This is a genomic window from Streptomyces nymphaeiformis, assembly GCF_014203895.1.
GTDB lineage: Bacteria > Actinomycetota > Actinomycetes > Streptomycetales > Streptomycetaceae > Streptomyces > Streptomyces nymphaeiformis.
In genome coordinates this window covers 1,250,529-1,350,682 of the sequence record NZ_JACHJY010000001.1, presented here as the reverse complement: position 1 = coordinate 1,350,682, position 100,154 = coordinate 1,250,529, and the positions used below count along the sequence as shown (strand labels likewise).

Sequence of the window (100,154 nt, the reverse complement as noted above, 5' to 3'; positions counted from 1 at the left end):
TTACCCGTGATCGGGTGACACTCGCGTTGAGCGGAACGAGCCGGTCGGAATAGGACCGGTCGTCCTCAGCGTCCTCGCTGTAGTGTTGCCACCCCCGAGAGGGTGGACTTTTCAAAGGAACCTCGACCATCCAGAGGATGGACGGGGTATCAACTAATCTGGCGTTGATTTTTGGCACGCTGTTGAGTTCTCAAGGTGCGGACGCTTCCTTCGTTCCCGTTTCCGGGCCCTCCGGGCGCTTCCTTCGTTTCCGACTCTATCAGATCTTTCCGATCCGATTTCCTCGGTGCTTTCCGGTCCCATTCGCTTTCGCTCCGGGCCCTTCCGGCGTGTTCACCACCTTAGCTGATTTCCCGGGCGGCTCATAATCGAGTCATTCGAAACGAATTTCGGAATGCCGAAATGAACCCCGATCGGGGTTGTCATTCTGGGTAGTGGGTGGCCGCTCCGGGGTGCTCGAACAAGCAGGCCCGGTTCCAGCGGCTCGGGCCACGTTAGTCGCTTGCCCTCGGCGAGTCAAGCCTTCGTTTGCGGGGCGAGTGGGGGCGGTACGGGCTGACCGTCGGGTCCTCCGTGATCCAGAAGCGCCAGGGGTGTGGGGCGCCCTCGCCTCCGACGCCCGTGCGGGGGCCGTTGCGGATGCGGTCCGGGGCCGGCGGCGTGCCGGTGAGGAGGGCGAGCGGGCTGTCCTGACCTGCGCAGGTGTCCGTGCCGTTCAGGGAGAGGGCGACGTCGAGGGCGGTGGCCAGGCGGGCCGGGCCCTTCGCGAGCTCGTGGTCGGAGCGGGCCGAGCGGCGGCGCGGGCGGGCCTGATCGGCGCCGCTCAGGAATTCACCCGCGCGCAGCAGGACCCCGCTCGCGTGTCCCTCGGGGCCGCACACCAGGTTCAGGCAGTGCCACATGCCGTAGGTGAAGTAGACGTACGCGTGGCCCGGGGGTCCGAACATGACGGCGTTGCGTGCGGTGCGGCCCCGGAAGGCGTGCGAGCCGGGGTCGATCGCGCCGGCGTACGCCTCCACCTCCGTGAGGCGCAGTTCCATCCGGCCCTCGTCCGTGTTGCGTACGAGGGTGCGTCCCAGGAGATCGGGGGCCACCTCCAGAACGGGGCGGTCGAAGAAGGCCCGCGGGAGCGGCGTACGGTCGGGGCTCTCGCTCATGGCGTCCGAGCGTAGTGGGGAACCGGCTACGGTCGTCGCGCGTATGTAGGGGTCAGGACCCGAGAAGGAGTGGAAGTCATGGGATTCAAGAAGCTGCTCGCGAGCCTGGGTGCCGGCGGGGCCACCGTGGAGACCGTGCTCACCGAGGAGAACGTCGTCCCGGGTGGGGTCGTCCAGGGCGAGGTGCGCATCCAGGGCGGTTCGGTCGCGCAGCAGATCGAGGGGCTCTCCGTGGGGCTCCAGGCACGGGTCGAGGTCGAGGGCGGCGACCAGGAGTACAAGCAGGACATCGAGTTCGTGAAGGTGCGCCTGGGCGGTGCCTTCGAGGTGCAGGCCGGGGCGGTGCACGTGGTGCCGTTCGGTCTGGAGATCCCGTGGGAGACGCCGGTGACGACGATCGCCGGGCAGCAGCTGCGCGGGATGAACATCGGGGTGACGACCGAGCTGGAGATCGCGCGGGCCGTGGACTCCGGTGACCTGGACCCGATCAACGTGCACCCGCTGCCGGCGCAGCAGGCGATCCTGGACGCCTTCATCCAGCTGGGCTTCCGCTTCAAGAACGCGGACATGGAGCGCGGGCACATCCGGGGGACGCGGCAGCGGCTGCCCTTCTACCAGGAGATCGAGTTCTTCGCGCCGCAGCAGTACCGCGGTCTGAACCAGGTCGAGGTCAGCTTCGTCGCGGACGACCGCGAGATGGACGTCGTCCTGGAGATGGACAAGAAGCCGGGTCTCTTCACCGAGGGCAGCGACTCGTTCCGTGCCTTCAAGGTGGGGCTGCACGACTTCCACACCACCGACTGGGCGGCTTACCTGAACCAGTGGCTCGCCGAGGTCGGCGGTCGTCGCAACTGGCTCTAGGCTCGGTTCCGTCAGCGTTGACGGACGATTCGGAGGTACTCGACGTGTCCGAGGGCAAGAGGGCGCCGCTCCCCCACGACTTCCATCCGCCGGTGGCGGCGTTCACTGTGGTGAGCGACGACGTCGCGCCGGGCGGGGTCCTGAAGGACGCTCAGGTGTACGCGGCGGGGAACACCTCGCCGCAGCTGAGCTGGGAGGGGTTCCCGGCGGAGACGAAGAGCTTCGCGGTGACCTGCTTCGACCCGGACGCCCCGACGGGCAGCGGGTTCTGGCACTGGGTGCTGTTCGACATCCCGGTGTCGGTGACGGAGCTGCCGGCGGGTGCCGGGTCCGGGTCGTTCGCGGGGCTGCCGGCCGGCGCCGTGCACGCGCGGAACGACTACGGCTCGAAGGACTTCGGTGGCGCCGCGCCGCCGAAGGGGGACGGGCCGCACCGGTACGTCTTCACGGTGTACGCGGTGGATCAGGAGAAGCTCGGTCCGGACGCCGGCGCCACGCCGGCCGCGGTCGGGTTCAACCTGCGCTTCCACACGCTGGGGCGTGCCCAGCTCGTGGGCGAGTACGAGAATCCCGCGTAACGCTGATCGTTCGTTAGTTGTTTGCCCGCTTCTGGTCTTGGAGAGATCAGAAGCGGGCATCTTTTGTTGCGCAGGAAATTGCGTTGTCCGACCCGGCCGGCCCGGCCATCGTTGATCCAAGCCCGGAGCCCCCGCGTGGGGGCTGGGGCCGGCACACGGGAGGTGGGCAACATGCGGGACACGCTGGTACTGAACGCGAGCTTCGAGCCGCTTTCGACGGTCACACTCAACCGTGCGGTGGTGCTTGTCCTTCAGGACAAGGCCGTCGTCGAGCAGGCCCATCCCGAGCTGAGGGTGCGAGGTGCCGCCGTCGACCTTCCGGTGCCGCGGGTGATCAGGCTCTGCCGGTACGTACGGGTGCCGTTCCGAAGACAGGCTCCGTGGTCGAGGAGGGGGGTGCTGGTCCGGGACCAGCACCGGTGCGCGTACTGCGGGCGGCGGGCGACGACGGTCGACCACGTCGTGCCGCGGGCGCAGGGCGGTGGGGACAGCTGGCTGAATACGGTCGCTTCCTGTGCCGAGGACAACCACCGCAAGGCGGACCGGACGCCGGAGCAGGCGGGGATGCCGCTGCTGCACCAGCCGTTCGAGCCGACGCCGGCGGACGCGATGCTGCTCGCGATGCGGGCGAGCGAGCGGTCGGCGCTCCCGGCGTGGCTGGCCGACTCGGCCGCGTGAGCGCGTGATCCGCTGACGTACGACGGAAGAAGGGCCCGTCTCCCCCGGTGGGGAGGCGGGCCCTTCCGCGTGCGGGGCTAGCCGAGGGTCAGTTGCAGGATGGCCACGATGCCGACCGCGATGATCACTCCGCGCAGGACGGTGGGGGGCAGCTTGCGGCCGACCTTGGCGCCGAGCTGGCCGCCGAGGGTGGAGCCGACGGCGATGAGCAGGACGGCCGTCCAGTCGAAGTCGGCGACGAAGAGGAAGAAGACGGCGGCGACTCCGTTGACCAGGGCGCCGAGGATGTTCTTGACGGCGTTGATGCGCTGGAGGTCGTCGTGGAGCAGCAGGCCCATGAGGGAGAGGTAGAGGACTCCCTGGGCGGCGCCGAAGTATCCGCCGTACATGCTGGCGAGGAGGAGGCCGACGAGGAGGGCGGGGCCGCCGTCGGGGTGGGCCTCGGTTCCGGTCTGCTCCCGGCGCCGCTTCACTGCTGCGGCGATACGGGGCTGGAAGAGGACCAGGACGAGGGCGAGGCCGATGAGGACGGGGACGATCGCGTCGAAGGCCGAGGACGGCAGGGCCAGGAGCAGGATCGCTCCGATGAGGCCGCCGACGAGGGCGACGGCGCCGAGCCGGAGGACGCGGGCCTTCTGGCCCTTGAGTTCGCGGCGGTAGCCGATGGCTCCGCTGATGGAACCGGGCACGAGGCCGAGGGCGTTGGAGACGTTCGCGGTGATCGGGGGGAGTCCGGTCGCGAGGAGGACCGGGAAGGTGATCAGCGTTCCCGATCCGACGATGGTGTTGATGGTGCCGGCGCCGATGCCGGCGGCGAAGACTGCCAGGGCTTCCCAGATGGACAACGCCATCTCCTTACATGGTCAGTGGCTCGCCTCCCCGCCCTGACGTCGTCAGGGTCGAGGGGCTCGCACTGATCATGCACGAATTACGTGTACGCGTCAGTCAACCGACGGTTCGTCTCGCCGTTCGGTCGCCGCGCCCTTGACGTTGAAGCCGGGGGTGCCGCCGCCCACGTTGCCGAAGGCTCCGGAGAGGCCCTTGAGGGCGTCGCCGATCTCGCTGGGCACGATCCAGAGCTTGTTGGCGTCGCCCTCGGCGATCTTCGGGAGCATCTGGAGGTACTGGTACGAGAGGAGCTTCTGGTCCGGGTCGCCCGCGTGGATGGCCTCGAAGACCGTCCGGACGGCCTGCGCCTCGCCCTCGGCCTTGAGCGCGGCGGCCTTGGCCTCACCCTCGGCCCGCAGGATCGCCGACTGCTTCTCGCCCTCCGCGGTGAGGATCGCGGACTGGCGGGTGCCCTCGGCGGTGAGGATCGCGGCGCGCTTGTCGCGCTCGGCGCGCATCTGCTTCTCCATCGAGTCCTGGATGGAGGTCGGCGGCTCGATGGCCTTGAGCTCGACGCGGTTGACGCGGATGCCCCACTTGCCCGTGGCCTCGTCGAGGACGCCGCGCAGGGCCGCGTTGATCTCCTCGCGGGAGGTGAGGGTCCGCTCCAGGTCCATGCCGCCGATGATGTTGCGCAGGGTGGTGACGGTGAGCTGCTCGATCGCCTGGATGTAGCTGGCGACCTCGTAGGTCGCGGCGCGGGCGTCGGTGACCTGGTAGTAGATGACCGTGTCGATGTTGACGACCAGGTTGTCCTGGGTGATCACCGGCTGCGGCGGGAACGGGACGACCTGTTCGCGGAGGTCGATCCGGTTGCGGATCGAGTCGATGAACGGGACGACGATGTTCAGTCCGGCGTTGAGTGTGCGGGTGTAGCGGCCGAAGCGCTCCACGATCGCCGCACTCGCCTGCGGGATGACCTGGATCGTCTTGATCAGGGCGATGAAGACGAGCACCACCAGAATGATCAGGACGATGATGACTGCTGACATCGTGTTCCCCGTGCCCTTCGCTGCCGGTTGTCTGCCGGGTATCTTCCGATGATCGAGTTTCCCAGATGGCGGAGCGTCATGGGCGAGGTTCGGTCACATGACCACCGCGGTCGCCCCGTCGATCTCCACCACGTCGACCTGTTCGCCCGGTTCGAAGGTCTGGCCGGTGTCGAGGGTACGGGCCGACCACACCTCTCCGGCGAGCTTGATGCGCCCTCCGTTGCCGTCGACCCGTTCCAGGACGACGGCCTGACGGCCCTTCAGGGCGTCGACGCCGGTGGCCAGTTCGGGTTTGCCGTCGCGGTGGCGGGCGGCGATCGGGCGTACCACCGCGATGAGCGCGACGGAGACGACGACGAAGACGAGCACCTGGGTGACGATGCCGAAGCCGAGGGCGGCGGTCACCGCCCCGGCGACCGCTCCGACGGAGAACATGCCGAACTCCGGCATCGCGGTCAGGACCAGCGGAATGCCGAGCCCCACCGCGCCGATCAGCCACCAGACCCACGCGTCGATGTCCACGTGGTCATGGTAGGGCGGTGGGGTCCTTCGGGGACAGGGCGCGGGCGGCTGTGCGGGACGCCGGTGCCCCGTCCGGTCACTTCAGGGGCAGGCCGTGCGCAGTCCAGCGGTCGCCGACGCGCTCGACGACGAGCGGCAGTCCGAAGCAGTGCGACAGGTTGCGGGAGGTGAGCTCGGTCTCCACGGGACCGGCGGCGAGGACCTTGCCCTGGCGGATCATCAGGACGTGGGTGAAGCCGGGGGCGATCTCCTCGACGTGGTGGGTGACCATGATCATGGAGGGGGCGTACGGGTCGCGGGCGAGGCGGCCGAGGCGGCGGACCAGGTCCTCGCGGCCGCCGAGGTCGAGGCCGGCGGCGGGCTCGTCGAGGAGGAGGATCTCCGGGTCGGTCATCATCGCGCGGGCGATCAGGGTGCGCTTGCGCTCGCCCTCGGAGAGGGTGCCGAACCTGCGGTCCAGGTAGTCGTTCATCCCGAGCCGGTCGAGGAAGGCCTTGGCGCGCTCCTCGTCGATCGGGTCGTAGTCCTCGTGCCAGGTGGCGGTCATGCCGTACGCGGCGGTGAGGACGGTCTGCAGGACGGTCTGGCGCTTGGGGAGCTTCTCCGCCATCGCGATGCCGGCCATGCCGATGCGGGGGCGGAGCTCGAAGACGTCGGTGCCGACGCCGCCGAGCTGCTCGCCCAGGATGCGGGCGGTGCCCTTGGTGGGGAAGAGGTAGCTGGAGGCGATGTTCAGAAGGGTGGTCTTGCCGGCGCCGTTGGGTCCGAGGATCACCCAGCGCTCGCCCTCCTTGACCGACCAGGAGACCTCGTCCACCAGAGCCCGTCCGTCGCGGACCACGGATACGTCCACCAGCTCCAGTACATCGCTCATGAGCGCGTTGTCTCCCCTTGCGGTCGAGTCTTGTCGTCGCCTTGCGCCGATGGGCGCGGCGTCCAGGGGAAAACCTACGTTATCGATGGAGCGGACCGGTCCGTAGGGCTTCCTTCGAGTCCTTAGTCTGGGGGGATGCTTTCGGAACCACGCTCAGGACGTCTGGCCGCCTGGGGCAATGCCCTGCTGGCCGGGGCGGTGTCGCCGGACGAGGCGGCGACGGCGATTGTCGGGGAGGACGCGGTGCACCGCGTCGAGGGACTGCCGGGTGAGGCGGGGCCGGTAGGGCTGACGCTCGCGCTGGGCCGGCTGCGGCGGCTCGGGGTGACCGGGTGGCGGGTCGCTCTGCCGGCGCCGGGGCATCCGCTGGGGCTCAGCGGGCCGCCGGACTTCAACGCGCGCGCGTTGGAGGCGGAGGAGGCGGTGGTGGGCTTCGGCGCGCCGTACGGTCTCGTGCCGGAGGTGTCCGAGGCGGGTCCCGCGGGTGACGTGCACGTCTCGGTGGTCTGGCGGTGCCTGGCCGTACGGGAGGCCCCGCCCGCCGACGTGCCCTCGCTCGGCGAGGCGGAGCGGGAGCTGGCGGAGGCGCTGCGGGACGCGACGGCGGTGCTGAGCCGGCTCGACGTGGCGGCCTCGGGGCCGGCGGCGGACGCGGCACGCGAGGCGTACCGGGCGCGGGCGGAGGCGGGCCGCGAGGTCCTCGCCCCCGGCTATCCGCCGCGTGCGGTGCGGGTCCTGGAGCTGGCGCAGCGGATCGGACTGCTCGTGGACATGGCGTACGACCACGGGCACGGGGGCGCGGTGAGCGCGTCGGAGATGGCGACGCGGGGGGCCGCGTTGCGTCCGGTGGAGCGGGTGGCCCGGCGGGCGCAGGTCGCCGCGTACAACGCGTACGTGGAGGAGCGGGAGCGGGACCGGGGGTTCTGAGGGCCGGGACAGGGCAAACCCCCGGCCCCTGGGGGATCGTCAGGGGCCGGGGGTTCGTGTGGGGGGTCGGTCAGCCGTTGTAGGCGCCGTTGCCGAAGGCCGGGTTGAGCAGGCCGATCACGTTGACCGTGTTGCCGGAGACGTTCACGGGGACGTGGACCGGGACCTGCACCAGGTTGCCGGACGCGACGCCCGGGGAGTTGAGGGCCTTGCCCGTGGCCTCGGCACCGCCGTGGGCGGAGGCGACGCCCGCGCCGGCGGCGACGATGCCGCCGGCGACCATGGTGAGGGCAGCGGCCTTCTTGAGGTTCTTCACTTGGTACTTCCTCCTGGTCATCGCTGCGGCCGGTCCGCCGCAGCACGCCATGGAGAACGCCGCATCCCCCGTCGGGTTGCGCCGAACGGGGGATATACACACGACGGTATGACCTATTGAACGGTCGTGCGCCCAGCGCGCCAGGGGGGCGCGTCAGCGGGTGAGGCCGTGTCGTACGGCCCAAAGCGCCGCCTGGGTGCGGTCCGCGAGGTCGAGCTTCATCAGGATGTTCGAGACGTGCGTCTTGACGGTCTTCTCGGAGAGGACGAGCGCGCGGGCGATCTCCCGGTTGGACCGGCCGTCGGCGATCAGGCCGAGGACCTCGCGCTCGCGCTCGGTGAGCGTGCCGCCCCGTCCCGTACCCCCGCCGTGGTCGTCCTCGGCGAGGAGCGCGCCCGCGACCTCGGGCTGGAGCAGGACGTGGCCCGCGTGGACGGAGCGGATCGCGCCGGCCAGGGCGTCGGGGTCGATGTCCTTGTAGACGTATCCGCGGGCTCCGGCGCGGAGCGCGGGGACGACGGTCCGCTGCTCGGTGAAGCTGGTGACGATCAGGACCCTGGCGGGGTTGCCGAGCTCCCGGAGCCGCTTGAGCGCGTCGATGCCGTCCGTGCCCGGCATCTTCACGTCCATGAGGACCACGTCCGGGTGGAGTTCCTCGGCCCTGGCGACGCCCTCGGCGCCGTCGGCGGCCTCCCCCACGACCTCTATGTCGTCCTGCACCTCCAGGAAGGTGCGCAGGCCTCGGCGGACGACCTGGTGGTCGTCGACCAGGAGCACGCGGATGGGCTTGTCAGCCACCGGGGACCTCCATCTCGATCGTGGTGCCCCGGTCCGGGGCCGAGGTCACCGTGAGTCTGCCGCCGACGCCGCTCGCCCGGTCCCGCATGGAGACCAGGCCGAGGTGGCGGCCGGCGCGGCGGACCGCCCGCGGGTCGAATCCCTTGCCGTCGTCGGTGACGGTGAGCCGCGCGCCCTGGCCGCTGCGGGTGAGGGAGACGGCGACGAGCTCGGCGTCCGCGTGCCGCAGGGCGTTGTGCAGGGCCTCCTGCGCGACGCGGAGGACGGCCTCCTCCTGGGCGGCGGGCAGGGCCCTGGTCCCCGGGCTCTCGAAGGTCACCCGGGCCGAGTGGGCGCGGTCGAGGACCTGGATCTGGGTGCGGAGCGTGTGGACGAGGCCGTCCTCGTCGAGGGCGGCGGGCCGGAGCTCGACCACGGCGGCGCGCAGCTCGTCGGCGGCCTCGGCGGCGAGCGCGGCGACCTGCTGGAGCTCGCCCTTGGCGCGAGCCGGGTCGCGGTCGACGAGGGCGGCGGCGGCCTGGGCGGTCAGCCGGAGCGAGAACAGCTTCTGGCTGACGGCGTCGTGCAGCTCGTGGGCGAGGCGGGAACGCTCCTCGGCGATGGTGAGCTCGCGGCTGCGCTCGTACAGCCGGGCGTTGGTGAGGGCGATGGCCGCGTGCTGGGCGAGGATCGAGAGGAGCGCCTCGTCCTCGGCGGTGAAGCCGCAGCCTCCCTCCTCCTTGGGGCAGCGCTTGTTGGCCAGGAAGAGGGCGCCGAGGATCTCGTCGCCGTCCCTGACGGGCAGGCCGAGGAAGTCGGACATCTCGGGGTGGGCGTCGGGCCAGCCCCCGAAGCGGGGGTCCGTGCGGACGTCGGCGAGCCGCTCGGGCTCGGCCTTGTGGAGCATCGAGGCGAGGATGCCGTGCTGGCGGGGCAGGGGGCCGATCGCCTTCCACTGCTCGTCGCTGACGCCGTCGACCACGAACTGGGCGAAGCCGCCGTGGTCGTCGGGGACGCCCAGGGCCGCGTACTCGGCGTCGAGCAGCTCGCGGGCGGAGGCCACGATCGTCTTGAGGACGTCGCGGACCTCCAGGTGGCGGCTCATCGCCAGGAGTGCGGTGCTCACGGCGGCCAGGCCGGAGCTCGGTCGATGGCTCATGTGTTCACCGTACCGGCGGGGTGTGACGGTCCGTATCCGCCCGGGGACGAGGTCGGGGCAGGTCCCGGGACCTAGGTCGAAGTGCCCTCGGGGTCCGGGCCCGGGGACGAGGCGGGTGGCGGGGGCGCGGGCGGAGGGTGGAGCCATCCGGAGGATCCGTAGGAGAAGGGGATGGGCGTCATGGCTGTCGCGATCGTCACGGGGGCGTCGAGGGGACTGGGGCGGGCGCTGGCCGAGGCCCTCGCCGGGCGGGGCTGGGACCTGGTGCTCGACGCCCGTACGGCGGACGTACTGGAGGAGAGCGCGGCGTCGGTACGCGCGCGTGGCGCCCGGGTGGTGACGGTGGCCGGGGACGTGACGGACGCGGCGCACCGGCGGGCGCTCGTGGCGGCGGCGCGTGAGCTCGGCGGGCTCGATCTGCTGGTGAACAACGCGGGGATCCTGGGCGCCGAGCCGCTGGTGCCGCTCGACCGTCATCCGCTGGACGGTTTCCGGGCCGCCCTGGAGGTCAACGTGGTGGCCCCGCTGGGGTTGCTGCAGGAGGCGCTGCCGCTGCTGCGCTCGGCGCCCGCCGGGGCGGTGGTCAACCTGAGTTCGGACGCGGCGGCGGAGCCGTACCGGACCTGGGGGGCGTACGGGGCGACGAAGGCGGCGCTCGACCAGCTGTCGGCGGTCCTGGCGGTGGAGGAGCCCGGGCTGCGGGTCTGGTGGGTGGATCCGGGCTCGATGCGGACGGTCATGCTGGCCGCCGCGGAGCCGGGTGAGGACCTGTCGGGGACGCCCGCTCCGGCGGAGGTCGCCCCCGTGTTCCTGCGGCTGCTCGACGAGCGGCCGGCGAGCGGCCGGTACGCCGCGCCGGCCTTCCTGGAGGCGTGATGGCACTGGCCGTGCGGGTGCCGGCGGAGCTGTCGGCGCGGGTGCCGCCGGAACAGCGGGGGCCCGGGCGGGGCCGGGACGACGTACGGCTGCTCGTGTCGCGGGGCGAGGCGGTGTCGCACCACTCCTTCCGGGAGCTGCCGTCGCTGCTGCGGGCCGGGGACGTGCTCGTCGTCAACACGTCGACGACGCTCGCGGCGGCCGTGTCCGGACGCCTCGGCCCGGAGCCGGGCGGGGAGCGGGTGGTGGTGCACTTCTCTACCCGCGGGGACGACGGGCGCTGGGCCGTGGAGCTGCGGACGCCCGAGCCGTCGGGCAGTACGAGCCCGCGTGGGGGCGGGCCGGCGGGTGCGGTCGTACGGCTGCCGGGAGGGGCCCGGCTGGTGCTGGCGGAGCCGCTGGGGCCCGGGAGCGGGCGGCTGTGGTGGGCGGGGGTGAGCGTGGACGTGCCGGGGCTGCTCGAGCGGTACGGGCGGCCCATCCGGTACGGGTACACGGAACGGGACCAGCCCCTGTCGGCGTACCGGACGGTCTTCGCGCGGCCCTCCCCCGACGGCTCGGGCTCGGCGGAGATGCCGAGCGCGGGGCGGCCCTTCACGGCCCGTCTGGTGGCGGAGCTGGTCGACCGGGGGGTACGGATCGCTCCCCTCTCCCTTCATACGGGGGTGTCGTCGGCGGAGGCGCACGAGCCGCCCTATCCGGAGCGCTTCGAGGTCCCGACGGCGACGGCGTCCCTGGTGAACGCGGCGCGTGCCGGCGGCGGCCGGGTGATCGCGGTGGGCACGACGGCGGTGCGGGCCCTGGAGTCGGCCGCGGAGCCCGGTGGGACGGTGCGGGCCGGGGCCGGGTGGACCGATCTGGTCGTGACACCGGCGCGTGGGGTGCGGGTCGTGGACGGGCTGCTCACCGGGCTGCACGAGCCCGAGGCCTCGCATCTGCTGATGCTGGAGGCGGTCGCGGGGCGGCCCGCGCTGCGGAGCGCGTACGCCGCGGCGGTGCAAGCGCGCTACCTCTGGCACGAGTTCGGCGACCTCCATCTCCTCCTTCCGGAGGAGACAGCTCACCGTGCGCATTGCTGACGCAACCGATGGTGAGTTTGTTACGTGCCCGATGTGAGGCCGCGCATAGGACCCACATCACTTACGAAGCCCCCTAGTGGGCTCCCGTATGTCCGATTTGGAGGGAAGAAACGGGCCATAGGAGGCATTGTGTGGCCCGTGCACGAGCCCCTGATCCACTACCCGGGATCGTACGTCACACCTTTGCCACAGGATTTTGCTGCCGCTAAGAATTGCCCCCGTCGCCGCCGAGCAGGCGCAGCGCCGCCCCGGCCGAGCGACCCCCAGCGATTCGAAGAGGTAGTCCTGCATGTCTGCGAACACCCCTGGCCACTATCGTGGTCTGAAGAAGACCCACAAGGCCACGATCGCCGGCGTCGTCGCTCTGAGCGCCGCAGCCCTGACCTTCTCCCTCGTCCCCGGTAACGGCGGTACCGAGACCGAGCCGCAGGCTCTGGCCGGTACGCAGCAGGTCGCCTGGTCGTACGACGCGAACAGCCCGCAGGCCAAGGCGCTGGCCGCCAGCCTGGAAAAGCAGCAGGACGCGATCAGCCTCAAGGCCAAGCAGGAGGCGGACGCGAAGGCGAAGGCCGCCGCCAAGGCGAAGGCCGCCGCCAAGGCCAAGGCCACCGCGGACGCGAAGGCCAAGGCCGCCGCCCGTGCGAAGGCCGCCGCGAAGGCCGAGGCCGAGGCGAAGGCCAAGGCCGCCGCGAAGAAGCGCGCCGCCGAGAAGACCGCCGCGAGCCGTTCCGTCGCCCGCACCCCGGTCTTCGCGAACAACCTCGACGGCTGGATCCGCGAGGCGCTCTACATCATGGACAAGCACAACATCCCGGGCAGCTACAACGGCCTGCACCGGAACATCATGCGCGAGTCCAGCGGCAACCCGTACGCCATCAACAACTGGGACATCAACGCCATCAACGGCATCCCGTCCAAGGGTCTGCTCCAGGTGATCTACCCGACCTTCAAGGCGTACCACATCCCCGGCACCAAGTTCGACCAGTACGACCCGGTCGCCAACATCGTCGCCGCCGCCAACTACGCGGCCGACCGCTACGGCTCGATCGACAACGTCAACAGCGCGTACTGACACGCGGAAGGGCGGCACCCCGGAGAGGGGTGCCGCCCTTCGGCGTGGCGTCGCGAGGGTTACTTGCGCATGACCTCGGGCTCGTGGCGGCGCAGCAGCCGCGCCACGAGGACGCAGCAGACGGTGGCCATGAACAGCTGGATGCCGAGGTCGAGGCTCCACTGGCCGACCGTGTGCTCCCACAGCGCGTCGGTGTTCGTGGGGTCCTTGTGGTCCCACGGCGGCATCAGGTGGGCCAGGTCGAGCGTGGTGCCGGCACCGGCGATGCCCCAGCGGGAGGGCATGAGCCAGGCGAACTGCTCCAGGCCGGGCGAGCCGTACACCTGGAAGAGGATGCCGGTGAACACGACCTGGATGATCGCGAACATGACGAGCAGCGGCATGGTCTTCTCGGCGGTCTTCACCAGGGCGGAGATGACCAGGCCGACCATCATCGAGGTCAGGCCGAGGGCGATGACCTGGACGCAGAGCTCGACGGCCGGCGGCATGAACAGGCCCTCTTCGGGCAGCGCGCGGGTGGAGAAGCCGATGCCGCAGATGATCACGCCCTGGAAGGCGGTGATCAGGCCGAGGACGATGACCTTGGACATGAGGTACGCGGAGCGGGACAGGCCGACGGCGCGCTCCCGCTCGTAGATGACCCGTTCCTTGATCAGCTCTCGGACGGAGTTCGCCGCGCCGGAGAAGCACATGCCGACCGCGAGGATCAGCATGATCGTGCCGGCGTCGCCGTTGAAGCGGGACGGCGGCGTGGGCTTGCCCAGGCCGAAGTCGGCGGGGATGACGACGGAGACCGCGCCGAGGACGGCGGGCAGGATCACCATCAGCGCCATGAAGCCCTTGTCGGAGGCGATCACCGACACGTAGCGGCGGATCAGGGTCCACAGCTGGGAGCCCCAGCCCTGCGGCTTCGGCGGCCTGGCCATGGCCTGCGGCGGCATCTGTACGGGCTGCGCGGCGATGGCGTCGATGTCCGCGGCGTACATCTGGTAGTGCTGCGAGCCCTTCCAGCGGCCCGCCCAGTCGTAGTCGCGGTAGTTCTCGAAGGCGGAGAAGACGTCGGCCCAGGTGGAGTAGCCGAAGAAGTTCAGCGCCTCGTCCGGCGGGCCGAAGTACGCGACGGAGCCGCCGGGCGCCATCACGAGCAGCTTGTCGCAGAGGCCCAGCTCGGCCACCGAGTGGGTGACGACGAGGACCGTGCGGCCGTCGTCCGCGAGGCCGCGGAGCAGCTGCATGACGTCGCGGTCCATGCCCGGGTCGAGGCCGGAGGTCGGCTCGTCCAGGAAGATCAGCGAGGGCTTGGTGAGGAGCTCCAGGGCGACGGAGACGCGCTTGCGCTGGCCACCGGAGAGGGAGGTGACCTTCTTCTCCTTGTGGATGTCGAGCTTGAGCTCGCGCAGCACCTCGTCGATGCGGGCCTCGCGCTCGGCCGCGGCGGTGTCGCCGGGGAAGCGGAGCTTGGCCGCGTAGCGCAGCGCCTTCTGGACGGTCAGCTCCTTGTGCAGGATGTCGTCCTGCGGGACCAGACCGATGCGCTGGCGCAGTTCGGCGAACTGCTTGTAGAGGCTGCGGTTGTCGTAGAGGACGTCGCCCTCGTTGGCCGGGCGGTAGCCGGTCAGCGCCTTGAGCAGGGTGGACTTGCCGGAGCCGGACGGGCCGATGACGCCGATCAGCGACTTCTCCGGGACGCCGAAGGTGACGTCCTTGAGGATCTGCTTGCCGCCGTCGACGGTGACCGTGAGGTGGCGGGCCGAGAAGGAGACCGAGCCGGTGTCGACGAACTCTTCCAGCTGACCGCCGACGATGCGGAAGGTCGAGTGGCCGACGCCGACGATGTCCTGCGGACCGAGGAGGGCGGTGCCGCCCTTGGGGATCGGCTGGCCGTTGACGTACGTGCCGTTGTGCGAGCCGAGGTCACGGATCTCGAAGCGGCCGTCGGGCGTCGCGTGGAACTCGGCGTGGTTCCGCGAGACCTGGAGGTCGGAGACGACCAGTTCGTTCTCGAGGGCGCGGCCGATGCGCATCACGCGGCCGAGGTCCAGCTGGTAGAAGGTCGTCGGGCTGCGGTGGTCGCCGTAGGGCGACGGCGCCCCCGCGGCGCCGCCGGGGTGCCCCTGCGCGGGCCCCTGCTGGTGCGGGACCGGCTGGTGCGGAGCCTGCTGGTGGGCGGGCGGCTGCTGGACCGGCTGCTGCCAGCCCTGCTGCGGCGGCGCCTGGTGCGTGGCCCAGTCGGCCTGGGCCGCGGCGGCCCCGGCGGCCTGGTGCGCGGGGGCCTGCTGGGCCGGGGTCTGCTGCTGGGGCACCTGCTGCTGCGGTGCCTGCTGCTGGGGCGCGGCGGCCGCGCCGGCGGCGGCGAGATTCAGCCGCGGGCCGTCGGTGGCGTTGCCCAGGTGGACGGCCGAGCCGGGGCCGATCTCCACCTGGTGGATCCTCTGGCCCTGGAGGAAGGTGCCGTTGGTGGAGCCGTGGTCCTCGATGACCCAGCTCCGGCCGCCCCAGCTGATGGTGGCGTGGCGCCACGAGACCCTGGCGTCGTCGATCACCAGGTCACCCTGAGGGTCCCTGCCCAGGGTGTACGACCGGGACGGATCGAGCGTCCAGGTCCTGCCGTTCAATTCCAGTACGAGTTCTGGCACTCCATGCCCCACTACTTGTCCCCCGATGTACCCCCGTCGTCGGGAGTCCAGGGATGGCGAATCATCCTGGGGAACTATTTCAGGCCCGGTCCCGTCTCGGAAAGTCGGGCCGCGTGAAGACCTTCGGGAGCAACTCCTCGACCACTCGGGTGTCCGCAGGGCGGGACGGGCAGTCGGGTGGCACACGGTGCCCGATACGGTGGAACCACCATGAGCGCATCGCAGACCTCAGACGTTCCCACCCTTCTCGTCAAGATCTTCGGGAAGGACCGTCCCGGGATCACCGCGGGACTCTTCGACACCCTCGCCGCCTACTCCGTCGACGTCGTGGACATCGAGCAGGTGGTCTCCCGCGGCCGCCTCGTCCTGTGCGCGCTCGTCACCGAGCCCACCGTCGCCTCGGCGGGCGAACTCAGGGCCACCGTGCACAGCTGGGCCGAGTCCCTGAAGCTCCAGGCCGAGATCATCTCCGGCACCGGTGACAACCGACCGCGTGGCGAGGGACGCTCGCACGTGACGGTGCTCGGCCACCCGCTGACCGCGGAGCAGACGGCGGCCATAGCGGCCAGGATCGCGGAGACCGGCGGCAACATCGACCGTATCTTCCGCCTCGCGAAGTACCCGGTGACGGCGGTCGAGTTCGCCGTCTCCGGCTGCGAGACCGAGCCCTTGCGGACCGCGCTCGCCACCGAGGCGCACGGCATCGGCGTCGACGTGGCCGTCGTCTCCGCCGGTCTGCACCGGCGGGCCCAGCGGCTCGTGGTCATGGACGTCGACTCGACGCTGATCCAGGACGAGGTGATCGAGCTCTTCGCCGCGCACGCGGGCTGCGAGGACAAGGTCGCCGAGGTGACGGCGGCGGCGATGCGCGGCGAGCTGGACTTCGAGCAGTCGCTGCACGCGCGCGTGGAGCTGCTCGCGGGTCTCGACGCCTCCGTGGTCGACAAGGTCCGCGCCGAGGTGCGGCTGACTCCCGGCGCCCGCACCCTGATCCGTACGCTCAAGCGGCTCGGCTACCAGGTGGGCGTCGTGTCCGGCGGGTTCACGCAGGTCACCGACGATCTGAAGGAGCGTCTGGGCCTCGACTTCGCCTCCGCCAACACGCTGGAGATCGTGGACGGGAAGCTCACCGGCCGGGTCACCGGCGAGATCGTCGACCGGGCGGGCAAGGCGCGGCTGCTGCGCCGGTTCGCCACGGAGGCGGGGGTGCCGCTGGCGCAGACCGTGGCGATCGGCGACGGGGCCAACGACCTGGACATGCTCAACGCGGCCGGGCTCGGGGTGGCGTTCAACGCGAAGCCGGTGGTGCGTCAGGCGGCCCACACGGCGGTGAACGTGCCGTTCCTGGACACCGTGCTGTACCTGCTCGGCATCACGCGCGAAGAGGTCGAGGCGGCGGACTTCGGCGAGGACGACCTGCCGCACTGAGCGGGGTGACGACGGAGAAGGGCCCGGGTGTCGGTCGACGCCCGGGCCCTTCCGCGTACGGAGTCACACGTACGGGATCGAGCCTGCGGGATCAGGCGTGCGGGGTCCAGAAGTCGACGAGCTTGCCGACGCCGTGCTCCACGGACTTCCAGGTGCCGTTGAAGGAGACGACGGCGAAGGCGGCGGTCGGGAAGCCGCTGCGGTTCATCCGGGGCAGCACGTCGCCCTCGGACTCGCCCGCCAGAGCGTCGGCGAGGGCGTGCATCCCCGGGTTGTGGCCGATGAGCAGCAGGTTCTCGACGGTGTCCGGGGTCTCGTTGACCAGGGCGATGAGCTCGCCGAGGGAGGCCTCGTACATCCGCTCCTCGTACACGGTCTTCGGGCGGTGCGCGAACTCATGGGCGGCCAGCTTCCACGTCTCGCGGGTGCGGGCGGCGGTCGAGCAGAGGGCCAGGTCGAAGGCGATGCCGCTGTCGGCGAGCCGGCGGCCGGCCACCGGGGCGTCCTTGCGGCCGCGGTCGGCGAGCGGTCGTTCGTGGTCGGAGGTCTCGGGCCAGTCTGCCTTCGCGTGCCGGAGCAGCACGATCCTGCGGGGTGTGTCGACGCTCATGGTCCACAGCTTCGCACGAAACAGGCCACCGCGACTCAGAGAGAGAGCGTTTGCCAGACGTGCTCCAGGACCTGGCCGACCGCCCCTTCACCCGAGGTCGCCTCGGCCCCGCCCGACCCGCTCATCAGGACCAGGAGGGCGAGGAAGGCGGCTGCGGGGAGGGCGAGGGCCCACCAGGGCAGCCGGGTGTCGACTCCGGTGGCCGTGGTCCGGATGCCGGGGTGCGTGGGGGCCGACATGGCCGCCTCCGTGGGTGAGTTCCGCGCTTTCGCCGTCGTCACCAACGTACGGAGCGCGCGTCCCCCGGCCCATCCGGTGATCCACCCACTTCACCCTGAGACCCGCCCCCTAGGGGATGCGGGGGCTACCCCCACCTCACCGGGAGGATCCCGGAAGACTCACGGCGAGGCGAAGGAGGCGATGACGGCGATGACGACCGTGATGCCGAGCATCGCGCCGAGCACGAAGAGCAGCTTCTTCTGGCCGTTCTGGGGATTGGGTTCGAGGACTGGCATGCGAACAGTCTCGCATCTCAGCATTCGTCCTCGACCGTCCGGTCCCTCCCCGCGAGGCTTCCGACGATCATCTGCGGCACCATGAGCCCGCCCATCAGCGCGATGGGCAGTGCCCAGCCGCCGCTGTGCTGGTAGAGCACGCCGACGAGGAGGGGGCCGGGGATCGAGATGAGGTAGCCGACGCTCTGCGCGAAGGCGGAGAGCCGGACGACTCCGGCGCCGGTCCGCGAGCGCATGCCGATCATCGTGAGGGCGAGCGGGAAGGAGCAGTTGGAGACGCCGAGGAGCACGGCCCAGACCCAGGCTCCGGAGGCGGGGGCGAGGAAGAGTCCGGTGTAGCCGGTGAGTCCGCACAGGCCGAGCGCGACGACGATCGGACCCTGGTTCTTCATCCGGGTCGCGAGGCGGGGGATGACGAAGGCGAGCGGAACGCCCATGACCATGGTGACGGCGAGGAGCACGCCCGCGGTGGTGGCGGGGACGCCGGCGTCCCGGAAGATCTGCGGCATCCAGCCCATGGTGATGTAGGCGCCGGTGGCCTGGAGGCCGAAGAAGACGCCGAGCGCCCAGGCGGTGCGGCTGCGGGTGATGCGGGGCGCGGCTGCCTGCGGTGCCGCCGCGGGGGCTGCGGGAAGTACCGCGTCCGCGGCTCGGTCGCGCAGGAGCGGGAGCCAGGGCAGGACGGCGAGGGCGGCGAGGGCCGCCCAGACGCCGAGGCCGAGGCGCCAGTCGCCGCCGAGGGCGTCGGTCATGGGCACGGTCGCGGCCGCGGCGATGGAGGTGCCGAGGGCGAGCGCCATGGAGTAGAGGCCGGTCATGCTGCCGACGCGGTCGGGGAAGTACCGCTTGACGATGACGGGCATCAGGACGTTGCTGACGGCGATGCCCATGAGGGCGAGCGCGCTGGCGGCGAGGAAGGCGGGGGTGCCGGTCGCGAAGGGCCTCAGGATCAGGCCGGTGAAGATCGCGGCCATGCCGGCGCAGACGACCGCGGCGGGGCCGAAGCGGCGGGCGAGGCGGGGGGCCGTGATGCCGAAGACCGCGAAGCAGAGCGGGGGCACGGAGGTGAGGACGCCGGCGACGCTGCCGCTCATGTGGAGGTCCGCGCTGACCTCCTCCAGGAGGGCGCCGAGGCTCGTGATGGCGGGTCGCAGGTTGAGCGCGGCCAGGACGAGGCCGACGGCGACGAGGCCGAGGAGCCGGCGGCGTGCCGGGCCCGGTGCGGGAGAATCGCCGGCGGTGGCGGGCGCTCCGGCCGCGCGCGCGGAGGCGGGTCGTGCGGTGGTGTCCGCCGGTGCTGCGGCGGGGTCGAGGGTCTTCGGCTCGTCAGGCATGAGGTCATCATAGAATCATGGGATGATTGGTTGTCCAATCTTGAACGAACGGGAAGGCGCTCCATGGCCCTCGGTCACCCCCGGCGCACCGGTCTCTCCGATCAGGTGATCGCCGAGCTGCGGAACCAGATCACCTCCGGCGAGTGGCCGGTGGGGTCACGCATCCCGACCGAACCCGAGCTGGTCGAGCAGCTGGGCGTGGCCCGCAACACGGTGCGCGAGGCGGTCCGCGCGCTCGCGCACAACGGCCTGCTCGACATCCGCCAGGGCTCGGGGACGTACGTCGCCGCCACCAGCGAGCTGGCGGGCGTCATGCACCGGCGCTTCGCCGGCTCCGACCCCCGGCACGTCGCCGAGCTGCGCTCCACCCTGGAGTCCGCGGCGGCGCGGTTCGCGGCCGGGCGGCGCACGGAGCGGGACCTGAAGCAGCTGGACGCCCTGCTCGCACGACGCGAGGAGGCGTGGGAGTCCGGGGACGCGGAGCGGTTCGTGTCGGTCGACGCGACCTTCCACCACGCGGTCGTCGCCGCCTCGGGCAACGAGGTGCTGACGGAGCTCTACGCGGACCTGGGCGATCTGCTGCGGGAGTGGCTGCGCGACGACGTGGGGCAGGTGCTGCGGCCGGAGAACCACATGGACCACGCGCGCCTGGTGGACGCGATCCGCGCGGGCGATGCCGAGCGGGCCGGCGCGGAGGCGGCCGGCTACCCCTTCATGTGCCTCAGGAGCTCCGTACCGGAAGAGGACCGGGAAGCGGACCGGGAAGCGGACCGGTGACAGGAGCCGGATCCGCGGGCTCGTGGGTGATCCAGGCGGACCGGACCTCCTTCCAGCAGCGCCCGGTGACCTGGGCGTAGTCGGCGGGGTCGACCTCCACGGGGGCGCTGTCGCTGTCGACGTCCCACCAGCGGTCGCACTCGACGTGGAGGCGGACGCGGTCGGTGCGGGGGTACGGGTTGCTGCAGTGCGCGGTGACGTGGGAGCCCTCGACGACGGTGCGGCAGGAGGCTCCGAAGTCCTCCGGCTCCCCGGTCGCCGGGGCGGTGGCGGGAAGCCCGTCGGACGGGGCGGGAGCGGCCCGCATCTCGGTGGCCACGGCCGTCCCGGTGATCAGGACGGCGACGGAGGCGATCGCCCCGAAGCCGTGACGTATCGCGCGCATGCCCGCACCTCCTCCCCGTCAGCAGCAGAACATCACGCTCTGCCCCAGTCTGGGGTCGTTCGGGCTACTTTTCGAGTCGTGCAGGACTTGCGGAACGGCGAGGGCCGTGTGTCCGCCACCCGGGCGGACACACGGCCCTCTACCTGCTGTGCTGCGGTTACGCGCCGATGGCGTGCAGACCGCCGTCCACGTGGATGATCTCGCCCGTGGTCATCGGGAACCAGTCCGAGAGCAGCGCGACGATGCCGCGGCCGGCCGGCTCCGGGTCCGCGAGGTCCCAGGTCAGCGGGGAACGGGTGTCCCACACCGAGGCCAGGCCGTCGAAGCCCGGGATGGACTTCGCGGCCATGGAGCCGAGCGGGCCCGCCGAGATCAGGTTGCAGCGGATCTTCTGCTTGCCGAGGTCACGCGCCATGTAGCGGCTGGTGGCCTCCAGGGCGGCCTTGGCCGGGCCCATCCAGTCGTACTGCGGCCAGGCGTACTGCGCGTCGAAGGTGAGGCCGACGACCGAGCCGCCCTCGGACATCAGCGGCAGCAGCGCCATGGTCAGCGACTTCAGCGAGAAGGCGGAGACGTGCATGGCGGTGGCCACGGACTCGAACGGCGTGTTCAGGAAGTTGCCGCCGAGCGCGTCCTGCGGCGCGAAGCCGATGGAGTGCACGATGCCGTCGAGGCGGTCGCCCAGCTGCTCGCGGACCTGGCCCTCCAGACGGGCGAGGTGCTCGTCGTTCGAGACGTCGAGCTCCAGGACCTTGACGTTCTCGGGCTTGGGGAGCTTCTTGGCGATGCGCTCGGTCAGCGTCGGCCGCGGCCAGGCGGTGAGGATGATCTCCGCACCCTGCTCCTGGGCCAGCTTGGCGGCGTGGAAGGCGATGGAGGACTCCATCAGCACACCGGTGATGAGGATGCGCTTGCCCTCGAGAATTCCGCTCATGGTGATCAGTGACCCATGCCCAATCCGCCGTCAACCGGGATGACGGCTCCAGTGATGTACGAGGCGTCGTCGGAGGCGAGGAACTTCACCGCGGCGGCGATCTCCTCCGGCTGCGCGTAACGGCCCAGCGGCACCTGGGACACGATGCCCGCGCGCTGGTCGTCGGTGAGCACCGCGGTCATGTCGGTGTCGACGAAGCCGGGAGCGACGACGTTGAAGGTGATGTTGCGCGAGCCGAGCTCACGCGCGAGGGAGCGGGCGAAGCCGACGAGGCCGGCCTTGGAGGCGGCGTAGTTGGCCTGGCCCGCGGAGCCCAGCAGACCGACGACCGAGGAGATCAGGACGACGCGGCCCTTCTTGGCGCGCAGCATCCCGCGGTTGGCGCGCTTGACGACCCGGAAGGTGCCGGTGAGGTTGGTGTCGAGGACGGACGTGAAGTCCTCCTCCGTCATGCGCATGAGGAGCTGGTCCTTCGTCACGCCGGCGTTGGCCACGAGGACCTCGACCGGGCCGTGCTTCTCCTCGATCTCCTTGTAGGCCGTCTCCACCTGCTCCGCGTCGGTGATGTCGCACTTGACGGGGAGGCAGCCGAGCTCGACCAGGGCGGCCGGGGGCTCGCCGGAGCGGTACGTGATCGCGACCTTGTCGCCGGCCTCGGCGAACGCGCGGGCGATGGCGAGGCCGATGCCCCGGTTTCCTCCGGTGACGAGAACCGAGCGGCTCAACGGATCACCCTTTCGATAGCGGTCTGGTAGCCGAAAACCTATCGGTATCGCCTTCCACATGAGGAATCGACCTCCCACAGTGGCGTACGGGCGTCACTGTCGGATCCCTACAGCTCGGGGGCGGTACGAGCCGGGGTCGCACGCCAATGCGCGGACTCGGCCACCCGTCCCGTGATTGACTTCCGGGACAGTTTCAGACCGTTGTCCTCCGATCGCCGAGAGCGAGGCCGCTCGTGGTCCATCAGATCGACCCTTCGTTCGTCGCGCTGCCGTTGCGGGCGCTCGCCGACGCGGCGCTCGCCCGAGCGCGCGCGCTCGGTGCCGAGCACGCCGACTTCCGCCTGGAGCGGGTGCGCAGTGCCTCGTGGCGGCTGCGCGACGCCAAACCGTCCGGTTCCTCGGACACCACGGACCTCGGCTACGCGGTGCGGGTGGTGCACGGCGGGGCCTGGGGCTTCGCGTCCGGCGTCGACCTGACGATGGACGGTGCCGCGCGGGTCGCCTCGCAGGCGGTCGCCATGGCCAAGCTGTCGGCGAAGGTGATCGCGGCGGCCGGCTCCGACGAGCGGGTGGAGCTGGCGGACGAGCCGGTGCACTCCGAGCGCACCTGGGTCTCCTCGTACGAGATCGACCCCTTCTCCGTCCCCGCCGAGGAGAAGGGCGCCCTGCTCGCCGACTGGAGCGCGCGGCTGCTCCGCGCGGAGGGCGTGGCGCACGTGGACGCCTCGCTGCTCACCGTGCACGAGAACAAGTTCTACGCGGACACGGCCGGCACCGTGACCACCCAGCAGCGCGTCCGGCTCCACCCGCAGCTCACGGCGGTCGCCGTGGACGAGACGACCGGCGAGTTCGACTCGATGCGGACGATCGCGCCGCCGGTCGGACGGGGCTGGGAGTACCTGACGGGGACCGGCTGGGACTGGGACAAGGAGCTCGACGAGATCCCGGGCCTGCTCGCCGAGAAGATGCGGGCGCCGAGCGTGGAGGCCGGCCGGTACGACCTGGTCGTGGACCCGTCGAACCTGTGGCTGACGATCCACGAGTCCATCGGGCACGCCACCGAGCTGGACCGGGCGCTCGGCTACGAGGCGGCGTACGCGGGCACCTCGTTCGCCACCTTCGACCAGCTGGGCAAGCTGGCGTACGGCTCCTCGATCATGAACGTGACGGGTGACCGGACCGCCGAGCACGGTCTCGCGACGGTCGGCTTCGACGACGAGGGCGTCGAGGCGCAGAGCTGGGACCTGGTGAAGGACGGCACGCTCGTCGGCTACCAGCTGGACCGGCGGATCGCGAAGCTCACGGGCCTCGGCCGGTCGAACGGCTGCGCCTTCGCCGACTCCCCCGCGCACGTCCCGGTGCAGCGGATGGCGAACGTGTCGCTCCAGCCGGACCCGGGCGGTCTGTCGACGGAGGACCTGATCGGGGGCGTGGAGCGCGGCGTCTACGTCGTCGGCGACCGGTCCTGGTCGATCGACATGCAGCGCTACAACTTCCAGTTCACGGGCCAGCGCTTCTTCCGCATCGAGAACGGGCGCCTCGCCGGGCAGCTGCGGGACGTGGCGTACCAGGCGACGACGACGGACTTCTGGGGCTCGATGGAGCAGGTCGGCGGCCCGCAGACGTACGTCCTGGGTGGCGCCTTCAACTGCGGCAAGGCCCAGCCGGGCCAGGTCGCCGCCGTCTCGCACGGCTGCCCGTCCGCCCTCTTCCGGGGCGTCAACATCCTGAACACGACGCAGGAGGCCGGTCGATGAACCCGCGCCACGACAATTGCTGGGGGTCCGGGGGTCGGCCCCCGGGTAGGCACAGTCTGAACACGACGCAGGAGGCCGGTCGATGAGCCGCGTCAGCAAGCCGTACGAGATCGTCGAGCGGGCCCTTGAGCTGTCCCGTGCCGACGGGTGTGTCGTCATCGCCGACGAGGAGTCCTCGGCCAATCTGCGCTGGGCCGGGAACGCGCTCACCACGAACGGCGTGACCCGGGGCCGGACGCTCACCGTGATCGCGACCGTCGACGGCGCCCAGGGCACCGCATCCGGTGTCGTCTCGCGGTCCGCCGTGACCGTCGACGACCTGGAGCCCCTGGTCCGGGCCGCCGAGGCCGCCGCTCGGGCCGCCGGGCCCGCCGAGGACGCCCAGCCGCTGGTGGAGGGCGTGCCCTCCTCGCCCGACTTCACGGACGCCCCGGCGGAGACCTCCTCCGCCGTCTTCACCGACTTCGCCCCGGCGCTCGGCGAGGCCTTCGCACGCGCGCGTGCCGGCGGCCGTGAGCTGTACGGCTTCGCCAACCACGAGCTGACCTCCACCTACCTGGGCACGTCGACGGGGCTGCGACTGCGCCACGACCAGCCGAACGGGACCCTGGAGCTCAACGCCAAGTCCCCCGACCGCTCGCGCTCCGCCTGGGCCGGGCGCTCGACCCGGGACTTCAAGGACGTCGACCCGGCCGCGCTCGACGCCGAGCTCGCGACCCGGCTCGGCTGGGCGGAGCGGCGGATCGAGCTGCCGGCCGGACGGTACGAGACGCTGCTGCCGCCGACCGCCGTGGCCGACCTGATGATCTACCAGCTGTGGTCCTCGGCGGCCCGGGACGCGGTGGAGGGCCGTACGGTCTTCTCCAAGCCCGGCGGCGGCACCCGGCTCGGCGAGACGCTCTCCCCGCTGCCGCTCACGCTGCGCAGCGACCCGAACGAGCCGGGTCTGGAGTCCTCGCCGTTCGTGATCGCGCACTCCTCCGGCGACGACTCCTCCGTCTTCGACAACGGTCTGCCCGTCGGGCCGGTCGACTGGGTGAAGGCCGGCAGCCTGGCGCACCTGATCACCACCCGGCACACGGCGGGGCTTACTCATTTGCCCGTGGCGCCGGGAGCGGGGAACCTGATCCTGGACGGCGGCGGCGAGCGCTCCCTGGAGGAGATGGTCGCCGCGACGGAGCGCGGTCTGCTGCTGACCTGCCTCTGGTACATCCGCGAGGTCGACCCGGCGACGCTGCTGCTGACCGGGCTGACCCGGGACGGCGTCTACCTCGTCGAGAACGGCGAGGTGGTCGGCGAGGTGAACAACTTCCGGTTCAACGAGTCGCCGGTGGACCTGCTGTCGCGGGCCACGGAGGCGGGCCGTACGGAGAAGACGCTGCCGCGCGAGTGGAGCGACTGGTTCACCCGGGCCGCGATGCCCGCCCTGCGGGTGCCGGACTTCAACATGAGCTCGGTCAGCAAGGGGGTCTGACCCCCATAGACTGATCGAGACAACTTGTACCCCTGATCATCACGAGGAGACGGACGACGTGACGGACATCGTCGACGAGCTGAAGTGGCGCGGGCTGTTCGCCCAGTCCACCGATGAGGACGCACTGCGCAAGGCTCTCGCGGACGGTCCCGTCACGTTCTATTGCGGCTTCGACCCGACCGCGGCCAGTCTCCACGTCGGTCACCTGGTCCAGGTCCTCACCGTCCGCCGGCTCCAGCAGGCCGGGCACCGGCCGCTGGCGCTGGTCGGCGGGGCCACCGGGCAGATCGGTGACCCGCGGCCGACGGCCGAGCGCACCCTGAACGACCCCGAGACGGTCGCGAACTGGGTGAACCGGCTGCGCTCGCAGATCGAGCCCTTCCTCTCCTTCGAGGGGGAGAACGCGGCGGTCATGGTGAACAACCTGGACTGGACCGCCGGGATGTCGGCGATCGAGTTCCTGCGGGACATCGGCAAGCACTTCCGGGTCAACAAGATGCTGACCAAGGACTCCGTCGCCCGGCGCCTGGAGTCCGAACAGGGCATCAGCTACACCGAGTTCAGCTACCAGCTCCTCCAGGGCATGGACTTCCTGGAGCTGTACCGCCGCTACGGCTGCACGCTCCAGCAGGGCGGCTCGGACCAGTGGGGCAACCTGGTGGCCGGCCTCGACCTGATCCACCGCCTGGAGCCGGGTGCGGAGGCGCACGCGCTCGCGACGCCGCTGATGGTCAAGGCGGACGGCACCAAGTTCGGCAAGACCGAGGGCGGGGCCGTCTGGCTGGACCCGGAGATGACGACGCCGTACGCGTTCTACCAGTTCTGGCTGAACGTGGACGACCGGGACATCTCGACGTACATGCGGATCCTGTCCTTCAAGTCCCGCGAGGAGCTGGAGGAGCTGGAGGCGCAGACCGCCGAGCGGCCGCAGGCGCGTGCCGCCCAGCGGGCGCTGGCGGAGGAGCTGACGACGCTGGTGCACGGCGCCGAGCAGTGCGCGGCCGTCATCAACGCCTCCAAGGCGCTGTTCGGGCAGGGCGACCTGGCCGAGCTGGACGGGCCGACGCTCGCCGCCGCGCTGTCGGAGCTGCCGCACGCGCGCGTGTCCGAGCTCGGCCAGGTCGTGGACCTGTTCGCCGAGGTCGGTCTCGTGGCGAGCAAGTCGGCGGCGCGGCGCACGGTGAAGGAGGGCGGCGCCTACGTGAACAACGTGAAGGTGACCGCCGAGGACGCCGAGGTGTCGGCGGACGACCTGCTGCACGGCCGCTGGCTGGTGCTGCGGCGCGGCAAGAAGAACCTGGCGGCGATCGAGTTCGCCGGCCAGTAGGGCCAAGGGAAGGGGCCCGGTACGCGCGCGGTGCGTCGTACCGGGCCCCTTCCCGCGTTCAGGCGCGCTGTCTGGTGCCCTTGATCGAGGTCCACAGCATGTCGCCGACCCCGACGACGGCGACGGCGCCGATCAGCTGGAGCAGGTGCCGGGTCCAGTCGATGCCCCGGGTGTCGTTGACCCCGATCCACGTGGCGACCGCGTTGCCGAGCACGCTGCCGAGAATGCCGAACACGGTCGTCAGCCACAGCGGGATCTGCTGCTTCCCCGGCAGGATCGCCTTCGCGATCAGACCGAGGACGAGTCCCACGATGATCGCCCACAACCAACTCATCGTCGCCTCCTAGTGCGCATCTGGGCCCAGTCTCAGCCCATCGGCCATACGGCGCATGTCGGACAGCGCCGTACGTGCCCCGGTCTCGTCGACCCGGGACGGCGGGCGTACGGTGGAGCGAGGTCCGGACCGGGGAGGGTCCGGCACGACCAGTGGGTGGTGAGCGGCGATGCCGAAGCGTGGCGGGACCGAGGTCTTCCGGATCACGGGGGCCCGACAGGGGCTCGCCGATGACGTCCGGGGACGACAGCGGCGCTATGTCATCTCGATGACGGTGCGGACGCTCTCCGTGATCGCCGCGGCGGTGCTGTGGAACGTCGAGCGGCACGTGGCCTTCGTGGCGCTGGGCCTGGGCATCCTGCTCCCCTACATCGCCGTGGTGATCGCCAACGCGGGACGCGAGACGGCTCCGTCCCTTCCCTCCACCTTCGTCCCGGCTCCGGTGCGCCCGGCGCTCGACGCACCGAACCTCAAGAGAAGCTCAGATCAATCATGACGATCCGGTGCACCGCACCCCATGTGCCGTGACATACTGCGTACGCGCTCCGCATCCCCCGTCGGAGCGACGGACCGATGCCGGGCAGCTCCCCCCGTGGCTGCCCGGCATCGCTGTTGCTGGACAATGACCGTGTGATCAATGGTCCAGTGAGCGAAGAGAAGCCGATCTGTTCCGCCAAGGGGTGCCGCGCCGACGCCGTCTGGGTCCTCGCGTGGAACAACCCCAAGCTGCACACGCCCGAGCGGCGCAAGACGTGGCTCGCGTGCGAGGAGCACCGCGAGCACCTCTCCCAGTTCCTGGGGGTACGGGGGTTCCTGAAGGACGTCGTGCCGCTGGGCGACTGGGACTCAGCCTCCGATAGCTGACATCGGGCGCTCGGGCTGGAGGAAGCTCGGGTCGTCGAGGCCCGAGCCCGCCTTCTTGCCCCACATGGCCTTCTTCCAGATCTCCGCGATCGTCTCGTCCGGGGCGTCCGAGCGGAGCGCGGCCCGCAGGTCGGTCTCCTCGGTGGCGAAGAGGCAGGTGCGCACCTGGCCGTCGGCGGTGAGCCGGGTCCGGTCGCAGGCCCGGCAGAACGGGCGGGTGACGGAGGCGATGACACCGACCGTGTGGGGTCCGGCGTCGACCTTCCAGCGCTCGGCGGGGGCGGAACCACGCTCCTCGGAGCCTTCGGGCGTCAGGGTGAAGCGGGTGCGGAGCGACTCCAGGATGTCCCCGGCGGTGATCATGCCGTCGCGCTTCCAGCCGTGCTGGGCGTCCAGGGGCATCTGCTCGATGAAGCGGAGCTCGTACCCCTCCTGGATCGCCCAGGCGAGCAGGTCGGGGGCCTCGTCGGCGTTGAGCCCGGGCATCAGGACGGCGTTGACCTTGACCGGGGTGAGGCCGGCGTCGCGTGCGGCGGCCATGCCGTCGAGGACGTCCTGGTGGCGGTCGCGGCGGGTGAGGGTCTTGAAGACGTCGGGGCGCAGGGTGTCGAGGGAGACGTTGACCCGGTCGAGGCCGGCCGCCTTGAGGGCGGCGGCGGTGCGCTTGAGTCCGATGCCGTTGGTGGTGAGGGACATCCGGGGGCGGGGCTCCAGGGCGGCGCAGCGCTCGACGATCCCGACGAGGCCGGGGCGGAGCAGCGGTTCGCCGCCGGTGAAGCGGACCTCGGTGACACCGAGGTCGGTGACGGCGATGCGGATCAGCCGGACGATCTCGTCGTCGGTGAGGAGGTCCGGCTTGGCGAGCCACTGGAGGCCCTCTTCCGGCATGCAGTACGTGCAACGCAGGTTGCACCGGTCCGTGAGCGAGACGCGCAGGTCAGTGGCCACACGGCCGTAGGTGTCGATGAGCACTGTGGGCCCCCTCCCCGATTTCCGGATGCGTGTGGTGTCGAGCCTACGTGAGTGTTCGGACATCGAGCAGGGCCGATTGTCACGAGGACCGGCGCGGCCGCGTCGTAGAACTCTACGACGCGGCCGTCCGACGGTCGCGGACCGTGTACGGATCAGTGCGCTCCGACTCCGGTGAGGGACTTGACCTCCAGTTCCGCGTACTTGCCCTTGTCCGGCTCCTCCTTGGAGAGGATCGAGCCGAGCCAGCCGAGCAGGAAGCCGAGCGGGATGGAGACGAGACCGGGGTTCTCCAGGGGGAACCAGTAGAAGTCGACCGTCTTGAACATCGACGTGGGCTTGCCGGAGACGACCGGCGAGAACAGCACGAGGACGACGGCGGAGACCAGGCCGCCGTAGATCGACCACAGGGCGCCCCGGGTGGTGAAGCGCTTCCAGAAGAGCGAGTAGAGGATCGTCGGCAGGTTGGCCGAGGCGGCGACCGCGAAGGCGAGGGCGACGAGGCCGGCGACGTTGAGGTCGCGGGCGAGGGCGCCGAGGGCGATGGAGACGATGCCGATGAAGACGGTCGCCCAGCGGGCGGCCTTCACCTCCTCCTTCTCGGTGGCCTTCCCGCGCCGGATGACGTTGGCGTAGATGTCGTGCGCGAAGGACGAGGAGGAGGCCAGGGTCAGGCCGGCGACGACGGCGAGGATGGTCGCGAAGGCGACGGCGGAGATGACGGCGAGGAGGATCGATCCGCCGGTGGAGTCCGCTCCGCCGCCGATCTCCAGGGCCGCGAGCGGGGCGGCGGTGTTGCCTGCCTTGTTGGAGGCGATGATGTCGCTGTTCTTGAGGAGGGCGGCGGCGCCGAAGCCGAGGACGATCGTCATCAGGTAGAAGGCGCCGATGATGCCGATGGCCCAGTTGACGGACTTACGGGCGGCCTTGGCGGTCGGCACCGTGTAGAAGCGGATCAGGATGTGCGGCAGGCCGGCCGTGCCGAGGACGAGCGCGATGCCGAGCGAGAGGAAGTCCAGCTTGGAGGTGGCGGTGGCGCCGTACTTGAGGCCGGGCTCCAGGAAGGCGTCGCCCTTGCCGCTGTTGGTGGCGGCGGCGCCGAGCAGATCCGAGATGTTGAAGTGGAACTTGAGGAGGATGAGGAAGGTGATCAGGAGGGTGCCCGCGATGAGCAGGACCGCCTTGACCATCTGCACCCAGGTGGTGCCCTTCATGCCGCCGATCGTCACGTACACGATCATCAGGAGGCCGACCAGGGCGACGATCGCGATCTTGCCGCCGTCGCTGGTGATGCCGAGCAGCAGCGAGACGAGGACGCCCGCGCCCGCCATCTGGGCGAGCAGGTAGAAGATCGAGACGACGATCGTCGAGGTGCCGGCGGCGGTGCGGACGGGACGCTGGCGCATCCGGTAGGCGAGGACGTCGCCCATGGTGAACCGGCCCGAGTTGCGCAGGGGTTCGGCGACCAGGAGCAGGGCGACGAGCCAGGCGACGAGGAAGCCGATCGAGTACAGGAAGCCGTCGTAGCCGAAGAGGGCGATCGCGCCGGCGATGCCGAGGAACGACGCGGCGGACATGTAGTCGCCGGAGATCGCGAGGCCGTTCTGGAAGCCGGTGAACTGGCGTCCGCCGGCGTAGAAGTCGGCGGCGCTGCGGGTCTGGCGGCCGGCCCAGACGGTGATGACGAGGGTGGCGACGACGAAGGCGCCGAACAGGGCGATGATCAGGGGCCGGTGCTCGGTGGTGGCGTTGCCCGCCGCGAGCAGGACGGGGGTGCTCATGCGTCGCCCTCCATACGGGTTCTGATGGCCTCGGCCTTGGGGTCGAGCCGGTTCGCCGCGTGCCGCGAGTAGAGCCAGGCGATGAGGAACGTGGTGAGGAACTGGCCGAGACCGAGGACGAGGGCCACGTTGATGTTGCCGAAGACCTTGGTCCCCATGAAGCCGCCCGCGTAGTTGGAGAGCAGCACGTACAGCAGGTACCAGGCGATGAAGGCCAGGGTGAGGGGGAAGGCGAAGGAGCGGTGGGTACGGCGCAGTTCGCCGAACTCCGCGCTCCCCTGCACCTCGACGAACTGCTCCGTGGTGGGCGACGCGGGACCATGGCCGGTCTCCGTGTCGTTTCTGGGCGGCGGCGGTGCTTCGGTAGCCACGGAATCTCCTCGTGACGCGGGGGCGGACGGCTGGGTCAAGGGGGCCTCACCAGGGGTGCGGGAAGCGGGGCTCCGAACGGAGCTCCTCCCCTGCCCAACGGCACGGAGCCGGAAGCGAAGCGGTTCACGTCGCGGATTTTCTTGAACAGATCTTCATGAAGTCTTCTCAACTCATTGAAGCTTCGGGAAGATCAGCGATAGCTTCACTCGTCATGCACCTGTCCGCACGTAAACCCGCGCGTGGACAGTACATACGGATGATGTGGAGAACCCATGGCTCATCTGGGATCGAGGCGCGGCCGAGCTCTCGCTCTGCCGGTTGGTCTCGCGCTCACGGCCTCGCTCGGCTTCCTTGCCCCCGGCGCCGCCTCCGCCGCGGAACTGAGCGACGCTCCGGCCACCGTGGCCGCTTTCAGCGGCCCGAAGCTCTCGTACGTCGTCAACATCGAGGGGGGCCGCTGGACCGCCGCCTCGGTGCGGAAGGCGATCGCCGCCGCCGGTGGCGAGGTGGTCATCTCGTACGACCAGATAGGCGTGATAGTCGTCCACTCGCAGAACCCCGAGTTCGCGAAGACGATCCGTCAGGCGGACGGCGTGGTCTCGGCCGGCTCGACCCGCACCGCCCCGCTCTCCGCCCAGTCCGACGACTCCGTCGACGAGGGCGCGCAGGCGCTGACCCCGGCCGAGGCGAAGGCCGCCGCGGCCGCCGCCGCCGACGGCCAGGACCCGCTGGAGCCCCTGCAGTGGGACATGCCGGCGATCAAGGCCGACAAGGCCCACGCGAAGACCCTCGGCAGCAGCAAGGTCACCGTCGGCATCATCGACACGGGTGTCGACGACACCCACCCGGACCTGGCGCCGAACTTCGACGCCGCCGCCTCCGCCAACTGCGTGTCCGGCAAGCCGGACACCACCCCCGGCTCGTGGCGTCCGATGAAGGGCGAGTCCGACCACGGCACGCACGTCGCGGGCACCATCGGCGCCGCCAAGAACGGCATCGGCATCACCGGTGTCGCGCCGGGCGTGAAGCTCGCCGGCATCAAGGTGTCGACCCCCGACGGCTTCTTCTACACCGAGGCCGTGGTCTGCGGCTTCGTGTGGGCGGCCGAGCACGGCGTCGACGTCACGAACAACAGCTACTACACCGACCCGTGGATGTTCGCCTGCAAGAACGACGAGGACCAGAAGGCCCTCATCGAGGCGGTCACCCGTGCCACCCGCTACGCGGAGAAGAAGGGCACGGTCAACGTCGCCGCGGCCGGCAACTCCAAGTTCGACCTGGCGGCCGACACGATCACGGACACGACCAGCCCGAACGACACCACGGCGGTCACCCGTGACGTCGACCCGACGGAGTGCTTCGACTACCCGTCGATGCTGCCGGGCGTCGTGACGGTCTCCGCGACCGGGGCGAAGAACCTCAAGTCGTCCTACTCCAACTACGGTCTCGGCGTGATCGACGTCGCCGCCCCCGGCGGTGACCGCACCGAGTACCAGACCCCGGACGCCCCGGCGGTCAACGGCCGCATCCTGTCGACCACGGTCGACGGCGGCTACAACTACAAGGCCGGTACGTCGATGGCGTCCCCGCACGCCGCCGGTGTGCTCGCGCTGCTGAAGTCGACGCACCCGAACGCCAGCCCGGCGGCGCTGAAGGCGCTGCTGTACGCGCAGGCCGACGACCTCGCCTGCACCAACCCGTACGACATCGAGGGCGACGGCAAGATCGACGCCGTCTGCGAGGGCGGCAAGAACAAGAACGGCTTCTACGGAGCCGGTCTGATCGACGCGCTGGCCGCCGTGAAGTAAGCGGTACCCGTGCGTGAGGGCCCTGGTGTGGTGCGCCACACCAGGGCCTTCTCCGTGCCCGCGGGGTGGCACTCAGTGCCACACTGCCGTCATGGACAACACAGTGCGTACGGGTACGGAGTTGCTGTGGTCGGCACTCGGCGGCGATCCCGCCCTCGTCGACCGCGTGGAGTACGGCGGGGTCTCCGGACTGCTGCCCGCGCGACTGCCCGTGATGGACCTGGCGCGCGCGACGGTCGCGGCCTGCTCGCTCGCCGCGGTGGAGCACGCGGGGCTGCCGGGGCCGGTGCGGGTGGACGACGGGGCCGTCGCCACCGCCTTCGTGAGCGAGCGTCACCTGCGGGTCGACGGGCGGGCGCCGGTGAACTTCGCGCCGCTGTCCCGGTTCTGGCGGGCGGCCGACGGATGGGTCCGTACGCACGCCAACTACCCGCATCACAAGGCGGCGTTGCTGGCGGCTCTGGGGGTGCCGGATTCCGGCTCGGGCTCCGTGGAGGCCGTCGCCGCGGCGATCGGCGAGCGGAAGGCCGTCGAGGTGGAGACGGCGGTGTACGCGGCCGGGGGTCTGGCCGTCGCCCTGCGCACGCCCGAGGAGTGGGCGGCCGGCGAGCAGGGCCGGGAGGTGGCGGCGCGGCCGCTGCTGACCCGGGAGCGGCTCGACGAGGCCGCGCCGAGGCGGCGTTCGGGCGGCCCGCTGCGGGTCCTCGACCTCACCCGGGTGATCGCCGGGCCCGTCGCGACGCGGACGCTCGCGCTGCTCGGCGCGGACGTCCTGCGGATCGACCCGCCCGCCAACCCCGAACTGCCCGACCAGCACGCGGACACCGGCGTCGGCAAGCGGACGGTCGCGCTCGATCTGGACCGGGCGTCGGACCGGCGCGCCTTCGACGAACTCCTGGATTCCGCCGATGTGTTGGTCACCGGTTACCGGCCGGGGGCGCTCGACCGGTTCGACCTGGAGCGGCCAGGTCTGGTGACCGCCCGCCTCTCCGCCTGGGGCGACTACGGGTCCTGGGGCGAGCGGCGGGGCTTCGACTCCCTGGTGCAGGTGGCGACGGGGATCGCGGCGGTGGAGGGGTCCGCGGAGGAGCCGGGCGCACTGCCGGCGCAGGCGCTGGACCACGGCACGGGGTATCTGCTGGCGGCGGCGGTGCTGCGGTCGCTGACGGAGCAGCGGGCGGAGGGCGGCAGCCGTCTCGTACGGCTCGCGCTGGCGCAGACGGGGCACTGGCTCGGCGGTTCGCTGCCGCGGTACGCGCCGGAGCGGTACCTCGCGGAGTCGGAGGGGCCGCTCGGGCGCCTCCGGCACGCGTTGTCGCCGGTCGCGTACGAGGGCGGCCCGACGGACTGGTCACGCCCGCCGGGCGTCGCGGGGGCGGACGCGGCGGAGTGGCTCGGGGCCTGACCGGGGTCGTACGGGTGGGCACCCGCCGACGGATGCCCACCCGGTGCCGTTACGGCTTGACCAGGACCTTCAGGGCCGTGCGGTCGTCCATCGCCTTGTAGCCGGACGGGACGCCGTCCAGGCCGACCGTCAGGTCGAAGACCGGGGACGGGTCGATCGCGCCCGACAGGACGTCCGGGAGGAGCTCCGGGATGTAGGCGCGGACCGGGGCGACGCCGCCGCGCAGGGCGATGTTGCGGTCGAACATGACGGAGAGGTCGAGGCCGGTGCCGCTGCCGTGCGGGACGCCGACGTAGCCGATGGAGCCTCCGTCGCGGGTGATGCCGACGGCCGTGCGCATCGACTGCTCGGTGCCGACCGCCTCGATCACGGCGTGCGCGCCCTGCCCGCCGGTCAGCTCGCGGACGGCCGCCTCGGCGGCCTCGCCGCGCTCGGCGACGACGTCGGTGGCGCCGAAGGCACGGGCGATGTCGGTGCGGGCGGTGTGCCGGCCGAGCGCGATGATCCGCTCGGCGCCGAGCCGCTTGGCGGCGAGGACGCCGCAGAGGCCGACGGCCCCGTCGCCGACGACGGCGACCGTGGAGCCCTTCGTGACGCCCGCGCCGAGGGCCGCGTGGTGGCCGGTGCCCAGGACGTCGGAGAGGGCGAGCAGCGCGGTCAGGAGCCGGTCGTCGGAGGCGGCGTCGGCGGGGAGCTTGACGAGGGTGCCGTCGGCGAAGGGGACGCGGACGGCCTCGCCCTGGCCGCCGTCGGAGCCGACCGAGCCCCAGAAGCCGCCGCGCGGGCAGGAGGTCTGGAGGCCCTCGGCGCAGTACTCGCAGGTGCCGTCGGACCAGACGAAGGGGGCGACGACGAGGTCGCCGGCGGCGAAGCCGGTGACGTCGGAGCCGGCCGCCTCGACGATGCCGAGGAACTCGTGGCCGATGCGCTGGCCGGGCTGTCGGGCGGCCTCGCCGCGGTAGGCCCACAGGTCGCTGCCGCAGATGCAGGCGCGCAGGACCCGCAGGACGACGTCCGTGGGTTCCTGGATCACCGGGTCGGGCACGTCCTCCACGCGCATGTCGAACGGGGCGTGGATGGTGGTGGCGCGCATGGGGGGCGGTCCTTGCTGTCAGACGGTTGTACGACGTTCACCGTACATCGCGTGGAGCGCTCCCGCCGTCAGCAGGTACTGCGCCGCGATATAGGTCAGCATGACCCAGAAGTCCGGCGCCGGCAGCTGGGGCCACTCGGCGATGCCGGTGGCGATGAGGGTGTCGGACAGCAGGAAGAGGGCTCCGCCCAGGCCGGCGGCGAGTCCCAGGGCGCTGGAGCGGTACGCCATCGCGGCGAGCAGCAGCGAGTAGCCGGCGACGGGGACCCGCAGGTCGGCGGGGAGGTCGGGCCACAGGAGCGTGACGGTGCCGGCGAGCGCGGCCGCGTACAGGGCGCCGAGCGCCGGGGACGTACGCCTGCGTCCGAAGAGGACCAGGTAACAGACGTGTCCGGCGGCGAAGGAGCCCATGCCGACGAGGAAGGCCCAGTCGGCGTCGGAGAGCAGGAGGACGTCGCCGCCCCAGCCGAGGAGGAGCGCGGCCGTGAGCAGCCGGGGTGCGCCGAGGCTGACGGCGTACGCGGCGAGCAGCGGCATCAGGAGCGGTTTGGCGACCTGGTGGCCGAGGTCGGCGCCGGCGAGCAGGGAGACCAGGTCGACGGCGGCGGCGAGTCCGAAGGCGGCGAGCAGGGCGCGGGAGGCGGTCGGGCGGGAGAGGGCGAGGGTGCTCATGCGGCGGCCTCCGTCGTGGCGGGCCGGTTCGTCCCGGCGGGCGGGGCGGGCTGCCAGCCGGGGCCGCGGAAGACGCGTCCCGCGCGCTCGCGCCAGCTGTGCGCGGCGCGCAGGTCGCGGGCGATGGCGGCGTACTCGTGGGTGGCGACGCGCAGCGGGTTGTAGGTCTCGATGTTCTTGGTGAGTCCGTAGACGGGCCGCTCGGTCTCGGCGACCCAGGAGCCGAGCATCCGGTCCCAGACGATGAGGATGCCGCCGAAGTTCCGGTCCAGGTAGCCGCCCTGGGAGGCGTGGTGGACGCGGTGGTGCGAGGGCGTGTTGAGGACGTACTCGAAGGGGCGGGGCAGCTTGTCGATGCGCTCGGTGTGGATCCAGAACTGGTAGACGAGGTTGACCGAGTAGCAGAAGGCGAGGGCCGCCGGGTGGACGCCGAGGGCGATCAGCGGCAGGTAGAACGGCCAGCCCGTCACACCGGTCCACGGCTGGCGCAGAGCGGTGGAGAGGTTGAACTTCCTGCTGCTGTGGTGGACGACGTGGCAGGCCCAGAGGACGCGGATGACGTGGTGTCCCCGGTGCTGCCAGTAGTAGAGGAAGTCCTGGGCGAGCAGCATGAGCGGGATCGTCCACCAGAGGACGGGGACGCGGAGCGGGGTCAGCTCGTAGACGGCGGTGTAGATCGCGACCACGGGGATCTTCCACAGCGCGTCGAAGAAGAGGCTTCCCAGGCCCATGCCGATGCTGGTGGCGGCGTCCCTGGCCTCGTACCCGGCGGCGTCCTCGTCGGGGTGGATCCGGTGGACGACCATCTCCAGGACGGTGAGCAGAACGAACGCCGGTATGGACCAGAGCACGACATCGGGCAGGTTGGGCGGCATGCCGACGACGGTAGAGGCGGGGACCGGGCTCGGCTAGACGTGATTACTTACAAGTAAGTAAGACCGTCTGTCAGCAGGCTTTGGCACCTTCCGACAAGACCCGGCTAGACCCCGGCCGCGCCGAGCAGGGAGCCCGCCGCGTAGGTGACCGCCATCGCGAGGGCGCCGCCCGCCACGTTGCGCAGGATCGCGGGGCCCGTGGGGGCGCTGCCGAGGCGGGCGCTCCACCAGCCGGTGAAGGCGAGGGCGGCGAGGACGGAGACGACCGTGACCCAGAGGCGGGCGGAGGCCGGCGGGAGGACGATCGCGAGCAGCGGGAGCAGGGCGCCGACGGTGAAGGCGAGGAAGCTGGCGGCCGCCGCGTGCCAGGGGTTGGTGAGGGCGTCGGGGTCGATGCCGAGCTCCACGCGCGCGTGGGCCCGCAGCGCGTCGCGGGCGGTGAGCTGTTCGGCGGCCTCGCGGGCCACGTTCGGGGAGAGGCCGCGGGCGGCGAGCAGGCCGGTCAGTTCCGCCAGTTCCGCTTCCGGCTCTTCGCGCAGTTCGCGTTTCTCCTGGGCGAGCGCCGCCTTCTCCGAGTCGCGCTGGGTGGAGACGGAGACGTACTCCCCCGCCGCCATCGACATCGAGCCGGCGAGCAGCCCCGCCAGGCCGGCCGTGAGCAGGGCCGCCTGGGACTCGGTGGCGCCGGCGACGCCGACGACGAGGCCGGCGGTGGAGACGACGCCGTCGTTGGCTCCGAGCACGGCGGCCCGGAGCCAGTTGAGACGGGAGCCGAGGCCGCCGCCGTGGGCCTCGTCGTGTGCGGGGGCTTCGGTCACCCCTGGAGGGTCGCACCCGCCGGGTCACCAGACCCGGACCGACCCGCCCTTCGCGAAGGCCGGGCTGGTGGCGCCCGCCGGGACCTCCTTCAGGGGCTCGGCGATCTCGTCGACGGCCGGGCCGTGGACGGCGGCGAGGCGGTCGAGGAGGGCGAGGTCGAAGCCGTAGACGCGGGCGGCGTTCCCGCCGACCATGGCGGCGACCTCCTCCCGGGGCAGTCCCGCGTAGGCGATGCGGAGGCCTTCCCGGGAGTACGGGGTGGTGCCCTCGTCGTGCGGGTAGTCGCTGCCCCACATGATCTTGTCGAGGCCGATCCGGTCGCGCAGCGGCACCTCGTGGGGGCGCATGAAGCTGGCGCCGACGAAGCAGTTGTCCCGCCAGACCTCGCCGGGGCCCTTGCCCATGGACTCGGCGAGGCCGGCGCCGAACTTGGACTCGGCGGTGGCGGCCCTCGTCGCGGCCGAGACCAGGCGCCCGTGGTAGTAGTCCAGCATGTCGAGCACGCCCGGGATCCAGCCCGATCCCTGCTCGGTCAGGACCAGCTTGAGCCCCGGATGGCGCCGGAACGCGCCGCCGAAGATCAGGTGCCACAGGGCCCGGTGGGAGAACCAGGTGGTCTCCACCATGAACACCGCCCGGGCGGCCGGTTCGTCGCCCAGCGGCGGCGAGGCGGAGCCGCCGTGGTGGTTGACCGGGACGTCGAGCTCGGCGCAGACCGCCCAGATCGGGTCGTACGCCTCGGAGTACAGCTCCGGGACGGGCGAGCCCGGCGGGACGCCCGGCAGCAGGATGCCCCCGGTCAGGCCGGCCTCGCGGGTGCGGCGGATCTCCGCGACCGCCGCGTCCACGTCGTTGAGGAGGATCTGCGCCACGCCCGCCCTGCGCCCCGGGGCGTCCGCGCAGAAGTCGGCCAGCCAGCGGTTGTGCGCCTGGAGCCCGGCCCAGCGCCGCTCGTACTCGGCGCGGGTGGGCGGCTGGGCCATCAGGGAGGCCTTGGGGAAGAACGGCGGGATGGTGTTCGGGAAGACGACCTCGGCGACGATCCCGTCCGCTTCGAGTTCGCGCAGCCTGCGCTGCGAGTTCCAGTTGCGGTCGGCGGTGTCGGCGAGGAGGTCCTCGTACGGGTTGACGTAGGTCGCCGCCCAGGCGTCGAAGTCGTCGTGGTGCTTCTTCTCCAGGTACGGCCTGTAGTCGAGGAGGTCGGCGCCTGCGTGGCAGTCGGCGGAGACGACGGTGTAGCGGTCGGTCACGGGTTCACCCCCAGGACCGGGAACTCGTGGTCGGTGAGCCAGTGCCGGCCGACCTCGCGCGAGCGGGCCCAGGAGGCTTCGACGGCTGCTTGGTCGGCGGGCTGGCCGAGGTCGGCGGGGGTGGGACCGATCCGACGGGATATCGGATCCAGTATTTGGATATCGAATCCAAAGACCTCGGCGGCGGCGAGCCCCAGCATCCGCCGGGTCTCCGCGACCGGGATGTCGTGGAAGGTCTTCCGCAGCCACGCGCGCGTGTCGGGCCAGGTGCCCTCCGGGTGCGGGAAGTCCGAGCCCCACAGGATGTTGTCGACGCCGATCTCGTACCGCTGCGCCAGCTCGCGCCGCTTGGTGTTGGTGGCGCAGACGAAGACCTGCCGGTCCAGGTACTCGCTCGGCGGCCGCTTCAGCTCCGCGAACGGGGACAGCTTCTTGCCGCCGTGCGCGCCCAGGTAGAGCCGGTCCATGAACCAGAGCAGGTTCGGCAGCCACCAGCAGCCGGACTCGGCGATCCCGAACCGCAGGCCGGGGTGGCGCTCGAAGACGCCCGACCAGAGCAGGAACCACAGGGGCCTGGCCGGCCACCAGGTGACCTCGGAGACGTAGATCCCGAGGTGGTCGCCGTACTCCTCGCGCGGCGCCGCCCCGGAGTGGGTGACGACCGGCATGCCGGTCTCGGCCGCCGCCGCCCACACCGGGTCGTAACGCCGGTCGTGGTACGGGGCCTTGTCCACCCACATGGAGGGGATCATGAGCGCGCCGAGCCCGGACTCCTTGGCGCGGTGGATCTCGGCGACGACCTCGCGGACGTCGGCGGTGACGGGCAGGAGGGCGACCCCGCAGTGCCGGGCCGGGTTCGCGGAGACGAACTCGGCGAGCCAGCGGTTGTGCGCCTTGGCGCCCGCCATGCCGAGCTCGGGGTCCTGGTCTCCGGAGAGTCCGAGGCCGACGCCGAAGGGCGCGGCGGTCTGGCTGTCGACGGCGTCCGCGTCGGGGAAGACGACCTCGGCGGCCACCCCGTCGCCGTCGAGCTCCTTGATGCGCTGGGCGGGGTCCCAGCCGCCGCGCAGGCCTTCCTCGTTGTCGCTGAACCACTTGTTCGCGAAGGCCTCGTTGCGCACCCCGAGCCGGGTCATGGCCTGGCGGCGGGCCTCGCGCCCCGCCAGGAAGTCGTCGAAGTCCCGGTGGAAGCGAGGGTCGAGATAGGGCCGGTACTCCTCGGTGGGCAGCCCGGCGTGACAGTCGGAGGAGATGATCAGATACGGGTCCTCATGGCGCTCGTTGCTCATGGCTAGGCCCCTCAGTCGAGGATGAAGCTCTCCAGGTACGACGGGTTGGCGCGGTCGAGCATGGACCGCGAGCGCGCCGTGATCTGCCGGTCGCTGTGCTCGCTCTCCGGCAGCATCCAGAAGCGGTCGGCGCGGATGCCGTCGACGACGTGCTCGGCGACGTCCTCCACCGGGGTGAAGGCGACCTCGTGCCCGGCCGCCTTCATCGCGGCCTCGTACTGGTCGAGGCTGCGGTACGGGGTCCTGCGCGGCCGCTGCTTGGCGTACCGCTCGGGCCGGTTGCGGTGCGACTCCCACAGTCCGGTGCGGAGCATGTGGGGGCCCGGGAAGAGCACGGAGGCGCCCACGCGCGCGTGCTCGGCCTTCAGATGGGCGTAGAGCGACTCGGTCATGGTGACGACGGCCGCCTTGGTGACCGCGTACACGGAGGCGGTGGGCAGCGGGGCGATGCCGCCGTCGCCGGAGGAGGTGTTCACGACGTGGCCGGGTTCGCCGCCCGCGAGCATGCGCGGGACGAAGGCCTGGATGCCGTGGAAGACGCCCCAGACGTTGACGGAGAAGGCCCACTTCCAGTCGTTCGGCTCGTGCTCCCACATGCGGCCCTCGGCGCCGGAGCCGACGCCCGCGTTGTTGCAGAGGACGTGGACGGCGCCGAAGGTGTCGTACGCGGCGTCCGCGAACGCCCGGACCTCGTCGGGGTCCGAGACGTCGACCGTCCGGGCGAGGACCTGCGCCCCGCTCGCCATCAGCTCGTCGGCGGCCTCCTCCAGGGCGCCGCGCTCGACGTCCCCGAGGACGACGGCGAGGCCCTCGGCGGCGAAGCGGCGGGCCATCGCGAGCCCGATGCCGCTCGCCGCGCCCGTGACGACGGCGACCTGCCCCTCGCGCAGCTCCATCAGGCACTTCCTTCCGGGGGTCCGTCGAGGATCTGGAGCGGGTCGTCGTACCGCTGGTGGACGAAGGGCAGCAGGTCCCGGGCGGAGACGCGCTCGGCGACCGTGCCCTTCTGGTCGGTGGTCTTCTCGCCGATCGTGATCTCGACGAGCCGGCGCACGGGCAGGTCGGCGACCGGGTCGTACATGGACTCGCGCAGCACGACGTCGCCGGTGATCCGCTCCAGCTTCCGCACCTTCTCGTTGCGGACGCAGTGCACGAGGACGGGGTCGGCGTCGAAGCCGGTCCCCTCCACGCCGGGCAGGAACTTGAAGTAGAAGTCGGTCTTCTCGACGGGCTCCGGCAGCGGCAGCGGTCCGGAGACCGCCCCGCGCACCTCCACGAAGGCGATGCCGTGCCGGGCGAGGGCGGCGCGCACGACGAGGCCGTCGCGCTCGACCGTGACCTCGCCCAGCTTCTTCGGCTCGCCGAAGACCTCGCGCCCGCCGATCAGGGCCCGCTCGTGGGTCATCGGCATGACCAGCGGGTACCAGCCCTCGCGGTCGCCGTGGGCGGCGGCCACGGCGACCGAGCCGGCGCCGAGCGGATAGCCGGGCAGGTCGACCTTGCTGATGTTGGCGCGCACGAGGGGGCGCGCGGTGGGTTTCAGCGGGGGCGGCAGGACCGCCGCCACGACGTCCGGATCGGTCTCCCAGACGGCGACCACGCCGGTGGACCAGATGTCGGGGAGTTTGGCGGACCGCTCGCGGGCCGCCGCCGCCTCCGCGTCGCTGCGCGCCCCGTACCGTACTCGTGCCATGACGTACCACCCTTCGGGAACGTATCGGCCTGTAACACTGTTACACCGAGCACCCCGCAGGGTAAAGAGGGCTGCACGCAGAGGAGTTGGGGGAACCGATGGCACGCTCCGCGCTGACCCGCGACGAGGTCCTGGACACGGCGGCCGCCCTGGTGAGGGAGCACGGCCCGGACGCGCTCACGATGCGCCGGCTCGCCGCCGAGCTCGGCACCGCGGTCACCTCGATCTACTGGCACGTCGGCAACCGCGAGTCGCTCCTCGACGCGCTCGCCGCCCGCACCGTCGCCGACCTCGGCACGATCCGGCCCCGGGGCGCGACCCCGGCCGAGCGGATGGTCTCGGTCGCCCGTGCGCTGCGCCGCGCGCTGCGCGAGCGCCCGCACCTGGTGGCGATGGTCCACGAGCGGGGACTGACCGAGCGCATGTTCCTGCCGGCCCAGCGGGCCCTGGTGCACGAGGCGCACGCGGCGGGGCTGCGCGGGGCGGAGGCCGCCCGGGCCGTCCGCGCGGTGCAGTTCCAGGTCGTCGGCTACGTCCTGGTGGAGCGCAACCGCGAGCGGGCCCCCGCCCAGTCCCCCGCCGAGGAGGAGCTGTGGCGGGGCGAGGACGCCGAGGCCGACGGGCCGCTCGCCCGCGCGCTCGCGGCGCCGATCGACACCGAGCGGCTCTTCGCCGACTCCGTACGGGCACTGGTGGACGGGCTGCTCGCGGGTGCCTCCGGAGGCACCGGGGACGGAAGTGTCGGTCGCGGGCCGTATCCTCATTGACCGTGCTTGACGACCGTACGACAGCAGCGATGTGGCCGGCCGCCTACCCGCAGGGGTACGCGGTGGTCGACGTGGAGACCACCGGACTCGCCCGTGACGACCGGATAGTCTCGGCTGCCGTCTACCGGCTGGACGCCCAGGGGAACGTCGAGGACCACTGGTACACCCTCGTCAACCCCGAGCGCGACCCCGGTCCGGTCTGGATCCACGGGCTGACCAGCGACGTCCTGGAGGGCGCGCCGCTCTTCCCCGAGATCGCGGCGGAGTTCGCGGCACGGCTCGACGGACGGGTGCTCGTCGCGCACAACGCGATGTTCGACTGGCAGATGATCGCCCGGGAGTACGCGCGCGCGGAGTCCGCTGCGCCGGTGCGCCAGCGGCTGTGCACGATCGCGCTCGCCAAGGAGCTGTCGCTGCCGCTGCCCAACCACAAGCTGGAGTCGCTCGCCGCGCACTTCGGCGTGGTGCAGCAGCGCGCGCACAACGCGCTCGACGACGCGCGGGTGCTCGCCGAGGCGTTCCGGCCGAGCCTGCACGCGGCGGCCGAGCGGAACGTCCGGCTGCCGCTCCTGGAGTGCCGGCCGCTCACCGAGTGGGCCTCGACGCCCGCGCAGCCGCGGGTCGCCCACCAGTCCTCCTACCGGGCGGGCAGCTGGCGCCCCTCGCGGAAGCGGCCGCCGTGCCCGTACCCCAACCCCGGGCGCTACACGTCGGACAAGCCGCTCAAGCAGGGCATGCGGGTGGCCTTCTCCGGCGACACCTCCATCGACCGCGAGCTCCTGGAGGACCGCACCGTCGAGGCCGGCCTGCACGTCGCCACCAGCGTCTCCCGGCTGACCAGCCTCCTGGTCACCAACGACCCGGACTCCGCCACCTCCAAGACCCTCAAGGCCCGGTCCTTCGGCACCCCGGTCGTCGACGAGGCCGCCTACACCCAGCTCCTGCGGGACGTGGCCCCGGCAGACGGGTGACAGCCCGGTCCCGGCGGGCGCGCCGCGCTGCGCGCGCCCGGCGGGCGCTCCACCCTGTGGCGCATGGCACGTTGTGAGGTCTGCGGAAACGATTACGGCATGTCCTTCGAGGTGCACGCGCAGGGCGCGGTGCACGTCTTCGACTGCTTCTCCTGCGCCATCCACCGCATGGCGCCCATCTGCGAGCACTGCCGGGTCCAGATCATCGGACAGGGCGTCGAGGTCGAGGGCAGCTGGTACTGCGGCGGCCACTGCGCCCGCGCCGAGGGGAAGGTGGGCATCGTCGACAGGGTGTGAGGAAACGTTCCCTGACGGGTGGCGCGAGCCACCCGAACCCCCCGTGCGTACACCCCTCGGTCCGAAAGGTACGGTCGTGGGGTGTACCGCTTCCTGTTGTCCCGGCAGTGGGTGATCCTCACCCTCATCGCCCTCGTCCTCATCCCCACGATGATCGAGCTGGGCTTCTGGCAGTTCCACCGGCACGAGAGCCGGGTCGCCCAGAACGCCCTGATCGCGGACAACCTCAAGGCGAAGCCGCTCCCGGTCGAGCAGCTCACCTCCCCCGGTCACACCGTCCCGCGCGCCGACTACTGGCGCCAGGTCACCGCCACCGGCACCTTCGACACCGCCCACGAGGTGGTCGTCCGCCGCCGCACCTCCTCCGACGACCAGGTGGGCGTGCACGTCCTGACCCCGCTGGTCCTCCGCGACGGCCGGATCGTCCTGGTCAACCGCGGCTGGATCCCGGCCGCCGCCGACCAGCACGCCTTCCCGCCCGTGCCGCCCGCCCCCAAGGGCGAGGTCACCGTCACCGGCCGGCTCAAGGCCGACGAGACGACGGGCGCCAGCGGCATCAAGGACCTGAAGGGCCTGCCGGACCGCCAGGTCATGCTCATCAGCAGCAGGCAGCAGGCCGAGCTCATCGGCCGCGAGGTGCTCGGTGGCTACCTGGAGCAGAGCGCGCCCGACCCGGCCGGCGGCACCCCCGAGCTGATCCCCGAGCCGGACCACGACTCGATCGGCCCCCACATGGCGTACGCCGTGCAGTGGTGGCTCTTCGCCGCCGGCGTGCCCGTCGGCTGGGTGATCCTGGTGCGCCGGGAGAAGCGCGACCGGGCGGCGCAGGCCGCCTCCGACGTCCCCGGACCCACCGAGCCGGACACGACGGAGCCCGAGGCCGCACCGGCCCGCTGATTGACCGTCGCCGCTTCCGGGAACAGCCCAAAGCGTGACGCAACGTATCGACGACTACGCCCTCATCGGCGATCTCCAGACCGCCGCGCTCATCGGCCGCGACGGGTCGGTCGACTGGCTGTGTCTGCCCCGCTTCGACTCCGCCGCCTGCTTCGCCGCCATCCTCGGCGACGAGGACAACGGCCACTGGACCATCGCGCCCAAAGGCGCCACCACCTGCTCCACCCGCCGCTACGCCGAGGACGCCCTCGTCCTGGAGACCTACTGGGAGACCCGTACGGGCACCGTCAAGGTCATCGACTTCATGCCGCAGCGGGACAGGGCCCCCGACCTGATGCGGATCGTGGAGGGGGTCAGCGGCAGCGTCGAGATGGCCTCCGTGCTGCGGCTCCGCTTCGACTACGGCTCGATCGTGCCCTGGGTGCGCAGGGCCGACGGCCACCGGGTCGCGATCGCCGGCCCCGACTCGGTCTGGCTGCGCAGCGAGCCGCACGTGAAGACCTGGGGCCAGCAGTTCTCCACCCAGTCCGCCTTCACCGTCGCCGCCGGCGAGAAGGTCGCCTTCGTCCTCACCTGGCACCCCTCGCACGAGCCGCGCCCCGAGCTCGTCGACCCCTTCGAGGCCCTGGAGCAGTGCCTCGCGGACTGGCGGGAGTGGACGTCCCGCTGCACCTACCGGGGCCCGTACCGGGCGGACGTGGTGCGCTCCCTGATCACCCTCAAGGCGCTCACGTACGCCCCCACGGGCGGGATCATGGCCGCCCCCACCACCTCCCTGCCGGAGGAGCTCGGCGGCGTGCGGAACTGGGACTACCGCGCCTGCTGGCTGCGCGACTCCTCCCTCACCCTGGGCGCGCTGCTCGCCACCGGCTACGAGGAGGAGGCCGGCGCCTGGCGGGACTGGCTGCTGCGCTCGGTCGCGGGCGACCCCGCCGACCTGCAGATCATGTACGGACCCGCCGGGGAGCGCCGGCTGCCGGAGACCAGCCTGCCGTGGCTGCGCGGCTACGCCGACTCCTCGCCGGTACGCACCGGGAACGCCGCTGTGGACCAGTTCCAGCTCGACGTGTACGGCGAGGTCATGGACTCCCTCAGCCGCGCGCGCGAGGCCGGGATCCCGGCGGAGCGGCACGCCTGGAACATCCAGCTGAGCCTGCTCGGCTTCCTCGAGTCCACCTGGCGGGAGCCCGACGAGGGCCTGTGGGAGGTCCGCGGGCCGCGCCGCCACTTCACCCACTCGAAGGTCATGGCCTGGGTCGCCGCCGACCGGGCGGTCCGCACCCTGGAGGCCGACCCCTCGCTGCCGGGGAACGCGGACCGCTGGCGGGCGATGCGGGACGAGATCCACGCCCAGGTGTGCAAGCGGGCGTACGACCCCGAGCGGAACACCTTCACCCAGGCGTACGGCTCGACCGAGCTGGACGCCGCGACCCTCCTCATCCCCCGGGTCGGCTTCCTGCCGCCGGACGACCCGCGGGTGGTGGGGACCGTGGACGCGGTACGGGCGGAGCTGACGCACGGCGGCTTCCTGCGCCGCTACAGCCCCGACTCGACGGCCCTGGACGGGCTCCCCGGGCAGGAGGGCACCTTCCTGGTCTGCTCGTTCTGGCTGGCGGACGCGCTGCGGATGACCGGCCGCGCCGAGGAGGCGCGCGAGCTCTTCGAGCGGCTCCTCGCCCTCACCAACGACCTGGGGCTCCTCGCGGAGGAGTACGACCCGGTGGCGGGACGCCAGCTGGGGAACTTCCCGCAGGCGTTCAGCCACATCGGCCTCGTGGGGACCGCTCTCGCCCTCGCCGCCGGGGACGCGGCAGGATAGGGGCATGGATCTTGGACTGAAGGACCGTGTGTACGTGGTGACCGGTGCGACGCGGGGGCTCGGCCGGGCCTCGGCCGAGGCGCTGCTCGCCGAGGGCGCGAAGGTGTTGATCACCGGGCGCGAGGAGAAGACCGTCGCCGACGCGGTGGCCGAGCTGGGCGAAGGCGCGGCAGGCGTCGCCGCCGACAACACCGACCCGGGGACCCCGGCCCGGCTGATCGCCGAGGCGCGGGCCCGCTTCGGCGGCTTCGACGGCATCCTGATCAGCGTCGGCGGCCCGGCGCCCGGCTTCGCGGCGGACAACACCGACGAGGAGTGGGCGGCCGCCTTCGACACGGTCTTCCTGGGGGCGGTACGGCTGGCCCGCGCGTCCGCCGAGACGCTCGGCGAGGGCGGGGTCATCGGCTTCGTCCTGTCCGGCTCCGTCCACGAGCCGATCCCCGGCCTGACCATCTCCAACGGACTGCGGCCGGGCCTGGCCGGCTTCGCCAAGTCCCTCGCCAACGACCTGGGCCCGCGCGGGATCCGGGTCGTCGGCCTGCTGCCGAGCCGCATCGACACCGACCGGGTCCGCTCCCTTGACGCGCTCTCCGGCGACGCGGACGCGGCCCGCGCGGCGAACGAGCTCACGATCCCGCTGCGCCGGTACGGCACCCCGGCGGAGTTCGGCCGCACGGCGGCCTTCGTGCTGTCGCCGGCCGCCTCGTACCTGACGGGTCTGATGCTGCCGGTGGACGGCGGGGCACGCGCCGAGTTCTGACCCGCCGCCGGGTCCTCAGGCGACCCGGCGGGCGCGGTGCTTGACCGCGCGCAGGCGCGCCTCCGTGGGCAGCGCGGGCAGGCCCGTCGACGTACGGGCGTCGGCGAGCGCCCGGGTGCTGAGGGCGGTCAGGGCGGCACCCGGGGAGGCGTACGGCTCCAGGAGCAGCACGATCCGGGTCCGGGGGGTGCCGCGGCGGCCCGTGAGGGCGACCTTGGCGCGGGCGACGCCGTCCTGTGCGGTGGCGTCCGCCTCCAGGACGCTCTCCAGGGCCCGGCCGCGCAGGACCGCCGCCTCGCCGTCGCCGGTGTCGACGAGGACCTCGGCGAGCCGGGCCCGCCGGAACTGGACGAGCAGCCACCAGAGGGCGAGCAGGACGACGAGCCCGAGGACGGCGATGACCACCGGCCACCACCAGCTCTCGTCGCGCCAGTGCTGCCGTTCGGAGGTGGAGAGCAGCACGTCGTCGGGGCCCGACCAGGGCCACCAGGACGGTACGGGCAGGTCGAGGGCGGCGGCGAGGACGGCGCCGCCGCCGACGACGAGGAGCAGCCCGGCGAGACCGAGCAGGGCGCGGTTGACGCGCCGCAGGACGACGGTCACTTGGCCTTCCCTTCCTTGCGGGGCGGCCTGGCCACCCGTACCGTCCGCGCGGGCGGGTGGGCGAGGCCGAGCTCGTCGACGCCGGTGGCGAGCACGGTCTCCACGTCGGCGCGGACCTCGTCGAGGGCCCGGAAGTGGGAGACCGCCCGGACGGCGACCTTGGCGCGGCCGACGCGCACCCGGACGGACTGGACGCCGGAGACCTCCATGACGCGGTCCCGCAGGGTGAGGGAGGCGGCCTTGCGGTCGAGCCCCGCCCGCACGTCGGTGTGCTCCCGGCGCATCGGGAGGATGCCGCGCAGCCCCGGGGTGGCGGCCAGGATCAGGAGCCAGAGACCGAGCACGACGGCGACGGCCGCTCCGGCGACGATCACCACGTCGTCGAGCGGCCGGGTCGCGAGCCCGTCGGCCAGCTTGCGCCGCCAGGCCATGGCGGGCCGGTCGGCCCGCACGGCCGCGACGTCGTAGAGCAGCAGCCCGGTCCCCCCGAGCACGACGGCCGCGAGGACGGCGGCGGGGATGCGACGCACGGCCCAGAAACGGCGGACGTGCGGGGTGGGGGCGTCGGCGGGGGCCGGGTCGGGGTCCGGCTCGGAGCCCGGGTGTGCGGAGGCGTCCGGTTCCGGGGTCGTGGTCATGCGAGGCGGCCCCTCGGGGTGGTGTGGCGGGTGTGGGCGGAGTGGAGGCGCTCGACGTGGACGTCCACCTCGTGGACCTCCAGGCCGACGAGGTCCTCCACGCGCGTGCGTACCCGGCTCCGGACGGCCCCGCACTGGCGGCCGACGTCGGACGGGTAGTCGAGGTCGAGGCTCACCGAGACGCGGGCGATCTCCCGGTGGACGACGACGGAGGCGTGCGGCTTCGATCCCCCTGCGGGGACGGCGTCGAGGGCCTCCCTGGCCGCCTGCGCGGCGATCTTCGCGACGACGCGGTCGGCGACCGTGGTCGCCCCCCGGTCCCGTACCCCGTCCCGTACCGCGCCGTCCGCCAGATCCGTCACCACCCCCGGTCACCGCCGCCGGTCGCCGCGCTCGCGTCCCCGGAACAGATCGCCGGCCTCGAGGTCGCCGTCGAGGAAACGGCCCGCCACGAAGCCGATCGCCCCGAGGGCCGCGACCAGCAGAAACGCTCCGAAGCCGCCGAAGTATCCGGCGAAGCCGAGAGCCATGCCGGCCACCAGGCCGACCACCGCCATGCTCATTCCGAGCCCCTTTCCCTGGCCCCCGGCCCCTGTCGCCGGGGGCTGTGACGACTACTGGAGCCGGGGCTCCTCTTCCTCTTCCTCTTCCTCGGGCAGCTTCACGTCGCTGACCGCGATGTTGACCTCGACGACCTCGAGGCCTGTCATCCGCTCCACGGCGGCGATGACGTTCTCCCTGACGTCTCCGGCGACATCGGCGATGGACACGCCGTAGTCGACGACGATCTCCAGGTCGAGCGCGGTCTGCACCTCGCCGACCTCGGCCTTGACCCCTCGGGTGACGCTCGCCTTGGCGCCGCCTCCGCCGGGGACCCGGTCGCGAACCGCGCCGAAGGTCCGGGAGAGGCCGCTGCCCATGGCGTGGACGCCGACGACGTCACGCGCGGCGAGACCGGCGATCTTCTCCACGACACCGTCGGCGATCGTCGTCCGGCCCCGCGTCGCCGCGGCGCCGCCGCCCCGCTTGGTCACGGAGGTACGGCGCGGCTCGTCCGCCGCGGGGTCTCCGGAGTGAGTGGTGTCCGTCATGAGAATGATCCCCTTCTGTCATATTTCGGGGTTACTCGCCCACACTAAGGGCGCTTGCCCGAATTCGCTCCGGGGATGCGGCAGGCTGGGGGAATGACGACGGCTGAGGGTTGGACGGCGGCGGTACGGGAGCACCTCGCGCCGGGCAGGCTGCTGCCGCTCGGAGCGGCAGGGGACGGCGCCTGGATCACCGAGCGCGCGGCTCGCGGGGTCCTCGTCCCGGCCGCCGCGGCGGTACGGGGGGTGGTGCCGGGCGAGCTCCGGGTCGGGCCCGACGACCAGGCGGAGCCCGGGGGCCTGCGGATCACCGTGGACTTCGGGGCGGTGGCGGGCCGCCCGTTGCCGGAGCTGGCGGAGGAGCTGCGGGCGGCGCTGCTCGGGGCGGCGCGGGACGGTCTCGGGCTGCGGGTGGCGGCGGTGGACCTGCGGGTGACGGAGCTGCTCGACGCGGAGCCGGCGGCGGCCGGACCGGCCGCTCCCCCGCCGGGGCGGCCCGCTCCGGCGACGGACGACCCGGTGGCCCTGGCGGTCCTGCGGGTCGAGGGCGTGGCGGGCGTGACGGACGCCTGGGGACCGCCGGTGCGCCGGGGCCCGGACGGGGTGCGGGTGGAACTGGCCGTGACGGCCGGGCACCGCCCGCTGGACGTGGCCCGCGCCGCCCGAAGCGCCGCGACCGCGGCCGCCGAGGAGGCGACCGCGGTCACGGTACTGGTGTCGGAACTACGGTGAACGCACGCGTGCGCCGCAGCGCGCGTCCGCGCAACGGGCGGCGACCCGGCGCGCGGACGCGCAGGCGATCCGCGCGCACAGGCCCGTCGGACGCGCGGGCCGGCCGGACGCGCACGCCGGTCGCCCGGAGCGGGCACCCACCCGCGCCGCGCGCGTCAGTCGCCGAGGCCCGCCAGGTCGCGCAGGCGGCGGGACTGGGCGGCGCGTTCGGCGGTGCGCTGCTCCTCGTAGGAGCGGCCGGAGGCGCCCTGGAGCAGCGCCTTGGTCTCGTTGACCGCGTCGCGCGGCGCCGCGAGCAGGGCGGCGCTGAGGTCCCGTACCGCCGCGTCGAGCTCCTCGGCGGGTACGGACAGGTTGGCGAGGCCGATGCGCTCGGCCTCCTCCGCGTGCACGAAGCGGCCGGTGGCGCAGATCTCCAGCGCGCGGGCATAGCCGACGAGCGAGACGAGCGGGTGCGTCCCGGTCAGGTCCGGGACGAGACCCAGGCTGGTCTCGCGCATGGCGAACTGCACGTCCTCGGCGACGACCCGCAGGTCGCAGGCGAGGGCGAGCTGGAAGCCCGCGCCGATGGCGTGGCCCTGGACGGCCGCGATCGACACGAGGTCACTGCGGCGCCACCAGGTGAAAGCCTCCTGGTACTCGGCGATGAGCGCGTCGAGGTCCGCGTCGGACCCGCGCGCCATCTCCAGGAAGGACGGCTCGCCGTCGAAGCCCTCGGGCGTGAACGCCTGCCGGTCGAGTCCGGCGGAGAAGGACTTGCCCTCGCCGCGCAGAACGACGACCCGCACGCTGCCGGGCAACGACCGGCCGGCTTCCGTCAACGCCCGCCACAGAGCGGGAGACTGGGCGTTGCGCTTCGCCGGATTGGTCAGGGTCACCGTGGCAACGGCGTCCTCGACGGTGAGCCGTACACCGTCCTTGTCGAATACGAGCTCAGAGTCGTCGAGCGTAGTCATGGGGGCGCCTCCGGTTCCGGTGCAGCACTGCATTCGAGATGCTAAGTGACTGCACAGTAACCACCCGGCCGGCCGCAGGGCCGACCGGGTGCCCACCGGGAGGTCCCGGTGGACCGGTCGAGCCGCCCCGATGTCAGGCCGAGGCCGCCTTCTTGCCCCGTGTCGCTCCGCCGCGTCCACGCAGCGTGACTCCGGACTCGCTCAGCATCCGGTGGACGAATCCGTAGGAGCGGCCGGTTTCCTCGGCCAGCGCCCGGATGCTCGCACCGGAGTCGTACTTCTTCTTCAGGTCTGCCGCGAGCTTGTCGCGCGCGGCGCCGGTCACCCGGCTGCCCTTCTTCAGAGTCTCGGCCACCCGTGCCTCCTCATGGGAAGTGCGCTCTGGACTTCTCATGATCACCCCTCCCGTCCGTCCTGGCCACCCATTCGACAAGGTCCGTCCCGTCGGGTTTGTGGACGAGTACGCCGTCATCACGAACGGAAGCCGGCATTCCGCACGACCGGCAGGACGCCTCCGCACCGTGCGGTGCGGGAAGTGCCAGGTCAGCGCGGCAATGGGAACACACGTACGGCGCGGGTCTGCCGGAAGGATTCGGCAGAGCACCGCGCCGGGAGGTACGAGACATCCTCACTCAGATGAAGGATCACCCATGAGCCGAATGATCCAGCCCGAGATGATCATCCGGGGCTCCGAGGAGCCCCGGAGCACCGCTCGGAGGGTCAGGCGAGGGCGACCAGGTCCGCGTAGTCCGCGCCGTACAGGTCCTCGACGCCGTCCGGGAGCAGGATGATCCGCTCCGGGTCGAGCGCCTCCACGGCGCCCTCGTCGTGGGTGACGAGGACGACGGCGCCCTTGTACGTGCGCAGCGCGCCGAGGATCTCCTCGCGGCTGGCCGGGTCCAGGTTGTTGGTGGGCTCGTCGAGGAGCAGCACGTTCGCCGAGGAGACGACGAGGGTCGCGAGCGCGAGCCGGGTCTTCTCGCCGCCGGAGAGGACGCCGGCCGGCTTGTCGACGTCGTCGCCGGAGAAGAGGAAGGAGCCGAGCGTCTTGCGCACGTCGACCAGGTCGAGGTCGGGCGCGGCCGAGCGCATGTTCTCCAGGACGGTCCGCTCGGGGTCGAGCGTCTCGTGCTCCTGGGCGTAGTAGCCGAGCTTGAGGCCGTGGCCCGGGGTGACCTCGCCGGTGTCGGGCTGCTCGACGCCGCCGAGGAGGCGCAGCAGGGTCGTCTTGCCCGCGCCGTTGAGGCCGAGGATGACGACGCGCGAGCCCTTGTCGATCGCGAGGCTCACATCGGTGAAGATCTCGAGCGAGCCGTACGACTTGGAGAGGCCCTCGGCGGTCAGCGGGGTCTTGCCGCAGGGCGCCGGCTCGGGGAAGCGGAGCTTGGCGACCTTGTCGGAGGCGCGGACGGCCTCCAGGCCGGAGAGCAGGCGCTCGGCGCGCTTGGCCATGTTCTGCGCGGCGACGGTCTTGGTGGCCTTGGCGCGCATCTTGTCGGCCTGCGAGTTGAGCGCGGCGGCCTTCTTCTCGGCGTTCTGGCGCTCGCGCTTGCGGCGCTTCTCGTCGGCCTCGCGCTGCTGCTGGTAGAGCTTCCAGCCCATGTTGTAGACGTCGATCGTGGAGCGGTTGGCGTCCAGGTAGAAGACCTTGTTGACCACGGTCTCGACGAGGTCGACGTCGTGGGAGATGACGATGAAGCCGCCGCGGTAGGTCTTCAGGTAGTCGCGCAGCCAGACGATGGAGTCGGCGTCGAGGTGGTTGGTGGGCTCGTCGAGGAGCAGGGTGTCGGCGTCGGAGAAGAGGATCCGGGCGAGCTCGACGCGGCGGCGCTGACCACCGGAGAGGGTGTGCAGCGGCTGGCCCATGACCCGGTCGGGCAGGCCGAGGGCGGCGGCGATGGTGGAGGCCTCGGCCTCGGCCGCGTACCCGCCCTTGGTGAGGAACTCGGTCTCCTGGCGCTCGTACTGCCGCAGCGCCTTGTCGCGGGTGGCGCCGGAGCCGGTGGCGATGCGCTCCTCGTTCATCCGCATCTTCTTGATGAGGACGTCGAGGCCGCGGGCGGAGAGGATGCGGTCGCGGGCCAGGACGTCGAGGTCGCCGGTGCGCGGGTCCTGCGGGAGGTAGCCGACCTCGCCGGAGCGGGCGATGCTGCCGGCGGCGGGCTGGCCCTCGCCTGCGAGGCACTTGGTGAGGGTGGTCTTGCCCGCTCCGTTGCGGCCGACGAGGCCGATGCGGTCGCCCTTGGCGACGCGGAAGGAAGCGGACTCGATGAGGACTCGGGCGCCGGCGCGCAGCTCGATGCCGGAAGCGGTGATCACGGACAGACTCCAGGGCGGTGGGAAACGGCGGAAGAGACGACTGGTGGCGGGCTTCGACGCCGCTAATGCACCCAAAGGAGAGTGGCCATGCGGCCAGTCTAACGGGCGCCTGCAACTGGTTTTCGGCCATGCGAGGGATGACGGACGAATCGGGACCCATCTCACATTCGCGCCGATGCACCACAAAAGGGGCGGCTCGGTCTAGATCATTCGATACTCGGCGCAGGGCGGCGGCCACCGCCGCGACAGCGACGCGGAGGGTGGTGGACCGTGCAGTTCGACGACGACGCCGACCTGGACACCTCGGAGGTGCGGGACGTCCGCGGCAGCCGCGTCCCGGGCGGCAGGGCGACCGTCGGCGGCGGCATCATCGGCCTCATCGCGCTGATCCTCGGCGTGCTCTTCGGGGTGGGTCCCGACCAGCTCGGGCTCTCCTCCGGCGGTGACGCGCCGGTCGCGAGCTCCTCGTCGGCGGCCCAGGTGAACCAGAGCTGCAAGAAGGGCTCGGACGCCAACACGCGCCAGGACTGCCGGATCGTCGCCGTCGTCAACAGCGTCCAGGACTACTGGCGCGGCGAGTACCCGCGCCGGGGCGGCACCTACGGGAGCGCCGCCACCGTCCTGTTCACCGACCGGGTCGGCACCGCGTGCGGCGCGGCGACCTCGGCGGTGGGGCCCTTCTACTGCCCCGGCGACCGTCAGGTCTATCTGGACCTGGGCTTCTTCGACGAGCTGCGGACCACGTTCGGCTCGACGGGCGGGCCCTTCGCCCAGGCGTACGTGGTGGCGCACGAGTACGGCCATCACGTCCAGAACCTGATGGGGACCCTGAGCCGCGCCCAGGACGGGCGGACCGGGGCGAACTCCAACGCCGTGCGGGTCGAGCTCCAGGCCGACTGCTACGCCGGGGTCTGGGCGCGGCACGCGACGGCCACCCCCGACGAGAAGACGGGCCGGCCGCTGCTCACCCGGCTCACCGAGGAGGACGTACGGGACGGCCTGGACGCGGCGGCGGCCGTGGGCGACGACCGGATCCAGGAGCGGTTCCAGGGCCGGGTGACGCCGGAGAACTGGACGCACGGCTCGGCGGCGCAGCGGCAGCAGTGGTTCTACGAGGGCTACAGGACCGGCGACATGGCCCGGTGCAACACCTTCCGCTGAGTTGTCAGTGGCGGCTGCGAGACTGAGATCCAGGTCACATCGAGAGGAAGTGATCGGGATGGCTGGGAACCCCGACATCTGTCCGGCGCTGCGGTACGAGGACGCGAAGGCCGCGATCGAGCAGCTCACGGAGGGCTTCGGTTTCACCGCGCACGCCGTGTTCGAGGGCGAGGACGGCCGTGTGATGCACGCCGAGCTCTCCTGCGGGAACGGCATGGTGATGCTGGGCAGCAAGGGCAGCGGCAGCGCGTTCGACCGGCTGATGGCCGGGGGCGGGCCGACCGCGGTGTACGTGCGCGTGGACGACGTCGACGAGCACCACGCCCGCGCGGTGGCGCGGGGCGTCGAGATCGTGATGCCGCCGACGGACCAGGAGTACGGCTCCCGGGACTACACGGCCCGGGACGCCGAGGGCAACGTGTGGAGCTTCGGCACGTACGCGCCGGGGGCGGCGGGGTAGGGCCGGGACCGCGCGGGACCCGGCCGGGCGGGCGCGGTGCCGCCGGGCCGGGCCGACCGGGGGCAGGCTCCGCCGGTGTCGACCTGGAAGGCCGCCCGGCGGAGCGCCTTCGCCACGACCGGGTCCCGCCGGGGGCGGACTCCGCCCGGCGGAGCGCCTACGCCACGGCCGGGTCCCGCCGGGGCAGGCTCCGGCCGGCAGGCCGCCTACGTCACCGTCGGGTCCCGTCGGGGTCAGGCTCCGCCCGTGTGGACCTGGAAGGCCGCCCGGCGGACCGCCTTGGCCAGGGCCGGGTCCGGGTGGGCGGCGGCCAGGGCGACCAGGACCTGGACCGTGCGGGGGTGGCCGACGGCGCGGACCTCGTCGAGCAGCGCCGGGACGGTGCCCTGCACGGCGGAGTCGAGGTGCCGGACGAGCAGCTCGCTCTCGCCGTGGTCGGCGACGGCCGCCGCGGTGTCGACCCAGAGCCAGGTCGACTCCTCGCGGGTCAGCACCTCCTGGGCGTCGTCGGGGTCGGCCCCCTCGTACTCGGCCAGCCAGAGCAGCGCGTACGGGCGGAGCGAGGGCTCGGCGACGGTGGCCCGCACCTCGGCCTCGGCGGGCGCGCCGACGACGCGGAGCGCCTCGAAGGCGAGCCCGCGCAGCAGGGCGTCCTCGCCGCGGGCGACGGCGAGGAGTTCGGCGACGGCGCTGGAGAGCGTGCGGGCGGCGAGCCAGGCGCGGTACTCGTCGCGGGCGGGGCCCGGGGTGAGCCGGGCGCAGCCGCGGAGCATGTCCTCTGCGGACTGCTCGATGTTGCCCGCGGGGCTCTGCGCCGCGACGCAGATCTGCTCCAGCTTGACCCAGACCGCCCAGTTGCCGAGCGGGGTCAGGGTGGCGTGCCGCTCCTCGGTGCCGGGGTCGAGGGTGAGCGCGCCGACGGCGGCCAGACCCTCCAGGGCCCAGTCGAGGAGGGTGGGCAGACCGTCGAGGGCGGGGGCGTCCGCCGTCTCGGGGGCCTGCTCGGCCGCGGGGACCTCGCAGCGCTCCTCGCGGAGCTCCTCGACGCGCTGGCCGAGGAGGTCGAGGAGGGCGGGGACGAGGACCGGGCCCTGGGAGAGCTGGAGCAGCGAGAGCACCTGCGGGACGGCCTCGACGACCTCCGCGACGGCGCTCGGGGCGACCCCCTCGGGGGCCGGGTGCACCAGGGACCAGGCGTCGAAGAGGGCGACCCAGCCGCGCAGGACGGCGGAGTCGTCGCGGTCCCAGGCGTGCAGCCGCCAGCCGGGGCGGGCGGTGTCGCCGTGCAGTTCGACGAGTCCGGCGAGCCGGGCGCGGTCCCAGCCGGCCCGGATCTGGCCGGGTGTCAGGTCCAGTGCGGCCGCGGCCCGTTCCTGGGCGGGGCGGGCGCCGGTGCCGGTGCGGGGTGCCGTGTCGGCGCCGTGCTCGACGGCGGCCCAGCGGGCGATCCGTACGGCGTCGGCGAGGACGTGCCGGGCCTGGCGGGCGAGCTCCGCGCGGGGCGGAGTCCCCTCGGGCGGCCGCGGCGCCGGCCGGGTGCGCCGGGTCGTCACGGCCCGTCGGGCGGTGGCCAGCGCCCGCGGGCGGACGAGTCGGAGTCTGGAGTTGCGCGCCAATGGTTCATCGGGCTTTCGAGACGTCACGGGGGCAGTCTTCCCGCTGACGGCCCGAAAGCCCAATCGGAATCAGAAGTGCCGTCAGACCAGCGGGGTGAGGAAGCGCCGGAGGGACTCCTCGTAGGGGACCGGGTCGGCGTTCCACATGGCGGCGTGCGGGGCCTGGCGCACGGTCCGCAGGCTGACCGTGCCGGGGAGGCGGGAGGCGAGTTCGACGGAGGGTTCCCAGGGGGCGATGGTGTCGTCGGGGCCGTGGAAGAGGAGGACGGGGACGCGCAGGGCGCCCGGCTCCGAGGCGGTCCGCAGGAGGTCGCCGTGCGGGCCGGTCCTGCCCTGGGCGGCGCGGACGGCGAGCGGGAGCAGGGGTCCGGGGACGTGGCGGGCCGCCGCGAGGTTGCGGAGGGTGGCCTCCCAGTCGAGGACCGGGGAGTCGAGGACGAGGCCGCCGATCCTGTCGCGGACGCCGGATTCGACGGCGGCGCGCAGGGCCATGGAGGCGCCGGTCCCCCAGCCGTGCAGGACGACCTGTCGGGCGCCGCGGCGGACGGCGTAGCGGATGGCGGCGTCGACGTCCCGCCACTCGGAGTCGCCGAGGTGGGCGAGGCCGTCCGGGGAGGGCGGCGCCCCTTCGTCGCCCCGGTAGGCGAGGACGAGGACGGGGGTCTTGCGGCGGTTGTAGAAGGGGACGAGGTTCAGCGGGTGCTCGCGGGTGGTGCCGAGGCCGTGCAGGGCGATCACCCAGGTGGTGCGGGGGGCGGCCACGAGCCAGCCGGGCAGGGGGCCGAGTTCGCCGGGGATCTCGACGTCCTCGTGGGCGATCCCGAGGGCGCTGATCGGGTTGCCCCGGTGGAGCTGGGGGGTGAGCCGGACGCGGGCGCCGGGCGCGACGACACCGAGCTCGACGCGTTCGAGGCGGCGGACGACGGTGTCGGCGGTGTGCGGGACGCGGTCGAGGACGGGGCCGAGGACGGCGTGCAGGCCGGGGGCCTCCATCCCGTACGTGCCGGGGCGCAGGGAGGCGAGGCTGCGGGTGAGGGTGATCCGTTCGGGTCCCGTGGCGTGCACGGTGAGTCCTGGGTCTCCGGGCAGTGGTCGTCCGGACGGCGCCTTGAGGGCGACGTCGCTGGCGTACCGGCCGGCCGCGATCGCGGCCGCGCCGACACCGATCAGTGTGGTGACGGCCGCTGCCGTCGCTGTAGCCGGGCGCACGCTCCCAGTGTCGGCAGGGCGGGGCGGGGCTGCCACCGGACGGACCCGGCCGGGGGGAAGCGGAAGGGTCGCCCCGGGGAGTGACATGGGTCTCCTCCGCGGGGTCCTCCGGTCGGATGGTCATGTCCAGGGAGCGGAACGGGATGCCGGGGGAGGAAGCGGGACAGGTCGTATGTGCCCCGGGAGGACTGGGAGGCCCGTGGTTCCGGGGCGACCGCATCGTGGACACCGGGAGCCCCGGAGCGGGAAGCGGAACCTCTTGACACCGGTTAGGGACACCACGTCGCCCGGCCCAGTTCATCTTCCGTTCACTCAGGTTGCCTACGTTCAACGAAACACTGACGTCGAACGATTGCCTGGGTAAATGGAACACATCACGCTGCTGCTCGCCATTGTGGTCGTGACAGCTCTCGTGTTCGATTTCACGAACGGTTTCCACGACACCGCGAACGCGATGGCCACGACCATCTCGACCGGTGCCCTCAAGCCGAAGACGGCGGTGGTCATGTCCGCCGTACTGAACCTCGTCGGCGCGTTCCTGTCCGTGGAGGTCGCCAAGACGATCTCCAAAGGACTGGTCAACGAGGACGGCATCCAGCCCGAAGTGATCCTCGCCGCGCTCGTCGGCGCGATCCTCTGGAATCTGGTGACCTGGCTGGTCGGACTGCCCTCCAGCTCCTCCCACGCCCTGATGGGCGGCCTCATCGGCGCGACCGTCGCCTCGATCGGCGTCAGCGGCGTCAACGGCGAGGTCGTCGTCAGCAAGGTCCTCATCCCGGCCGTCGCCGCGCCCATCGTCGCCGGCATCGCCGCGACGCTGGGCACGAAGCTGACCTACAAGATCGGCGCCAAGACCTCCGAGAAGGACACGGCCAAGGGCTACCGCGTCGGCCAGATCGCCTCCGCCGGTCTCGTCTCCCTCGCCCACGGCACCAACGACGCCCAGAAGACGATGGGCATCATCACCCTCGCCCTGGTCGCCGGCGGCACCCTCGCCCCCGGCTCCAACCCGCCGGTCTGGGTCATCGTCTCCGCCGGTACGGCGATCGCGCTCGGCACGGCCCTCGGCGGCTGGCGCATCATCCGCACCATGGGCAAGGGCCTCACCGACCTCCAGCCGCAGCAGGGCTTCGCCGCCCAGACCAGCGCCGCGACGGTCATCCTGGCCTCCTCCCACCTGGGCTTCTCCCTCTCCACCACGCACTCCGTCTCCGGCGCCGTCATGGGTGCGGGTCTCGGCCGCAAGGGCGGTGTCGTCCGCTGGTCGACCGCCACCCGCATGTTCGTCGCGTGGGGCCTGACCCTGCCGGCCGCCGGCCTGGTCGGCGCGGGCGCCGAGTACGTCGCCCGCCAGGGCCAGTGGGGCGTCTACGTCGTCGCGGCCTTCCTCGCCGCCTCCTGCGTCGCCATCTGGCTGGTCTCCCGCCGCCAGCCGGTCGACCACACCAACGTCAACGAGGTCGAGGCCGACGCCGAGCCCGACGGCGTCGTGACCACCGCGATCGCGGCCGTCACCCCGCCGCCGGCCGGTACCGTCGCCGCCGTCGCGGACGAGGACCTGAAGACCACCATCCCCGCGCCGGCCCCCACGGACCCGGCCGCTCCCCCGGCCACGGCCGCGGTCTAAGGAACTGGAACCAAGCATGAAGATCGACTGGGCAGCCCTCGGCTCCGTCTTCGGAGTCAGCCTCGTGGCGACCGTCGCCCTCGTGGGCCTCTTCACCCTCGGCGTCATCGGCCTCTCCAAGCAGGAGCAGGCCGCCGCCCAGGGAGGCTCCGCCGCCCTGGCCCGCACCGGCGCCTACGCCTGCTTCGCCCTGTGCCTCGGGGCCGTGGCGTACGGCATCTACCTGATCGTCGCCTGACGGTCTCCCCGGCACCCCCGGCCGGGCGGCCCGCACCTCGTGTGCGGGCCGCCCGGCCGTCGTGTTTGTGGTGCTTCGCACAGTGACGCGGTGCAGGTCAAGGGTGAGTTGACGGGTGTTCTCGGGCCGTGGTGGACTGCCGGGGCCATACGGCGGCAGGAGAGGAAGTCCGGTGCGAATCCGGCGCGGTCCCGCCACTGTGACCGGATCCCAAGGGTCCGGAAGTCAGGAACTCTCGCCGCCGGTTTCGTCGACCCAGGGCGCGGACCCTGAGTGAGGACAGTGCGCCATGCCCGGCCGCAGGCCAGGACCTTCCCGAGCCACCGGTGTGTTCGCGTACGGCGCGGCCCTCGGCCTCGCCGTCGACCGACTCGTCGGCGACCCCCGCCGCGGACACCCCGTCGCCGCCTTCGGCCGGGCCGCCAGCCGCGTCGAACGGGCCCTGTGGCGCGACCACCGCGGCTGGGGCGCCCTGCACACCGCCGTCTGCGCCGGTGCCACCGTCGCGGCCGGCGCCCTCGCCGCCCGTACGGTACGGGGCAGCCGCGCCGGATCCGTCGCCCTGACCGCCGCCGCCGTGTGGGCCGTCGTCGGCGGTACGACCCTGGGACGCGAGGCCCACGCGATCGGCGGGGCCCTCGCCGCGGGCGACCTGGAGGTGGCCCGGGAACGGCTGCCGCACCTGTGCGGACGCGACCCGCAGTCCCTCGACGGTCCCGCGATGGCCCGCGCGGTCGTCGAGTCCGTCGCCGAGAACACCTCCGACGCGGTCGTGGGCGCCCTCTTCTGGGGCGCGGTCGCGGGTGTGCCGGGCCTGGTCGGCTTCCGCGCGGTGAACACCCTCGACGCGATGGTCGGCCACAAGTCCCCCCGCCACCGGCGCTACGGCTGGGCCTCGGCCCGCCTCGACGACGTGGCCGGCTGGCCCGGGGCCCGGCTGACCGCCCTGCTCGCGACCGTCGCCGGCGGGAACCCGCGCGGAGCCGTACGGGCCTGGCGGGCGGACGCAGGAAAGCACCCGAGCCCCAACGCGGGACCGGTCGAGGCCTCCTTCGCGGGCGCCCTCGGCGTACGGCTCGGCGGGACCCTCTCGTACGCCGGGCGGGTCGAACACCGGCCCGTCCTCAACGGGGAGGGGCGGCCCGTCGAGGTCGCCGACATCGACCGCGCGGTCCGGCTGTCCCGCCGGGTCACCGGACTGACCCTGGCCGTCTGCGTGGGCGGCCGCATGATCGCGAGCGCGCTGAAGCGGAGGAACGCATGAGGGGTGGGGGGCTGCTCGTCGCCGGGACCACGTCCGACGCGGGCAAGAGCGTCGTCACGGCCGGCATCTGCCGGTGGCTGGTCCGGCAGGGCGTCAAGGTCGCGCCGTTCAAGGGACAGAACATGTCCCTGAACTCCTTCGTCACCCGGGAGGGCGCCGAGATCGGCCGCGCGCAGGCCATGCAGGCACAGGCGGCGCGCGTCGAGCCGACCGCGCTCATGAACCCGGTGCTGCTCAAGCCCGGCAGCGACCGCTCCAGCCAGGTCGTCCTCATGGGCAAGCCGGTCGGCGAGCTGAGCGCCCGCGGCTACCACGGGGGCCGGCAGAAGGAACTCTTCGAGCCGGTCCTGGCGTGCCTGGAGGAGCTGCGGGGCACGTATGACGCCGTGATCTGCGAGGGGGCGGGCAGTCCGGCCGAGATCAACCTGCGGCGCACGGACATCGTGAACATGGGCATCGCGCGGGCCGCGAAGCTGCCCGTGGTCGTCGTCGGGGACATCGACCGGGGCGGGGTCTTCGCCCAGTTCTTCGGGACGACGGCGCTGCTCTCTCCCGAGGACCAGTCGCTCGTGGCGGGCTACCTGGTCAACAAGTTCCGCGGCGACGTGTCCCTCCTCGAACCGGGCCTCGACATGCTGCACGGGCTCACCGGCCGCCGGACCTTCGGCGTCCTGCCGTACGCGCACGGGCTCGGCATCGACGAGGAGGACGGCCTGCGGGTCTCCCTGCGGGGTGCCGTCCGCGAGTCGGTCGTCGCGCCGCCGGTCGGCGCGGACGTGCTGCGGGTCGCGGTCTGCGCGGTCCCGCTGATGTCGAACTTCACCGACGTGGACGCGCTGGCGGCGGAGCCGGGCGTGATCGTGCGGTTCGTGGACCGGCCGGAGGAGCTGGCCGACGCGGACCTGGTGGTCGTGCCGGGCACGCGCGGGACGGTCAGGGCCCTCGCCTGGCTGCGCGAGCGGGGACTCGCGGACGCCCTCGTCCGGCGCGCCGCCGAGGGCCGGCCGGTGCTCGGCATCTGCGGCGGCTTCCAGGTCCTGGGCGAGCGCATCGAGGACGAGGTCGAGTCGAAGGCCGGCGTCGTCGACGGGCTCGGGCTGCTGCCCGTACGGATCCGGTTCGGGGTCGAGAAGACCCTCGCCCGGCCGGTCGGCGAGGCGCTCGGCGAACGGGTCGAGGGGTACGAGATCCACCACGGCGTGGCTTCCGTGGACGGCGGGGAGCCGTTCCTCGACGGCTGCCGGGTCGGCTCCGTGTGGGGCACCCACTGGCACGGCTCCCTGGAGAGCGACGGCTTCCGCCGGGCGTTCCTGCGGGAGGTCGCGACGGCGGCCGGGCGCCGCTTCGTGCCCGCCCCCGACACCTCGTTCGGCGCGCTGCGCGAGGAGCAGCTCGACCGGCTCGGCGACCTGATCGAGGAACACGCGGACACGGACGCGCTGCTCCGGCTGATCGAGGACGGCGCCCCGGAGGGGCTGCCGTTCGTGCCGCCGGGGGCACCGTGAGCACCCGCCCCGCCCTGAGTTCCGTACTTCCCGAAGGAGTGACCGTCCGATGAGCACCCGCTATCCGTTCACCGCCGTCGTCGGCATGGACGATCTGCGGCTCGCGCTGCTGCTGAACGCCGTCAGCCCGGCTGTGGGCGGAGTGCTCGTGCGGGGCGAGAAGGGGACCGCCAAGTCCACCGCCGTGCGTGCGCTCGCCGAGTTGCTGCCGGAGGTCCCGGTGGTCGCGGGGTGCCGGTTCAGCTGTGACCCGGCCTCCCCCGACCCGGGCTGCCCCGACGGGCCCCACGGCGACGCGCCCGGGACCGCCCGTCCCGCGCGGATGGTCGAGCTGCCCGTCGGCGCCTCCGAGGACCGGCTCGTCGGCGCGCTCGACATCGAGAAGGCGCTCGCCGAGGGCGTGAAGGCCTTCGAGCCGGGGCTGCTCGCCGCCGCGCACCGGGGGATCCTCTACGTCGACGAGGTCAATCTCCTCAGCGACCACCTGATCGACCACCTGCTCGACGCCGCCGCCATGGGCGCCTCCCACGTCGAGCGCGAGGGCGTCTCCGTGCGGCACGCCGCGCGCTTCCTGCTCGTCGGGACCATGAACCCCGAGGAGGGCGAACTGCGGCCGCAGTTGCTCGACCGGTTCGGGCTCACCGTCGAGGTGGCCGCCTCGCGGGACCCGGAGCAGCGGGTCGAGGTCGTCCGGCGGCGGCTCGCCTTCGAGGACGACCCGGCCGCGTTCGCCGCCCGCTGGGCCGGCGAGGAGCGCGCCCTGCGCGAACGGATCGTCGCCGCCCGGGAGTTGCTGCCCCAGGTGGCCCTCGGCGACGCGGTGCTGCTCCAGATCGCCGCGACCTGCGCCGCGTTCGAGGTGGACGGCATGCGCGCCGACATCGTGATGGCCCGGACCGCGACCGCGCTCGCCGCCTGGGCCGGACGGACCGAGGTCACCTCCGAGGACGTGCGGCAGGCCGCGCTCCTGGCCCTCCCCCACCGGCGCCGGCGCTCGCCGTTCGACGCGCCCGGCCTCGACGAGGACAAGCTCGACGAGACCCTGGAGCAGTTCAAGGGCGACGAGCCGGACGACGATCCCGAGCCGGACGGGCCGGGGGACGGTGGGCCCGGCGGTGGCGGGGGCGTTCCGCCGCAGGGCGAGGGGCCCGACGGCCCCGCGCCCGAGGCCGCCGACGCCCCGGAGGGCGCGCCCGCCCCGCAGGGGGCCCCGCAGGGCTCCGGCGCCGGTGAGCGTGCCGCCGTCAAGGCCGGCGAGCCGTTCCGTACGAAGGTGCTGAGCGTGCCCGGTCTCGGCGAGGGCGCGGCCGGGCGCCGTTCCCGGGCCCGCACCGAGCACGGCCGTACCACCGGATCGACCCGGCCCCGGGGCGCGCTGACCAAGCTGCACCTGGCCGCGACGGTCCGGGCCGCCGCCCCGCACCAGCGGGCGCGCGGCCGGTCCGGGCCCGGCCTCGTGGTCCGCCGGGACGACCTGCGGCAGGCGACCCGCGAGGGCCGCGAGGGGAACCTGGTGCTGTTCGCCGTGGACGCCTCCGGCTCCATGGCGGCGCGGCAGCGGATGAGCGCCGTGAAGGGCGCCGTGCTGTCGCTGCTGCTCGACGCCTACCAGCGGCGCGACAAGGTCGGTCTCGTCACCTTCCGGGGGCGGGACGCCGAGGTCGCGCTGCCGCCGACCTCGTCCGTGGACGCGGCCGCCGCCCGCCTGGAGACGCTTCCGACCGGCGGTCGTACGCCGCTGTCCGCCGGGCTGCTCAAGGCCCATGACGTGCTGCGGGTCGAACGACTGCGTGACCCCTCGCGCCGCCCGCTGCTCGTCGTCGTGACCGACGGGCGGGCGACCGGCGGGCGGGCCGCCGGCGATCCGGTGGCGCTCGCCGCCCGGGCCGCGCGGCTGCACGCCGCCGACGGCACCGCGAGCGTGGTCGTGGACTGCGAGACCGGGCCGGTGCGGCTCGGGCTCGCGGGGACCCTGGCGCGCGAACTCGGCGGCACCGCCGTGACCCTGGACGAGCTGCGCGCCGACTCGATCGCCGGCCTCGTCAGGGACGTACAGGCAGCAGGAAAGACAACGCAGACAGCATGGAGGGCCGCTTAATGCCGCAGGGACAGCCGACCGTCGTGCCCGACGACGGTCTCACCACCCGTCAGCGCCGCAACCGGGCGCTGGTGATGGTGCACACCGGCGTCGGCAAGGGGAAGTCGACCGCCGCGTTCGGCATGGCGCTGCGCGCCTGGAACCAGGGCTGGCCGATCGGGGTGTTCCAGTTCGTCAAGTCCGCCAAGTGGAGGGTCGGCGAGGAGAACGCCCTCAAGGCGCTCGGCGAGACCGGCAAGGGCGGCACGGTCACCTGGAACAAGATGGGCGAGGGCTGGTCCTGGATCCAGCGCGAGGTCGCCGAGGGCGAGCAGTCCCACGAGGACAAGGCCCGCGAGGGCTGGGAGCAGGTCAAGCGGGACCTCGCCGAGGAGAAGTACAGGTTCTACGTCCTCGACGAGTTCGCCTACCTGCTGCACTGGGGCTGGATCGACGTCAAGGAGGTCGTCGAGGTGCTGCGCGACCGTCCCGGGCAGCAGCACGTCGTCATCACCGGCCGCAACGCGCCGCAGGAGCTCTGCGACTTCGCCGATCTCGTCACCGACATGTCCAAGGTCAAGCACCCGATGGACGCCGGTCAGAAGGGCCAGCGGGGCATCGAGTGGTAGCACGTCTCGTCATCGCCGCGCCGTCGTCCGGCGCGGGCAAGACCACGGTCGCGACCGGCCTGATGGCCGCGTTCGCCGGCCGTGGTCTGGCCGTCTCCCCGCACAAGGTCGGCCCCGACTACATCGACCCGGGCTACCACGCGCTCGCGACCGGCCGGCCGGGCCGCAACCTCGACGCGTACATGTGCGGTACGGGGCTGATCGCGCCGCTCTTCCTGCACGGGGCGCGCGGCTGCGACCTGGCCGTGGTCGAGGGGGTCATGGGCCTGTACGACGGTGCCGCCGACCAGGGCGAGCTGGCGTCCACCGCACAGGTCGCGAAGCTGCTCAAGGCGCCGGTGGTCCTCGTCGTCGACGCGTCCTCGCAGTCGCGGTCGGTGGCGGCGCTCGTCCACGGGTTCGCGTCCTGGGACCCGGAGGTGCGGATCGGGGGCGTGATCCTGAACAAGGTCGCGACGGACCGGCACGAGCATCTGCTGCGGGAGGCGCTCGGGGAGTCGGGGGTGCCGGTGCTCGGCGTGCTGCGGCGGGCCCCCGCCGTCGCCACGCCTTCGCGGCACCTCGGTCTCGTACCGGTCGCCGAGCGGCAGGCCCAGGCGGTGGAGGCGGTGGCCGCGCAGGCGGAGCAGGTCCTTGCCGGGTGCGACATGGAGGCGCTGCTGGCGCTCGCGCGGTCGGCGCCCGCGCTGGACGCCGAGCCGTGGGAGCCGGGGGTCGGGGAGCGGCTGCACGCCGGTGGTTCCGTGGTGCCCACCCTCCCCCAAGCTCTCGGCTTCGCTCGAACAGGGGGGACCCCCTTGCCCCCGCGGAACGATCGCCCACCACGGCCGGTCGTCGCCGTCGCCGGTGGAGCCGCGTTCACCTTCTCGTACGCCGAGCACACGGAGTTGCTGCAAGCGGCCGGCGCCGAAGTCGTCACCTTCGATCCACTGCGGGACGAGGCCCTCCCCGAGGGCACGAGCGGGCTCGTCATAGGCGGCGGGTTCCCCGAGATGTACGGCGCCGAGCTGTCCGCCAACGAACCCCTCCGCAAGGCCGTCGCCGAGCTCGCCGCCTCCGGCGCGCCCGTCGCCGCCGAGTGCGCCGGGCTCCTTTACCTGGCGCGGTCGCTCGACGGCACGCCCATGTGCGGGGTGCTCGACGCCGACGCGCGGATGTCGGAGCGGCTCACGCTCGGCTACCGGGACGCCGTCGCCGTGAACGACAGCGTCCTCGCGCCGGCCGGGGCCCGGATGCGCGGGCACGAGTTCCACCGCACGGTGATCGAGCCGGGCGCGGGGCCGCTCGCGGCCTGGGGGCTGCGGCAGCCGGAGCGGCGGGTGGAGGGCTTCGTGCAGGGCGGGGTGCACGCCAGCTACGTGCACACCCACTGGGCGGGGTCCCCCGAGGCCGCCGCGCGGTTCGTGGGGCACTGCGCGTGAGGTCAGCCGCCGGAGACGCCCACCACGAGCCAGATGAAGGCCACGCCCGCCACCGTGCACAGCAGGGTGGAGCGGGCGGGGTGTTCGTGGTGGGCCTCCGGCAGGATCTCGGCGGCGGCGAGGTAGAGCAGGGCACCGCCGAAGAAGCCGAGATAGCACCCGAGCAGTTCCTCCGGAAGGGTGAACAGGGTGGCGAGTCCGGCGCCGGCGACCGGGGCGACGGCGGCCGCGACGAGCATGGTGAGGGCTCTGCGGCGGGCGTTCCCGTAGAGGCTCGTGATCGTGTACGTGTTGAATCCGTCGGCGAAGTCGTGGGCGATGACGGCGAGGGCGACGGTGGCGCCCATGCCGCCGCTGACCTGGAAGGCCGCGCCGAGCGCGATGCCGTCCATGAGGCTGTGGAGGACCATCGCGGCGGCGGCCGTGAGGCCGACCTGAGGGACCCGCCCGCCCGTCTCCCGACCACCACCCTCCATCGAAGCGCTCTGCGCTGCCCCCCGATCGGCGCCGGCGCCGTGAGCAGCCTGGCGGACCGCGAGGAGCCGTTCGACGACGTGGGCGAGGAGGAAGCCGCCGACGAAGAGCAGCAGGGCCTCCGGGACGCCGAAGACCTTCTTCCCCGCCGCGTCCAGGGCCTCCGGCAGGAGGTCGAGTCCGACGACGCCGAGCATGAGTCCGCCGGCGAGGCCGAGGACGAGGTGGCGGCGGTCGGTGACGCGCCCGGCGACCCAGCCGCCGAAGAGCGTCATGAGGAACGCGCCGAGCGCGACGACTACAGCCATGGGCCTTTGCTATCCGATGGGGTGCCGGGTGCGCACCTCGGCGTGGGGGTGCGGCCGGGGACGGCGGCGGGCGAGGTCCTCGCGCTCGTCGGCGCGGTCCTGCGGGAGGCGGGGCTGACGGGCGCGGACGTGCGGTCGCTCGGCACGCTCGACGCGCGGGCGACGGAGCCGGGGATCGTGGCGGTCGCGGCGGCGCTCGGGGTGCCGGTGCGCGGGTTCCCGGCCGCGGAGCTGGCGGCCGTACCCGTACCGCATCCGTCCGCGCGGCCGCTCGCGGCGACGGGTACGGCCTCGGTGGCGGAGGCTGCGGCGCTGCTGGCGGCGACGGCGGGAGGCGACGGGCGGGCGGGGCCGGCGGCATCGCCCGGGGGCCCGGAATGCGCCGTTCTGCTCGTTCCGAAGCGGACATCGCGGCGCGCGACCTGCGCGATCGCCGCTTTTGCCCCGTTTCGTTCGAACCAAGTGACGTCCGTCGCACGGTTGTTGCCCTTGACTCACGGGTACATCGCTGGCGAGCCTGGCTCACCCCCCACCATCCCCACCCCCCACACGACGGCGGCCATGGACACGCACACGCACACCGACGCCCACGACCTGCGCCACCACGGTGACGCCGAGGTCCGGGACGAGAAGCTCATCGACCTGGCGGTCAACGTCCGGACGAACACCCCGCCGGACTGGCTGCGGAAGCGGATCGCCGACTCGCTGACCGGTCTCGCCGCCTACCCCGACGGGCGGGCCGCGCGGGCCGCGGTCGCCGAGCGGCACGACCTGACGTCGAACCGGGTGCTCCTGACGGCCGGCGCGGCGGAGGCCTTCGTGCTGCTCGCGCGGGCCCTGCCGGTGCGGCGGCCGGTGGTGGTGCATCCGCAGTTCACCGAGCCGGAGGCGGCGCTGCGGGACGCCGGGCACGAGGTGGGCCGGGTGCTGCTGCGCGAGGAGGACGGCTTCCGGCTGGATCCGGCGGCCGTTCCGGAGGACGCGGACCTGGTGGTGATCGGGAACCCGACGAACCCGACGTCCGTGCTGCATCCGGCCGCCTCGATCGCGGCGCTCGCCCGTCCGGGGCGGATCCTGGTGGTGGACGAGGCGTTCATGGACGCGGTGCCGGGCGAGCGGGAGTCGCTGGCCGGGCGGACGGACGTGCCGGGGCTCGTGGTGCTGCGCAGCCTCACCAAGACGTGGGGGCTCGCCGGGCTGCGGATCGGGTACGTCCTGGCCGAGCCGGAGACGATCGCGGCCCTCGAACGGACGCAGCCGTTGTGGCCGGTGTCGACGCCGGCCCTGGTGGCGGCGGAGGCGTGCATGTCGCGGGCGGCGCTCGCGGAGGCGGAGCACGCGGCGCACCGGATCGGGGTGGAGCGGACGCACCTGCTCGCCGGGCTCGCGGAGTTCGACGAGGTCCGGACGGTGGCGGGGGCGGAGGGCCCCTTCGTGCTGCTGCGGATCGACGGCGCCGACGTGGTGCGGGAGCGGCTGCGGTCGCTCGGGTTCGCGGCCCGCCGGGGCGACACGTTCCCGGGGCTCGACCGGAACTGGCTGCGGATCGCGGTCCGGGACCGGGCGACGACGAACCGTTTCCTGCAGGCGCTCGACCAGGCGCTGCTGATCTGCGGCTGACCGTGCGGCGCTGAGCCGCGCACCCACGTGGAAGGGTCCGGGGAGGGCGGTGTCGTCACCACCGCCCTCCCCGGACCCTCGCTCCCTCCCGGCGCCCCCCGGCGCTTCCCCCTCGGGCCGTCAGCCGCGGTTGCGGGCGCGCGAGCGGGTCACCACGAGGGCGCCGCCGCCGGCGACGAGGAGGGCGAGCGCTCCGGCCGCGATGTACGGGGTGGTGGAGCTGCCGCCGGTCTCGGCGAGGTTCTCGGTGGGCGTGGTGCCGCCGTTGTCGGTCTTGATGCCGCCGGCGTCGCTCGGCCGGGCCGAGGGCTGCTGCGAGGGCTGCTCGCTCGGCCGGTGGGTGGGCTGCTCGGTCGGCTGCCCGGTGGGCTTCTCGGTCGGGGCCGCGCCCTTGGGCGTCTCGCAGGTGGCCTCGGCGAGGGTCACCGTGCCGTTGACCTCGGCGACGCCGAGCTTCAGCGGGTCGACCTCCACCTTGAGTTCGAGGGCCGTGGCGGCGGCGGTGCGGGAGGTCGTGGAGGTACGGGAGAGGTCCAGGGTGACTTTGCCGACGCCCGGCACGCCGACCTGGGTCCGGCCGCCCGCGGACAGGGTGGTCTTCTTGCCGAACACGGTCACGTGGCCGAGGACGTTGGACTCGGCGACCGGCTTCCTGCCCACCTCGCACAGGGCCTTGGAGGTGACCTTCTCGACCTCGATGAGGGAGAGCAGCGGAATGCCGGGGACGTGGACCCGGGCCTTGACCAGGTTGACGTGCCCCTCGGCCTTCTTCTCGTTCACGGTGGCGTCGGCGGTGGCGACGTCGGCCTTGAGGAGGTCGATCGGCTCCCCGCCCTCGGCTCCCTGCACCTTCACGGAGAGCGCGGTCTCGTTCTCGCTCTCCGGCGCCTCGACCTCGTTGAGGGAGGCCCGCACCGGCACGTTCACGGTCTTGCCGAGGAGCGAGACGTCGAGTCCGGCCCGCAGCACGACGGCGGTGGAGCGCCCTTCGCCGTCCGTGGCGTGCGCCGCGGGGGCCGCGAGGAGCACGGGTCCGACGGCCAGGGCGGCGACGGTCGCGGCGGCGGCGGAACGGCGTACGGGCAGGCGGAAGGTGTTGCTGTTCAAGATGGTGGAACCCCCACAGGAGACATGGCGTCGCCGGCCGCTCACCACGGGGACGGTGGGTCGGCGCGGCCTCGGCGACTTGAGACACCGGAATCTTTACGCACGGAGAGTGAACTGACAGTCGCCTGGCGTGAGTTCACTCCAAAGGGGGGTTTCCGTGTTCTTTTTCGATTTTTTTCGGCACAACCGTTCTCGGCCGTCCCGCGTGTTTCGTACGGCGGCGGGCGCGCGGGGCGCGCGGGAGCGATGAGAACGAGCCGCGCCGCTCCCGGGTCACGGATCGTCAACCTGGCGAGAAGGGCGGGCTCCGGACCCCTGTAGGCTAATTTAGGCCAGCCTAACCTAAGAAAGGTCTCCGTCTCCGTGAGCATCGAGGTCTACCGGGACGCCTGGGGCGTCCCCCATCTGCGCGCCGCGGACCCGGAGGAACTCGCCTTCGCCCAGGGCCGGGTCACCGCCCGCGACCGCGCCTGGCAGCTGGAGGTCGAGCGGCACCGGGCCCAGGGCACCACCGCCGCCTTCCTCGGCGCCGCCGAGCTCGGCTGGGACGCCTTCGTCCGGCGGTCACGGCTCGCCGACACCGCCCGCCGCTGCTTCGACCGGCTCGCGGAGACCGACGCGACCACGGCCTCGTGGGTACGCGCGTACGTGGACGGGGTCAACGACGGACTCGCCGAAGGGGCCGGCCGCGCACCCGAGTTCACGTCCACCGGCCTCGCGCCCGGCCGGTGGGAGCCGTGGACCCCGCTCGCCGTCTGGCTCTCCACCCACATCCTCTTCGCCGGCTTCCCCACCAAGCTGTGGCGGGACGAGGTCGCCCGGCGGCTCGGCGAGGAGTGGACGGAGCTCTTCGCGACCGACGGACCCGGCACCGCCGGCTCCAACGGCTGGGTCGTCGCGGGCGAGCGGACCGCGAGCGAGGCGGCCCTGGTGGCCGGCGACCCGCACCGGTTCATCGAGGCGCCGGGCGTCTACCAGCAGATCCGGCTCGCCTGCCCCGCGTACGACGTGGTGGGCCTCGCCGTGCCCGGCGTCCCCGGGCTCGCCCACTTCGGCCACACCGGGCCGGTGGCCTGGGCGATCACCAACGCGATGGCGGACTACCAGGACCTCTACCGGGAACGGCTGCGCCGGCGCCCCGACGGCGCCGTGGAGGCCCTCGGCCCGGACGGCTGGGCCCCGGCGGCCGCACACCGGGAGACCGTCGAGGTCGCGGGCGCGGAGCCGGTGGTGACCGAGGTGATCGAGACGGCCCGGGGGCCGGTGATCATCGGCGGGCCGCCCGAGGACGGCTCCGCCGAGTGGGAGGGGATCGCCCTGCGGCACCCGCCGCGGGTCACCGGGGAGCTCGGCTTCGGGGCGCTGCCCGCACTCCTTCGCGCCCGGACCGTCGCCGACGTGGACGCGGCGCTCGACGGCTGGGTCGAGCCGGTGAACGTCGTCCAGGCCGCGGACACCCGGGGCGGTCTCCTGCACCGGGTCGCCGGACACGTGCCCGTACGGGACCGGGCCAACTCCCTGCGCGTCGTGCCCGCCTGGGACCCGGCACACGCCTGGGCCGACGCACCGGCGCCGCTCCCCCGCGCCGAGGTCCACGGCCACGCCGTGATGGCCAACGCCCGGGGCCTGGCCGCGCCCCTGGGCGTCGAGTTCGCCCCACCGCACCGCGCGGCCCGCATCGACGAACTGCTCGCCGCGTCGACGGCCTGGACCCCGGAGACGACGACCACGATCCACCGGGACACCGCGAACCCCTCGGCGACGGCGCTCCTGACGGCGGTACGGCGCGTGGGCGGGGGCCTGGCGGCCGGCGAGGGCGTGTCGACGACGACCGGGGCCGCCGTCGCCGGAGCGGACGCCGTGGACACCGTCGGTGCCGTGGACGCCGTCGGCGAGCCGCCCGCCCCGCTCTCCCCGGCCGGTTCCGCCGTCCGGGCGCGCTTGCTCGACTGGGATCGGCGGATGGACGCCGAGAGCGTCGGGGCCGGGCTCTACGCGGCCGTGCGCGGGGCCGTCGTGCGGCGGCTCGCCCGGCACGAGGCCTTCGCGGCGTTGCGCGAACCCGCCCCGTACCCCGAGCTCTTCCAGCCCTGGCTCGCGCTCGGGCCGCGTGTCGCCTTCGCCCTGGAGACGCTGCTCGTGGCCGGGCCCGTGCCCGCCGGGGACGTCGACCGGATCGTGCGCGAGGCGCTCGACGAGGTCGGCGCCGGTGAGCCGCCCGCCGCCTGGGGCGTGACGCACCGGCTCGCGCCCTGGCAGGCGCTGCCCGATCCCGACGACGGCCAGTGGCCGGGGCTCGGCGGCGACCACGACTGCGTGCTCTCCACGTCCAGCGTCCCCGGGTGGACCGACCGCAGCGCCCGCGCCTCCGCCGCGCGGTACGTCTGGGACCTCGGCGACCGGGAGCGGAGCCGCTGGATCGTGCCGTTCGGCGCGTCCGGAGTTCCCGGCGACCCGCACCACCGCGACCAACTCCCCCTGTGGCTGCGGGGCGAGCTCGCCCCCGTCACCACCGACTGGCAGAAGCTCGAGAAGGAGCAGGGCATGACCGTCCCCGTACACGTCCAGACCGTCGAGGGCTTCGGAACCGTCACGGTCCGCCCCGTCGACCCCGACGCCGACGCGCACCTCCTGCACGGCTGGGTGAACGAGGAGAGGGCCCGCTTCTGGGGCATGGTCGGCACCACCGTCGAGCAGGTCCGGGAGGTCTACGCGCACCTCGACTCGCTGACCACGCACCACGGTTACCTGGTCAGCCGGGACGGGGAGCCGGTCGCGCTCTTCCAGACGTACGACCCGGCGGCGGACCGGGTGAGCGAGTGCTACGAGGCGCTTCCGGGCGACATCGGCGTGCACCTGTTCGTCGCGCCGGGGCTCGCCCCCGAGCCCGGCTTCACGGGCCGGCTGCTCACCGCGCTCGTCGACTTCTCGCTGACGGACCACACCCGGATCGTGATCGAGCCGGACGCCGCCAACGAGAAGGCGCTCGCCCGCATGACGCGGGCCGGTTTCGAGCTGGGCCCGGAGGTCGTGCTCCCGGAGGTCGTGCTCCCGGAGGTCTTCATCCCGGAGAAGCGGGCCCGGCTGGCGTTCCTGAGCCGCTGACGGCCCGGCTCGGCCCGGTGCGGCTGACGGCCGGTGGCAGGACCCCGTACCGCTGACGGCGGCCGGGACTCGGCCCGATGCGACGACCGGCCGGCGCTCCGCCCGATGCCGGCGACCGGCCGGCTCCGGCCCGCACCGGGCCGGGCGCCGGTCGTGCGAGAGCCGCCTCCGCCGCCTGTCGGCCGGCGCTCAGCCCACGACCCGCCCGTTGACGACGACCCGCCGCGGCGCCGCCAGGACGCGGACGTCCGCGCGCGGGTCCTCGCCGTAGACGACGAGGTCGGCCGGGGCGCCCTCCTCCAGGGACGGGCGGCCCAGCCAGGCCCTGGCTCCCCAGGCGGTGGCGGCGAGCGCGTCGACCGGCGGGATGCCGGCCTTGGTGAGCTCCTCGACCTCCTCCGCGACCAGGCCGTGGGCGAGGGAGCCGCCCGCGTCGGTGCCGACGAAGACGGGCACGCCCGCGTCGAAGGCGGCCCGGACGGTGTCGTACCGCCGCTCGTGGAGCCGGCGCATGTGGGCCGACCAGCGGGGGAACTTCTCCTGCCCGCCGTCGGCGAGGTGCGGGAAGGTCGCGATGTTGACGAGGGTCGGGACGATCGCGACGCCGCGCTCGGCGAAGAGCGGGATCGTCTCCTCGGTGAGCCCGGTCGCGTGCTCGATGCAGTCGATGCCGGCCTCGACGAGGTCCCGGAGCGAGTCCTCGGCGAAGCAGTGCGCGGTGACGCGGGCGCCGAGCCGGTGCGCCTCCGCGATGGCCGCCTCGACCTCGGCGCGCGGCCAGCAGGCGGTGAGGTCGCCGACCTCGCGGTCGATCCAGTCGCCGACGAGCTTGACCCAGCCGTCGCCGCGGCGGGCCTCGCGGCCGACGTACGCGACGAGGTCGGCGGGCTCGATCTCGTGCGCGTAGTTGCGGATGTAGCGACGGGTGCGGGCGATGTGCCGCCCGGCCCGGACGATCTTCGGAAGGTCCTCGCGCTCGTCGATCCAGCGGGTGTCGGAGGGCGAGCCCGCGTCCCGGATGAGCAGGGTGCCGGCGTCCCGGTCGGTGAGGGCCTGCTTCTCGCTGGTGGCCTCGTCGACGGGGCCGTGCCGGTCGAGGCCGACGTGGCAGTGGGCGTCGACGAGTCCGGGGAGCACCCAGCCCTCGACGGTGACGGCCTCGGCGGCGGGCCGGTCGAAGGTGATCCGCCCGTCGACGCACCACAGTTCGTCGCGTACGTCCTCCGGGCCGACGAGCACCCGCCCCTTCACGTGCAGCACCTCGTGATCGCTCATACCCGCACTCTACGAGCCGCCGCCGGACGGGCTCTAGGGGCGCCAGTCGGCCTCCAGGTCGTGCGAGTCGGCCGTGGTGAGCTGGGTGAGGCCGGTGCCGTCGGCGCGTACGAGGAAGAGGTGCTCGGGGTCCGCGTCGTCGGTGCCGCCCCGGGTGAAGACGAGGCGCCTGCCGTCGGGCGACCAGGAGGGGTTCTTGTCGTGGGCGCGGGCCGAGGTGATGCGGTGCGTCCCGCCGCCGTCGGGCCGGACGGCGTAGAGGTGGGCGAAGCCGGTGGAGTCCACGCGGCTGAAGACGATCCAGTCGCTCCGCGACCAGTCGGGCGTCCAGTCCTGGGAGCCGGCCAGGGTGACCGGCGTCTGGGCCAGGGTGGACAGCGTGATCCGCATCAGCCGGCTGTGTCCGGACGCGTCCGCGCGGCTGTACGCGAGGGAGGTGCCGTCCGGGGACCACGTCGGGTGGTGCTCGTCCTCGGCGGTGGTGGTGAGCCGGGTGTTCGGGCTGCCGTCGAGGTCGGTCACGTAGATCTCGCGCTCGCCGCCGACGGGCTTGGAGTAGGCGATCCGCGTGCCGTCCGGGGACCAGGCCGGGTCGGAGGCGCCCTGGGTGCCGGGCACGGGCTTCAGGTCGCCGCCCGTGATCGCCATGGTCCAGATGCCGTCGATCGCGCCGTCGGAGCCGTAGCGGAGGAACGCCACCCGCTTGCGGTCCGGGGACCAGCTGGGCATCACGTCGCTGACGGTGGGGGTGTGGGTGAGCTTGACGGGCGTGCCGCCGAGCGGGGAGATCGTGTACAGGTCCTCGATGGGCGCCGCCGTGTCGTAGCGGGCGAAGACGATCGAGCGCATCCCGGCCGCCCACGCCGTCTCCGCCGACCCCGCCGCTCCCGCGTCCGCGGAGGCGGCGAGGGTCAGGGGCGCGGCGACGGCGAGCGCCGCGGCGGCCACGGCCGCCCGGCGGAGCCGCGCCCTGCCGCCCTCGCCCGCGCCGGTTCTGCCGCTTCTCCCGGTGCTCCGAGCCATGGTGTCCACCCCGTCTCCTCCCGGCGGCCCCGGTCGGGGTCGCTCCGGCCCGAAACATCCCACCGCCGGGGCTCCGGGGGAAGCGGTGGTACGAGCCCTGTGACACGTTCCGAACAGCACCGTGACGGGGGATCCCTCCGGGCGAGCACTTACGCTGGCACGAGCCCGAACCGATGTATGCGACACGCATGCGACACCGAAGAAGGAAACCGTGACCGTGACACATCCGCTGCTGGACCTGGCCCCGCTGACCGCCGCGCACTTCGCGTCCATCGAGCGCCGGGTGGCCGCCCTGCTCTCCACGGAGCAGGACGTGGTGATCACCCAGGGCGAGGCGCTGCTGCCCCTGGAGGGGTGCATCCGCAGCGGCGCGCGGGCCGGTTCGACCGCGCTGAACGTCGTCACCGGTCCGTACGGTCAGACCTTCGGGAACTGGCTGCGGGACTGCGGGGCGACCGTGGTCGACCTGGAGGTCCCGTTCCACACGGCGGTGACGGCGGAGCAGGTGGAGCGGGCGCTCGCCGAGCATCCGGAGATCGACTTCGTCTCGCTGGTGCACGCGGAGGCGGCGACCGGCAACACCAACCCGGTGGCGGAGATCGGCGAGGTCGTGCGGGCGCACGGCGCGCTGTTCTACCTGGACGCGGTGGCGTCGATCGGCGCGGAGCCGGTGCTGCCGGACGCCTGGGGCGTGGACATGTGCATCATCGGCGCGCAGAAGGCGATGGGCGGCCCCGCGGGCGTGTCGGCGGTGTCGGTGAGCGCGCGGGCCTGGGAGCGGTTCGCCGCCAACCCGGCCGCGCCGCGCCGCTCGTACCTCTCCCTCCTGGACTGGAAGGAGCGCTGGATCGACGGCGGCCGCAAGGCTCTGCTGCACGCGCCGGCGCAGCTGGAGATGCTGGCCCTGGAGGCCTGTGTGGAGCGGATCGAGGCCGAGGGCCTGGACGCGCTGATGGCCCGGCACGCCTCGGCGGCGGCCGCGACCCGTGCGGGCGCGCTGGCCCTGGGCGGCGGTCTGGAGCCGTTCGTGTACGAGGCGAAGGACGCGGCGCCGGTGGCGACGACGCTGCGGGCGCCCGCGGGTGTCGACGCCTCGGAGCTGGTGGCGAAGGCCCTCGCGGCCGATCCGTCGCTGCCTCTGATCGCGGGTGGCGGGGCGCTGGCCAAGGAGATGATCCGGGTCAACCACTACGGGGTGGACGCGACCCCGGGGGCCGTGCAGTCCTCGCTGGCCGCCCTGGGCGCGGCGCTCGGCGAGACGGGCCGCGCGGTGGACCTGGAGGGCGCGCGCCGGGCGGTCACGGAGGCCTGGTAGCCGGTGGTACGCGGAAGGGGCGGGGGGTTCGGTCCCCTCGCCCCTTCCGCGTACCCGCGGCTTTCCGCGTACCCGCGGCTTACAGCGCGGGGTAGTCGATGTAGCCCTCGGGGCCGCCGGCGTACATGGTGGCGGGGTTCGGGGTGGCGTAGGGGCCGTCGGTCTTCAGGCGGGCGGGCAGGTCGGGGTTGGCGATGAAGAGCCTGCCGTACGCGACCAGGTCGGTGGTGCCGTCCTCGATCAGGGCCAGCGACTCGGCGCCCGTCGGGTCGGTGCCGGTGGCCGGGTTGAGGATGAACGTGCCGGCGAAGCGCTTGCGCAGGTCGAGGACGAGCGGGCGGCGCTCGGGGCCGGTCTCCAGGACGTGGAGGTAGGCGATGCCGACGGGCTCGATCGCGTCGAGGAGCCGGGTGTAGATCTCGTCCGTGTCGGTCTCGCTGATGTCGTTGAGCGTGTTGGCCGGGGAGATGCGCAGGCCGGTGCGCTCGGGGCCGATCTCGGCGGCGACGGCCTTGACGACCTCGACGGCGAAGCGGATGCGGTTCTCGACGGGGCCGCCCCACTCGTCGGTGCGGTGGTTGGAGCCGGAGGCGAGGAACTGCTGGATCAGGTAGCCGTTGGCGCCGTGGATCTCGACGCCGTCGAAGCCGGCCTCGACGGCGTTGCGGGCGGCGGAGGCGAAGCCGGCGACGGCCTCGCGCACCTGGTCGCCGGTGAGCTCGCGCGGGGTGACGAAGTCCTTGGGGCCTTCGTGGGTGTAGACCTGGCCGGCGGCGGCCACGGGCGAGGGGCCGACGGGGTGGAGGTCGCCGTCGAGGAGGTCGGGGTGGCCGATCCGGCCGGAGTGCATGAGCTGGGCGAAGATCCGGCCGCCGCGCTCGTGGACGGCGGTGGTGACCTCGCGCCAGGCGGCGATCTGCTCGCGGGTGTGGAGTCCGGGGGTGTTGGGGTAGCCCTGGCCCTCGGCGACCGGCTGGATGCCCTCGGTGACGATCAGTCCGGCGGAGGCGCGCTGGGCGTAGTACTCGGCGACGATCGCGGTGGGGGTGCCGTCCTCGCCGTTGGCGCGGCTGCGGGTCATGGGGGCCATCGCGATGCGGTTGGCGAGGCGCGTTCCGGCGAGGTCGATGGGGTCGAATGCAGTGGTCACGACTGTCCCTCACAGAAATATGTGGTCGGCCAACTAATTGGGCCGCTGCCACTGTAACCCATTCATTGGCCGACCAAGGTAATCTTGGGGAAGAGCCGTCCCGAGGAGCCCGCATGTCAGGAAACGACCCCGTCTGTACCGCCCCGTCCGCCGGGCCGCAGCCCTCCGCCGCGTGCGCCGGGACCGTCAGCCACACCCTCGCGTGGGTGGCACGGCTCCACCGGATCGGCATGGGCCGGCGACTGCGGGACCTCGGGCTCTACCCGGGCCAGGAACTGATGATGATGCGCCTGTGGGACTGCGGGGCGGTCCGCCAGTCGGAGCTCATCCAGTCGCTGGGCCTCGACCCGTCCACGGTGACGAAGATGCTCCAGCGCATGGAGCAGTGCGGATACGTCCGCCGCAGCCCGGACCCGGCCGACCGGCGCGCGGTCCTGGTCGAGGCGACGGAGCGCGGGCTCGCCCTGCGCGCCGGGGTCGAGGGCGCCTGGGCGGACCTGGAGGAGAGCACCCTCGCCGGACTCGCCCCGGCCGAACGCACGGAGCTCGCCCGCCTGCTCGGCCTCGTGGGCGAGAACCTGAAGGCGGAGGCGGACGAGGAGGGCCCGTGCGGGCCGGGGGCGGGCGGGGTCTGCTGACGCCGGGCGTCGTGCCCTGAGGGCTCAGCCCGCCAGGACCTCCAGGGCCCGGTCCACGTCCGCCGACGTGTTGTACAGGTGGAACGACGCCCGCAGGTTGCCCGCGCGGGCCGAGAGGAGGACGCCCGCCTCGTGCAGGGCGTCCGCGCGGTCGCCGAGGCCGGGTACGGCGACGACCGTCGAGTCGTCCATGACCGGCGCGTGTCCGAGGTCGAGGAGGCCGGAGCGGAAGCGGGCCGCGAGCCCCTTGTCGTGGGCCTCGATCCGCTCGATGCCGATCTCCTCCAGGAGCGCGAGCGAGCGGGCGGCCCCGTGGTACGAGAGGAACGCGGCCGGCTCGTCGAAACGGCGGGCGGTGCGGGCCAGTTCACGGACCGGGCCGTAGCTGTTGACCCACAGCTCCTCGCCCGTGACCCAGCCCGCGTGGATCGCGAGCAGCGAGTCCTGCGCCTCCTCGGTGACGGTGAGGAAGGAGGCGCCGCGCGGGCAGAGCAGGTACTTGTAGCCGCCGGCGACCGTGTAGTCCCAGTCCCCCGCGCGCAGCGGCAGCCAGCCCGCCGACTGGGTGGCGTCCAGGAGGGTGCGGGCGCCGTGGGCGGCCGCGGCCTCCCGTATCGCCGCGAAGTCGGCCGTGCGGCCGTCCGCCGACTGCACGGCGGAGAAGGCGACGAGCGCGGTCCCGGGCCGGACGGACTCGGCGAGCCGCTCAAGGGGCACGAAGCGGGTCTTGAGGTCGCCGCGGATCGTGAACGGGGTGATGACGGAGGAGAAGTCGCCCTCGGGGAAGAGGACTTCGGCCCCGGACGGCAGCGACTGGGCGATCATCCCGCAGTGGACGGCGACCGAGCTGCCGACGGCGACGCGCTCGTGGGAGACGCCGGCGATCCGGCCGAAGGCGGCGCGGGCCTCGTCCACGACGTCGAAGCTGCCGGCGCCGCCCGCGCGGCCGGCGGCGGTCTCCTCGGCGAGGAGGGTGACGGCCTCGACGGTCCGGCGGGGCAGCAGACCGCAGGCGGAGGTGTTCAGATAGGTGTTCCTGGGCGCGAACTCGGCGCCGCCGAGCGGCTGGTCAAGGGAATCCATGTCCCCACCCTGGGTCCCCCCACGATCACCCGTCAATGGCGATTCGCTCGTGGGGAGACTCCAAGCCGCTCTTGTCTCCGCAGTTCAGAGGTGGTGCGCTCAGGCCTGCGGGACCTCGCAGGCGCCGTCCGGACCGCAGACCTCCGCGTCGGAGCCGACCGGCTGGAGGACGCGGCCCTGCCAGGCCTGCTCCAGGGCCTGGGTGAAGACCTCGGCGGGCTGGCCGCCGGAGACGCCGTAGCGGCGGTCGAGGACGAAGAACGGCACGCCGTTGGCGCCGAGTTCGGCGGCCTCGCGCTCGTCGGCCCGTACGGCGTCGGCATAGGCGGTCTCGTCGGCGAGGACGGCCCGGACCTCGGTCTCGTCGAGACCGGCCTCCACGCCCAGGGTCACCAGGGTCTCGGCGTCGAAGACGGAGCGCTCCTCGGCGAAGTTGGCCCGGTAGGCCAGGTCCAGGAGCTCGTTCTGGCGGCCGCGTTCCTTGGCGAGGTGCAGCAGCCGGTGGATGTCGAAGGTGTTGCCGTGGTCGCGGCCGTCGGTGAGGTAGTCGAGGCCCTCGGAATGCGCGTTCGACGCGACGTGCGCCTCCATGGCGCGGGCCTCGTCGAGGGTGCGGCCGTACTTCTTCGCCAGCATCTCCAGGACGGGTCCGGTGTCGCCCTTGGCGCGGTGGGGGTCGAGCTCGAAGGAGCGGTGCACGACCTCGACGTCGTCGCGGTGGGCGAAGGCCGCGAGCCCCTTCTCGAAGCGGGCCTTGCCGATGTAGCACCAGGGGCAGGCGATGTCGCTCCAGATCTCGACGCGCATGTGACTTCTCTCCGAGGGGTTGCCGATGGGGTGTACCGCAGGGGAACGCGCACAGCGGTCCGGTTCATTCCGGTTCCGGCCCCGGTGTGAGGCGCGGCACCATGCGGTTGAAGGAGGCCCGGTAGGCGCTCGGGGTGAGCCCGGTGCGGCGCAGCACGTGCTGCCGCAGCGAGTCCGCGGAGCCGAGGCCGCTCGCGCGGGCCACCTGGTCCATGGGGAAGGACGTGGTCTCCAGGAGCTCCTTCGCCCGCTCGACGCGCTGGTGCAGCAGCCACTGGAGCGGGCTGACGCCGGTCTCCGCGTGGAAGCGGCGCGAGAGGGTGCGGACGGAGACCCCGGCGTGCCGGGCGAGGTCGTGGAGGCCGAGGGGTTCGTCGAGGTGCTCCATCGCCCACGCGCGCGTGTCGGCGAAGGAGACCCCGCGCTCGGGCGGCAGCGGGGTCTGGGTGAACTGGGTCTGGCCGCCGGGCCGGACGGGTGCGACGAGGGCGAGCCGGGCGACCGCGTTGGCGACGGCGGCGCCGTGGTCGGTACGGATGACGTGCAGGCAGAGGTCGATGCCCGCCGCGTATCCGGAGGAGGTGAGCACGGGGCCGTCCTGGACGAAGAGGACGTCGTCCTGGAGGTCGACGGCGGGGTGCCGGGCGGCGAGCAGCGGCCGGTAGGCCCAGTACGTCGTCGCCGCCCGGCCGTCGAGCAGTCCGGCCTCGGCGAGCGCGAAGGCGCCGGTGCAGATGGAGGCGATCCGCTTGCCGGCGTCGGCGGTCGCGCGCAGGACGTCGAGGACGCGCGGGTCGGGGTCCGTGTACGCGCCGCTGCCCGCGAGGATCACGGTGTCCGCCCCCTCGACGGCGTCGAGCCCGCGCGGGACGACCAGGTCGAGGCCGCCGGTGGTGGTGACGGGCCCCGGATCGGGGGCGCAGATGACCGTCTCGTACCCGGGTCCGCCGTCGATCTCGACCTTCCCGAAGAGCATCTCCGGGATCGCCAGGTTGAACATCGAGACGGGCGGGGCGGCGATCACGGCGACGCGCTGGACGCCCCGGACCCGGGACTCGACGGTCATGGCCAGAACCTCCGGTCGTATGGCATTCCCGCCACTACTGTACGGGCTCGCAGCTCACGAAGCTGGACGCATGTCCTCAACAGTCCTCAGCACAGGCCCCGTTGTCCGTCGCGACGCCCCTTCCGCCTCTCCCGGCCCCGCCCTCGCGGCCGCCATGCTCGGCTTCGCCCTCATCACCCTCGACACCTCCGTCGTCAACGTCGCCCTGCCCGCGATCGGCTCCGACCTGCGGGCCGGGATGTCCGGTCTGCAGTGGGTGGTCGACTCGTACACGCTGGCCTTCGCCGCGCTGCTGCTCTCCAGCGGGGCCCTTGCCGACCGGGTCGGGGCGAGCCGGGCGTACGGGGCGGGGGTCGTCGTCTTCACGCTCGCCTCGGCGGCCTGCGGTCTGGCCCCGGGCCTCCCGGGGCTGCTGGCGGCCCGGGCGCTGCAGGGCGCGGCGGCGGCCGTGATGCTGCCGGCCTCCCTGGCGCTCGTACGGGAGGCGTACGGCGATCCCGGGCGGCGGGCCCGGGCGGTGTCGCTGTGGGCGGCGGGCGGCACGGTCGCGGTGGCGCTCGGCCCGGTCGCGGGCGGGGCGCTGACCACGGCCTGGAGCTGGCGCGGCATCTTCTTCATCAACCTGCCGCTCGGGCTCCTCGCGCTCGTCCTGCTGACGCGCGTGGCCCGCTCGGCGCGACGGCCGGCCCCGCTGGACCTGCCGGGGCAGCTCACGGCGATGACGGCGCTCGGGGCGCTGACCTTCGCGGCGATCGAGGGCGGTGCGGAGGCCTGGTGGGCGCTGGGGGTCGCGGTGGCCGCCTTCGCGGCGTTCCTGCTGATCGAGGCGCGGCGGCGGCATCCGATGGTGCCGCTGGGGCTGTTCCGGAACACGACGGTCGCGGTGGCCGTGACGGCGGGCGCGGCGAACAGCGTGGCCTTCTACGGCATGGTCTTCGTGTTCAGCCTGTTCTTCCAGCAGGTGCTCGGGCTCTCGGCGCTCGGCGCGGGGCTGATGTTCCTGCCGATGACGGGACTGCTCGCCGGGGTCAACATCCTGTCGGCGAAGGTGGCGGCGCGGTACGGGGCACGGCTGCCGATCGTCCTGGGCCAGGTGGTCGGGGTGGCCGGGCTCCTCGGTCTGCTCACCGTGGACGCGGACTCCTCGCGGGTGGCGCAGGCCCTGCTCCTCGTGCCGCTGGCGCTCGGGGCCGGCTTCTCCCTGCCGCCGCTGATCGCGGCGATGATGGAGGCCGTCCCGGCGGAGCGGGCGGGCACGGCGGCGGGTCTCCTGAACGCGATCCGGCAGACGGCGGGCGCGCTCGCGATCGCGGTCTTCGGCTCCCTCGCGGCCCGTGGCTTCGACACCGCGCTCCCGACGACCCTGCTGATCAGCGCGGGCCTGCTGACCCTGACGGCCCTGGCCTCGCTGCGGCTTCCGCGCCGCGGGACGCGCTAGGCGCTCTTGCGGTACGGCCGGCAGGACACCCCGCTAGGCGCTCTTGCGGTACCGGCCCGGTGCCATCCCGTACTCGCGCTTGAAGGCCTTGGCGAAGGCGAACTCCGAGGAGTAGCCGGAGCGTTCGGCGACCACGCGGAGGGGGAGGTCGTCGGAGCGGAGCAGGCGGCCCGCCGTGGTCATGCGCCACCAGGTGAGGTAGGCGAGGGGCGGGCGTCCGACGAGGGTGGTGAAGCGGCGGGCGAAGGCGGCGCGGGAGAGCCCGCCGAGCGCGCCGAGCTCCTCGACCGTCCACGCCCTGGCGGGGTCGTCGTGGAGGGCGCGCAGGGCGCCCGCGACCGCCGGGTCGCTCAGCGCGGCCGACCAGCCGGTGGAGCGGTCGGCTCGTTCGGTGAGCCACCAGGTGCGCAGCAGGTAGAGCAGCAGGGTGTCGAGGAGGGCGGGGACGATGGCGTCGGATCCCGGCTGGGGTTCGGCGAGTTCGGCGCCGAGCAGGTCGACGGCGGCGCGCAGCCGGGGGTGGGAGCCGACGCGTGCGGGGAGGTGGACGTACGGCGGCAGCTCGGTGAGCAGGGGGTGGGCGCGGGCCCGGCTGAGCTGGTAGGCGCCGCAGAGCAGCAGGGTCTCCTCGGCGCCGACGGATCCCCGGTCGGGCCGGGTGGGCCAGGAACCGTCGGGGGCGGGCAGGGCGTCGACGAGCGGGGTGTCGGGACGGTCGGCGAGGCCGTGGCCGGTGCCGTGGGCGAGGAGGACGACGTCTCCGGGGCCGAGCCGGACGGGCGCGGCGTCGTCCGGGGGCAGCAGCCAGGCGGTGCCCTGGAGGACGACGTGGAATCCGGCGCCCTTGCTCGGCGGGAAGCGGAAGCCCCAGGGGGCGAAGCGGACGGTGCGGGAGGAGTGGGGGCGCCCGGTGCGCATGGCGGCGGTGGCATCGCTCAGTACGTCCATGGTCCGAACGGTAGCGTGCGAGACGATCGGACATGGTGGGAAGTCAGGAGGACATGGATCGTCTTTCCCGTCCTCCCTAACGTCGTCGTCATGACGACAACAGGCATGACGACGAAGGCCGTTCTCTTCCACGAGCTCGGCGGTCCCGAGGTGCTCACCGTGGAGGAGGTGCCGCTGCCGGACCCCGGTCCCGGGGAGGTCCTCGTCCGGGTCGAGGCGATCGGGCTGAACCGCGCCGAGGCGCTGTTCCGTTCCGGCACGTACTACTACCCGGCGACGCTGCCGGGTTCGCGGCTCGGCTACGAGGCGGCGGGCGTGGTCGAGGCGGTCGGCACGGGCGTCACGGCGTACGCCCCGGGCGACCCGGTGATGGCGGCGGCGAACTTCGACTTCGGGACGTACGGCGTGTACGCGGAGCGGGTGGTGCTGCCCGAGGAGTACGTGGTGGCCCGGCCCGAGGGGGTGGACGCGGTGACGGCGGCGGCGGTCTGGCTGAGCTACTTCACCGCGTACGGCGGGATGGTGCTGACCGGCGGTCTGCGCCCCGGCGACCACGTGGTGGTCACCGGCGCGTCGAGCGGGGTGGGGACGGCCGCGGTGCAGACGGCGCTGCGGATCGGCGCGGTGCCGATCGCCACCACCCGCGGCGAGGGGAAGCGGAAGCGGCTCCTGGAGCTCGGGGCCGCGCATGTGATCGCCACGGACACCGAGGACCTGGTCGGGGAGGTGCGGCGGATCACCGGCGGTGCGGGCGCCGACCTGGCCTTCGACGCGATCGGCGGGCCCGGCTTCGCCCGGCTCGGCGACGCGCTGCGGCCCGGCGGCACCGCCGTCCTCTACGGCTGGCTCGACCCCCGTCCGACCGAGCTGTCGCGGAACTGGCCGCTGACCACGCACGCGTACGCGAACGGGGTGCTCGCCCGGACGGAGGAGGGGCGGCGGCGCGCGGCCGGGTTCATCGGCTCGGGGCTGCGGGACGGCTCCCTGGCGCCGGTGATCGCCGAGACCTTCGACGGTCTGGAGCGGATCGCCGACGCCCACCGGCTGATGGAGTCGAACGCGCACCTCGGGAAGATCGTGGTGCGCGTCTCCTCCTGAGGGGTGTCAGCGCCTCGGCACTCCCAGCGGGTTGCCGTCGCGGAGTTCCGGCGGGAGGAGGTGGTCGGGCGTCGACTGGTACGTGACCGGGCGCAGCCAGCGCTCGATCGCGGTCGCGCCGACCGAGGTGGAGGTGGAGGTGGTGGCCGGGTAGGGGCCGCCGTGGTGCTGGGCGGGGGCGACGGCGACGCCGGTGGGCCAGCCGTTGACGAGGACGCGGCCGGCCAGCGGGGTGAGTTCGGCGAGCAGCGGGGCGGCCGTCTCGTCGTCCTCGGCGATGTGCAGGCCGGCCGTGAGGTTGCCCGGCAGCAGGCCGAGGACGGCGGTCACCTCCTCGCGGGTGGAGTAGCGGGCGACGACGGTGACCGGTCCGAAGCACTCCTCCAGGAGGAGGCGGTGGCCGTCGCCGGAGAGCGCGGCGGCGTCGACGGCGAGGACTCCGGCGCTCACGGTGTGGGCGCCGCCCGCGCCGGGGGTGACCGGGGTGTGCACCCCGGCGAGCGCGGCGCGCTCGGCGACGCCTGCGACGAAGGCGTCCCGCATCCGGTGGTCGAGCATGACGGCCGGTTCGGTCTCGCTGACGGCGGCGGTGAGGGCGTCGAGGAAGCGGTCGCCGTCCGCTCCCCGGGGGGCGAGGACGAGGCCGGGCTTGGTGCAGAACTGGCCGGCGCCCAGGGTCATGGACCCGGCGAGCCCGGCGCCGATCTCCTCGGCGCGCTCCGCGGCGGCGGCCTCGGTGACCACGACCGGGTTGAGGGAGCCGAGTTCGCCGTGGAAGGGGATCGGGACGGGACGGGCGACGGCCGCGTCGAAGAGGGCCCGGCCGCCGCGGATCGAGCCGGTGAATCCGGCCGCGGCGACGAGCGGGTGACGGACGAGCTCCAGGCCCGCGTCGAAGCCGTGGACGAGGACGACGACGTCCTCGGGGAGTCCGGCCTTGGCGGCGGCCCGGCGCAGCAGGGAGGCGCAGAGCTCGGAGGTGGCGGGGTGGTCGGGGTGGGCCTTGACGACCACGGGGCAGCCGGCCGCGAGGGCGCTCGCGGTGTCCCCGCCGGGGACGGAGAAGGCGAGCGGGAAGTTGCTCGCGGCGTAGACGGCGACGACGCCGAGCGGAATCTTCCAGCGGCGCAGGTCGGGCCGGGGCGGGATCGCCCCGGGGTCGGGCCGGTCGATCCGGACGTCGAGGAAGGAGCCGTCCTCGACGACGTCCGCGAAGGCGCGCAACTGGGCGGTGGTGCGGGCGAGTTCACCGGTGAGGCGGACGGGCCCCAGGGCGGTCTCGGCGTCGGCCGCCTCGACGACGTGCTCGCCGGAGGCGTCGAGGAGGTCGGCGGCGGTACGGAGGAAGGCGGCCCGCGGCACGCGGTCGGCGAGGGCCTCACGGGTGGCCTGCGCGGCCCGGACGGCCTGGTCGACCTCCTCGGCCGTGGCCTCCACCGCGACCTGCTCGCGCGGCTTCCCCGTCCGGGGGTCCACGCTCCACACTGGTTCTGCCGCCACCGCCACGCCCCTGTTCGCTATTCTGAACGCAGTTCCTGTAGATGAACGCGTCTGGTGGGGACTCTATTGACGGCCCGGCCGTCTCCACAAGGGCCCCGTCCGGCCGGCGGCCGGTGGGCGGCCGGACAACGGAAAAGGGGTGGGGGCGTGGCGACTGCCGACGCGGGTGGGGCACAGGTGAAGTCCGCGGTGCGGACCGTGGAGCTGCTCGAGTACTTCGCGGGACGCCCCGGGATGCACTCGCTCGCCACCGTCCAGGAGGCCGTCGGCTACCCCAAGTCCAGCCTCTACATGCTGCTGCGCACCCTGGTCGACCTCGGCTGGGTGGAGACGGACGCGACGGGCACGCGGTACGGGATCGGGGTGCGGGCGCTGCTCGTCGGCACCTCGTACATCGACGGCGACGAGGTGGTGGCCGTCTCCCGGCCCACCCTCGACCGGCTCTCCGACGACACCACCGAGACCATCCACCTGGCGCGGCTCGACGGCACCAACGTCGTCTACCTGGCGACCCGCCAGTCCCAGCACTATCTGCGGCCGTTCACCCGGGTCGGGCGCCGGCTGCCCGCGCACTCGACCGCGCTGGGCAAGGCGCTGCTCGCCACCCACGGCGACGAGCAGGTGCGCAAGCTGCTCCCGGAGGTGCTCCCGGCGCTGACCGAGCACACGATCACCGACCGCGAGAAGCTCATCGAGGAGCTGCACGCCGTCCGCGAGCAGGGCTACGCGGTGGACCGCGAGGAGAACACCCTGGGGCTGCGCTGCTTCGGCGTCGCGATCCCCTACCGGACCCCGGCGCGGGACGCGATCAGCTGCTCGGTGCCGGTGGCGCGGCTCACTCCGGCCCACGAGCAGATGATCAAGGACGCGCTGTTCGACGCGCGGGACCGGCTGACCCTGGCGACCCGCCGCCTCTGACCACCCGTTCGCGCAGGGTCGGCCTCACGCGCGGTCGGCCTCACGCGCGGTCGGCGAGGGCCTTCTGCCAGACCGGGCTCTCGACGTAGTGGTTGTCGTACTGCTCGGAGGAGGCCTTGATCTCCTCGAAGCTCGCCTCGCCCCGCATGACGCGGCCGAGGAGGCGCAGGTAGTCGAAGCGGGCCATGCCGGGCGTGAAGACGAAGAGGACGTCGGCCTCGGCGCCGGGCGCCGCGGCGAAGGCGTGCGGGGTGTGCGGGGGGACGAGGAGGAAGTCGCCCTCCTCCAGGACGGTCAGCTCCTCGCCGACCAGGACCTGGAGCGAGCCACCGAGCACGAAGAACATCTCCGAGGCCTTGGTGTGGAAGTGCGCCGGGGCGCCGACCGCGCCCTTCGCGAACGAGGAGCGGTAGCTGGTGAGCCGGCCTCCGGTGGTGTCGGAGTCCGCGAGGAGGGTCATCACGCTGCTCGGGTCGGCGGTGGTCTCGGCGGAGGCGGCGCGGGTGAGGAGCGGGGCGAAGGTCTCGATCTCGTTCATGATCACTACTGTAGAGAGCGATTGCCCCACAGCACAGGGCCAATCGATCACCGAGAACATGGGTCAATTCCGGTTCGGGCGACGGCGGGGAGGAGGGCCCCTCCCCCGTGCGGCGGAGGCGGTTCACCGCTCGGCAGGAGGTGGCCGCCCGGGGCCGCGCGGGAGCGTGGAGCCATGACACAGACCGTGCACCCGCCCGCCCCGGCACCCGCCGCCGGCCACCGCCCGAGCGCCGCCCGCCGGGCGCTGCGCGCCCTCGCGATCCTCGCCTGCCTCCCGTACGTCTCGCTCAAGGTCGCCTGGGTGGCGGGCAGTGAGATCGGCATCCCGGCCGGGAGCGTGCTCCTGGAGCACCGGCGGATGATGGTGATCGCCAACTCGGCCACCGTCGTCGCCGACGTCCTCGTCGTCGTCCTCGCCCTGCTCCTCACCCAGGCCTGGGGCCGGCGGTTCCCCGCCTGGCTCCTCGCCCTCCCCATGTGGGCGGCGACGGGGCTGCTCGCCCCGATCATGACCGGCTACCCGGCGCAGCTCGCGGTCCGCCTCCTCGCCGGCGACGACAAGGCCGCGGCCCCCGGCGAACCCTTCCTGGACGACTGGGTCTTCGGCGTGGTCTACGGCGGGTTCATCCTCCAGGGCCTCGCCCTCGGCTCGCTCTTCGTCCTGTACGCCCGGGACCGCTGGGGCCACCTGTGGCAGGGCCGCCTCGGCGAGCTGCCCGCCGGCACGTCCGGGCCGGGCTCGCGGGTCCTCGCCGTGGCCGGCTCGGTCGTCGCGCTGCTGCCCGCCGCGCTCCACCTGCTGTGGGCGGCCGGCGCGACCACGGGCCTGTCCGCCCGGCGCATCGCCGAACGCGACGCCGACTTCCACGTCCTGGAGGCCGAGCGGTTCGGCTTCGTCCTCGTCGCCGTCGCCCTCACCCTCCTCCTGGTCCTGCGCCGGCCGGCCCGGCTCCGGGTCCGCACCACGCTCGCCCTGGCCTGGACGGCCCCGGCGGCCGTCGGGGCCTGGGGCGCCTACATGTCGCTCGTCGCGCTGATGCCGGAGTCGGATCCGACGAAGCGCGTCTCCGGGCTCGTACAGCTGTCCTACGCTGGCGACATGATCACCGGGTTCCTGCTCGCCGCGTGCGTGGCAGCTTTTCTGAGGAACAGCACGGCCCTGCGGCGCCGGAGCGCCGGGGCGTGAGACCGGCGACCGCCCTCTTCGGGCAGCGGGCCAGGCTGCGGTGGCTCCATCTGATCCTGGGCGGCGCGCTGTTCATGCCCTTCTGGCTGGTCGGCACCGTCGTCCTGGGGCCGTTCCTCGACGGCGGCGGCCCGTTCGGCGGCAGCCTCGGGGCGCAGTTCGGGGCGTACGCGGCGGGGCTGCCGCTCGCCGCGCTCATCGCGCTCTTCCCGCTGGCCCGGCCGATGTCGGTGGCGGCGGCGCGGGCGCTGTGCGGGGTGCCGGCCGACCGGTTCGCGGACGGCCCGGCGCGCGGCCCGCGGGCCAGGGCCAGGACGGCCGGATGGTTCACCCTGCACCTGGGCGCCGGGGCGCTGGTCAGCGGGGCGACGCTCGCGCTGCCGCCGTTCGCGGTGTCGGTGATGGCGCTGCCGTTCTCGCCGGGGCTCCGGGAGTCCGAACTCGGGCGGATCTGGGGGCTCGACCGGCCCGCGTGGGTCTGGGCGGGGCTCCCGGCCGGGCTGCTCATGCTGCTCGCCCTCGCCGCCGTCGCCGCCGCGACCGGGGCGCTGCTCGCCCGGCAGGCGCCGCTGCTGCTCGGCCCGAGTCCGGCGGACCGGCTCGCGGCGGCCGAACGGCGCGCCGCCGAGGCCGAGTCCCGCAACCGGCTCGCCCGCGAACTGCACGACTCCGTCGGCCACGCCCTCAGCGCGGTCACCCTCCAGGCGGGCGCCGCCCGCCGGGTCCTGGACGGCGACCGGGCCGACCTGGAGTTCGTACGGGAGGCGCTGACCGCGATCGAGGACACCACCCGGCGCACGGTCGGCGAACTGGACTGGGTCCTCGGCCTGTTGAGGAACGACGGCACACCCGAGCAGGGTCCGGGACCGGGGCTCGACGCCCTGGAGGCCCTCGTGCGGGGCGCGGGGCCGCGGGTCGCGCTGACGGTGGACGGCGCCCTGGGCTCCGTACCGGAGACGCTGTCGCGGGAGGCGTACCGGATCGTCCAGGAAGGGCTGACGAACGCGGCCCGGCACGCGGGCGGCGCGCCCGTCACCGTACGGCTCGACGCCCGTACCGAGGAATTGGAGATCACCATGGAGAACCCCCTGCCCGACCGGCCCCCGGTCACCCGGCCCGACGGCGGGCGCGGCCTGCGCGGGATCGCCGAGCGGACCCGGCTCCTCGGCGGCACGGCCTCCGCCGGTCCGGCCGGTGCGGTGTGGCGCCTCGCGGTCAGGATCCCGCGGTGAGCGCGGCGGCGATCAGGATCGTCCTCGCCGACGACGAGCGGATGGTCAGGACGGCCCTGCGGGTCATCCTGGACGCGGAGCCCGACCTGAAGGTCGTCGGCGAGGCGTCCACGGGCGCCGAGGCGGTGTCGGTGGTGCGGACGGAGCGGCCGGACGTCGTCCTCATGGACGTGCGGATGCCGGAGATCGACGGGATCCGGGCGACGGAGCAGATCCTCGCGGGCTTGGCGGAGCCGCCGCGGATCGTGGTGGTGACCACCTTCGAGAACGACTCCTACGTGTACGACGCCCTACGGGTCGGCGCGGCCGGCTTCCTGCTGAAGCGGGCGGCGGCGGAGGAACTGGTGAGCGCGGTCCGCCTGGTGGCGCGCGGCGACTCGCTCCTGTACCCGGCGGCGGTGCGGGGCCTGGCCGCCGAACACGCCCGCCACCGGCCCCCGGCCGCACCGCCCTGGGCCTCGCGGCTCACCGAACGGGAGGCGGAGGTGCTCCGCCTGATCGCGACGGGCCTCACGAACGCGGAGATCGCCACGCGGATCGGCGTCGGCCCGGCGACGGTGAAGACCCACGTGGCGGCGGTCCTGTCGAAACTGGGCGCGCGGGACCGGACGCAGGCGGTGATCCTGGCGTACGAGTCGGGGTTCGTGAGAACGGGCTGAGCGGCGGCCCGCCGCCTCACGACCGCGTGGCGACCCCGCAGCCGCCCCGCCCCTCCCCGACCGGACCCGTGCGGTCGTACGGGTCGACCGTCTCGCCGTCGCCCCCGGCGCCACCCCCGCCGAACTCCGGCCGGAAATAGCCCGTCACGTTGTCACATCCGCCGTTCGTCATGTCCGTCTTGTAGGACACGAGGCTGAAGGTCCCCGCCTCGGTGATCACCTTCGACGGGTCGTCCCAGCTCACGACGGTCTCCCGGCGCACGATCACCCGGACGACCTCGTCGCCGCCGCCGGCCGGTGCGACCGGGTACACGTACGTGACGTCGGCGGTCACCTCCAGGGCCCCGCGACGGCCCTCCCGGTAGGAGATCCGGCCGCGGGTCTTCACCACGTCCCCGACGGGCCTCGCCTGCGCCGGGTCGAAGCGGCTGAAGAGGAGCAGCGGGTCGTTGTCCTTGCCGGGGGTGCGCAGCGAGGTCGTCACGAAGGTGTGGACGTCCTGCTGGTGCGGGTTCATCAGGGCGATCGCCCTGTCCGGGTGTCCGCCGCGGAGCACCGCCGGGTCCAGGCCGGACGCGGCGAGGAAGTCGCGGGTCCGCGCGAGGGCGCGCTCCACCTCCGCCTTCGTCATCCAGCCGGTCGCCTCGGCGGCGGGCATGTGGATGCCGGCCGTGCCGTTCGCCCAGCGCGCCGCCGGGGAGCCCCGGAAGGGTTCGGCGAGGGTGGCGCGCCCGCCGGGCTCGGCGGGAGGCGCCTGCTCCGGTCGTGCCGACTCCTGCGCGAGGGGCTTCGGGTCGGGGTCACCGTCGCCGGACCAGCCGACGACGCCGCCCGGGTCCAGGGCCACGACGAGCAGCACGAGGGCGGCCAGGAACCCCGCCACGTACCAGCCCCGCCGGGAGCTCCGCCGGGGCCGTCCGGGCGTGTGCGCGCGCCACGGCGTCGGCTCCGCGACCGCGCGTTCCCGCGCGGACGGCTCCTTCGGCGCGGCGCCCGCGCCCTCGCCGGAGGTCCGCAGGAACTCCTGCCACACCTCGTCCGGCACGGACCGACCCGAACCGTCCCGCTCCCCGCCCACACCCGCCACGCCGGCTCCCCGCCTCGTACGTCTCAGGCCCCTCCCCCGGGGCTCCGGGCATGATCGCACGCGGCACCGACATGAAGGTTCGCTGAGAAACGGGACACATCCGGAACGGCGGGCACCGGTCCGTTCGTCCCCACCAGTGCGATGAACAAGACGATCAGGCACACGTCGGTCTTCGTCCTGATCCTGGTGCTCGCCCTGCTCGGGCGGGCCACCTGGGTGCAGGCGTACGAAGGCAAGGCGCTCGCGGACGACTCGAAGAACCGGCGGAAGACCATCGCGCAGTACGCGCAGCCGCTCGGGAACATCGTCGTGGCCGGCTCCCCGGTCACCGGCTCGAAGAGGACGGAGGGATCGGACCTCGCGTACAAGCGGACGTACACGGACGGCGACCTGTACGCGGCGGTCACCGGCTACAGCTCGCAGGCGTACGGCGCCACCCAGCTGGAGGGCATCTACTCCAAGGTCCTCGACGGCACCGACGACCGGCTGAAGAACCCCGTGGACGCGGTCACCCGCAAGCAGCAGGAGCCGGGGACGGTCGTCACGACGATCGACCCGGACGTGCAGAAGGCCGCCTACCGGGCGCTCGGCGACACGAAGGGCGCGGCGGTCGCCGTCGACCCGGCGACCGGCCGGATCCTCGCCATGGTCTCCACCCCGTCGTACGACCCGTCGAAGATCTCCGGGACGAACGACGGCGACGTCTGGAAGCGGCTGACGGCCGACGAGGACAAGCCGCTGGTGAACCGCGCGCTCCGGCAGCCGCTCCCGCCCGGCTCCACCTTCAAGCTGGTCGTCGCGGCCGCCGCCCTGGAGGACGGCCTGTACGGCTCCGTCGACACGGCGACGCAGAGCCCCGACCCGTACACCCTGCCGGGCACCCGGACCGTGCTGAGGAACGAGAACGCCTCCGCGCCCTGCGAGAACGCCACGATCCGCACCGCGCTCCAGTACTCCTGCAACAACGTCTTCGCCAAGATGGCCGCCGACCTGGGGCAGGACAAGGTGAAGGCGATGGCGGAGAAGTTCGGCTTCAACGACGCCGAGCTCGACGTCCCGGTCCGCGCCTACGCGAGCGTGTACCCCTCCGGCATGGACGAGGCGCAGACCGCGCTCACCGGCATCGGCCAGTTCGACGTGACGGCCACCCCGCTCCAGATGGCGATGGTGTCGGCCGCGATCGCCAACGACGGCCTGCTCGCCGCCCCGCACATGGTCTCGGAGGTCGTCGACTCCGACGGCGACGCGCTGACCTCGTACGAGGACGGGGACACCGAGCGGATCGTGTCCTCCAGGACGGCGGAGCAGCTGCGGAGCGCGATGGTGACCGTGGTGGAGAAGGGCACGGGCACCAACGCGGCCGTGGACGGCGCCGAGGTCGGCGGCAAGACCGGCACCGCGCAGCACGGCGAGAACAACAGCAAGACGCCGTACGCCTGGTTCACCTCCTACGCGAAGGACTCCTCGACCGGGAAGCAGGTCGCCGTCGCGGTCATGATCGAGGACTCGGGCGCCGCCCGCTCCGAGGTCAGCGGCAACGGCCTGGCGGCGCCGGTGGCGCAGAAGATGATGGAGGCGGCGCTGAAGTGACGGGGGACGGGGGCCGATTGGCCGCCGGGCCCCGTCGCACGATATGCAGGGTCACGCTCCTCACCGAGCACACATTCGATTCACCGACCCTGCTGTCACCTCGCGGAGGACCGCCGTGCGCCTGCCCCGTTCCCTGTCCGGCTGGACCATGGCGGTCTTCGGCGCGCTCGCCGCCGCCCTGGGGGTGGTGGGCCTGGTCGCCCCGGACGCCCTGCTCTCGGTCATGGGCTTCGAGCCGGTGCCCGGGGGCGGGCGCGCGGACGGCGACCACACCCTGGTCTTCCTGACGTCCTCCTCGATGGCCGCGCTCAACATGGGCGTCTACTACGTCCTCGCCGCCCTCGCCGACTGGAAGGCCTTCTTCCGGTGGACGGTCCCCTTCCGGCTCCTCACCTTCACGGTCTTCACCCTGGCGGTCGTCACCGGCCGGGCCCCGGCCGGCTTCCTCGGCGTGGGCCTGTGGGAGGGGTTCGGCGCGGTGGTGACGGGGGTCGCGCTCCGGTACGAGAAGCGGGCGGCGGCGGGGGCGGAGGCGCGGGCATGAGCGGGTCTCGGCCGGGCGGGTACGACCCGCTCGCCGGGCTCGACTCCGTCGACTGGGCGTCCCACCGGCACGCGTACGGACCCGCGGTGGACGTCCCGGAGCTGCTCCGCGCCCTCTACCGGCCGGACGAGGCCGCCGACGCGGCGGACACCCTACTGGTGAACGTGCACCACCAGGGCGGCTGCGTCGAGTCGGCCTCCGTGGCCGCGCTCCCCTTCCTCGTCCGCGCCGCCGCCGATCCGTCCCTCGACGCGCCGGTGCGGATCGAACTGATCGACCTGCTCATCTGCGTCGCGGCCGAGGGCAACCGGGTCGAGCCCCGCTGGATCGCCCCCGGCTGGGCCGAGGCCTGGGACAGCGCGGTCCCCGGCCTGCTGCCGCTGCTCCACGACCCCGAACCGGGGGTACGGACGGCGACCGCCGAAGCCCTCGGCCAGGCGCGCGGGCGGGCCGACGCCGTGCTCACCGCCCTGTGGGCGCGGCACGGGCGGGAGACCGTGCCGGAGGTCCTGGACGCGCTCGTGGACGCGGCGGGCGGGCTGGCCGGCCACGCGGACCGCGAGCGGAAGGCGACGCTCGCCCGCCTCCGCGGGCTGACGGCCCCGGACGCGGCCCCCGGGAAGCGGCTGCGCGCCGTGGCCGCCCTGCGGGCCGCCGGGGCCCGGGACGGGAACCACGCGCGCGTGGTGGGCGCCGTCCTCGAGGGCGGTGACCTCGGCGGATACCGGGTCGCCGAGGCGCTGAAGCTGTTCGGCGGGACCCCGGCCGAGCGGGCCGGCCACCTCGTCCGGCTCCTCGGGCACCCCTCCGCGCCGACCCGGCGCGAGGCCCTGGAGGCCGCCGCCGGGGAGCTGAGCCGCCGGCGCTCGGCCGTGCCGGCCCTGCTGCCGGCGGTGGCGGAACTGCTCGGCGACCCGGAACCGGAGAACCGGCTCTTCGCCGCCCGGGTCCTCGGCATGTGCGGAACCGCCGCCCGGCCGTGGGCGGACCGGCTCGCCGCGATGTCCACGGACGAGGGCGAGCCGTACCTGCCCGCCCAGGACCACGCCCTGTGGGCGCTCGCCCGGAGCGGGGACCCCCGCTGCGCCGGCCCGCTCGCACGCCGCCTCGGCGGGGAGCGGCTCGGCTTCGCGTACTTCTCGGTCCACTCCGCGGGCTGGTGGACGCACGAGCTGAGCCTGAGCGAGACCCTCGGGCCGCTCTCCGCGCACGCCGGGGTGCTGCTGCCGCCGCTGCGGACCCGGCTGCGGGCCGTGCGGTCGGTGGACGAGGCGCGGGCGCTGTGCCAGACGCTGACGGCCTGGGGTCCGGCGGCCGCGCCCGCCGTCCCCGAGCTGTGCGCCCTCCTGGAGGGCCCCGCGGCCGTGTGGGCGGCCGAGGCGCTCGCCGCGATCGGGCCCGAGGCCGCCGCGGCCGTGGACCGGGAACGGCTGCGGGCGCTGATCGACGCCCCGCCGCCGGACCAGCCGTTCGCACCGCGGGCGCTGGCCCTCGCGTACGCCCGGCTCACCGGCGACCGCGGGCCCGCGCTCGCCCTGTACCTGCCCCGGCTCGGCGAGCCGTACGGGAACGACAACCCGGCGATCCTGCTCGGCGAGCTGGGCCCGGCGGGCGCCCCGTACGCCGACCGGCTCCGCGAGCTGCTGCCGACGGACACGGTCGGCTGGCTGCCGCTGCGGGTCGGCGAGGCGCTGTGGCGGATCACCGGCCGCGCCGACGAGGTGGTGCCGGCGCTGGTGGCGGCGATCGAGCCGTACGCGCGCGGGGGCGTCACCCGGGCCGTCACCGAGACGGTCCGGCTGCTCGGCGCGATCGGCCCGGCGGCCGCGCCCGCCGTACCCGTGCTCCGCGCGTTCCTCGACGCGGACGAGCGGCCGGTGGAGCACGGCGGCTGGCGGTCCGTGCCGGAGGACGACGAGCTGTGCGCCCTGGCCCGCGCCGCCCTGCTCGCCCTCTCCGGGGCCGCTGATTAGGGCATCTGCCCGATCCGCGCGGCCCACCTCAGACGACAGCCTTCGGCCATGCGTTGGTCTTTGTATCTGACAGGTGTCGTCGTGTCCGGATTCGGCACGACGGCGATGTGGCTGGTCTCCGGGATCTGGGTCAAGTCCCTCACGGGCTCCGACAGTCTCGCGGCCCTGGCCTCCTTCGCCCTCTGGGCGCCCGTGCTCGCCGGGCCGCTGCTCGGCACGCTCGCCGACCGGGTGCGGCGCAGACCGCTGATGGTCGTCCTGAACCTGGCGATGGCGGTCCTGCTGCCGCTCCTGCTGTGGGTGGAGTCGGCGGACCGGGTGTGGCTGCTCTTCGCGGTCCTCGTGCTGTACGGGGCGCAGGGCGCCGTCCACGACGCGGCGGAACAGGCGCTGATGACGGTCGCCGTCGACGAGAAGCGGCTGGGCACGTTCAACGGGCTGCGGATGACGGCGAACGAGTCCATGAAACTGATCGCCCCGCTGGTAGCGGCGGGCCTCTTCGCCCGGTACGGGGGCGGGCCCGTCGCCCTCCTCGACGCGGCGAGCTTCGCGGTCGCGGCGGGCCTGTTCGCGCTGATGCCGGTCCGGGAGGAGCGGCCCGCGCGGCCGGAGTCCCGGAACTGGTGGCGCGAGACGGCCGAGGGCGTACGGCTCCTCCGGGGCTCGCGGGTGCTGGTGCCGCTGGTGGCGACGGGCGCGTTCACGATGCTGCTCGCGGGGGTGAACGGGGCGGCGATCTACGCCGTCGTGGACAAGGGGCTCGGGCACGCGCCCGCGTACGCGGGGGTGCTCTACGCGGTCCAGGGCGTGGGCTCGGTCCTCGCGGGCCTGGTCACGGGCCCCCTGCTCCGCCGTGTCCCGGAGCGGACGCTCGCCGCGGTCGGACTCGCGCTGTTCGCGGTGGCGGTGGGGGTACGGGGAGCGCTGCCGTACGAGGCGACGGCGCTGGCCGCGAGCGCGGTGATCGGCCTCGGGATGCCGTGGGTCCTGATCGCGGTCATGACGGCCGTCCAGAAGGAGGCCCCGGCGGAGGCGGTCGGCCGGGTCGCGGCAACGGCGAACACCCTGGTCATGGCCCCGAACGCACTGGCGATCGCGCTGGGCGCGGGTCTTGTCGCGGTGACGGACGTGCGGGTGCTGCTGCCGGTGGCGGCGGTGGCGGGGGCGATCTGGGCGCTGATGACCCTGACGCCCCTGAGCCGCCGCCGGGCGACCCCGGTCTCCCCGACGGGCTGAGCGCCGCCCACCTGCCGTGCGGGCCCCGCGCTCCCGGGGCGGCGCCCGCGCCCCGCCCGCGCGGGCACCGCCCCGCCGGGCGCCGCCCCGCAACGGCGGGGTGCGGCGCGGCCCGTGCGCGGGGAGCATGGAGACAGGCGTCGTGCGGTGGGAGGAGGGTGGTGTGACGGCCGGTTCCTTCCCGGGGACTACAGGGCGGGTCGGTGTGCCCCTCGACGGCAAGGGGCTCCTCGACGTGCTCGGAGTCGCCGCCGTCGTCGTGGACTCCCGCGGCAGGATCGTGCTGTGGAGCCCGCAGGCGGAGAGTCTCTTCGGGTTCCGCGCCGACGAGGCCCTCGGCCGCTACGTCGCCCGGCTGATCGTCGGCGAGGAGCACCGCGAGGAGGCGAAGCGCCTCTTCGGCGAGGTGCTGCGCGGCGGCGCGGCCTGGGCGGGCACCTTCCCCGTACGGCACAAGGACGGCTCGGTCCGGCGGGTGGAGTTCCGGAACATGCGGCTGACCGACGACCTGGGCGACATGTACGCGCTCGGGATCGCCGCCGACGGCGCCGCCGTGGAGCGGATCGAGACGGAGCTGGCGCTCTCCGACCGGCTGGTGTCGCAGTCGCCGATCGGCCTCGCCGTCCTCGACACGGATCTGCGCTACGTCCTGGTGAACCCGGCCCTGGAGCGGATCAACGGCCTCCCGGCCGCGGAGCACCTCGGCCGGCGGATCAGCGACATGCTTCCGCAGGTCGACGCCGAGGCGCTGGAGGCGGCGCTGCGCACGGTCCTCGCGACAGGGAAGCCGTTGCTCGACCACTCGGTGGCGGGCCGGACGCGGGCGGATCCGGAGCACGAGCACCACTGGTCCCTGTCGTTCTACCGCCTGGAAGGGTCCGACGGCCGTGTGCAGGGCGTCGCGGCCTCGGTCATCGACGTGACCGAGCGGCACCGGGCGGACGCGGACGCCGACCGGTCGCGGCGGCGGCTCGCGCTGATCGCGGACGCCTCGGCCCGGGTGGGCACCACCCTGGAGGTGGAGCGGACGGCGGACGAGCTGGCCTCGGTGGTGGTGCCGGAGCTCGCGGACATCGCGGCGGTCGACGTCCTGGACTCCGTCCTGGCGCTGCGCAGGCCGGGCGCGCCTGAGGAGGGGCCCGAGCTGTTCCGCGCGCTCGCGGTGAAGGCGGGGTCCCGTACGGAGGCGCTGCCGGCGGCGGACCCGCCGGGCGAGGTCGCGATGTACGGCGCGGACCGGCTGGTCACCCGGTGCGTGCACACGGGCCTGCCGGTCCTGGTGGAGCACGTGGGCCCGGGGGACCTGTCGCGGATCGCGCGGAACCCGGAGGCCGCGGAGCTCCTTGCGCGGGCCGGGGTCCACTCGTACCTGGCGGTGCCGCTGATCGCGCGCGGCGAGGTGCTGGGCGCGCTCGACCTGAAGCGGGACCGCAACGCGCTGCCCTTCGACGGGGACGACGTGCTGCTCGCGTCGGAGCTGGCGGCCCGCGCGGCCGTCAGCATCGACAACGCCCGCTGGTACCAGAGCGTGCGGAACTCGGCGGTGACGCTCCAGCGGAGTCTGCTGCCGGCGGCTCCCCCGGAGCGGACGGGCCTGGAGGTCGCCGCCCGCTACCAGCCGGCGTACGCGTCGAGCGAGGTCGGCGGCGACTGGTACGACGTGATCGCGCTGTCCGACGACAAGACGGCGCTCGTCGTCGGGGACGTGATGGGCAGCGGGATCGACGCGGCGGCGACGATGGGCCGGCTGCGGACCGCGACCTGCGCGTTCGCGGACCTGGATCTGTCCCCGGCCCAGGTCCTGCGGCATCTGGACCGGATCACGGCGGGCCTCGAGCACTACATCGCGACCTGTCTGTTCGCCGTGCACGACCCGGTGCGGCAACGGTGCCGGATCGCGAACGCGGGCCATCTGCCGCCGGTCCGGGTCCCGGCGGACGGGCCCGCGGAGCTGGTGCGGATCTCCACGGGCGTGCCGCTGGGCGTCGGCGGCGGCGTCTTCCGGACGACCCGGGTGCCGTTCCTGCCCGGAGACCGTCTGGTGCTCTACACGGACGGTCTGATCGAGACCCGTCACGAGGCGATCGACGAGCGGCTCGACCTGCTCGTCCACCTCCTCGACGAGGCGCGCGGGCCGCTGGAGGAGACCTGTGACGAGCTCCTGCGGGCGCTGCGCCGGCCGGGCGCGCCGGACGACGTGGCGCTCCTGATCGCCAGGAGCACGGGATGACGGCCCGGAAGCACGCACGGGCCCAGGGGAAGGGCCGGGGCACGGGGCTGCGGAGCGTCGCCGGGCAG

General features: G+C 73.2%; 98 protein-coding genes and 1 riboswitch (1 of these 99 only partly in view). Of the genes, 48 read left to right on the top strand and 50 right to left on the bottom strand.

Annotated elements, in window-relative coordinates; all coding sequences use genetic code 11:
- Positions 1-494: 494 nt before the first annotated feature.
- Complete coding sequence (locus tag GGE06_RS06050) at positions 495-1,157, bottom strand: DNA-3-methyladenine glycosylase (protein ID WP_116161729.1); 663 nt, start codon at positions 1,155-1,157, stop codon at positions 495-497.
- Positions 1,158-1,235: 78 nt separating this feature from the next.
- Here GGE06_RS06050 and GGE06_RS06045 point away from each other — a divergent pair, with 78 nt between their 5' ends.
- From GGE06_RS06045 to GGE06_RS06035, 3 genes are all read left to right on the top strand, one after another.
- Positions 1,236-2,018: a sporulation protein gene (locus GGE06_RS06045; protein WP_116161728.1), complete on the top strand. Its 783-nt coding sequence runs from the start codon at positions 1,236-1,238 to the stop codon at positions 2,016-2,018.
- A gap of 44 nt (positions 2,019-2,062) precedes the next feature.
- Positions 2,063-2,596, top strand: coding sequence for a YbhB/YbcL family Raf kinase inhibitor-like protein (locus tag GGE06_RS06040; RefSeq protein ID WP_116161727.1), 534 nt, complete (start codon positions 2,063-2,065; stop codon positions 2,594-2,596).
- A 171-nt stretch (positions 2,597-2,767) separates the two neighbouring features.
- On the top strand, positions 2,768-3,274 hold the full coding sequence (locus GGE06_RS06035; RefSeq protein ID WP_093876792.1) for an HNH endonuclease: 507 nt from the start codon (positions 2,768-2,770) through the stop codon (positions 3,272-3,274).
- A 77-nt stretch (positions 3,275-3,351) separates the two neighbouring features.
- Here GGE06_RS06035 and GGE06_RS06030 read toward each other — a convergent pair whose 3' ends face one another.
- From GGE06_RS06030 to GGE06_RS06015, 4 genes are all read right to left on the bottom strand, one after another.
- Positions 3,352-4,125, bottom strand: coding sequence for a sulfite exporter TauE/SafE family protein (locus GGE06_RS06030; protein ID WP_181924668.1), 774 nt, complete (start codon positions 4,123-4,125; stop codon positions 3,352-3,354).
- Positions 4,126-4,215: 90 nt separating this feature from the next.
- Entirely contained in the window at positions 4,216-5,154 is a 939-nt protein-coding gene (locus GGE06_RS06025) for an SPFH domain-containing protein (RefSeq protein WP_116161725.1), read from the bottom strand.
- A 93-nt stretch (positions 5,155-5,247) separates the two neighbouring features.
- Positions 5,248-5,676 (bottom strand): NfeD family protein, encoded by a 429-nt coding sequence (locus GGE06_RS06020; protein ID WP_116161724.1) that lies wholly within the window; start codon positions 5,674-5,676, stop codon positions 5,248-5,250.
- 76 nt (positions 5,677-5,752) lie between these two features.
- Entirely contained in the window at positions 5,753-6,550 is a 798-nt protein-coding gene (locus tag GGE06_RS06015; protein ID WP_116161723.1) for an ABC transporter ATP-binding protein, read from the bottom strand.
- A gap of 135 nt (positions 6,551-6,685) precedes the next feature.
- Here GGE06_RS06015 and GGE06_RS06010 point away from each other — a divergent pair, with 135 nt between their 5' ends.
- Positions 6,686-7,477, top strand: a complete 792-nt coding sequence (locus tag GGE06_RS06010) for an Rv1486c family protein (protein ID WP_184930149.1) — start codon at positions 6,686-6,688, stop codon at positions 7,475-7,477.
- Between the two features lie 70 nt (positions 7,478-7,547).
- Here the strand turns inward: GGE06_RS06010 and GGE06_RS06005 are convergent, their stop codons facing one another.
- From GGE06_RS06005 to GGE06_RS05995, 3 genes are all read right to left on the bottom strand, one after another.
- Positions 7,548-7,793 (bottom strand): chaplin, encoded by a 246-nt coding sequence (locus GGE06_RS06005; RefSeq protein WP_116161721.1) that lies wholly within the window; start codon positions 7,791-7,793, stop codon positions 7,548-7,550.
- Between the two features lie 153 nt (positions 7,794-7,946).
- Entirely contained in the window at positions 7,947-8,591 is a 645-nt protein-coding gene (locus tag GGE06_RS06000; protein ID WP_116161720.1) for a response regulator, read from the bottom strand.
- On the bottom strand, positions 8,584-9,729 hold the full coding sequence (locus GGE06_RS05995; protein ID WP_116161719.1) for a GAF domain-containing sensor histidine kinase: 1,146 nt from the start codon (positions 9,727-9,729) through the stop codon (positions 8,584-8,586). The genes GGE06_RS06000 and GGE06_RS05995 overlap by 8 nt, the downstream gene beginning before the upstream one ends.
- Positions 9,730-9,909: 180 nt before the next feature.
- On the opposite strand from GGE06_RS05995, the gene GGE06_RS05990 reads away from it, so the two are divergent.
- The 3 genes from GGE06_RS05990 to GGE06_RS05980 all read left to right on the top strand — a co-directional run bounded on the left by GGE06_RS05990 (position 9,910) and on the right by GGE06_RS05980 (position 12,756).
- Positions 9,910-10,605, top strand: a complete 696-nt coding sequence (locus tag GGE06_RS05990) for an SDR family NAD(P)-dependent oxidoreductase (RefSeq protein WP_116165613.1) — start codon at positions 9,910-9,912, stop codon at positions 10,603-10,605.
- Positions 10,605-11,684, top strand: coding sequence for an S-adenosylmethionine:tRNA ribosyltransferase-isomerase (locus GGE06_RS05985; protein WP_184930148.1), 1,080 nt, complete (start codon positions 10,605-10,607; stop codon positions 11,682-11,684). The genes GGE06_RS05990 and GGE06_RS05985 overlap by 1 nt, the downstream gene beginning before the upstream one ends.
- A gap of 289 nt (positions 11,685-11,973) precedes the next feature.
- Complete coding sequence (locus GGE06_RS05980; RefSeq protein WP_116161717.1) at positions 11,974-12,756, top strand: transglycosylase SLT domain-containing protein; 783 nt, start codon at positions 11,974-11,976, stop codon at positions 12,754-12,756.
- Positions 12,757-12,815: 59 nt separating this feature from the next.
- Here GGE06_RS05980 and GGE06_RS05975 read toward each other — a convergent pair whose 3' ends face one another.
- Complete coding sequence (locus tag GGE06_RS05975; protein ID WP_116161716.1) at positions 12,816-15,404, bottom strand: ABC transporter ATP-binding protein/permease; 2,589 nt, start codon at positions 15,402-15,404, stop codon at positions 12,816-12,818.
- A 198-nt stretch (positions 15,405-15,602) separates the two neighbouring features.
- Between GGE06_RS05975 and serB the strand changes: the two genes are divergently transcribed.
- Positions 15,603-16,820: a phosphoserine phosphatase SerB gene (serB, locus tag GGE06_RS05970; RefSeq protein WP_116161715.1), complete on the top strand. Its 1,218-nt coding sequence runs from the start codon at positions 15,603-15,605 to the stop codon at positions 16,818-16,820.
- A gap of 91 nt (positions 16,821-16,911) precedes the next feature.
- Here serB and GGE06_RS05965 read toward each other — a convergent pair whose 3' ends face one another.
- From GGE06_RS05965 to GGE06_RS05955, 4 genes are all read right to left on the bottom strand, one after another.
- Positions 16,912-17,430, bottom strand: a complete 519-nt coding sequence (locus GGE06_RS05965) for a SixA phosphatase family protein (protein WP_116161714.1) — start codon at positions 17,428-17,430, stop codon at positions 16,912-16,914.
- A 35-nt stretch (positions 17,431-17,465) separates the two neighbouring features.
- Positions 17,466-17,669 carry a hypothetical protein gene (locus GGE06_RS05960; RefSeq protein WP_116161713.1) on the bottom strand — a complete coding sequence of 68 codons (204 nt, stop codon included), beginning with the start codon at positions 17,667-17,669 and terminating at the stop codon, positions 17,466-17,468.
- A gap of 159 nt (positions 17,670-17,828) precedes the next feature.
- Complete coding sequence (locus tag GGE06_RS43350) at positions 17,829-17,945, bottom strand: SGM_5486 family transporter-associated protein (RefSeq protein WP_281402291.1); 117 nt, start codon at positions 17,943-17,945, stop codon at positions 17,829-17,831.
- 17 nt (positions 17,946-17,962) lie between these two features.
- Positions 17,963-19,279, bottom strand: coding sequence for a CynX/NimT family MFS transporter (locus tag GGE06_RS05955; protein WP_116161712.1), 1,317 nt, complete (start codon positions 19,277-19,279; stop codon positions 17,963-17,965).
- Between the two features lie 63 nt (positions 19,280-19,342).
- Here GGE06_RS05955 and GGE06_RS05950 point away from each other — a divergent pair, with 63 nt between their 5' ends.
- Positions 19,343-20,056 (top strand): FadR/GntR family transcriptional regulator, encoded by a 714-nt coding sequence (locus GGE06_RS05950; RefSeq protein ID WP_116161711.1) that lies wholly within the window; start codon positions 19,343-19,345, stop codon positions 20,054-20,056.
- Here GGE06_RS05950 and GGE06_RS05945 read toward each other — a convergent pair.
- The 3 genes from GGE06_RS05945 to fabG all read right to left on the bottom strand — a co-directional run bounded on the left by GGE06_RS05945 (position 20,001) and on the right by fabG (position 22,100).
- Positions 20,001-20,441, bottom strand: a complete 441-nt coding sequence (locus GGE06_RS05945; RefSeq protein WP_116161710.1) for a hypothetical protein — start codon at positions 20,439-20,441, stop codon at positions 20,001-20,003. The two genes, GGE06_RS05950 and GGE06_RS05945, sit on opposite strands and share 56 nt — an antisense overlap.
- A 157-nt stretch (positions 20,442-20,598) precedes the next feature.
- The gene (gene fabI / locus GGE06_RS05940) at positions 20,599-21,375 is read right to left on the bottom strand and encodes an enoyl-ACP reductase FabI (RefSeq protein ID WP_116161709.1); all 777 of its coding nucleotides are present in this window, start codon (positions 21,373-21,375) and stop codon (positions 20,599-20,601) included.
- Positions 21,376-21,380: 5 nt separating this feature from the next.
- On the bottom strand, positions 21,381-22,100 hold the full coding sequence (gene fabG / locus GGE06_RS05935) for a 3-oxoacyl-[acyl-carrier-protein] reductase (protein ID WP_116161708.1): 720 nt from the start codon (positions 22,098-22,100) through the stop codon (positions 21,381-21,383).
- A 233-nt stretch (positions 22,101-22,333) separates the two neighbouring features.
- Between fabG and GGE06_RS05930 the strand changes: the two genes are divergently transcribed.
- The 3 genes from GGE06_RS05930 (at position 22,334) to tyrS (ending at position 26,658) form a co-directional block, all read left to right on the top strand.
- Complete coding sequence (locus GGE06_RS05930) at positions 22,334-23,857, top strand: TldD/PmbA family protein (protein WP_184930147.1); 1,524 nt, start codon at positions 22,334-22,336, stop codon at positions 23,855-23,857.
- An 82-nt stretch (positions 23,858-23,939) separates the two neighbouring features.
- Entirely contained in the window at positions 23,940-25,331 is a 1,392-nt protein-coding gene (locus GGE06_RS05925) for a metallopeptidase TldD-related protein (RefSeq protein ID WP_116161706.1), read from the top strand.
- 58 nt (positions 25,332-25,389) lie between these two features.
- Complete coding sequence (tyrS, locus tag GGE06_RS05920) at positions 25,390-26,658, top strand: tyrosine--tRNA ligase (protein ID WP_184930146.1); 1,269 nt, start codon at positions 25,390-25,392, stop codon at positions 26,656-26,658.
- A 58-nt stretch (positions 26,659-26,716) separates the two neighbouring features.
- Here the strand turns inward: tyrS and GGE06_RS05915 are convergent, their stop codons facing one another.
- Positions 26,717-26,992 carry a GlsB/YeaQ/YmgE family stress response membrane protein gene (locus tag GGE06_RS05915; RefSeq protein ID WP_116161704.1) on the bottom strand — a complete coding sequence of 92 codons (276 nt, stop codon included), beginning with the start codon at positions 26,990-26,992 and terminating at the stop codon, positions 26,717-26,719.
- 169 nt (positions 26,993-27,161) lie between these two features.
- Here GGE06_RS05915 and GGE06_RS05910 point away from each other — a divergent pair, with 169 nt between their 5' ends.
- On the top strand, positions 27,162-27,488 hold the full coding sequence (locus tag GGE06_RS05910) for a DUF3099 domain-containing protein (protein WP_116161703.1): 327 nt from the start codon (positions 27,162-27,164) through the stop codon (positions 27,486-27,488).
- A gap of 149 nt (positions 27,489-27,637) precedes the next feature.
- The gene (locus GGE06_RS05905; protein ID WP_116161702.1) at positions 27,638-27,856 is read left to right on the top strand and encodes a hypothetical protein; all 219 of its coding nucleotides are present in this window, start codon (positions 27,638-27,640) and stop codon (positions 27,854-27,856) included.
- Here the strand turns inward: GGE06_RS05905 and moaA are convergent.
- The 3 genes from moaA to GGE06_RS05890 form a co-directional block, all read right to left on the bottom strand.
- Positions 27,839-28,828: a GTP 3',8-cyclase MoaA gene (gene moaA, locus GGE06_RS05900; RefSeq protein ID WP_220378547.1), complete on the bottom strand. Its 990-nt coding sequence runs from the start codon at positions 28,826-28,828 to the stop codon at positions 27,839-27,841. The genes GGE06_RS05905 and moaA overlap by 18 nt on opposite strands.
- 152 nt (positions 28,829-28,980) lie before the next feature.
- Positions 28,981-30,606, bottom strand: a complete 1,626-nt coding sequence (locus GGE06_RS05895; RefSeq protein ID WP_116161701.1) for a monocarboxylic acid transporter — start codon at positions 30,604-30,606, stop codon at positions 28,981-28,983.
- A complete protein-coding gene (locus tag GGE06_RS05890; protein WP_116161700.1) occupies positions 30,603-30,977 on the bottom strand; it encodes a DUF485 domain-containing protein in 375 nt (124 codons plus the stop codon). The genes GGE06_RS05895 and GGE06_RS05890 overlap by 4 nt, the downstream gene beginning before the upstream one ends.
- A 273-nt stretch (positions 30,978-31,250) precedes the next feature.
- On the opposite strand from GGE06_RS05890, the gene GGE06_RS05885 reads away from it, so the two are divergent.
- The gene (locus GGE06_RS05885; RefSeq protein WP_116161699.1) at positions 31,251-32,786 is read left to right on the top strand and encodes a S8 family peptidase; all 1,536 of its coding nucleotides are present in this window, start codon (positions 31,251-31,253) and stop codon (positions 32,784-32,786) included.
- Positions 32,787-32,877: 91 nt separating this feature from the next.
- A complete protein-coding gene (locus GGE06_RS05880; protein ID WP_184930145.1) occupies positions 32,878-34,191 on the top strand; it encodes a CoA transferase in 1,314 nt (437 codons plus the stop codon).
- Positions 34,192-34,240: 49 nt separating this feature from the next.
- Here GGE06_RS05880 and GGE06_RS05875 read toward each other — a convergent pair whose 3' ends face one another.
- From GGE06_RS05875 to GGE06_RS05840, 8 genes are all read right to left on the bottom strand, one after another.
- Positions 34,241-35,284 carry a zinc-dependent alcohol dehydrogenase family protein gene (locus tag GGE06_RS05875; RefSeq protein WP_116161697.1) on the bottom strand — a complete coding sequence of 348 codons (1,044 nt, stop codon included), beginning with the start codon at positions 35,282-35,284 and terminating at the stop codon, positions 34,241-34,243.
- An 18-nt stretch (positions 35,285-35,302) separates the two neighbouring features.
- Positions 35,303-35,956: a lysoplasmalogenase gene (locus tag GGE06_RS05870; protein WP_184930144.1), complete on the bottom strand. Its 654-nt coding sequence runs from the start codon at positions 35,954-35,956 to the stop codon at positions 35,303-35,305.
- Positions 35,953-36,831 carry a sterol desaturase family protein gene (locus GGE06_RS05865; protein WP_184930143.1) on the bottom strand — a complete coding sequence of 293 codons (879 nt, stop codon included), beginning with the start codon at positions 36,829-36,831 and terminating at the stop codon, positions 35,953-35,955. The genes GGE06_RS05870 and GGE06_RS05865 overlap by 4 nt, the downstream gene beginning before the upstream one ends.
- Before the next feature lie 104 nt (positions 36,832-36,935).
- Complete coding sequence (locus GGE06_RS05860; RefSeq protein ID WP_116161694.1) at positions 36,936-37,649, bottom strand: VIT1/CCC1 transporter family protein; 714 nt, start codon at positions 37,647-37,649, stop codon at positions 36,936-36,938.
- A 24-nt stretch (positions 37,650-37,673) separates the two neighbouring features.
- Positions 37,674-38,900 (bottom strand): amidohydrolase family protein, encoded by a 1,227-nt coding sequence (locus tag GGE06_RS05855; RefSeq protein WP_116161693.1) that lies wholly within the window; start codon positions 38,898-38,900, stop codon positions 37,674-37,676.
- Complete coding sequence (locus GGE06_RS05850) at positions 38,897-40,189, bottom strand: amidohydrolase family protein (RefSeq protein ID WP_116161692.1); 1,293 nt, start codon at positions 40,187-40,189, stop codon at positions 38,897-38,899. The genes GGE06_RS05855 and GGE06_RS05850 overlap by 4 nt, the downstream gene beginning before the upstream one ends.
- Before the next feature lie 11 nt (positions 40,190-40,200).
- Positions 40,201-41,085, bottom strand: coding sequence for an SDR family NAD(P)-dependent oxidoreductase (locus GGE06_RS05845; RefSeq protein ID WP_116161691.1), 885 nt, complete (start codon positions 41,083-41,085; stop codon positions 40,201-40,203).
- The gene (locus tag GGE06_RS05840; RefSeq protein ID WP_116161690.1) at positions 41,085-41,882 is read right to left on the bottom strand and encodes an acetoacetate decarboxylase family protein; all 798 of its coding nucleotides are present in this window, start codon (positions 41,880-41,882) and stop codon (positions 41,085-41,087) included. Before GGE06_RS05840 ends, GGE06_RS05845 begins: the two co-directional genes overlap by 1 nt.
- 98 nt (positions 41,883-41,980) lie before the next feature.
- Between GGE06_RS05840 and GGE06_RS05835 the strand changes: the two genes are divergently transcribed.
- From GGE06_RS05835 to GGE06_RS05810, 6 genes are all read left to right on the top strand, one after another.
- The gene (locus tag GGE06_RS05835) at positions 41,981-42,649 is read left to right on the top strand and encodes a TetR/AcrR family transcriptional regulator (protein WP_116161689.1); all 669 of its coding nucleotides are present in this window, start codon (positions 41,981-41,983) and stop codon (positions 42,647-42,649) included.
- Positions 42,646-43,620, top strand: coding sequence for a DEDDh family exonuclease (locus GGE06_RS05830; RefSeq protein ID WP_116161688.1), 975 nt, complete (start codon positions 42,646-42,648; stop codon positions 43,618-43,620). Before GGE06_RS05835 ends, GGE06_RS05830 begins: the two co-directional genes overlap by 4 nt.
- Positions 43,621-43,683: 63 nt before the next feature.
- Positions 43,684-43,917: a metallothionein gene (locus tag GGE06_RS05825; RefSeq protein WP_078905232.1), complete on the top strand. Its 234-nt coding sequence runs from the start codon at positions 43,684-43,686 to the stop codon at positions 43,915-43,917.
- Between the two features lie 81 nt (positions 43,918-43,998).
- On the top strand, positions 43,999-44,814 hold the full coding sequence (locus GGE06_RS05820; protein ID WP_116161687.1) for an SURF1 family cytochrome oxidase biogenesis protein: 816 nt from the start codon (positions 43,999-44,001) through the stop codon (positions 44,812-44,814).
- 34 nt (positions 44,815-44,848) lie between these two features.
- Positions 44,849-46,633 (top strand): glycoside hydrolase family 15 protein, encoded by a 1,785-nt coding sequence (locus GGE06_RS05815; protein ID WP_116161686.1) that lies wholly within the window; start codon positions 44,849-44,851, stop codon positions 46,631-46,633.
- 4 nt (positions 46,634-46,637) lie between these two features.
- Positions 46,638-47,393 (top strand): SDR family oxidoreductase, encoded by a 756-nt coding sequence (locus GGE06_RS05810; protein ID WP_116161685.1) that lies wholly within the window; start codon positions 46,638-46,640, stop codon positions 47,391-47,393.
- Positions 47,394-47,408: 15 nt separating this feature from the next.
- Here GGE06_RS05810 and amaP read toward each other — a convergent pair whose 3' ends face one another.
- The 5 genes from amaP to GGE06_RS05785 are packed head-to-tail and all read right to left on the bottom strand — an operon-like array spanning position 47,409 to position 49,725.
- A complete protein-coding gene (gene amaP / locus GGE06_RS05805) occupies positions 47,409-47,996 on the bottom strand; it encodes an alkaline shock response membrane anchor protein AmaP (RefSeq protein ID WP_184930142.1) in 588 nt (195 codons plus the stop codon).
- Complete coding sequence (locus GGE06_RS05800) at positions 47,993-48,634, bottom strand: DUF6286 domain-containing protein (protein ID WP_221517665.1); 642 nt, start codon at positions 48,632-48,634, stop codon at positions 47,993-47,995. The genes amaP and GGE06_RS05800 overlap by 4 nt, the downstream gene beginning before the upstream one ends.
- A complete protein-coding gene (locus tag GGE06_RS05795; protein WP_116161683.1) occupies positions 48,631-48,999 on the bottom strand; it encodes an Asp23/Gls24 family envelope stress response protein in 369 nt (122 codons plus the stop codon). The genes GGE06_RS05800 and GGE06_RS05795 overlap by 4 nt, the downstream gene beginning before the upstream one ends.
- Before the next feature lie 6 nt (positions 49,000-49,005).
- Positions 49,006-49,197, bottom strand: coding sequence for a hypothetical protein (locus GGE06_RS05790; protein WP_116161682.1), 192 nt, complete (start codon positions 49,195-49,197; stop codon positions 49,006-49,008).
- Between the two features lie 51 nt (positions 49,198-49,248).
- Positions 49,249-49,725, bottom strand: coding sequence for an Asp23/Gls24 family envelope stress response protein (locus GGE06_RS05785; RefSeq protein WP_181924667.1), 477 nt, complete (start codon positions 49,723-49,725; stop codon positions 49,249-49,251).
- Positions 49,726-49,818: 93 nt separating this feature from the next.
- On the opposite strand from GGE06_RS05785, the gene GGE06_RS05780 reads away from it, so the two are divergent.
- Complete coding sequence (locus GGE06_RS05780) at positions 49,819-50,454, top strand: hypothetical protein (protein WP_116161680.1); 636 nt, start codon at positions 49,819-49,821, stop codon at positions 50,452-50,454.
- 155 nt (positions 50,455-50,609) lie between these two features.
- On the opposite strand, the gene GGE06_RS05775 is transcribed toward GGE06_RS05780, so the two are convergent.
- From GGE06_RS05775 to GGE06_RS05765, 3 genes are all read right to left on the bottom strand, one after another.
- Positions 50,610-51,410 (bottom strand): enoyl-CoA hydratase/isomerase family protein, encoded by an 801-nt coding sequence (locus GGE06_RS05775; protein WP_184930141.1) that lies wholly within the window; start codon positions 51,408-51,410, stop codon positions 50,610-50,612.
- 133 nt (positions 51,411-51,543) lie between these two features.
- Entirely contained in the window at positions 51,544-51,765 is a 222-nt protein-coding gene (locus GGE06_RS05770; protein ID WP_006123601.1) for a helix-turn-helix domain-containing protein, read from the bottom strand.
- Positions 51,766-52,130: 365 nt separating this feature from the next.
- Positions 52,131-53,729 carry an ABC-F family ATP-binding cassette domain-containing protein gene (locus tag GGE06_RS05765; RefSeq protein ID WP_116161678.1) on the bottom strand — a complete coding sequence of 533 codons (1,599 nt, stop codon included), beginning with the start codon at positions 53,727-53,729 and terminating at the stop codon, positions 52,131-52,133.
- Positions 53,730-53,999: 270 nt separating this feature from the next.
- On the opposite strand from GGE06_RS05765, the gene ypfJ reads away from it, so the two are divergent.
- Positions 54,000-54,890 carry a KPN_02809 family neutral zinc metallopeptidase gene (gene ypfJ, locus GGE06_RS05760; protein ID WP_184930140.1) on the top strand — a complete coding sequence of 297 codons (891 nt, stop codon included), beginning with the start codon at positions 54,000-54,002 and terminating at the stop codon, positions 54,888-54,890.
- A 58-nt stretch (positions 54,891-54,948) separates the two neighbouring features.
- Positions 54,949-55,350, top strand: coding sequence for a VOC family protein (locus GGE06_RS05755; RefSeq protein ID WP_116161676.1), 402 nt, complete (start codon positions 54,949-54,951; stop codon positions 55,348-55,350).
- Between the two features lie 233 nt (positions 55,351-55,583).
- Here GGE06_RS05755 and GGE06_RS05750 read toward each other — a convergent pair whose 3' ends face one another.
- Both GGE06_RS05750 and GGE06_RS05745 read right to left on the bottom strand, forming a co-directional pair.
- The gene (locus GGE06_RS05750; protein WP_376773500.1) at positions 55,584-56,993 is read right to left on the bottom strand and encodes a hypothetical protein; all 1,410 of its coding nucleotides are present in this window, start codon (positions 56,991-56,993) and stop codon (positions 55,584-55,586) included.
- A gap of 54 nt (positions 56,994-57,047) precedes the next feature.
- Positions 57,048-58,175: an alpha/beta hydrolase gene (locus GGE06_RS05745; protein WP_116161674.1), complete on the bottom strand. Its 1,128-nt coding sequence runs from the start codon at positions 58,173-58,175 to the stop codon at positions 57,048-57,050.
- Positions 58,176-58,539: 364 nt separating this feature from the next.
- Between GGE06_RS05745 and GGE06_RS05740 the strand changes: the two genes are divergently transcribed.
- From GGE06_RS05740 to GGE06_RS05710, 7 genes are all read left to right on the top strand, one after another.
- Positions 58,540-59,802 (top strand): inorganic phosphate transporter, encoded by a 1,263-nt coding sequence (locus GGE06_RS05740; protein ID WP_116161673.1) that lies wholly within the window; start codon positions 58,540-58,542, stop codon positions 59,800-59,802.
- A 16-nt stretch (positions 59,803-59,818) separates the two neighbouring features.
- Positions 59,819-60,040, top strand: a complete 222-nt coding sequence (locus GGE06_RS05735) for a hypothetical protein (protein WP_116161672.1) — start codon at positions 59,819-59,821, stop codon at positions 60,038-60,040.
- 115 nt (positions 60,041-60,155) lie between these two features.
- Positions 60,156-60,294, top strand: a riboswitch (cobalamin riboswitch).
- Between the two features lie 35 nt (positions 60,295-60,329).
- On the top strand, positions 60,330-61,304 hold the full coding sequence (locus GGE06_RS05730) for a cobalamin biosynthesis protein (RefSeq protein ID WP_184930139.1): 975 nt from the start codon (positions 60,330-60,332) through the stop codon (positions 61,302-61,304).
- A complete protein-coding gene (locus tag GGE06_RS05725; protein ID WP_184930138.1) occupies positions 61,301-62,809 on the top strand; it encodes a cobyric acid synthase in 1,509 nt (502 codons plus the stop codon). Before GGE06_RS05730 ends, GGE06_RS05725 begins: the two co-directional genes overlap by 4 nt.
- A gap of 49 nt (positions 62,810-62,858) precedes the next feature.
- Entirely contained in the window at positions 62,859-64,907 is a 2,049-nt protein-coding gene (locus tag GGE06_RS05720) for a putative cobaltochelatase (RefSeq protein ID WP_184930137.1), read from the top strand.
- Positions 64,907-65,515, top strand: a complete 609-nt coding sequence (gene cobO, locus GGE06_RS05715; RefSeq protein ID WP_116161668.1) for a cob(I)yrinic acid a,c-diamide adenosyltransferase — start codon at positions 64,907-64,909, stop codon at positions 65,513-65,515. The genes GGE06_RS05720 and cobO overlap by 1 nt, the downstream gene beginning before the upstream one ends.
- Positions 65,509-66,936 (top strand): cobyrinic acid a,c-diamide synthase CobB, encoded by a 1,428-nt coding sequence (locus GGE06_RS05710; RefSeq protein WP_184930136.1) that lies wholly within the window; start codon positions 65,509-65,511, stop codon positions 66,934-66,936. Before cobO ends, GGE06_RS05710 begins: the two co-directional genes overlap by 7 nt.
- Before the next feature lie 2 nt (positions 66,937-66,938).
- Here GGE06_RS05710 and GGE06_RS05705 read toward each other — a convergent pair whose 3' ends face one another.
- Entirely contained in the window at positions 66,939-67,718 is a 780-nt protein-coding gene (locus GGE06_RS05705) for a ZIP family metal transporter (RefSeq protein ID WP_116161666.1), read from the bottom strand.
- A 42-nt stretch (positions 67,719-67,760) separates the two neighbouring features.
- On the opposite strand from GGE06_RS05705, the gene cobC reads away from it, so the two are divergent.
- Positions 67,761-69,338 carry an Rv2231c family histidinol phosphate aminotransferase CobC gene (cobC, locus tag GGE06_RS05700; protein WP_376773506.1) on the top strand — a complete coding sequence of 526 codons (1,578 nt, stop codon included), beginning with the start codon at positions 67,761-67,763 and terminating at the stop codon, positions 69,336-69,338.
- 120 nt (positions 69,339-69,458) lie between these two features.
- Here the strand turns inward: cobC and GGE06_RS05695 are convergent, their stop codons facing one another.
- Positions 69,459-70,445 (bottom strand): SCO1860 family LAETG-anchored protein, encoded by a 987-nt coding sequence (locus GGE06_RS05695; protein WP_184930135.1) that lies wholly within the window; start codon positions 70,443-70,445, stop codon positions 69,459-69,461.
- A gap of 363 nt (positions 70,446-70,808) precedes the next feature.
- Here GGE06_RS05695 and GGE06_RS05690 point away from each other — a divergent pair, with 363 nt between their 5' ends.
- Positions 70,809-73,550 carry a GNAT family N-acetyltransferase gene (locus GGE06_RS05690; protein WP_184930134.1) on the top strand — a complete coding sequence of 914 codons (2,742 nt, stop codon included), beginning with the start codon at positions 70,809-70,811 and terminating at the stop codon, positions 73,548-73,550.
- Between the two features lie 189 nt (positions 73,551-73,739).
- Here the strand turns inward: GGE06_RS05690 and GGE06_RS05685 are convergent, their stop codons facing one another.
- Both GGE06_RS05685 and GGE06_RS05680 read right to left on the bottom strand, forming a co-directional pair.
- A complete protein-coding gene (locus GGE06_RS05685; protein WP_116161662.1) occupies positions 73,740-74,825 on the bottom strand; it encodes an amidohydrolase family protein in 1,086 nt (361 codons plus the stop codon).
- Between the two features lie 33 nt (positions 74,826-74,858).
- Positions 74,859-75,848 (bottom strand): beta-propeller domain-containing protein, encoded by a 990-nt coding sequence (locus tag GGE06_RS05680; RefSeq protein WP_147321108.1) that lies wholly within the window; start codon positions 75,846-75,848, stop codon positions 74,859-74,861.
- A 217-nt stretch (positions 75,849-76,065) separates the two neighbouring features.
- On the opposite strand from GGE06_RS05680, the gene GGE06_RS05675 reads away from it, so the two are divergent.
- Positions 76,066-77,163, top strand: coding sequence for a pyridoxal-phosphate-dependent aminotransferase family protein (locus GGE06_RS05675; RefSeq protein WP_116165611.1), 1,098 nt, complete (start codon positions 76,066-76,068; stop codon positions 77,161-77,163).
- 79 nt (positions 77,164-77,242) lie between these two features.
- Here GGE06_RS05675 and GGE06_RS05670 read toward each other — a convergent pair whose 3' ends face one another.
- Complete coding sequence (locus GGE06_RS05670; protein ID WP_184930133.1) at positions 77,243-78,313, bottom strand: alkene reductase; 1,071 nt, start codon at positions 78,311-78,313, stop codon at positions 77,243-77,245.
- Positions 78,314-78,426: 113 nt separating this feature from the next.
- Here GGE06_RS05670 and GGE06_RS05665 point away from each other — a divergent pair, with 113 nt between their 5' ends.
- Positions 78,427-78,951: a MarR family winged helix-turn-helix transcriptional regulator gene (locus GGE06_RS05665; protein WP_184930132.1), complete on the top strand. Its 525-nt coding sequence runs from the start codon at positions 78,427-78,429 to the stop codon at positions 78,949-78,951.
- Between the two features lie 24 nt (positions 78,952-78,975).
- Here GGE06_RS05665 and GGE06_RS05660 read toward each other — a convergent pair whose 3' ends face one another.
- The 3 genes from GGE06_RS05660 to GGE06_RS05650 all read right to left on the bottom strand — a co-directional run bounded on the left by GGE06_RS05660 (position 78,976) and on the right by GGE06_RS05650 (position 81,907).
- Positions 78,976-80,034 (bottom strand): aminotransferase class V-fold PLP-dependent enzyme, encoded by a 1,059-nt coding sequence (locus GGE06_RS05660; RefSeq protein ID WP_184930131.1) that lies wholly within the window; start codon positions 80,032-80,034, stop codon positions 78,976-78,978.
- 99 nt (positions 80,035-80,133) lie between these two features.
- A complete protein-coding gene (locus GGE06_RS05655; RefSeq protein WP_116161657.1) occupies positions 80,134-80,841 on the bottom strand; it encodes a DsbA family oxidoreductase in 708 nt (235 codons plus the stop codon).
- 64 nt (positions 80,842-80,905) lie between these two features.
- Complete coding sequence (locus GGE06_RS05650; RefSeq protein ID WP_116161656.1) at positions 80,906-81,907, bottom strand: GlxA family transcriptional regulator; 1,002 nt, start codon at positions 81,905-81,907, stop codon at positions 80,906-80,908.
- 70 nt (positions 81,908-81,977) lie between these two features.
- Here GGE06_RS05650 and GGE06_RS05645 point away from each other — a divergent pair, with 70 nt between their 5' ends.
- Complete coding sequence (locus GGE06_RS05645) at positions 81,978-83,345, top strand: MFS transporter (protein ID WP_184930130.1); 1,368 nt, start codon at positions 81,978-81,980, stop codon at positions 83,343-83,345.
- Positions 83,346-83,378: 33 nt separating this feature from the next.
- On the opposite strand, the gene GGE06_RS05640 is transcribed toward GGE06_RS05645, so the two are convergent.
- Positions 83,379-84,293 (bottom strand): AraC family transcriptional regulator, encoded by a 915-nt coding sequence (locus GGE06_RS05640; RefSeq protein ID WP_184930129.1) that lies wholly within the window; start codon positions 84,291-84,293, stop codon positions 83,379-83,381.
- Positions 84,294-84,383: 90 nt separating this feature from the next.
- Here GGE06_RS05640 and GGE06_RS05635 point away from each other — a divergent pair, with 90 nt between their 5' ends.
- Positions 84,384-85,391: a zinc-dependent alcohol dehydrogenase family protein gene (locus GGE06_RS05635; protein WP_116161653.1), complete on the top strand. Its 1,008-nt coding sequence runs from the start codon at positions 84,384-84,386 to the stop codon at positions 85,389-85,391.
- Between the two features lie 6 nt (positions 85,392-85,397).
- On the opposite strand, the gene GGE06_RS05630 is transcribed toward GGE06_RS05635, so the two are convergent.
- Complete coding sequence (locus GGE06_RS05630) at positions 85,398-86,891, bottom strand: aldehyde dehydrogenase (NADP(+)) (RefSeq protein WP_184930128.1); 1,494 nt, start codon at positions 86,889-86,891, stop codon at positions 85,398-85,400.
- A gap of 147 nt (positions 86,892-87,038) precedes the next feature.
- Here GGE06_RS05630 and GGE06_RS05625 point away from each other — a divergent pair, with 147 nt between their 5' ends.
- Positions 87,039-87,809: an IclR family transcriptional regulator gene (locus GGE06_RS05625; RefSeq protein WP_116161652.1), complete on the top strand. Its 771-nt coding sequence runs from the start codon at positions 87,039-87,041 to the stop codon at positions 87,807-87,809.
- A 40-nt stretch (positions 87,810-87,849) separates the two neighbouring features.
- Here GGE06_RS05625 and GGE06_RS05620 read toward each other — a convergent pair whose 3' ends face one another.
- Positions 87,850-88,347, bottom strand: a complete 498-nt coding sequence (locus GGE06_RS05620) for a cupin domain-containing protein (protein ID WP_116165609.1) — start codon at positions 88,345-88,347, stop codon at positions 87,850-87,852.
- Positions 88,348-88,521: 174 nt separating this feature from the next.
- On the opposite strand from GGE06_RS05620, the gene GGE06_RS05615 reads away from it, so the two are divergent.
- From GGE06_RS05615 to GGE06_RS05605, 3 genes are read left to right on the top strand one after another with little or no spacing between them, the layout of a single operon-like run.
- Positions 88,522-89,535, top strand: a complete 1,014-nt coding sequence (locus GGE06_RS05615; RefSeq protein ID WP_184930127.1) for a hypothetical protein — start codon at positions 88,522-88,524, stop codon at positions 89,533-89,535.
- On the top strand, positions 89,532-90,767 hold the full coding sequence (locus tag GGE06_RS05610; RefSeq protein ID WP_116161650.1) for a sensor histidine kinase: 1,236 nt from the start codon (positions 89,532-89,534) through the stop codon (positions 90,765-90,767). Before GGE06_RS05615 ends, GGE06_RS05610 begins: the two co-directional genes overlap by 4 nt.
- Before the next feature lie 41 nt (positions 90,768-90,808).
- Positions 90,809-91,426 (top strand): response regulator, encoded by a 618-nt coding sequence (locus tag GGE06_RS05605; protein ID WP_221517857.1) that lies wholly within the window; start codon positions 90,809-90,811, stop codon positions 91,424-91,426.
- A gap of 16 nt (positions 91,427-91,442) precedes the next feature.
- Here GGE06_RS05605 and GGE06_RS05600 read toward each other — a convergent pair whose 3' ends face one another.
- Positions 91,443-92,471, bottom strand: a complete 1,029-nt coding sequence (locus GGE06_RS05600) for a hypothetical protein (protein ID WP_184930126.1) — start codon at positions 92,469-92,471, stop codon at positions 91,443-91,445.
- Positions 92,472-92,654: 183 nt separating this feature from the next.
- Between GGE06_RS05600 and GGE06_RS05595 the strand changes: the two genes are divergently transcribed.
- From GGE06_RS05595 to GGE06_RS05570, 6 genes are all read left to right on the top strand, one after another.
- Positions 92,655-94,103, top strand: coding sequence for a peptidoglycan D,D-transpeptidase FtsI family protein (locus GGE06_RS05595; RefSeq protein WP_116161649.1), 1,449 nt, complete (start codon positions 92,655-92,657; stop codon positions 94,101-94,103).
- A 148-nt stretch (positions 94,104-94,251) separates the two neighbouring features.
- Positions 94,252-94,647, top strand: a complete 396-nt coding sequence (locus GGE06_RS05590) for a hypothetical protein (RefSeq protein ID WP_184930184.1) — start codon at positions 94,252-94,254, stop codon at positions 94,645-94,647.
- Entirely contained in the window at positions 94,644-96,620 is a 1,977-nt protein-coding gene (locus GGE06_RS05585; protein WP_116161648.1) for a HEAT repeat domain-containing protein, read from the top strand. Before GGE06_RS05590 ends, GGE06_RS05585 begins: the two co-directional genes overlap by 4 nt.
- A 48-nt stretch (positions 96,621-96,668) precedes the next feature.
- On the top strand, positions 96,669-97,856 hold the full coding sequence (locus GGE06_RS05580) for an MFS transporter (RefSeq protein WP_184930125.1): 1,188 nt from the start codon (positions 96,669-96,671) through the stop codon (positions 97,854-97,856).
- A 163-nt stretch (positions 97,857-98,019) separates the two neighbouring features.
- On the top strand, positions 98,020-100,086 hold the full coding sequence (locus GGE06_RS05575) for a SpoIIE family protein phosphatase (RefSeq protein ID WP_116161646.1): 2,067 nt from the start codon (positions 98,020-98,022) through the stop codon (positions 100,084-100,086).
- Positions 100,083-100,154, top strand: partial view of a SpoIIE family protein phosphatase gene (locus GGE06_RS05570; protein WP_184930124.1) — the 5' portion only. Its footprint extends 2,691 nt past the window's final position; the window shows 72 of its 2,763 coding nt (coding positions 1-72); its start codon is at positions 100,083-100,085; its stop codon lies beyond the right edge, outside the window. Before GGE06_RS05575 ends, GGE06_RS05570 begins: the two co-directional genes overlap by 4 nt.

Coding starts and splice junctions, on each gene's coding strand:
- GGE06_RS06050 (WP_116161729.1), bottom strand. CDS start 1,157: ATGAGCGAGAGCCCCGACCGTACGCCGCTCCCGCGGGCCTTCTTCGAC.
- GGE06_RS06045 (WP_116161728.1), top strand. CDS start 1,236: ATGGGATTCAAGAAGCTGCTCGCGAGCCTGGGTGCCGGCGGGGCCACC.
- GGE06_RS06035 (WP_093876792.1), top strand. CDS start 2,768: ATGCGGGACACGCTGGTACTGAACGCGAGCTTCGAGCCGCTTTCGACG.
- GGE06_RS06030 (WP_181924668.1), bottom strand. CDS start 4,125: ATGGCGTTGTCCATCTGGGAAGCCCTGGCAGTCTTCGCCGCCGGCATC.
- GGE06_RS06025 (WP_116161725.1), bottom strand. CDS start 5,154: ATGTCAGCAGTCATCATCGTCCTGATCATTCTGGTGGTGCTCGTCTTC.
- GGE06_RS06015 (WP_116161723.1), bottom strand. CDS start 6,550: ATGAGCGATGTACTGGAGCTGGTGGACGTATCCGTGGTCCGCGACGGA.
- GGE06_RS06010 (WP_184930149.1), top strand. CDS start 6,686: ATGCTTTCGGAACCACGCTCAGGACGTCTGGCCGCCTGGGGCAATGCC.
- GGE06_RS05995 (WP_116161719.1), bottom strand. CDS start 9,729: ATGAGCCATCGACCGAGCTCCGGCCTGGCCGCCGTGAGCACCGCACTC.
- GGE06_RS05990 (WP_116165613.1), top strand. CDS start 9,910: ATGGCTGTCGCGATCGTCACGGGGGCGTCGAGGGGACTGGGGCGGGCG.
- GGE06_RS05985 (WP_184930148.1), top strand. CDS start 10,605: ATGGCACTGGCCGTGCGGGTGCCGGCGGAGCTGTCGGCGCGGGTGCCG.
- GGE06_RS05980 (WP_116161717.1), top strand. CDS start 11,974: ATGTCTGCGAACACCCCTGGCCACTATCGTGGTCTGAAGAAGACCCAC.
- serB (WP_116161715.1), top strand. CDS start 15,603: ATGAGCGCATCGCAGACCTCAGACGTTCCCACCCTTCTCGTCAAGATC.
- GGE06_RS05965 (WP_116161714.1), bottom strand. CDS start 17,430: ATGAGCGTCGACACACCCCGCAGGATCGTGCTGCTCCGGCACGCGAAG.
- GGE06_RS05960 (WP_116161713.1), bottom strand. CDS start 17,669: ATGTCGGCCCCCACGCACCCCGGCATCCGGACCACGGCCACCGGAGTC.
- GGE06_RS43350 (WP_281402291.1), bottom strand. CDS start 17,945: ATGCCAGTCCTCGAACCCAATCCCCAGAACGGCCAGAAGAAGCTGCTC.
- GGE06_RS05955 (WP_116161712.1), bottom strand. CDS start 19,279: ATGCCTGACGAGCCGAAGACCCTCGACCCCGCCGCAGCACCGGCGGAC.
- GGE06_RS05950 (WP_116161711.1), top strand. CDS start 19,343: ATGGCCCTCGGTCACCCCCGGCGCACCGGTCTCTCCGATCAGGTGATC.
- GGE06_RS05945 (WP_116161710.1), bottom strand. CDS start 20,441: ATGCGCGCGATACGTCACGGCTTCGGGGCGATCGCCTCCGTCGCCGTC.
- fabI (WP_116161709.1), bottom strand. CDS start 21,375: ATGAGCGGAATTCTCGAGGGCAAGCGCATCCTCATCACCGGTGTGCTG.
- GGE06_RS05925 (WP_116161706.1), top strand. CDS start 23,940: ATGAGCCGCGTCAGCAAGCCGTACGAGATCGTCGAGCGGGCCCTTGAG.
- GGE06_RS05915 (WP_116161704.1), bottom strand. CDS start 26,992: ATGAGTTGGTTGTGGGCGATCATCGTGGGACTCGTCCTCGGTCTGATC.
- GGE06_RS05910 (WP_116161703.1), top strand. CDS start 27,162: ATGCCGAAGCGTGGCGGGACCGAGGTCTTCCGGATCACGGGGGCCCGA.
- GGE06_RS05895 (WP_116161701.1), bottom strand. CDS start 30,606: ATGAGCACCCCCGTCCTGCTCGCGGCGGGCAACGCCACCACCGAGCAC.
- GGE06_RS05885 (WP_116161699.1), top strand. CDS start 31,251: ATGGCTCATCTGGGATCGAGGCGCGGCCGAGCTCTCGCTCTGCCGGTT.
- GGE06_RS05880 (WP_184930145.1), top strand. CDS start 32,878: ATGGACAACACAGTGCGTACGGGTACGGAGTTGCTGTGGTCGGCACTC.
- GGE06_RS05875 (WP_116161697.1), bottom strand. CDS start 35,284: ATGCGCGCCACCACCATCCACGCCCCGTTCGACATGCGCGTGGAGGAC.
- GGE06_RS05870 (WP_184930144.1), bottom strand. CDS start 35,956: ATGAGCACCCTCGCCCTCTCCCGCCCGACCGCCTCCCGCGCCCTGCTC.
- GGE06_RS05865 (WP_184930143.1), bottom strand. CDS start 36,831: ATGCCGCCCAACCTGCCCGATGTCGTGCTCTGGTCCATACCGGCGTTC.
- GGE06_RS05850 (WP_116161692.1), bottom strand. CDS start 40,189: ATGAGCAACGAGCGCCATGAGGACCCGTATCTGATCATCTCCTCCGAC.
- GGE06_RS05845 (WP_116161691.1), bottom strand. CDS start 41,085: ATGGAGCTGCGCGAGGGGCAGGTCGCCGTCGTCACGGGCGCGGCGAGC.
- GGE06_RS05840 (WP_116161690.1), bottom strand. CDS start 41,882: ATGGCACGAGTACGGTACGGGGCGCGCAGCGACGCGGAGGCGGCGGCG.
- GGE06_RS05835 (WP_116161689.1), top strand. CDS start 41,981: ATGGCACGCTCCGCGCTGACCCGCGACGAGGTCCTGGACACGGCGGCC.
- GGE06_RS05825 (WP_078905232.1), top strand. CDS start 43,684: ATGGCACGTTGTGAGGTCTGCGGAAACGATTACGGCATGTCCTTCGAG.
- GGE06_RS05810 (WP_116161685.1), top strand. CDS start 46,638: ATGGATCTTGGACTGAAGGACCGTGTGTACGTGGTGACCGGTGCGACG.
- GGE06_RS05800 (WP_221517665.1), bottom strand. CDS start 48,634: ATGACCACGACCCCGGAACCGGACGCCTCCGCACACCCGGGCTCCGAG.
- GGE06_RS05790 (WP_116161682.1), bottom strand. CDS start 49,197: ATGAGCATGGCGGTGGTCGGCCTGGTGGCCGGCATGGCTCTCGGCTTC.
- GGE06_RS05785 (WP_181924667.1), bottom strand. CDS start 49,725: ATGACGGACACCACTCACTCCGGAGACCCCGCGGCGGACGAGCCGCGC.
- GGE06_RS05780 (WP_116161680.1), top strand. CDS start 49,819: ATGACGACGGCTGAGGGTTGGACGGCGGCGGTACGGGAGCACCTCGCG.
- GGE06_RS05775 (WP_184930141.1), bottom strand. CDS start 51,410: ATGACTACGCTCGACGACTCTGAGCTCGTATTCGACAAGGACGGTGTA.
- GGE06_RS05755 (WP_116161676.1), top strand. CDS start 54,949: ATGGCTGGGAACCCCGACATCTGTCCGGCGCTGCGGTACGAGGACGCG.
- GGE06_RS05740 (WP_116161673.1), top strand. CDS start 58,540: ATGGAACACATCACGCTGCTGCTCGCCATTGTGGTCGTGACAGCTCTC.
- GGE06_RS05735 (WP_116161672.1), top strand. CDS start 59,819: ATGAAGATCGACTGGGCAGCCCTCGGCTCCGTCTTCGGAGTCAGCCTC.
- GGE06_RS05730 (WP_184930139.1), top strand. CDS start 60,330: ATGCCCGGCCGCAGGCCAGGACCTTCCCGAGCCACCGGTGTGTTCGCG.
- GGE06_RS05725 (WP_184930138.1), top strand. CDS start 61,301: ATGAGGGGTGGGGGGCTGCTCGTCGCCGGGACCACGTCCGACGCGGGC.
- GGE06_RS05720 (WP_184930137.1), top strand. CDS start 62,859: ATGAGCACCCGCTATCCGTTCACCGCCGTCGTCGGCATGGACGATCTG.
- cobO (WP_116161668.1), top strand. CDS start 64,907: ATGCCGCAGGGACAGCCGACCGTCGTGCCCGACGACGGTCTCACCACC.
- GGE06_RS05705 (WP_116161666.1), bottom strand. CDS start 67,718: ATGGCTGTAGTCGTCGCGCTCGGCGCGTTCCTCATGACGCTCTTCGGC.
- GGE06_RS05685 (WP_116161662.1), bottom strand. CDS start 74,825: ATGAGCGATCACGAGGTGCTGCACGTGAAGGGGCGGGTGCTCGTCGGC.
- GGE06_RS05680 (WP_147321108.1), bottom strand. CDS start 75,848: ATGGCTCGGAGCACCGGGAGAAGCGGCAGAACCGGCGCGGGCGAGGGC.
- GGE06_RS05665 (WP_184930132.1), top strand. CDS start 78,427: ATGTCAGGAAACGACCCCGTCTGTACCGCCCCGTCCGCCGGGCCGCAG.
- GGE06_RS05660 (WP_184930131.1), bottom strand. CDS start 80,034: ATGGATTCCCTTGACCAGCCGCTCGGCGGCGCCGAGTTCGCGCCCAGG.
- GGE06_RS05655 (WP_116161657.1), bottom strand. CDS start 80,841: ATGCGCGTCGAGATCTGGAGCGACATCGCCTGCCCCTGGTGCTACATC.
- GGE06_RS05650 (WP_116161656.1), bottom strand. CDS start 81,907: ATGACCGTCGAGTCCCGGGTCCGGGGCGTCCAGCGCGTCGCCGTGATC.
- GGE06_RS05645 (WP_184930130.1), top strand. CDS start 81,978: ATGTCCTCAACAGTCCTCAGCACAGGCCCCGTTGTCCGTCGCGACGCC.
- GGE06_RS05640 (WP_184930129.1), bottom strand. CDS start 84,293: ATGGACGTACTGAGCGATGCCACCGCCGCCATGCGCACCGGGCGCCCC.
- GGE06_RS05635 (WP_116161653.1), top strand. CDS start 84,384: ATGACGACAACAGGCATGACGACGAAGGCCGTTCTCTTCCACGAGCTC.
- GGE06_RS05620 (WP_116165609.1), bottom strand. CDS start 88,347: ATGAACGAGATCGAGACCTTCGCCCCGCTCCTCACCCGCGCCGCCTCC.
- GGE06_RS05615 (WP_184930127.1), top strand. CDS start 88,522: ATGACACAGACCGTGCACCCGCCCGCCCCGGCACCCGCCGCCGGCCAC.
- GGE06_RS05605 (WP_221517857.1), top strand. CDS start 90,809: ATGGTCAGGACGGCCCTGCGGGTCATCCTGGACGCGGAGCCCGACCTG.
- GGE06_RS05595 (WP_116161649.1), top strand. CDS start 92,655: ATGAACAAGACGATCAGGCACACGTCGGTCTTCGTCCTGATCCTGGTG.
- GGE06_RS05590 (WP_184930184.1), top strand. CDS start 94,252: ATGGCGGTCTTCGGCGCGCTCGCCGCCGCCCTGGGGGTGGTGGGCCTG.
- GGE06_RS05585 (WP_116161648.1), top strand. CDS start 94,644: ATGAGCGGGTCTCGGCCGGGCGGGTACGACCCGCTCGCCGGGCTCGAC.
- GGE06_RS05580 (WP_184930125.1), top strand. CDS start 96,669: ATGCGTTGGTCTTTGTATCTGACAGGTGTCGTCGTGTCCGGATTCGGC.